At 44.9% G+C, this 115343-nt stretch carries 81 protein-coding genes and 1 pseudogene (2 of these 82 cut by a window edge); 31 read left to right on the top strand and 51 right to left on the bottom strand.

Features of this window, described 5'->3' with window-relative positions; genetic code table 11:
• The 4 genes from PATL_RS04485 to PATL_RS04470 all read right to left on the bottom strand — a co-directional run.
• A protein-coding gene (locus PATL_RS04485; protein ID WP_011573765.1) for a hypothetical protein crosses the window boundary here: on the bottom strand, nucleotides 1-1237 show its beginning. It extends 1388 nt beyond the left edge of the window; 1237 of the gene's 2625 nt are visible here — the first part of the coding sequence; the start codon lies at nucleotides 1235-1237; its stop codon lies off the left edge, out of view.
• An 83-nt stretch (nucleotides 1238-1320) separates the two neighbouring features.
• A complete protein-coding gene (locus PATL_RS04480) occupies nucleotides 1321-1950 on the bottom strand; it encodes a hypothetical protein (RefSeq protein WP_011573764.1) in 630 nt (209 codons plus the stop codon).
• A gap of 464 nt (nucleotides 1951-2414) precedes the next feature.
• A complete protein-coding gene (locus PATL_RS04475; protein WP_041713321.1) occupies nucleotides 2415-2636 on the bottom strand; it encodes a hypothetical protein in 222 nt (73 codons plus the stop codon).
• Nucleotides 2637-3271: 635 nt separating this feature from the next.
• Complete coding sequence (locus PATL_RS04470; RefSeq protein WP_011573763.1) at nucleotides 3272-4258, bottom strand: MBL fold metallo-hydrolase; 987 nt, start codon at nucleotides 4256-4258, stop codon at nucleotides 3272-3274.
• A gap of 495 nt (nucleotides 4259-4753) precedes the next feature.
• Between PATL_RS04470 and PATL_RS04465 the strand changes: the two genes are divergently transcribed.
• The gene (locus tag PATL_RS04465; RefSeq protein ID WP_011573762.1) at nucleotides 4754-5965 is read left to right on the top strand and encodes an MFS transporter; all 1212 of its coding nucleotides are present in this window, start codon (nucleotides 4754-4756) and stop codon (nucleotides 5963-5965) included.
• Nucleotides 5966-6133: 168 nt separating this feature from the next.
• Here PATL_RS04465 and PATL_RS04460 read toward each other — a convergent pair whose 3' ends face one another.
• The gene (locus PATL_RS04460; RefSeq protein WP_198136256.1) at nucleotides 6134-7612 is read right to left on the bottom strand and encodes a carboxylesterase/lipase family protein; all 1479 of its coding nucleotides are present in this window, start codon (nucleotides 7610-7612) and stop codon (nucleotides 6134-6136) included.
• 240 nt (nucleotides 7613-7852) lie between these two features.
• A pseudogene (locus PATL_RS23070) lies at nucleotides 7853-7990 on the bottom strand (hypothetical protein); the annotation flags it as partial.
• A gap of 74 nt (nucleotides 7991-8064) precedes the next feature.
• Between PATL_RS23070 and PATL_RS22625 the strand changes: the two are divergent.
• From PATL_RS22625 to PATL_RS04445, 3 genes are all read left to right on the top strand, one after another.
• Complete coding sequence (locus PATL_RS22625) at nucleotides 8065-8223, top strand: hypothetical protein (protein WP_157043390.1); 159 nt, start codon at nucleotides 8065-8067, stop codon at nucleotides 8221-8223.
• 226 nt (nucleotides 8224-8449) lie between these two features.
• Nucleotides 8450-9127, top strand: a complete 678-nt coding sequence (locus PATL_RS04450) for a glutathione S-transferase family protein (protein ID WP_011573760.1) — start codon at nucleotides 8450-8452, stop codon at nucleotides 9125-9127.
• A 26-nt stretch (nucleotides 9128-9153) separates the two neighbouring features.
• A complete protein-coding gene (locus PATL_RS04445; RefSeq protein WP_011573759.1) occupies nucleotides 9154-9897 on the top strand; it encodes a siderophore-interacting protein in 744 nt (247 codons plus the stop codon).
• Nucleotides 9898-10495: 598 nt separating this feature from the next.
• Here PATL_RS04445 and PATL_RS04440 read toward each other — a convergent pair.
• From PATL_RS04440 to PATL_RS04425, 4 genes are all read right to left on the bottom strand, one after another.
• The gene (locus PATL_RS04440; protein WP_081429922.1) at nucleotides 10496-12223 is read right to left on the bottom strand and encodes an arylsulfatase; all 1728 of its coding nucleotides are present in this window, start codon (nucleotides 12221-12223) and stop codon (nucleotides 10496-10498) included.
• A gap of 83 nt (nucleotides 12224-12306) precedes the next feature.
• Nucleotides 12307-13263, bottom strand: coding sequence for a PDR/VanB family oxidoreductase (locus PATL_RS04435; RefSeq protein WP_011573757.1), 957 nt, complete (start codon nucleotides 13261-13263; stop codon nucleotides 12307-12309).
• Between the two features lie 45 nt (nucleotides 13264-13308).
• The gene (locus PATL_RS04430; RefSeq protein ID WP_011573756.1) at nucleotides 13309-13719 is read right to left on the bottom strand and encodes a DoxX family protein; all 411 of its coding nucleotides are present in this window, start codon (nucleotides 13717-13719) and stop codon (nucleotides 13309-13311) included.
• Nucleotides 13720-13870: 151 nt separating this feature from the next.
• Nucleotides 13871-14944, bottom strand: a complete 1074-nt coding sequence (locus tag PATL_RS04425; protein ID WP_011573755.1) for an aromatic ring-hydroxylating dioxygenase subunit alpha — start codon at nucleotides 14942-14944, stop codon at nucleotides 13871-13873.
• A gap of 313 nt (nucleotides 14945-15257) precedes the next feature.
• On the opposite strand from PATL_RS04425, the gene PATL_RS04420 reads away from it, so the two are divergent.
• A complete protein-coding gene (locus tag PATL_RS04420; RefSeq protein WP_011573754.1) occupies nucleotides 15258-16157 on the top strand; it encodes a LysR substrate-binding domain-containing protein in 900 nt (299 codons plus the stop codon).
• A 566-nt stretch (nucleotides 16158-16723) separates the two neighbouring features.
• On the opposite strand, the gene PATL_RS04415 is transcribed toward PATL_RS04420, so the two are convergent.
• Nucleotides 16724-19213, bottom strand: a complete 2490-nt coding sequence (locus tag PATL_RS04415; RefSeq protein WP_011573753.1) for a TonB-dependent receptor — start codon at nucleotides 19211-19213, stop codon at nucleotides 16724-16726.
• Between the two features lie 871 nt (nucleotides 19214-20084).
• Here PATL_RS04415 and PATL_RS22865 point away from each other — a divergent pair.
• Nucleotides 20085-20258: a hypothetical protein gene (locus PATL_RS22865; protein WP_232283286.1), complete on the top strand. Its 174-nt coding sequence runs from the start codon at nucleotides 20085-20087 to the stop codon at nucleotides 20256-20258.
• Nucleotides 20259-20619: 361 nt separating this feature from the next.
• Here PATL_RS22865 and PATL_RS04410 read toward each other — a convergent pair whose 3' ends face one another.
• Nucleotides 20620-21192 carry a hypothetical protein gene (locus PATL_RS04410; protein WP_011573752.1) on the bottom strand — a complete coding sequence of 191 codons (573 nt, stop codon included), beginning with the start codon at nucleotides 21190-21192 and terminating at the stop codon, nucleotides 20620-20622.
• A 122-nt stretch (nucleotides 21193-21314) separates the two neighbouring features.
• On the opposite strand from PATL_RS04410, the gene PATL_RS04405 reads away from it, so the two are divergent.
• Nucleotides 21315-22523: an IS4-like element ISPat1 family transposase gene (locus PATL_RS04405; RefSeq protein ID WP_011573751.1), complete on the top strand. Its 1209-nt coding sequence runs from the start codon at nucleotides 21315-21317 to the stop codon at nucleotides 22521-22523.
• Nucleotides 22524-22850: 327 nt separating this feature from the next.
• Nucleotides 22851-23807: an IS110-like element IS492 family transposase gene (locus PATL_RS04400; protein WP_011573729.1), complete on the top strand. Its 957-nt coding sequence runs from the start codon at nucleotides 22851-22853 to the stop codon at nucleotides 23805-23807.
• A gap of 33 nt (nucleotides 23808-23840) precedes the next feature.
• Here the strand turns inward: PATL_RS04400 and PATL_RS22765 are convergent, their stop codons facing one another.
• The 8 genes from PATL_RS22765 to PATL_RS04360 all read right to left on the bottom strand — a co-directional run bounded on the left by PATL_RS22765 (nucleotide 23841) and on the right by PATL_RS04360 (nucleotide 31053).
• On the bottom strand, nucleotides 23841-24518 hold the full coding sequence (locus PATL_RS22765) for a hypothetical protein (RefSeq protein WP_011573750.1): 678 nt from the start codon (nucleotides 24516-24518) through the stop codon (nucleotides 23841-23843).
• A gap of 96 nt (nucleotides 24519-24614) precedes the next feature.
• A complete protein-coding gene (locus PATL_RS04390) occupies nucleotides 24615-24992 on the bottom strand; it encodes a hypothetical protein (protein WP_011573749.1) in 378 nt (125 codons plus the stop codon).
• A 622-nt stretch (nucleotides 24993-25614) separates the two neighbouring features.
• Nucleotides 25615-26745 (bottom strand): FAD-dependent oxidoreductase, encoded by a 1131-nt coding sequence (locus PATL_RS04385; RefSeq protein ID WP_011573748.1) that lies wholly within the window; start codon nucleotides 26743-26745, stop codon nucleotides 25615-25617.
• Nucleotides 26742-27104, bottom strand: coding sequence for a Rieske (2Fe-2S) protein (locus PATL_RS04380; protein ID WP_011573747.1), 363 nt, complete (start codon nucleotides 27102-27104; stop codon nucleotides 26742-26744). Before PATL_RS04380 ends, PATL_RS04385 begins: the two co-directional genes overlap by 4 nt.
• 5 nt (nucleotides 27105-27109) lie before the next feature.
• On the bottom strand, nucleotides 27110-28042 hold the full coding sequence (locus tag PATL_RS04375; protein ID WP_011573746.1) for a VOC family protein: 933 nt from the start codon (nucleotides 28040-28042) through the stop codon (nucleotides 27110-27112).
• A 10-nt stretch (nucleotides 28043-28052) separates the two neighbouring features.
• Entirely contained in the window at nucleotides 28053-29213 is a 1161-nt protein-coding gene (locus PATL_RS04370; protein ID WP_011573745.1) for an alpha/beta hydrolase family protein, read from the bottom strand.
• Between the two features lie 56 nt (nucleotides 29214-29269).
• Nucleotides 29270-30058, bottom strand: a complete 789-nt coding sequence (locus tag PATL_RS04365; RefSeq protein ID WP_011573744.1) for a cyclase family protein — start codon at nucleotides 30056-30058, stop codon at nucleotides 29270-29272.
• Complete coding sequence (locus tag PATL_RS04360; RefSeq protein WP_011573743.1) at nucleotides 30058-31053, bottom strand: fumarylacetoacetate hydrolase family protein; 996 nt, start codon at nucleotides 31051-31053, stop codon at nucleotides 30058-30060. The genes PATL_RS04365 and PATL_RS04360 overlap by 1 nt, the downstream gene beginning before the upstream one ends.
• A 183-nt stretch (nucleotides 31054-31236) precedes the next feature.
• Between PATL_RS04360 and PATL_RS04355 the strand changes: the two genes are divergently transcribed.
• Entirely contained in the window at nucleotides 31237-32145 is a 909-nt protein-coding gene (locus PATL_RS04355; protein ID WP_011573742.1) for a LysR family transcriptional regulator, read from the top strand.
• A 171-nt stretch (nucleotides 32146-32316) separates the two neighbouring features.
• Here the strand turns inward: PATL_RS04355 and PATL_RS04350 are convergent, their stop codons facing one another.
• Nucleotides 32317-33384, bottom strand: coding sequence for an aromatic ring-hydroxylating dioxygenase subunit alpha (locus PATL_RS04350; protein WP_011573741.1), 1068 nt, complete (start codon nucleotides 33382-33384; stop codon nucleotides 32317-32319).
• Between the two features lie 103 nt (nucleotides 33385-33487).
• Between PATL_RS04350 and PATL_RS04345 the strand changes: the two genes are divergently transcribed.
• Nucleotides 33488-34438 carry an AraC family transcriptional regulator gene (locus PATL_RS04345; RefSeq protein ID WP_011573740.1) on the top strand — a complete coding sequence of 317 codons (951 nt, stop codon included), beginning with the start codon at nucleotides 33488-33490 and terminating at the stop codon, nucleotides 34436-34438.
• A gap of 98 nt (nucleotides 34439-34536) precedes the next feature.
• On the opposite strand, the gene fdhA is transcribed toward PATL_RS04345, so the two are convergent.
• The 4 genes from fdhA to PATL_RS04325 all read right to left on the bottom strand — a co-directional run bounded on the left by fdhA (nucleotide 34537) and on the right by PATL_RS04325 (nucleotide 39241).
• Nucleotides 34537-35730: a formaldehyde dehydrogenase, glutathione-independent gene (fdhA, locus tag PATL_RS04340; RefSeq protein WP_011573739.1), complete on the bottom strand. Its 1194-nt coding sequence runs from the start codon at nucleotides 35728-35730 to the stop codon at nucleotides 34537-34539.
• 198 nt (nucleotides 35731-35928) lie between these two features.
• Nucleotides 35929-37008 carry a fumarylacetoacetate hydrolase family protein gene (locus tag PATL_RS04335; RefSeq protein ID WP_011573738.1) on the bottom strand — a complete coding sequence of 360 codons (1080 nt, stop codon included), beginning with the start codon at nucleotides 37006-37008 and terminating at the stop codon, nucleotides 35929-35931.
• Nucleotides 37009-37050: 42 nt separating this feature from the next.
• Nucleotides 37051-37989 (bottom strand): VOC family protein, encoded by a 939-nt coding sequence (locus PATL_RS04330; RefSeq protein ID WP_011573737.1) that lies wholly within the window; start codon nucleotides 37987-37989, stop codon nucleotides 37051-37053.
• Nucleotides 37990-38188: 199 nt separating this feature from the next.
• On the bottom strand, nucleotides 38189-39241 hold the full coding sequence (locus PATL_RS04325) for an amidohydrolase family protein (protein WP_011573736.1): 1053 nt from the start codon (nucleotides 39239-39241) through the stop codon (nucleotides 38189-38191).
• A gap of 115 nt (nucleotides 39242-39356) precedes the next feature.
• Here PATL_RS04325 and PATL_RS04320 point away from each other — a divergent pair, with 115 nt between their 5' ends.
• Nucleotides 39357-40268 carry a LysR family transcriptional regulator gene (locus tag PATL_RS04320; RefSeq protein ID WP_011573735.1) on the top strand — a complete coding sequence of 304 codons (912 nt, stop codon included), beginning with the start codon at nucleotides 39357-39359 and terminating at the stop codon, nucleotides 40266-40268.
• 101 nt (nucleotides 40269-40369) lie between these two features.
• On the opposite strand, the gene PATL_RS04315 is transcribed toward PATL_RS04320, so the two are convergent.
• Nucleotides 40370-41065 (bottom strand): GntR family transcriptional regulator, encoded by a 696-nt coding sequence (locus PATL_RS04315; RefSeq protein ID WP_011573734.1) that lies wholly within the window; start codon nucleotides 41063-41065, stop codon nucleotides 40370-40372.
• Between the two features lie 262 nt (nucleotides 41066-41327).
• On the opposite strand from PATL_RS04315, the gene PATL_RS04310 reads away from it, so the two are divergent.
• From PATL_RS04310 to PATL_RS04300, 3 genes are all read left to right on the top strand, one after another.
• Entirely contained in the window at nucleotides 41328-42377 is a 1050-nt protein-coding gene (locus tag PATL_RS04310; RefSeq protein WP_011573733.1) for an aromatic ring-hydroxylating oxygenase subunit alpha, read from the top strand.
• A gap of 644 nt (nucleotides 42378-43021) precedes the next feature.
• Nucleotides 43022-43876, top strand: a complete 855-nt coding sequence (locus PATL_RS04305; protein ID WP_011573732.1) for a family 16 glycosylhydrolase — start codon at nucleotides 43022-43024, stop codon at nucleotides 43874-43876.
• 121 nt (nucleotides 43877-43997) lie between these two features.
• Complete coding sequence (locus PATL_RS04300; protein ID WP_011573731.1) at nucleotides 43998-45638, top strand: glycoside hydrolase family 43 protein; 1641 nt, start codon at nucleotides 43998-44000, stop codon at nucleotides 45636-45638.
• Between the two features lie 550 nt (nucleotides 45639-46188).
• On the opposite strand, the gene PATL_RS04295 is transcribed toward PATL_RS04300, so the two are convergent.
• Nucleotides 46189-46404 carry a hypothetical protein gene (locus tag PATL_RS04295; protein WP_157043389.1) on the bottom strand — a complete coding sequence of 72 codons (216 nt, stop codon included), beginning with the start codon at nucleotides 46402-46404 and terminating at the stop codon, nucleotides 46189-46191.
• Nucleotides 46405-46693: 289 nt separating this feature from the next.
• On the opposite strand from PATL_RS04295, the gene PATL_RS04290 reads away from it, so the two are divergent.
• A complete protein-coding gene (locus PATL_RS04290; RefSeq protein WP_011573729.1) occupies nucleotides 46694-47650 on the top strand; it encodes an IS110-like element IS492 family transposase in 957 nt (318 codons plus the stop codon).
• Here the strand turns inward: PATL_RS04290 and PATL_RS04285 are convergent, their stop codons facing one another.
• On the bottom strand, nucleotides 47651-50602 hold the full coding sequence (locus tag PATL_RS04285; RefSeq protein ID WP_011573728.1) for an Ig-like domain-containing protein: 2952 nt from the start codon (nucleotides 50600-50602) through the stop codon (nucleotides 47651-47653).
• Between the two features lie 457 nt (nucleotides 50603-51059).
• Between PATL_RS04285 and PATL_RS04280 the strand changes: the two genes are divergently transcribed.
• On the top strand, nucleotides 51060-51830 hold the full coding sequence (locus tag PATL_RS04280; RefSeq protein ID WP_011573727.1) for a hypothetical protein: 771 nt from the start codon (nucleotides 51060-51062) through the stop codon (nucleotides 51828-51830).
• Nucleotides 51831-51898: 68 nt separating this feature from the next.
• Here the strand turns inward: PATL_RS04280 and PATL_RS04275 are convergent, their stop codons facing one another.
• Genes PATL_RS04275 through PATL_RS04250 form a run of 6 tightly spaced genes read right to left on the bottom strand, consistent with a single transcriptional unit; the run spans nucleotide 51899 to nucleotide 61422 of the window.
• The gene (locus tag PATL_RS04275; RefSeq protein ID WP_011573726.1) at nucleotides 51899-52822 is read right to left on the bottom strand and encodes an alpha/beta hydrolase; all 924 of its coding nucleotides are present in this window, start codon (nucleotides 52820-52822) and stop codon (nucleotides 51899-51901) included.
• The gene (locus tag PATL_RS04270; RefSeq protein WP_011573725.1) at nucleotides 52822-53769 is read right to left on the bottom strand and encodes a sugar kinase; all 948 of its coding nucleotides are present in this window, start codon (nucleotides 53767-53769) and stop codon (nucleotides 52822-52824) included. Before PATL_RS04270 ends, PATL_RS04275 begins: the two co-directional genes overlap by 1 nt.
• Nucleotides 53770-53791: 22 nt before the next feature.
• The gene (locus tag PATL_RS04265; protein WP_011573724.1) at nucleotides 53792-55360 is read right to left on the bottom strand and encodes a sodium/sugar symporter; all 1569 of its coding nucleotides are present in this window, start codon (nucleotides 55358-55360) and stop codon (nucleotides 53792-53794) included.
• Nucleotides 55361-55372: 12 nt separating this feature from the next.
• Nucleotides 55373-56851 (bottom strand): mannitol dehydrogenase family protein, encoded by a 1479-nt coding sequence (locus PATL_RS04260; protein WP_011573723.1) that lies wholly within the window; start codon nucleotides 56849-56851, stop codon nucleotides 55373-55375.
• A gap of 4 nt (nucleotides 56852-56855) precedes the next feature.
• Nucleotides 56856-58493, bottom strand: a complete 1638-nt coding sequence (locus PATL_RS04255; RefSeq protein WP_011573722.1) for a DUF5060 domain-containing protein — start codon at nucleotides 58491-58493, stop codon at nucleotides 56856-56858.
• Entirely contained in the window at nucleotides 58483-61422 is a 2940-nt protein-coding gene (locus tag PATL_RS04250; protein WP_011573721.1) for a glycoside hydrolase family 2 TIM barrel-domain containing protein, read from the bottom strand. The genes PATL_RS04255 and PATL_RS04250 overlap by 11 nt, the downstream gene beginning before the upstream one ends.
• A 380-nt stretch (nucleotides 61423-61802) precedes the next feature.
• Between PATL_RS04250 and PATL_RS04245 the strand changes: the two genes are divergently transcribed.
• Both PATL_RS04245 and PATL_RS04240 read left to right on the top strand, forming a co-directional pair.
• Nucleotides 61803-63395, top strand: a complete 1593-nt coding sequence (locus PATL_RS04245) for an alpha-L-fucosidase (RefSeq protein ID WP_041714226.1) — start codon at nucleotides 61803-61805, stop codon at nucleotides 63393-63395.
• Nucleotides 63396-63445: 50 nt separating this feature from the next.
• Nucleotides 63446-65353, top strand: coding sequence for a sialate O-acetylesterase (locus PATL_RS04240; protein WP_011573719.1), 1908 nt, complete (start codon nucleotides 63446-63448; stop codon nucleotides 65351-65353).
• Between the two features lie 111 nt (nucleotides 65354-65464).
• Here the strand turns inward: PATL_RS04240 and PATL_RS04235 are convergent, their stop codons facing one another.
• The 4 genes from PATL_RS04235 to PATL_RS04220 are packed head-to-tail and all read right to left on the bottom strand — an operon-like array spanning nucleotide 65465 to nucleotide 71308.
• Nucleotides 65465-66997: a sulfatase family protein gene (locus tag PATL_RS04235; protein ID WP_011573718.1), complete on the bottom strand. Its 1533-nt coding sequence runs from the start codon at nucleotides 66995-66997 to the stop codon at nucleotides 65465-65467.
• A gap of 45 nt (nucleotides 66998-67042) precedes the next feature.
• Entirely contained in the window at nucleotides 67043-68530 is a 1488-nt protein-coding gene (locus tag PATL_RS04230) for an SGNH/GDSL hydrolase family protein (RefSeq protein WP_049765849.1), read from the bottom strand.
• A 19-nt stretch (nucleotides 68531-68549) separates the two neighbouring features.
• Nucleotides 68550-69428 carry a helix-turn-helix domain-containing protein gene (locus PATL_RS04225; RefSeq protein WP_011573716.1) on the bottom strand — a complete coding sequence of 293 codons (879 nt, stop codon included), beginning with the start codon at nucleotides 69426-69428 and terminating at the stop codon, nucleotides 68550-68552.
• Nucleotides 69425-71308 (bottom strand): sulfatase-like hydrolase/transferase, encoded by a 1884-nt coding sequence (locus tag PATL_RS04220; protein ID WP_011573715.1) that lies wholly within the window; start codon nucleotides 71306-71308, stop codon nucleotides 69425-69427. Before PATL_RS04220 ends, PATL_RS04225 begins: the two co-directional genes overlap by 4 nt.
• Nucleotides 71309-71417: 109 nt before the next feature.
• Between PATL_RS04220 and PATL_RS04215 the strand changes: the two genes are divergently transcribed.
• Complete coding sequence (locus tag PATL_RS04215; protein WP_011573714.1) at nucleotides 71418-73619, top strand: glycoside hydrolase family 3 C-terminal domain-containing protein; 2202 nt, start codon at nucleotides 71418-71420, stop codon at nucleotides 73617-73619.
• Between the two features lie 174 nt (nucleotides 73620-73793).
• Here PATL_RS04215 and PATL_RS04210 read toward each other — a convergent pair whose 3' ends face one another.
• The 3 genes from PATL_RS04210 to PATL_RS04200 all read right to left on the bottom strand — a co-directional run bounded on the left by PATL_RS04210 (nucleotide 73794) and on the right by PATL_RS04200 (nucleotide 77322).
• A complete protein-coding gene (locus PATL_RS04210; protein WP_011573713.1) occupies nucleotides 73794-75158 on the bottom strand; it encodes a family 16 glycosylhydrolase in 1365 nt (454 codons plus the stop codon).
• 41 nt (nucleotides 75159-75199) lie between these two features.
• The gene (locus PATL_RS04205) at nucleotides 75200-76804 is read right to left on the bottom strand and encodes an alpha-L-fucosidase (protein ID WP_011573712.1); all 1605 of its coding nucleotides are present in this window, start codon (nucleotides 76802-76804) and stop codon (nucleotides 75200-75202) included.
• 161 nt (nucleotides 76805-76965) lie between these two features.
• Nucleotides 76966-77322 carry an L-rhamnose mutarotase gene (locus PATL_RS04200; protein WP_011573711.1) on the bottom strand — a complete coding sequence of 119 codons (357 nt, stop codon included), beginning with the start codon at nucleotides 77320-77322 and terminating at the stop codon, nucleotides 76966-76968.
• Between the two features lie 165 nt (nucleotides 77323-77487).
• Between PATL_RS04200 and PATL_RS04195 the strand changes: the two genes are divergently transcribed.
• The 3 genes from PATL_RS04195 to PATL_RS04185 are packed head-to-tail and all read left to right on the top strand — an operon-like array spanning nucleotide 77488 to nucleotide 84200.
• Nucleotides 77488-80727, top strand: coding sequence for a glycoside hydrolase family 2 TIM barrel-domain containing protein (locus tag PATL_RS04195; protein WP_011573710.1), 3240 nt, complete (start codon nucleotides 77488-77490; stop codon nucleotides 80725-80727).
• 2 nt (nucleotides 80728-80729) lie between these two features.
• Entirely contained in the window at nucleotides 80730-82613 is a 1884-nt protein-coding gene (locus PATL_RS04190) for an arylsulfatase (RefSeq protein ID WP_011573709.1), read from the top strand.
• Between the two features lie 15 nt (nucleotides 82614-82628).
• Nucleotides 82629-84200 carry a sulfatase family protein gene (locus tag PATL_RS04185; RefSeq protein WP_011573708.1) on the top strand — a complete coding sequence of 524 codons (1572 nt, stop codon included), beginning with the start codon at nucleotides 82629-82631 and terminating at the stop codon, nucleotides 84198-84200.
• Between the two features lie 137 nt (nucleotides 84201-84337).
• Here PATL_RS04185 and PATL_RS04180 read toward each other — a convergent pair whose 3' ends face one another.
• Nucleotides 84338-85219 (bottom strand): AraC family transcriptional regulator, encoded by an 882-nt coding sequence (locus PATL_RS04180; protein WP_011573707.1) that lies wholly within the window; start codon nucleotides 85217-85219, stop codon nucleotides 84338-84340.
• Between the two features lie 169 nt (nucleotides 85220-85388).
• Between PATL_RS04180 and PATL_RS04175 the strand changes: the two genes are divergently transcribed.
• The 4 genes from PATL_RS04175 to PATL_RS04160 are packed head-to-tail and all read left to right on the top strand — an operon-like array spanning nucleotide 85389 to nucleotide 92691.
• On the top strand, nucleotides 85389-86786 hold the full coding sequence (locus PATL_RS04175) for a c-type cytochrome domain-containing protein (RefSeq protein WP_011573706.1): 1398 nt from the start codon (nucleotides 85389-85391) through the stop codon (nucleotides 86784-86786).
• A 2-nt stretch (nucleotides 86787-86788) separates the two neighbouring features.
• The gene (locus tag PATL_RS04170; protein ID WP_041714220.1) at nucleotides 86789-88030 is read left to right on the top strand and encodes a peptidylglycine monooxygenase; all 1242 of its coding nucleotides are present in this window, start codon (nucleotides 86789-86791) and stop codon (nucleotides 88028-88030) included.
• 8 nt (nucleotides 88031-88038) lie between these two features.
• Nucleotides 88039-91263: a DUF1553 domain-containing protein gene (locus PATL_RS04165; protein ID WP_011573704.1), complete on the top strand. Its 3225-nt coding sequence runs from the start codon at nucleotides 88039-88041 to the stop codon at nucleotides 91261-91263.
• Between the two features lie 9 nt (nucleotides 91264-91272).
• Nucleotides 91273-92691, top strand: a complete 1419-nt coding sequence (locus PATL_RS04160) for a DUF1501 domain-containing protein (protein ID WP_011573703.1) — start codon at nucleotides 91273-91275, stop codon at nucleotides 92689-92691.
• Nucleotides 92692-92760: 69 nt separating this feature from the next.
• On the opposite strand, the gene PATL_RS04155 is transcribed toward PATL_RS04160, so the two are convergent.
• Genes PATL_RS04155 through PATL_RS04140 form a run of 4 tightly spaced genes read right to left on the bottom strand, consistent with a single transcriptional unit; the run spans nucleotide 92761 to nucleotide 96720 of the window.
• Nucleotides 92761-93066, bottom strand: coding sequence for a porin family outer membrane protein (locus tag PATL_RS04155; protein WP_011573702.1), 306 nt, complete (start codon nucleotides 93064-93066; stop codon nucleotides 92761-92763).
• Nucleotides 93067-93119: 53 nt separating this feature from the next.
• On the bottom strand, nucleotides 93120-94412 hold the full coding sequence (locus PATL_RS04150) for a glycoside hydrolase family 117 protein (protein ID WP_011573701.1): 1293 nt from the start codon (nucleotides 94410-94412) through the stop codon (nucleotides 93120-93122).
• Nucleotides 94409-95323, bottom strand: a complete 915-nt coding sequence (locus tag PATL_RS04145) for a 3-keto-disaccharide hydrolase (protein WP_011573700.1) — start codon at nucleotides 95321-95323, stop codon at nucleotides 94409-94411. The genes PATL_RS04150 and PATL_RS04145 overlap by 4 nt, the downstream gene beginning before the upstream one ends.
• Before the next feature lie 44 nt (nucleotides 95324-95367).
• Nucleotides 95368-96720, bottom strand: a complete 1353-nt coding sequence (locus PATL_RS04140; RefSeq protein WP_011573699.1) for a family 43 glycosylhydrolase — start codon at nucleotides 96718-96720, stop codon at nucleotides 95368-95370.
• Between the two features lie 694 nt (nucleotides 96721-97414).
• Between PATL_RS04140 and PATL_RS04135 the strand changes: the two genes are divergently transcribed.
• From PATL_RS04135 to PATL_RS04120, 4 genes are all read left to right on the top strand, one after another.
• The gene (locus tag PATL_RS04135; RefSeq protein WP_011573698.1) at nucleotides 97415-101071 is read left to right on the top strand and encodes a TonB-dependent receptor; all 3657 of its coding nucleotides are present in this window, start codon (nucleotides 97415-97417) and stop codon (nucleotides 101069-101071) included.
• A gap of 74 nt (nucleotides 101072-101145) precedes the next feature.
• Nucleotides 101146-102846, top strand: a complete 1701-nt coding sequence (locus tag PATL_RS04130; RefSeq protein WP_011573697.1) for an Ig-like domain-containing protein — start codon at nucleotides 101146-101148, stop codon at nucleotides 102844-102846.
• Nucleotides 102847-102936: 90 nt separating this feature from the next.
• Nucleotides 102937-104436: a tryptophan halogenase family protein gene (locus PATL_RS04125; RefSeq protein WP_011573696.1), complete on the top strand. Its 1500-nt coding sequence runs from the start codon at nucleotides 102937-102939 to the stop codon at nucleotides 104434-104436.
• A gap of 28 nt (nucleotides 104437-104464) precedes the next feature.
• Complete coding sequence (locus tag PATL_RS04120; RefSeq protein ID WP_011573695.1) at nucleotides 104465-105133, top strand: putative glycoside hydrolase; 669 nt, start codon at nucleotides 104465-104467, stop codon at nucleotides 105131-105133.
• 106 nt (nucleotides 105134-105239) lie between these two features.
• Here PATL_RS04120 and PATL_RS04115 read toward each other — a convergent pair whose 3' ends face one another.
• From PATL_RS04115 to fucP, 5 genes are all read right to left on the bottom strand, one after another.
• The gene (locus tag PATL_RS04115) at nucleotides 105240-106127 is read right to left on the bottom strand and encodes a family 16 glycosylhydrolase (RefSeq protein ID WP_011573694.1); all 888 of its coding nucleotides are present in this window, start codon (nucleotides 106125-106127) and stop codon (nucleotides 105240-105242) included.
• Between the two features lie 12 nt (nucleotides 106128-106139).
• Nucleotides 106140-108716: a glycoside hydrolase family 2 TIM barrel-domain containing protein gene (locus PATL_RS04110; RefSeq protein ID WP_011573693.1), complete on the bottom strand. Its 2577-nt coding sequence runs from the start codon at nucleotides 108714-108716 to the stop codon at nucleotides 106140-106142.
• A 341-nt stretch (nucleotides 108717-109057) separates the two neighbouring features.
• Entirely contained in the window at nucleotides 109058-110578 is a 1521-nt protein-coding gene (locus PATL_RS04105) for a tryptophan halogenase family protein (protein ID WP_011573692.1), read from the bottom strand.
• Nucleotides 110556-112058: a tryptophan 7-halogenase gene (locus PATL_RS04100; protein ID WP_011573691.1), complete on the bottom strand. Its 1503-nt coding sequence runs from the start codon at nucleotides 112056-112058 to the stop codon at nucleotides 110556-110558. The genes PATL_RS04105 and PATL_RS04100 overlap by 23 nt, the downstream gene beginning before the upstream one ends.
• Nucleotides 112059-112398: 340 nt before the next feature.
• On the bottom strand, nucleotides 112399-113823 hold the full coding sequence (fucP, locus tag PATL_RS04095) for an L-fucose:H+ symporter permease (RefSeq protein ID WP_011573690.1): 1425 nt from the start codon (nucleotides 113821-113823) through the stop codon (nucleotides 112399-112401).
• A gap of 229 nt (nucleotides 113824-114052) precedes the next feature.
• On the opposite strand from fucP, the gene PATL_RS04090 reads away from it, so the two are divergent.
• Nucleotides 114053-115343, top strand: the 5' portion of a protein-coding gene (locus tag PATL_RS04090) for a UxaA family hydrolase (RefSeq protein WP_011573689.1). Its footprint extends 248 nt past the window's final position; 1291 of the gene's 1539 nt are visible here — the first part of the coding sequence; it begins with the start codon at nucleotides 114053-114055; its stop codon lies beyond the right edge, outside the window.

Below are 115343 nucleotides of genomic sequence, written 5' to 3'. Positions count from 1 at the left end.
TTTTGTGATCATTTTTGCTTGTGGGGTAAAGGTCTTCCTTTATGCCGCGCATTTCAAGTACAAGGCTAGGCTCCACTTCGATACGTACATTAGACGGCACCGCAATATGAGATAAACTAAAACGATTTTGGCCATTCGCATTTGCGCGAAGTATAACGACACCGCCACCGGTTTCTCTTTTTGCTTGATTGAGCGCCGTTTTTAATCGCGCAGTATCATTTACCGTGTCAGCAAACACGGCTTCAGCGAACAATTCAGTAGGCGCGTCGTCAAAAACCTTATTCTCGAAAAAGCCGACATTCACCGTAGTAACGCCGTTTTCGTCCGTATAGCCGGTATAACCGCTTAAGTCTGTATCAAGAATCGACTCGCCACCTGGGTCGGATATAGGTGCCGAGTCATCTTTTTTGCTTATCAGCGAAAGTTGGTTAATGCCTAAATTCGCTCCATCTGGGCCTCTAAATCTAAAGCGAATCTTATTGGCTGACACATTAGGGTTGGCGGTAAAGGTATTTAGACCTACGTTAGCATCGCCCCAGCTTTTCAGCACAACCCAACCACTGTCTGTTTTATGGGCTGCTTCCCAGCTTGTAACACGATTTTGTTCTGTATCGTCTTGGCTAAAGTTAAAGACTAAATTATTGCTTTGTTCGATATCAAAGATGATGTACACGTTACTATTAGCTGCACCTTCAAGGGTCGCCACAGCTTCCTCATGGTTGTCACCTTGTACAACGTTAGCCAGCGCTGCGTTATCCCAGTGGGCGCTTGGCGCCATATTGGCGACTGATAATAAATTTTCCTCTGGGCTATCGGCCGATGCGAACTCTTGAACCACCGCGTTGTAATTAAGCTCTCCTCGCTTTATCCCGAAGTAAATTTGCGTCTGTTCATCCAGTGACACAATATCAAAGTAAGGGAGTCCATCATCGTTAATACCATCCGCGTCGAGTACCGCGTGGCTGCTATCGGTCACCACTATGCGCAATTTGTCAGAAAGTGCTGTGGCATCTGAAATGACAATATTATTGTAAGTGTAATAGCCCACACGGCGTTTGGTGTAGCGCTCACTTTGTTCAACGCTGGCTGACTCCACCGTCACCCACTCGCCTTCTTCTTGTGCATAACCATTGAAAGATAACTGACAAACTAAGGTGATGAAAATTAAGCGTGTCACTGCCCACTGGGCACCTTTTAGCGCGCGCAAAGAAACCCAATTGTGATTAGGATCAAACATTGTTGTTCTCCAAAAAGTCAAAAGCTGGTCGGCGAAGTCATAGTGATGACATCACCAATAAATTAATCTGTAGAGGTGAGTCGTTAGAATGCAGGCTTTCGAGAAGCAGACGTTTGCCTGATCGCGAGCAATCCCAGCAGGAAAAGAGTAAAGGTGCTGGGTGCAGATACCGCGTTAGCACGTTGGCTAATAGAAATATTGGACACGGTTAAGTAGTCATCGTAATCGTAGTTAAAGTCTTCAATACCAAATTCCAAAGCAACTGAAGCGCCTGCTAGCGCACTGATATCGGCACTTAAACCGTCAAGCATAAAGTCATGTAGAAGGTCGCCATTATCATCAACAAGAGTGACATAAGCGCTGTCCGCTATTGAGTCAAATGCCAATGAAATAAATGACGAGTTATCAGCAACCATAAATGTTTGAAACAAATAAATACCCCAATATTCTGCGCTTGAATCGGCAGAAGTGTTGAGTGTGACGCTGTTTAAGCCAGTGAAATAGTTATCCGAATAGTCGTTTAAGTTGATGTCATAGGTTGCCACTTCTTCATCGGCATTGACGTTGTAATAGTTAACATCTCCTGACCAGCCGTTTAGCCCGTCAGTAAAGCCCCCATTAATTAGGCCGGCAGAGGCACCGCTGCTGAGCAGCAATCCGCCAACCAAAAACATTGGTTTTACGAGCTTTTTACACGCTGAATATGTGTTCATGTATTCCCATTCCTCACTCTTTTTTGTGAATAAGTGTTATTCATGAGCGACAAGCTCAATACATATAGCGCCAATATTTGAATTGGTCATTTGATGCGCTTCAAGTCGCTTAAGTAAAAATGAACCTCATTAAAGTGAATGTACGAACTGGAACATTTTGTTACTGAAATGTATAACAACATTAAATCATTGTAAACATCATATGTTTACTTTTGCGCTATAAAAGCAATTTCAGTACAAGTAAAAAGCGTAGGAATACTGACTGGCGAGCTAGCTGAGGATATTAATTAACTAGAAAGGATTAGAGACTCACGGGTGCTAAGTGCTGTTACTCAGGGCACGGAATGTTGATCAGTGACCGTAGCGATCACTCTGACGCTCCCCACTTGTGTACAGTTTCCTAAACCAAATAACAGCTGATTGTTGTAGGAGTCTGAGTAGGAAGAAGATGAAGCACCTACTTGCTACTGCCATTGTCTAGCGCAGGCTTGTAGCGCCGCTTTACCTGACGGGGAGCCACCTACCACAACACCCAAGAAATGATGATTAGATCGAGCGGATGTGTGATTTTCAAAGAGCCGCCATGTGCCACGTTCATTGGCGGTAACGAGATCAAGGTCGCCATCTTTATCGAAATCGATAACATCTGCGCCCGCCCAGCCGTCATTATCAAAATCAGCGGCCACCACGCTCGCCGTGGGCTGATAGTGGTTGGCGTTGGTCCATCAATCACATTTAACACAACCCCAGCAGCGGGTGAGCGTGTTTGGCTGCAGATACGCCATTTATCGTCCCTAAATAGCCTATGTACAAATAGGCATAGACTCTGGCGACAAGTACTTCAGCTTAACGCCTTCAAGGCAAACGTCACTTGGCCAGCCAAGCGCTCGCTGCGGTTCAATATTCAACGACCGGCTGCCGCTCGCAATCAAATAAAACACCCAAAATAACAAAGTTCCCTAAAATAACTGAATCAACAAGCTTAAAACAATGGGGCAATTTTCTCATTTGGTTTTAAATTCATAACTCGAAAGTTGTTTACGCGTTAGGACAACTGGCAACGGCCATACAGTTAATAACGGGCTAGCTCCTGCAAAAGCGGAGAGCCAACCTATTTTACAGGCCGGAATGAGTTGACCGCTACATAACGATGGCTCTGTCGAATAAATTGAAATACTAAATAGTGGGGATTAGGGGAGACGGGAACTAAAAATACAAAAATGACATGCTGATTTTTTCACATTTAGGATTGCAGGCATAACCCTAAATGTGAACATCTAAACATGCCATTTTATAGACATAAAGTATGCTAATCCTGTTGCTATCTTTGCAGTAAGAATCTGTCTAGGTCGTTAGCAAGAGTAATGTCACCTTGGTAAAATGCCGCTATTTCATTGCTATATTTTTTATACTCAGCTGGCGCGGTCAGCCCAGGTGCCATATGGGTAATAACAACTTTTTTAACGTTCGCGTTTGCGGCAAGCTGGCCAACTTCACCTGAGGTAAGGTGGTGAGTAGACAAATGCTGACTAAGATGCTTAGAAGCCTGGGCAGGCATGTGGGGATGCGCACGTTTTACCAGATTAACTGTATGTTCAACATCCATCATTTCGCTGATAAGCATATCAGCATTTTTAGCAAGTAATTCAACCGCTTTGCTTGGCCCTGTATCTCCTGTGTAAACGACTGTGTAATCTTCCAGTTCAAACTTAAACGATAATGCCTGGTACTTCTTCCACTCATCGCTGCCTTCTGGCCAGCTAAAGTGAGTATTTCGCACTGCTGTTAAGGTAAAGTCCTCTAGGCTGACCTTATCACCGTCTGTCAACTCAACCACGTTGACCTTGCGATTTGCAGGTTCTGGTATTTGGCCTGGTACACCATAATGGCCTGCCGCGCCGTATTTCATAAATGCAAAGATCCCGTCCACCGTTTCTTTGATCCCAGGGGGGCCATAAACAGTCAATTCATTCCCTGCATTCACTTGCCAGCGAAGACTTAATAATGCGGGTAACCCGCCGGTATGGTCAAAATGTAAGTGACTGATAAAGACTGCGTCAACATCGGTTGTTTTCAAGCCCGCTTTGGTTAGCTGGCCCACTGTGCCATCGCCCGCGTCGACAATATAAGTATGGCCGTTAACAAATAAAGCGTTCGACGGTTGTGAATGTGTCGCATGGGGTATAGGACCTCCCATTGTGCCCAGGGTAATCCATTCATCTTTTACATCACTGGCGCTATCAGCTATTGCACAACTGATACAACTTATCGTGAGCAACATGCCGCCAATAATTCTTGTCAAACTCATTTGCGTATCCTTTTTACTTTCACTTTAAAAACAACAAAAACTGACAGTAAACTCTCTACTGACAGCAGAACCAAACCGAACAAGGGGGGAAACATATAAATTACACCCTTGTAACATTTGACCCACTATACGTTTTGCCTAGGTATCCATATAATTGATTTTATTGATACTTGTTAGCGATATTAGTGATGAGATTGTTGTATTTTGATCAGGATTTGCAATGCATAGGCAGATTAAGTTGATTGTCGACGTCTTTCATCAACTAACATATACATAGCTGTATCATCATGGATGTATCAGATTTAGAGATAGTTAAAATCAGTTTATTCCACTGGCATTCCACTGCATTCCGTTACATTATTTTAACAATGACTTATAACTCTGCAGTTCGGTAGAGCACTATCGTTGCTGTCTTTTTCTCAATATGTATAGATGAAGTAGCGCCGATTAGATAACGACATGCTCTACCAAGCAAAAATATAGTGGAAATAAAATATGCCAAACAGTCTCGTTGATACCGTTTTGATAGATAAAATAAACAATCAAGCCTCTACCAAACATGCCATTATTTTAATCTTGGCAGCCATAATGCCCCCGATGGCAATTGCTTCTTTGATCCCTGTTTTGCCTTTATTGATGAAAGAGTTTGCCTATGAGCAAGGCTCGGCATTTTTAGTGCCCATTGCGCTGACTGTTCCGGCATTGTGCGTCGCCCTTTTTTCACCTTTGGCCGGCTGGATTTCAGATAAATTAGGTCGAAAACCTGTTTTGATCTCTGCACTTTTGGCTTACGGAGTGGTTGGCGTAGTCCCATATTTTTTAACTGATCTGCATCACATTATTTTAGTAAGGGTATTATTAGGGGTTGCTGAGGCGGCTATCATGACGGTAGCGACAGCGTTAATTGCAGATTACTTTACCGGTAAACTCAGACAAAAATGGATATCTATTCAGATCGCTAGTGTGAGTTTAAGTGCCATCGTTTTAATTGCTATGGGTGGGCTTTTAGGTGAATTTTTTGGATCTCGAGGACCCTTCTTACTGTATTTAGTCGCTATTCCTATCGCCTTAGCTGCCTATGTTATCTTATTTGAACCGCAAAGAGGTCAAGAACAAGCTAGCAAGAGCAGGCCTAAGGTACCTTGGAAAAGGGTTACCCCGTTACTATTAACAACGCTTTTTGTGGGTGTCATCTTCTACACCATAATAGTCAAAATTGGCGTTATTTTAGGCTTAGTAAGTGAGGTATCGCCGGCAACTATTGGTGGTATAGGTGCGGTGGGTAATATAGGTGTCGCACTAGGCTCAATGGCATTTGGTAAATTTAAAGGCGCGTCAGGTCCTAAATTAATGAGTATTGGTTTGGCCTTATCAGCCATAGGATATTGCGGTGCGGCACTATCTTCGACGCTTATATTTACCACCGCAGCCCTTATTGTTGCTTGTTTAGGTTTTGGTATGCTGTTACCAACTATGCTTAATTGGATACTTAGTGTACTTCCGAAAAGTGTCATTGGTCGTGGAACAGGTCTTTGGACAGGTGCATTCTTTTTTGGCCAATTTACAGCCCCTATCATAGCAACAGCATTACAAAATCAAATTGGCGGCTTAGAAAACGTGTTATTGATTTATGCTGTTTTATCGTTAATTGGGGTATTCATTGCCTTTATGAAACTGAAGGGCGCCAAAAGCCTAGTTAATCACTAGGCTTTAGTGCTGGCACTACCGGCAAATAGTGCGACCCTGAAGCCACAAACAAGATAGTGATTGTGCTGCCTCGATTTGGTTACAGCGAAGTTTAATGAAAAAGTACTCTTTAAATTTGCGAGCAACCTGTAGTCCTTTCATTAATGTGTTGATGAGGGCTTTGCCTCATCAGAACGAATAGTTCTGCCATAACTGCCTTACGCCCTTGTTGGGGTCATGTATTACCTGGTGCTTGTTATTGAATTCCATTACTGCGCGATCGACCCGATTGTAAGCGGGCCATTCAGTACTGCCCGTTTTGGCAAAACGCAACCATTGAGCCTGCATGTAATTAGCCAAAGATTTAGGCGGTTGAGCATCGACAAAACTTATAGCTTGTTCACTATCAAGGGTGTTAAAGGTAAAGGGAACATCGACAAAATGCGCTGCCCCCAAACGTCCGTCATAAGCAGGCGACGACCATGCGAAATTATATTTCCATACGGGATTCCCCATGGCGACTAACTGCTCAGCGATATGCAAAGCGGGCATACGAAACGTATAATCGGACTGTGCCTGAGCGTATACATCACCAAACGAAATTTCGTCAGTTTTACGGTAAACATCGAACGCATCGCTTCCGAGCTTTAAGTTTTCCAAAAATAAAGATAATTCAGTTTCTTCAATTCGATCAATTGCACCGCCTGGCACTAAGTACAGCCTTGATTCTTGGTCAGTACTTCCCACAATAACGGGTATAGAAGGATCGCCGTTATTTAGTAAATCAGCCATTGGCGATATTTCAATAACATCACCATCAATAACCGGTAAAAAGGCCGTGCCACCCCAAGATAGCATGCCCCATTGCTTGTGATCTGTAATCGAATTCCCCATGCCGATAACACCTTCGACAAGCTGCGAAAAAGGTATGTCAGCAATATCTGTCATTGTGGCTTGTACATTTTGTTGCTTCGCAAACTCACTGGTTACTCGAGCGGCTTGTGTTTTTGTGATTGCTTGCATAGGTGGGCTTTGCATAATCGCTTTTTGATATAGGCCACTGGCTTTTTTACTGCCCAGCAAAATGGCTACGCTGCCCGCACCAGCTGATTGGCCGAACAAGGTAACGTTCTTAGGGTCACCTCCAAAATCCTGAATATGTTCTTTCACCCAGCGCAACGCTAGAATTTGATCTAAGATCCCTCTGTTATCAGGTGCATCGTCGAAATGCATGAAACCGTCTACACCAACCCGATAATTAACGGTCACCACCACCACGCCATGTTCGGCAAAACGACGCCCATCGTAAACCTCCTCTGCAGCATCTTCGCGAATAAACGCCCCTCCCGGTAGCCAAACCATAACGGGCATTTTCGTATCTGCTTGCACAGCAGCGCCCGGCGTCCATACATTGACGGTAAGATCCCCTGCCCGGCCAACCAATTCTACGTCCGCCCCCCGCCCTGGCTGCGGAACAGGAGGTGTAATGACAGTCGCATCCAACGTTTTCTCCCAGGGGTTTATCGCTTCTGGCGCCTGAAAACGTCGCTCAGGGCTAAAAGGATTTTTTGCATAAGGCACGCCATAGAAAATAGCCACATCGTTAACAAGCTTACCCGCTACCTTTCCTAGTTTGGTCGTTGCGGTGATGGTGTTATTAGAATTCATAGATGAACCTGCACAGACGTTTGCACAAAATAAGATGAGAACAAGAAAGACACATACTATGTTAATAAGAACTTGGTTCATGGATACTCCAATGACTATCAAAGGTAAAATTACCGATGGTTTTATCCATATCTTTACCTCACTATATTAAATGTAGGTCTGAAATAGAACTATAGTCACATCAAATCAGCATGCCGAGATGTTATACATTTAGTAGAAAAACGGCCAAACAAAGCGTATTCACCCTTCACATAATTGCTTTATTATTCGCTTTGCGTGATTTGCCCCTGTATCAACATGGATATCAATCATAGGCTGGCCTTTGAAATGTTTCATGGCCCGATATTGTGCCTCGATGACCCCTTTGTCTTCGTCGAATGTAAGCCGTGTTTGTCAAAGCTCCTCAAGATGCGCGTTCCTCCCTTGTAAAATTAACTCACAGGAGCGAACCCTTGCATGACAAGGTATTAGAAATCGCCCTTGAAAGGGAAAAGTTATTATTAAGTGGTATTACTCAGGAAGAATTAGATGTGCTGATTAACGTGCTGCTCAAACTAAATAACAATGTTAAAACCGTTAATGCATATGAACCGAAGTTTGAACATAAGTAAAACGGGTTGACGACCAGCATCAGGTGCTACACCTAGGTTTTAACGTGCTCTGCGTTTGAAGGCATAGAGCACGTGAAAGGTGCTTTTTTGATATGACGTATTGGCATCCCTGATAGGTACTATGAAAATAGCCGAATAGTGTTAACCGGTTCAATTCGCTATGCTCGTGTTTAGGTAAAAATAAACGTTTTTCTTTGGTAAGCATTAGTCCTCTAGGAGCGTCAAAGTGAGTAATATCGTTCTTTATACGTCGCCAGGAAGTTGCTCTCGCGTGACTGCCATTGTATTAGAAGAACTAGCGCTTGAATTTGAAACGCGAGTTGTGCGTTTTATGAAAGGTGAGCATAAATCTCCTGAATTTAAACTGAAAAATCCTAAAGGAAAAGTCCCTGCGCTTATCTACAAGGGCCAGACGCTCACTGAAAATGTCGCCATTATTACCTATTTAAATCAACTACATGGTCAACTGTTACCTGCAACTGACAATGCCCTAGACTGTGCAAAACAGATTGCCGATCTGTGTTTTTGTTCTGCAACACTGCACCCTTTAGTCACACGTATAAGAATGCCAGGATTTTTTGCAGGCGACGATAATGCAAAAACAGTGCAAGACATTGCCTTTAATGCCATGGATGAGTTTTTTCACCTAATTGACAACCAGTTAGCTGATCAGCAATGGTGGTATCAAGATCAATGGTCAGCTATGGATGCCTATCTTTTTTGGTGTTTCTGGCGTGTTCAAGGGGCTGGTTACCCTGTTGAAAAGTTTGCTCATTACTGCGCTCATGCGCAAAGAATGGAACAACGCCCCGCGGTAAAAAGGGCTATTGCCCGTGATGATGAAGCGATTAAGATTTTGGAAAACGAAGGTTTGCTGTTTACACCCAAAAAGATTATTCGTTAATTCACTTTATTTAAAAGGAGAATGTTATGGCTACTAGGCCCGAACCAAGAAATTTAGTTGTGATCAACAGCCGTTATATCACACCTAATATGTTACGTATTACCTTAGGCGGCGAGGAGATGAGTGACTTTCCCGCAGATCAAGACAGCGCTTACGTGAAGTTAATTTTTCCAAGGGCCGATGGCGGTCGTCCTATGATGAGAACCTACACCGTTCGTAGCCAAACAGAGAATTCGATTGATGTTGATTTTGCTTTGCATGAAGCGAAAGGCCCAGCCTCTTCATGGGCAGTCAGTGCTAAAGTCGGCGATAAGATTATTGTTGGCGGGCCTGGTCCTAAAAAACTGCTTAACCAAGATGCAGATTGGGTAATTATCTGTGGTGATATGACAGCCTTACCGGCTATTAGTGTCAATCTTGCAATATTACCAAAAGACACAAAAGGTTATGCGGTGCTAGAAGTAGTAGATGAAGCAGATATCCAAGAATTGGCGCATCCTGACAATGTGCAATTAATATGGGTTGTCAGCAAACCCAGTACCGATACAGAAGTCCTGCCTTTACTGGATCGCATCAAATCACTACCTGAACTTGAAGGTAATTTATCAGTATGGGTTGCCTGTGAATTCAGCACAATGAAAGCTATTCGTAAGTATTTGAGAACCACTTTTGACCTACCTAAAAGTCATTTCTATACCTCCAGTTACTGGAAACTCGGGGTCAGTGAAGATGAGCATAAAATTGCTAAAAAAGAAGATGCAGAATCCTAAGATTGGAGTCCAAATCAATCCATGGCTTCGACTTGCTACGGCTGTTTGTTGCATCGAACATCCTGAAGAGTCGCCCTTGGGAAGAGTTTTAATTAATACCGAAAAATATTTGTTGAGAATCAAATCACTCTGACAAGTCGGTTGTCTCTTCAGAAACGCCTAGGGTTCTACCTCACGGACAAACGACGACTATTCCTTTTAAGAGTGTAATTGGTCCAAAAAATTAGCCCAGATGCCCTGAGTTTATTCGATAAATTAGCCAGGCATAGATGTGGGGTTACTGTTTTTAGTTGAACTGATTATTATTGATGGCACCACAACAGTTTAGCATAGACGTAAGACATACTTGGCTGCGTTCATATTACGGGCATTCCCTTAAGGCGAAGCCCTCAAACCTCCCTTGTCATCCTCGATGCTAAGCAGTGGTTTGTAGACCTTAATATTGGCTCGAACTCTTCATGAGCACCTTTGCCTTTGGCATTTGCGCTAGAGCCCAAAGCAAATTCTAAGGTGCTACGATGTATCGGCCCATCTCAATTCTATTTTTGTATGCGCGAGAGTTGCCTCTGTGCCAACTGAAAATCGATCAATAACCCACTTAATGTTTTTTGCGTGGTCGCATCTCTTGTACACCCACTTCTTCAGCATACTGTTGCCAAGCGAGCTTAAGTTCTGCAACCTTTTCAGGGTGTTGTGTTGATACATCAATCAATTCCGCAGGATCATCAGCTAGATTATACAATCCCCACTGCCCATTGCCCGCAGGTCGCGAAATAGAAAGTAACTTCCAATCCCCTTTACGCACAGCTTTATTCCCATGAAGCTCTGCGCCTAAGACATAATCATCGCCGTGTAGATTGACGCTTTTTCCGGTCAGCATGCTCATCATTGATGCCCCGCGCATTGGCCCGAATTTGTTTGTTTCACTCGCCGCAGAATAAGGATGTTTTGCGTTAGCTAATTCTAATATGGTTGGCATGACATCCATAACACTGACGATGCCGTCATATTGCTTTGGTTTAACCATTTTAGGGAAATGGACAAATGCTGGGGTATGAATGCCACCTTGTGTCACTGAGCCTTTGTTTAGCCGTTTAATACTGCTACCGGCACGTGCCCATTGCGGACCGTACATAACATAGGAGTTAGCCTTGCCCATGTTTTCGTAACTATTGTCACAACATGTCGCAACAAATTTACTCAAGAAGCTTTTGTAGGCTGGTGAGTTAGGTGTATTGGCTTCAGTACCATTATCTGACATAAAGAAAATGACAGTATTATCGTATACCCCCTCATCTTTTAAGTAGGTGACCAAATCACCAATGGCGGTATCTAAGTCAGATACCATAGCCGCATAGATTTCCATTTGCTTAGCTGAAATTTTCTTTTCTTCAACGGTCAAACTTGCCCAAGGTTTTATATTCCTTGGTAAGGGGGGAATTTGGCTAGACTTTGCAATTAAACCGAGTGCTTTTTGTTTTTCTAAGCGACTCGCTAAAAGCGCTTCGTAGCCTTCATCATACTTACCTTTGTATTTCGCTATTGAAGACTCTGGGGCTTGCAAGGGCCAGTGGGGAGCGGTATATGCCATATAGGACATGAAAGGCTTAGTTTTATCCCGCTCATGTAGATATTGCTTCATCTTACTGGTGAAAAACGGCGATGAATAAAAATGGTCAGGTAACGTCGCTGGCTTATCATCTTCTACATAAGTTGCTTTTTTGGCGAATGGCATAATAGACATATCATCGAAGTGCCCCGCTCCGCCTTCCATTAGTGCAAAAGAACGTTGAAAACCGCGAGCGGCAGGCATTTGTCCATCTTTTTTACCTAAGTGCCATTTGCCGACCATAAAACGTTGGTAATCAGCTTCCGCCAAAACTTCAGGTAAGGTTGCAACGCTATCGTTTAAATACCCTTGGTAACCTGGTTTATCTAAAAGATAAGGCGCGAACGCTTGCATAACTTCATCCATGGCCCCTAGACCCGCCAAGTGATTATCCGTGCCGGAAAGTAACATTGCTCGGGTAGGCGAACAGGTTGCAGCGGTATGAAAATTAGTTAGCCTTACACCAGCATTTGCTAATGAATCGATATTCGGGGTTGCTATTTCGCTACCAAACACGCCTAAATCGGTTAATCCCAAATCATCGGCAACAATAATGACGATATTAGGACGTGTGTCTGATGGCGATTCCAGCACTTTATTTTCTATAACTGGCTCACTACTTACGTTAACCGCCTCTGAGGAACATCCTGTTAGTAAAAGAAAAGCACTCAACCATACTGCATTAATTGTTATTCCATAGTGTCTTTGATATCTCATTCATTACTCCCGGTAAGTCCGCATATATTCAGCATACAAAATGTTCTGGTAAGGCAACTATTTCAAAGTAGTTATCATTGCTATTACAAATCTATTATTAACGTGTCAGTTAACGACCTTGAGCAGCATGGGGTAAATTGATTGTTCTTGGACTTTTCATCAGCAGATAAAAACTCGTCTCGGTGATCCGGTACTCCGTCAATAACAGGTGTTAAACACGCACCGCATATACCCATCTCGCAGGACATATCAACCGTTACGCCAGCGTCTTCTATAGCCTCCAAGGCCGTTTGCTCGACAGCGACATCAATTTCCAACCCTGAACGTTTTAGAATAAGTTTAAATGGCTTATCACCTGATTCGGCAATCTTAGGCTCCGCTTTGAAGTTCTCTTTATGCAGATTTTCTTCTTTCCACGAATTCGCTCTTGCCACATCAAATATGTGCTCCATATACCCCACCGGTCCACAGGTGTATAAATGGGTATTTTCAGTAAAATGACTTAAGGCTTGGTTAAGCCTAGTATTGTTATTTTCTGGCTGATCAGAGAAATAGTAAGACACCTTAGATGCGAATGGGCAATTTAACAGCAGTTGATAAAACGCAGCCTGCTCTTTCGATTTAGCGCGATAATGCAGCTCAAAATCAACGCCGATACCATCAAGTTCTATTGCCATCGACAATATAGGCGTGATCCCTATCCCCCCCGCAAAAAGAAGGACTTTGTCACTTTTCGCATTGATAGGAAATAAATTACGCGGTTCCGATATAGCGATTTCATCCCCAACGTTGAGCGTATCATGCAGTGCCAGCGAGCCGCCCCTTGAGTTAGCATCCTTTAAAACAGCAATTTTATAGAACGCTTGAGATTGTGCATGGCTTATCAAAGAATATTGCCGAGTCAAGCTATTAGGTAGCTGCACATCTACATGACTACCCGCTGAAAAGGCCGGCAATTCTCCGCCGTCTTTGCGCGCTAATTCAAAACTACAAATATGGGGTGTTTCCAGTGTTTTATTCTTAATAACAACGTCAAACATAATATTTCTCGATATATTTTTAGCTTAAAAATAGCTAAATAAGGATCAGTTAACCGTCGAGCGGTTTAACCTTGCCTTTAAGACTGCATCCACAGACCAGGCACCAGGACCTGAGAAGATGAAATAGAAAAAGACGAAACAGTACATCACGGCTAGCTCTCCACCATTGACCACAGGAAAAAAGTCTTTTGATGCGTAAAAAAGAAAGTAAGCCACAGCCATCTGTCCGCTCAATAAGAAAGCCACACTGCGAGTACCCAGCCCCATTAACAAGCAAAGGCCACCAAAGAACTCTAAAATGCCAGCGAAGCCCGTTAAACTGAACAAATCCAAGGGCCCTTGATGATGCCCTCCCTCAGGGAAGTGAAACAATTTCTGCGCACCGTGTTGCATATAAAGCAGTGCTGTTACAACCCGTAAAATGGCTAGGCAGTATTTTTCATATTGATAAAACATGCTTCCATCTTCCCCTCGAGGCTTGATTCACGTGTTCTTTAATAGGCGCTAACCGTTTTAAGCTGCGCCCATTAATCGGCGCAGCTCAAAACAGCGAACGCGATGGGCTGCACTGACGTAAAGCGTGAGTGCAACAGGCACCTATTTCTTCTTATGCGTCAGCTAAAGGCACATTTTCTTCCGCCAGCATGGCTTCAATCCTTCTTCTAACCTGAACCGCAGGCTTGTCTGCTCCAACTAACAGTTCTCGTTGTTGAGTGACCGCAAAATCGAGCCTCTTTTCTACAGCGTTGATCGCTACCTGGTCTTGGGCACGGATTTTCTGATCGGCGGCAAGTTGGAATTGGTTTAAGCTTTCATCACCTAACCTGAAATTACGCGTAGAAAACCCAAAATAGTGAGTTGTCGTGTCGGTTTCAGGGGTAGCACCATGAAGTATCATCAACGAACCCAACTCTTTGGGAACCTCACTTTTGCCAGGCACTGCCGTGATAATGGGTAGACTTGTGGACATGAATTCAGGACCGAAAAAATCGCTCTTGATCATAAAATCACATACACCCTCGAATTCAGCTTCTGGGCCAAAGACCATCTTGAAATAATCATTCCAGGGGGCCTTGCCATTGCGTGTTATGCGATAACTTCTTTCACGCTCTTCAGTGACAATGGGTATATCTGCCATCGAATCTTTCCCTGCGATATGGTGATGCACATAAGGAAGGTGGGTAAGGTCCATTAAGTTATCGACCAATAACTGAGAGCGGCCTTCAAGATGAAAATAATTAGCCGAGTGGAAATCCCAGCCTGGCTGATCCAAACCAAAATCTTCGTAGGGCGGAATTAAATCGATATCACATTTGTCTTCATCGCCCATCCAAATCCAACAAATTGGGCCTTTTTCTATAATTTTATACACTGGCTGGCAGATTCTACCTGTGACTTTTGGCTGCGAAGGAATTTGAATGCACTCGCCAGTATCAGCAAATTTGAACCCGTGGTAACCACACACAATAGCATCGCCTTCAACGCGACCTTGCACCAGAGGTAGATAACGGTGGGGGCATAAGCCATACATGGCAACGGGCGTACCATCTTCTTTACGATACATAACCACAGGCTTGTTTAGCATGGTGCGTTCCATTGGCTCACGGGTTATTTCGGTTGAAAATGCCGCCATATACCAACGGTTGCGCACGATTGAACTTTTATATTTAAATGGATACATAATTTATCTTCCTCAAAAATTGTCTAGCGCGCTTATCGCACTCAATTGTTAAAAAATTGTTTACGCAATATATCAGCGCCGTTACATCGCGACCAACGCTTAACATCGCTAGTTGGCATTGATAAAATCGATGGTTGATAGAAAGGCGCTTTTAATCGGATCAAGAGAATACCGACTCACCAGTGGAGTATGGATATAGCCTGGGCTAGATGTGACTACCGATAGTAAAAAGCAGTAAATTCGTTGAACATTTGATGCCTTTAAAATAGATTACTTAGTAAAATTACAGCTTTGAAACTGATGGTTACTGTTTATGCGATTTAAAGGCCTAGATTTGAACTTACTCGTTGCGCTAGATGCACTCATAGCGGAGCGCAATGTCACACGAGCCGGTGAGCGAATACATCTTAGCCAATCGGGAATGAGTTCAGCGGTTTCACGCTTAAGACAATATTTTGATGATGAATTATTTGTGCAAGTAGGCAGAGAACTCATCCCCACATCGCTTACTGAAACGCTAGCTAAACCCGTTCGGCGAATTCTAGTAGAAATGGAAAATACCATAATAAGTAGACCTAAATTTGACCCTGCCAGTGATGAACGGTGTTATAGAATCGCTGCGTCAGAATTAACAACTATGGTATTAATGCCCACTGTGATTAGTCGGCTGGCCCAGGACGCTCCTAATATTCGCTTGAATTTATCGACCATTGGTGAAACCGATTTGCTTGATAAAGGGGATATTGACTTAATGATTATTCCAAAACAGTTCACGCAAGACGGACACCCCTTCGATGAGATATATCAAGAAGGTTACAAATGCATTTGTTGGCAAGAAAACACATCGATTGGAGAAAAAATAACGTTTGAGGATTATCAATCTGCTGGCCATGTTGTCGTCAGCTACGGTAAAAATAACGCCCCAGCCTTTGATAGTTGGTTTATGAGTCATTATGGTATTAGTCGAAGAGTAGAAATTATGACGTCTAATCTGCTAGCGCCGCCGTCCCTCATTATCGGTACGCAACGCATCGCAACCGTACACAGTAGGCTGGCACAAATAGTTAGCCAATCATTACCCATCAGAGTGTTACAGCCCCCGATTGAAATTCCCCCCTTGACGCAAAGTATGCAATATCATCGAAATCGAGAAAATGATGTAGGATTAAGCTGGCTAAGACAATTGATTATCGATGTGGCAAAAACGATTTAATACACTACATAGATAACGCGTGGTCAGTTAACTTGGCAGGAAACTAATATAAATAAATTCAGGCTGGGGTCTATATTGATTTGTCACCATAAACACGAGTTTTGCTCTGAACTGCCTCCGCTCTGGTTATCATTGCTCATTTTAAATTTTTTGGTCACCATAAACATCTAATGTCACTTTAAGCCAATACTTTTTGAGGTATACACTGCGTTGCGGGGCTACCTCGAAAGGGCTCAGTGATAGCCTTTATTATGGGAGGAGAAATAGGGTTAGAACTGGAGCGTAGAGCAACAAAATTATTAGCCAGTGGGGACATTATTATTCTGCAAGGCACCATATCAGGAACTCCCCCTTTGACTGAACTCAAGCCCTAATCAAGATAAATAACAGTACTATAAATAAGAAAGGTTGAATTTGCTAAAGAGGTAATGATGCCTCTCTTCGAACACATTTTTAGTACGTAAAAAAAGCCCCGATAATCGGGGCGTTTTACTAATAAGTGTATAACCCAATTCTAATGCTTAGAATTCGAAGCTAACGTTTATTGCAACTTTCTTGCGCCTGTCCTAATAAAAGTCTGCTTTTAAACGAATTCCAAAGGTACGAGGTGGATTGTGAATAGCGTACGTTAGCCCTCGGTTGTTGACATTAGAGTTAGCCACAAATATCTCATCGGTCACATTGCGAACAAACACAGATATAGCCCAGTTAATATCGCCTGAGGCAGACATAAGCGTGGCATCTAAGTCTAGCGTTGTGTAAGACTTTGCTTTTGTCGCATCGACAAACAAGAAATTAGTTTCTTGCTCAGAACGATGAGACGCCTGTGCAGTCAAGGACAAATTATATTCGTCAAACTCAATATGATGGTTTATTGCCATTCCGGCACCGAAATCAGGAGAATACAATAAGCTTTCTCCAGAACAATCGTAGTTTTCGATTGCACCTGTTACACCTGTTGATGCACATCCAAACCGACCTTGTCCAGGGTCCGATACCAACGTCAGCGAGTCGTAGGTCGAATCTAGGAATTGCGCATTACCACTTATCGTCGTGTTTTGGCCAACAGCCCAAATCATATCTACATCTAAACCTTGTATGGTTGAGTCACCATTAGCAATCGGAAACGACGATGCGCTATCTAATGTAGTGAAATAAGTAACTTGCTGCCCATCATACTTCCAGTGAAATGCTTCTAAGTTAAGTTGAAGGGTGTTGTCTAAAAAGCGATTTTTCGAACCGATGGTAAATGCATCAATATACTCTGGGTCATAGGTAGGCGATACGGCAGATAAATCTACACCACCTGCGCGATAACCTGTTTCGAACGTTGCGTACAATAAATTGTCTTTGGCCACGTCATACTCTAAGCCAATTCGGTATGTCGTTTCGCTGTAATCTAAGTCTGCCTGTATAAAACCTTCGCCCACATTTGCTATTGTCGCGATTTGAGGGGAAATATTACCTGGAATGGTAAAGGGATAAGCTGGAGGAGGCCCCATGCCGGGAATAGTGGCAACTGAGTCTGGTGCAATTAATCCTTCATTTACAAAGTAGGCAATAAATTCGTCTCGATCTGAAGTGATAGGGTGAGCTGGTATAGCGCCAGAGGCACAACCGTTACCAAAACTTGCTGGCGGAGTCAGAAAATCGCCGCTTGCCGGTGTACCACCACAGAAGGTCACAAAGGTATCACTGATACCCTCAACGTACTTTTTATCTTCGGTGTAACGCAAACCTAGATTTATACGGAAAGTTTCCGATATGTCATATGTTCCCTGACCAAATATAGCCCACGAGTCGCCACCATTCTCATAATTTTGGATGGGCGAGGCATAGTTTTGCGCGAACACGCCACTGGTTTGAATTTCTTCGTCAAAATAGAATGCGCCCAAAATACCATTAAAGGGACCTTCGAAATCAGTCGTAAAGCGCGCCTCTAAACTCGTTTGCTCATTTTCCTCGCTCGTTTTAGCGGGGGCAAATCCGGGACCAACAAATGTGTACACTTGATCTGATTTTCTGTACGCGGGGATCACACTGAATGTACCTGATTCAGTCGTGTAATTTAGTTCAACCATCAAGCCTGTAAATGAAAGATCCTGACCTAAATCGTCAATACTTAACGGTTTGTATGGTGCAAACGATGGCGTGTGCAGCACACCCGTTCGAATGTCGTTAGCTGCATCTGAGGTAGGGCCAGAAAAAAGTTCAATTCCTGAAGGAGTAAAATCAGTTAGGCTACCCGAGTCATTACTAAACGTACCTATCAGGTCACCGCCTTGGCCTATCCCTGAATTTTCAGAATAATCTGCGGCAAAACGAATGTTAAATTCATCAGAAGGTTCAAAGTAAACTTGAGCTCGAATGGCAAACGTATCGGCATCGTTAGTGCCATCGTCAGAGTAACCATCGCGTTGCAATGAGTTAACCGAGAATCTCACAGCAGCATCATCCCCAAGCGGTGCATTGTAAGCGCCTTGGAAGCCTAATCTTGAATAATTACCTGCTTCAACTTGAGCGTAACCTGAAGTTTCACGTAACTGGGGTTTTTCAGGGATGTAATTAACAACACCGCCCGTCGCGTTTCGTCCATATAGGGTACCTTGAGGCCCTTTTAGAACCTCTACCCGCTCTAAATCGAAAAGCGCTTGTCCCGCGGCACCACTAGAGCGCCCTAGATAAACCCCATCGATGTTCTGCGCAACAGCGGCGTCAGTCAAAGGATTGACGGTCAACGCCCCTACGCCACGAACAAAAATACTTGTCAGTGGGCCACCACCAGGACTTATCCCTAATGAAGGGGAAAGCCTTCCTAGGTCTTGACCAGAATCAAGACCCTGACGAGTCAGTGAATCCTGATTGACCGCCAACATTGGTACAGCCGCGTCCTGTAATGACTGAGACTTGCGTTGAGCTGTAACCATAATTGTTTCAATGGCATTGCTTTCGTCAGCCTCTGCTTCTTGGTTTACAGTCTCTTGAGCTGTAGTTTGAAGTGATAGTGCTGAAAATGCCAGAAGCGGAAAATATAAAGATAGCTTTTTTAGTTTCATGTGACGTCCCTAATAATTATTGCTGTGCCAAACTCGTGTGTGTAATGTTCAATGCTATCAAGTAGCCTATATGTTAAAATTTAGTAGCAAACCCAAACCCTCAGTAACTATTTACTTTCATTTGATTAACATAAAATAAATCTAAGAATTGATAAAATCGAATATATTGATATTAACTATCCATGCAGTCGATACTATTTCCTTTAGTCCAAGTGGCACTTTGCTCAATCAGGCAATGTGTGTGGCTATCGTAAGCTCTACTCTGATTTGCACGTTATTGGAGAAAAATTCGACATCAATCGTGTTTACCAACAGAAGAAGTAAAAAGAGGCAATAGCCCGAGTCGTCTCTCGAAAACTCATTACCTTAGTTACTTTAGTTACCTTAGGCATGGACAAACAAGTGACGGCAGTTGTGAGATATAGTGATTATTAGGTAAGAAATGCACATAAGTCAGGAACGCTGCAACTCCCTAAAATAGTTGATTACATTATTATTCGATTTGAGGTAAGTAATCATCGTTAACTTTCTAAATGATTAGTTTACAGTCCACACAAATACCTATTTGTAAATCGGTAGCAATAGATTTCCTAAATACATTAAATCAGTTTAATCCACCTCTCACACACACAGGCTTATTACATAGTCTTTACATATCTTCAACTTAACTATTTAAGGCTATTGATACCTATTAAATATCAATCATTGGATAACAACACCCGAACACTACTCCTGCGAACGCTGGCCAAACTGCACAAAAAACAGGGCGTCATTCTAATGATGACGGCGGTTATGCCGCGCCCTCAAAAAACTGCAAGCATCGGAACATGTTAGTTTTATAAAAGATAAACAAGACGAGTGTTCCTCATTTGTGCGACTCACTCGACTAGGAGAAACCCATCATGACAAAATACTTGGGGTGGCTTTAGACAGAGAAAAATTGCTCTTGAGTGATATATCAAAGGAAGATTTAGAGGTAGTCATTAAGGTATTACTTGGGCTCAATAAAGACCTAAAACAAGTTAACGCATTTGAACCACTGTAGAAAATAACACTATACGTGACATAAAATTAGCCAACAAGGCACATGTCCTTTTTGGCTTTAATTGTAGTAGCTAAGACTTGATCTGACATTTAAGGCCAAACGCTTTCGACCTAATCTGACAGTCAGCAATGTGCCAATAGCGGTCGTTATAGACCTAAAATATTAATGACAGCTCTGTACGTAAAGCGGTCGTACAGATGTGAAATACCAAACGGCTGTAATGAGCGAAAAGCAGCCGTTCGAGCTTGATGATTTTAACTTTTAAATAAGGGGCGCAGACGCGTGGGCTATAATGCGAAGCAGCCCACGTGTATGCGTCCCAACGAACGAAGTGAGTGACTTGATTTTTTTGTTAGATGACTTACTTATCCATCCAACACGAGTCATAAATGAGTGTCCCATTACTGATGAATTTAATCTTATGGACTTTACTGTATTCGTCAATTGGGTTTGGTTCTTCACCTCTTTGAAGTGTGAATATACTGGAGGAAACATGGTTACCATTAATTGTAACCATTGCTTTTGAATTGAAAAGGCCCGCTTGAAAACCTTTGATTATGAAACCATAAACGTTAATAGCAATTTGCTGTTCTTTCCCTTTTAACGAACTTAAATCAGGTTGCAAGAAGCTAATGTTCTTGACTGGTTTTGTTATTCCATTGAGGCTGTTCGTAAAGTAATTAATCGATTCGTCGAGGTAAGGGATGTAGGGGTTGGGATTCGATGTGGAAAATTCGATTAAATCTGATACCGACAAATAAACTTTAGAGTTCTCTTTGGCTAAAAAGACTGCCGGGTGTTCGATAGACGGCGAATGACCTAACTCTCTTGTTTGAACTATTGGATAGATATCAAGTGAGCAAGGATCATATTCAGCTTTGGCATCGCTACTGAAAAGTAAAAGAAAAAACAAGACGAGCACAATTTCTACCATGGTTATCTAACGCCTCACTCTAACGAATCCCCTCATAATTATGAGCAGAAACAATAACATAGACACGCATAGCGCCATTTGATCTAATAAATTTCGCCAAAAACCAACTAGATAACAACACCATGCGTGATATTCATATCTTACACGATTTGCTTAAAAAACAATGCCCTAATCTACATGCCAAACGTCTTTCCTCTTTGATGGTTGCCACCCAATCTTTGCTAGATGGTCAGCAACTGTCGTTGACCGAATTAGGACGCAATATCTCAGGCTCCGTGGCCCCGAAACACAACATTAAACGCATCGACAGGCTGCTTGGTAATAACAACCTACATAATGAACGGCTCGACATCTATCGTTGGCACGCAAAGCTACTTTGCGGTGCTAACCCCATGCCCGTTGTCCTTGTGGATTGGTCTGATGTGCGTGAGCAGCTCAGGCATTTAACCTTACGTGCATCGGTCAGTGTTCAAGGACGCTCTGTCACGCTTTATGAGCGCGTATTTTCATTCGGTGAATACAATTCACCTGTTAGTCATAATCCGTTTTTACGGGAGTTGGCGAGTATCCTGCCGTCGGGTTGTTGCCCGTTGATTGTGACCGATGCAGGCTATCGTAACCCTTGGTTTCGTGAAGTCGAAAAGCATGGATGGTTCTGGCTAGGCCGAGTGCGCGGTGATGTGGGATTTAAGCGGGATGGGCAAGCATCATGGCAAAGTAATAAGTCGTTTTATCCCAGTGCAAATTCTCGGGCCAAATACCTTGGGTGTGGGCAATTAGGGCGTAAAAGCCCGCTTCATGCACACCTACATTTGTACAAAGCAAAGGCCAAACATCGAAAGGATAAACGCTCTTCAAAGGCAGGGCGAAACCACACCGCCCAGCAAAGCTATCGTGCGGGTAGCAAAGAGCCTTGGCTACTCGCCACTAACCTTCCCGAGAACGATAAACTTAACTCAAAACAGCTGGTTTCTCTTTACGCAAGACGAATGCAAATAGAAGAAACCTTCCGCGATATTAAAAGCCCTCAATACGGCATGGGACTGCGCCACAGCAACAGTCGCAGTACCAAACGATTCGACATATTACTGCTGATAGCGATGCTCGCAGAATGGCTATTACGGCTACTCGGTATCATCGCCGTGAAGCAAAACTGGGAAAGAGCATTTCAAGCTAACACCATCCGTCGTCGGCGCGTGTTATCTATTATTAGGCTAGGCAGAGAAGTCAGGAAAAGGGCAAAAGATTACAGGATGAACTCAGCCCAAATGACATGGGCTATCGCCCAATATATTACCTGGGTTCACAAAGAAGGAAGACCAATTCTATGAGGGGATCCCCCAGCGCCGCGTTAAGCGGCTTACAATAGTTGGCTAAAATAGTGAGGCACGAACGACAGCCAACTGTTGGAAATCCGTTTGAACGCCTTGTATGGATAATAACTCAGGTAAATCATCCTGATTTTAATCGGGGTGAGGTAAAGTGAGACCCAAGCTTTAGCAGCAACTAAAGCCTTCTTTTGTGGTAGTTCGATTGAGCGATGGCTCCTCAGTTGAGAGACCGATAACAAGAAAGAACACCACAAAGGACTCCAAGCAAAACACTCGAATAGTCTACTGGGTCTCAACCCGCATTATGCAAGCAAGAGTTAGCTTATTATGAATCCAAAAACAAATCAAAGCGTTAACGTCGGTGTCGATACGGGCAAGTTTCAATTGGATATTTATATCCGCCCTCACGATATTTATTTCACTGTTTCTAACGATGAAAAGGGTATCAAAGAAGCCATTAAAAAAATCCAACAGCATTCGCCTGGGCGTATCGTCATTGAAGCAACTGGCCGATTAGAAATGCCGTTTATTATCGCGTGTGCAAATGCTAATTTACCCTTCGTTGTCGCCAATCCCATTCACATTAAACGCTTTGCTGGGGCGATAGGTCAGCGAGCTAAAACAGACAAACTAGATGCTCAATTGATTGCTCATTATGGTGAAGCTATTCAGCCTAAGTTATCTCAACTAAAACCAGATACTATGCAGGCTATGAGTGATTTAGTTGCAAGGCGAAATCAATTGCTCGTCATGCAAACAATGGAAAAAAACCGCCTGCAAATTCTACCAAAAGAACTCGCCATGACCATCAAACCTATTCTCACTGCCTTTAAGAATCAGATAACCAAAATCGAGAATAAAATTGTCGCGCTCATTGAATCTTGTCCTGATTATCAAGCGAAGAATTGCATCTTACAGAGCATGAAAGGAATAGGAAAAATAGCCTCCGCTTCCATCATCAGTAACCTGCCAGAGTTAGGTTACATGACCAACAAACAAGCCTCTGCGTTAGTCGGTGTGGCTCCCATGAATCGAGAAAGTGGGCGCTATAAAGGGTTGCGGAAAATCCAAGGTGGCAGACATCAAGTCAGAACCGTTTTGTACATGGCGATGATGTCAGCGATACAAAGTAACCCCGTATTTAAGGAAACATATCAACGATTAGTCGCAGCAGGAAAGCCTAAGAAAGTGGCTATTATTGCGTGCATTAGAAAGATGGTTGTTATCTTAAATTCAATGCTCAGAGACGGGGTCATGTGGGAAGCGCCGAAGACTACAAATTAGCTATTGACGCCATAGTCTCTTGTTATATGCCGATTACAACTTCCATGAAATCTTGTTACGCAATTGCTCAACTTGTTTAACGTTTTCACCTGCTACAGCAGTATAAACAAAAGTGTGTTTATCAACCCCCACACACTTTATGGTCGCGCGATTTAGTTCAAAGTTCCCATAAACATAGTTACCATTTTTTACGACAGAACTAAAACCAAGAGACCTTAATATATCAATTCCTTTCGTAGCACACTGCTCAGGTAATATTTCCAATTGCTTATGATGTGACCATAATTGTGGTATATAAGATTGTTTGGTATTTTTAATTTGTGATTTTTCAGCATCTGCATTTGTTAAAATTATCTTCGCTATGCCGGATTTTTCTTTATCTTTAAAAAAGTTGGTATTTAAATTATGTTTTAGAAGATCTTTTACAATACTATTTAACATAAAAGCAGATTTAGAATCGTCTTTAGATACATACATGTAGCTCGAATATTTACTTGATAATGGCTTATTTTTTTCTACTCTAACCAGATAACCTTTATCAACGAGTTCATTCTGTAAAGCTTTAGCATCATTTTCTCTTAAGGAGTTATAATATACGTTAACGCTCATGACTTTATTTTCACTAGTATCAATTTCTGCGATATTGTTTGTAGAGGAACACCCCTGTATTAAAGTAACTAAAACTAAAAATGTTTTTAATTGGAGATTCATATTCATCCTTGAGCCTTTTTAGGCATATAACGCTTAACATATGGGGATTTTAGGAGCGCTTTTTCAGCGAGTAAAATTCCCACCATGATGTTTTTGTTAGCTGAATATTAAACTAAAGGGGACAGCAATTGTAAACAAGCACAACCCCGTGTACCAAAGACCAAGAAATACCGCAAAAAACCACTCCAAAGACGAACCAACAACTTGACCAGATTTTAGAATCATATTTTTTGAATTGGCTTTCGTGGGTGGCGTCCGAAACCACAACCAAACAATAAAGAAACTGCAAGCCCAAAAAAAAGTGAATCCTGCAATCATAGCAATTAGTATCAGTATTTTTGACTGGATATTTAAGTAATCAGAGATCAATCCAACGCTTAAACCAACGAGTAAAGAAATTATCGCAACTTTAAAAATGAATCCTCTATTCGAAGCAATCCATTCACTTTTTTTGTACCAAAATGCTGGGGTCATGATTTATTCAGCTAACGCTTATTATCGAGCATGTCGTATATGTAACTTCTCGATATGATTGTTGTTTTCGTCATTTTAAGTGCTTACCTTCTGATTTTATTCAGTATTTTTTGCTATCGTGCGAGTAAAACCACTCGGAGTTGCAAAAGCAAAAGGAGACCTAGGTTTAACGAGACTTTTCTGCTTCCTATTAAAAACTATGTGAAAAATATTTTCCATAGTTAAATTAATAACTTAGCATATTTTTGAAAAACAAAACGAGACCTTAGAAATTTACATAATAGGAAGCAAGATAGACATTATTCACTAAATCCGATTATACCTGCTTTTTTATACAGGCATTTGTATGCAGGAAACTTGGCAAGTCAGGTAATTTGCAATCCGTTTAAAGGGGAACTTATGATGTTGACGAAGCCAATTGCGAAGGTCTGCAAATGCCACAATGCAGAATCTCATGAATTAATGCCTGAACGTCCGTTGTTTGTCTTGAGCGGACTACTATCGAAGTTTCGCCAATGACCGCTTTTCGCTCATTGGCGACTGTCAGATTTTGTTCAAACCTAATTTAAAAAATGCCAGATTAAGTTAGGACTCATTCACTTTTAATCTAGCCATCGCCGCCTTAAATCGGCTGCGCCAAGGCCATCATAGATTCGCGCATAATTTCAGTATGCTCTTGCTTATCGCCGCCCTCTATTTCTATCTGGGCTAATCGAGCCGAGTTTTCCACCACCATACGACAACGTTCCCAACGTCGCTCTTGAAATGCGGCAAGTGCTTTTTCCAGACTCACATCTTTGGATAATTCTTCTGCTAAGACAATGGCACTTTCAATACCAATACAAGCGCCTGACGCTAAATGAGGCGTAGTCGCATGCACCGTATCGCCAATTAAAACGATACGATTTTTATACCACGGAGCAGGCACAAGTAACTTTCCGATAGCACGAAAATCAATCAGTGAATCTTCGTTCAGCATAGCTTTTAGCTGCTGGATAATAGGAGCGGGAAAGGTCGCCATTAAGGCTTTTAGTTTTTCCAAAAAATCGGCGGGCTCAACATGTTGCCGTTCTTTTTTGTCTTCGGTCAAAAATAGGTACATTTCATCCTTAGACATAGGATTTACCCCTACTTTTAAATGTGGCCCTACCCACATCATAGTGTTTTTCACTTCAGGAAGGCGTGGTAACACCGCACGCCAAATTCCTTGTCCTACATACTTAGGCTCTTCAGCTTCCGGAAAATAGGTACTGCGCACTTTTGAAAACATACCATCTGCGCCTATGACCAAGTCGTAACGGTTTGATGTGCCATCGGTAAAAGTAACATCAACCCCACTTTCGGTTTGTGACATCTCGGTGAAGGTGCACCCCAGTCTTACATTGGCGCCCGACTGCCGGGTTTTCTCTGCTAATATTTTGGCCAAAGCAGGTCGCATAATAGCACCTGAGTTGGGAACATCGGGATCACCCATCACGGGTGTTGGGATATGCGCCAAATGCAAACCATGGGGTGCATGTATATCTAGTCCGCTATGGGCACTGCCCACTTTTAAGAATTCCTCTAAAATACCCAACGTTTTAAAAGCCCGTAAGGTGGCTCCACCGATACTGATACCCGCACCATCGGCTCGCCAATTGGGATCTATTTCGACTAAATCAATTTCTATACCGTATTTTCTTAATTCAATGGCTGCTGACATACCTGAAAATCCGCCACCGATGATAAGGACTTTTTCTACGCTTGGGTTCACAACTTGAACTCCTCAATGGTTGTTAGGCTTAATAAAATGTCTTTTTGACAAGATACTTCTAGTGGAATTTCATCAAGCTTTTGCCCTAAACAGGGACCTTGCACACACAGCCCTGTCTCAATATCAAACAAAGCTCCATGGGCGGCGCAAACTAGGTAACCGGCTGCACTATCAAGGTACTTATGACGTTTCCACGGTAATGAGGTCGTGCCGTAGTGAGGGCAGATATCGACATAAGCAAAAAGTTGTTCACCTTTGCGCACAACAAACATGCTGTCTTTACCACGGCGCATTGGGTCAAACCCTTTGGCTTGCCCCTGCGCAATGTCACTTGTCTTACCTATACAGATTTTACCCATTCACATTAAGGCGCTTGAGGCGGAGGTGGTCCGCCTGGCGCCCATTTCTCTTCATAGTGCAATAAAAATACTTGTGAGTTATCTGCACCAGGCATCGCCTCGCGAGCAACCCATTGCTCGTCATGTAAGTCCATATCGGCGTCATATTCAATATTGCAGCCAAAGGGACTCTTGAAATACCAGAACCAATTGGATCCAAAGATATGACGACCGGGTCCCCAGAAACTCTGATAACCTTTTTCAATTAAGGCATTGCCAGCCTGAGCGACTTCAGTTGGGCCACTCATGTGGAAGGTAAAATGCTCTACACCTTGCATGTGGGGCGGAGTATTGAGGAAAAACAATGTGTGATGATCCTGCGTGCCTGCAGGGCGCATAAATGGCCCCATATGTTTAAATCGGTCGGTGGTCACAAAGCCAAGGCGTTCAGCGAAAAAGGCTTCAGCTTTAACGGCATCAGGCACAAAATAAACCACATGAGATAAGCTGCGAGGTTTGGCCACAAACTCTTTACTGACACCAATTTTATTCACTCCGCGCTGAGACGGTGCCCCCGGTGCATTAATGGTTTCAGCTGGCAAGTCGAGAGCTTGGCGAATGGTCACTTGAAACCCTAATACAAATCCCATGTCATCCATCGCCTCGATGCTGCCATCATCCAAGACTTTGACTTCTCTATCCTTTGACAACTCGGCCTTAATTGCATCAACTGTCCCTTGATCAGCAACACCATAAAGCGTTTTACGCAGCATAGAGCCCGTACTGAGGGCTTCGGGAAGTGAGGCGTTATCTTTGCTGTGAATTTCAATGCCTGTGCCATCAAGGGCGACAAAGTTGACATCATCTTGCTGTGTTAGTCCATAATCGAGGGCGAACTGCTTACACGCGGTGACATCGTCGACAGCAAAAATAAGTTTGTCTGGTCCAATAATATTCATAATAGGACTCCTACTTTTCTTTTAATTCGTTAAAGGTTTCAGCCACCCAATCAGCGATGTAAGAACCCGCATTCGAACTGTTATCAAAACTTGAATGCTGCACGCCACCTTCACGTTCGGTAAATATTTTAAGTTTGCGTTTAGGGCTATTAACTAATTGCTCGTAGGTGCGCTCGGCCCATTTAAGGGGGATTTGCGAATCCTTCAAGCCATGAGTAACTAAAAAGGGCACTTTGATTTTTTCAATCTGACCATCAAGATGAACGTTTTCAGCAATATTCATGAAGTCATCCATATCTTTGGCGCCCCACACCCATTGAACATGTGCCCAATAATGGGGAACAGGGAAGTCACCTTCTTTCTCTAGGCGACGCTTTTGCACATCACGCCAGTCATGGTTAGCGCCCCAAATACAACCTAGGGCAAGTCTAGGTTCGTTGGCAACCGCACGAGGACAGTAATAACCGCCCAAAGACACCCCTTCCATACCAATTCGTTTGCTATCCACGTCTTCTTGTTGTTCTAGCCAATCAACCACTGGGCTGGCCCAATGTTCAGTATCATAACGAGCATGAAAACCTTGTAATTTTAACGCTTCACCTGTGCCGGGCTGATCCAAAATTAACGATGACACGCCGCGTTCAGCTAACCATGCGGGTAACCCCACGCGATATTTCATTTCTTTAGATGAATCAAGACCGTTAACTTGAATAAGGATGGGCGCTGGGCCTTCTACTCCCTCTGCTTTCACATAAAGTGCTGACAGATGTTTTCCTTCATAAGGGATTTCAACACGCACACAATTTTCTTTACCAAGCTCAATGGACTTTTGGAAAAGCTCAAGTGAATGTTTATAAAGTTCTGTTCTGCCAGGGGCTCCATGAGCTTGAATACGCTCACAGGTAATAAGGTAGGTTGCTGCACGATTATATTTATAGCCTGCTGATAAGGTGCGCCCTTTAGCCAAATCTTCTTCTGCTAAGCCGCAAAGTTTATCGGCCATCTTGGCCCAGGTGTCTCTAAAGGCTTGCACGCCTTCTTTATCTGGTGATTTTGCAGCGTCTTGTAACGGACCACACATTTCCTCGATCTCACCGATACGTGCGCCCATTTCTATGGCCAGGTTCACGGATAGATTCCATACGTAGTTTGTTGGAAAGTACTTAAACATGTTTTTTCCTTATTAGATTCTGCGGCTTAAAACAAAACCAAGATTTATAAAGTTGATTATTTTTCAATGAGTGCAACAGCTCTAACAAAGCCTGCTGAAGCACCTTTAATTTTGTACGGGAAACAATTGACTAAGAAACCGGTGCTCGGTAAAACCTCTAAATTACTCAGTTTTTCCATTTGACCGTAGCCGATATCTCGACCGGCTTTATGCCCTTCCCAAATGATTGATGGATCCCCTGATTCAATGAATCGCTCTCGGGTATATTTGAAAGGTGCATCCCAACTCCACGCATCGGTACCAACAACTTTGACGCCCCGCTCTAGTAGGTACATAGTCGCTTCACGCCCCATGCCAACGCCTGCATCAAGATAGTCTGGTTGACCAAATACTGAGCCAGCTCGAGTATTCACTACCACAATATCTAAAGGCTGAAGCTCGTGTTTTATGCGCTTAAGCTCTGCCTCTACGTCATCAGCGGTAATCAGGTATCCATCTGGTAAATGTCGAAAATCGAGCTTTACACCGGGTTGAAAACACCATTCAAGAGGCAGCTCATCAATGCCATAAGCTGGTTTGCCGCCATCAGTTGTTGATGCGTAATGCCAAGGCGCATCCATGTGCGTGCCGCTATGAGTGGTAATATCCAAACGCTCTGCCGCCCATGCTTCATCACCCGGCATCTGTTCTTTCGTCAACCCAGGAAACATGGCGCCCATTTCGGGCCAGCCTTGTTGATGATCCATATAATCAATTTTGGGCAGTAACGGAGGTGGATCAGTGTAAGGGTTGTTATCTAACGTCACGGATAGATCGATTATGGTGAAATTTCTAGGGTTAAACATCAGAGCTTCTCTCCATGGTTATGCGCTGTAACACGCTGCTCAATTGCACCAAAAACACTTTTTCCGTTGGGAGCAAAAGCATTCATGCTGACCACCTCGTCTTGCTGCATAAAGGGCGTTTGACCGCTACCGGTTTTAATCATTTCTTTGGCACGCAATTCAGAGATACAGGCTTGCCCTTTGCTCGGGTCAACGTTAGACACTGTCCCCGAACCAAATACCGTTCCCGCTTTTATGGCGCGAGTTTGTGCTACGTGCGCAATCAATTCATGGAAGCCAAAGTGCATTTCTTGGCCTTGGGGTTCACCGAATATTTGGCCATTTCTTTTAACTTGTAAGGGCAAGCACACTCGCCCATTTTGCCAATGCTCACCCAATTCTTCAGGCGTTAGGGCCAGAGGAGCAAATGCAGTGCTGCCTTTGGCTTGCACAAAGCCAAAGCCCGTTTTCATTTCTCTTGGACCGAGGGCCCGATAACTAATGTCATTCAGTAACACGACTAAGCGAATTTTAGTCAGAGCATAAGCAGCAGAGCTACCCATAGGGATAGCATCCACGATCACCCCAAACTCCCCCTCGAAATCGATTCCATGTTTAAAATCGGCAACCACGATGTCATCCACAGCCCCGAGAAAACTGTCACCTGCACCCTGATAAACCAGCGGAAATTTATCAGCGTCAGCGATAGGGTCTAGATGAAAAGCTTGTTGCATCAAATGGCCGTGGTTGAGAAATAGAGAACCATCTAGCCATTGCCAGGAACGAGGTAAAGGGGCGCAGGTATCCATAGTAGAAAACTCAAAACGTTGCTTTTCGAGTCCGTCATTGAGACGTTGGTATTTAACCGTCAGGGCTTCACTGCAAGCCGACCAATTTTCCAGTGCAAACTGCATCGTCGGTGCAATATTTTCAGCCTCTACACAATATTTTTGGTCATTCGACACAATGACTAGCTTGCCATCGGGGTGCTCTGTTCTTAGCGATGCTAATTTCATACTTATGCCCAGTTCAACTTGTTAAAAAACAATCAATTTAATGAGTGAGCAATGTTAATATTTTATTTGCAATCCAAAAAGTTGAATGTTTAGATGACTACCATCAGAAAAATAGATACCTGATAAGATTCAACCTGTCGCCCTAGACGTTCGTGATTACTGGGTATTTTAGAGAGAGATAGTATGAGATTTGAACAACTCGACCTGAACTTGCTTGTCGCACTAGACATTTTGATTGAAGAGCAAAATATTACACGCAGTGCTGAGCGACTCCATCTCTCACAATCTGCTACCAGTGGCATATTGTCGAGGTTGAGGGCATTTTTTGAAGATGATTTATTAGTACAAATTGGTAAAAAAATGCAGCCTACCCCCTTTGCGCTCGAGTTACAGGGGCCGGTAGCAGGGGTGCTCGCCACGGTACGTGGTTCGATCATTGGCAAGAAAGCCAATAACCCAGAGCACAGTGAGCGTCATTTTAAGATCATCGCTTCTGATTATGTTATTCAAGTTCTACTGAGCCATGTAGTGGCAGAAGTCGCTAAGCTAGCCCCTAAGGTGACCTTTGAATTCTTGACGCCTTTTGCCCACGAAATGAATATTTTATCCAAGGGCGGCGCTGATATGATGGTCGCGCCAGAAGCTATCATTTTAAGCAATTACTCAAGTGCTTCGCTGATAAGTGATGAATTAGTCTGTATCGCGGATATAAACAATACAGAAGTCGGTGACGAACTCACCTTCGAGCAATTTAATGCTATGGGTCATGTTTCGGTCGGCTTTGCTCGCGTTAGCTTATTAAGTATTGAGCAATGGTTAATAAATACCTTGGAAACAAACCGCAAGATCGCAGTGATCACCAGTGATTTTTCAACCATGGTTTATGCGTTGTTAAATACCAATCGAATTGCCATATTACCTCGACACTTTGTAGATATGCACATACAACGCGAAGCAGTGAAAACGGTCAAGTTACCCTTCTCCCCACCTAACTTGAAAGAAAGCTTAATGTGGCACCCTACTTTGGATAATGACCCTATGCACAGATGGTTACGGGAAAAAATTATTGAATGTGCCGGCAAGTTTGAATAACCCGATAAACATAAACCATCGTCACAAATAGAATAGAGCTGGATACTCAACCCAACAACTTGAGTTGGGTTGAGTGCTGGCTAAGATGCCGCATTATCCCCGTTAGACCACTTATATGCAGTCAAATCGTTAACTAACAACCTAGCCGTGTCATACGCAGATTCGTTCTTGTTATGGCTCAAGATTTTCCGCGGCTAACATGCCATCAACTTTTCTTCGCGCCTGAATGGCCGCCTTATCAGCGCCTACGATCAGTTCTCGCTGAAACAAAGCGGCTGCATCGATGCGTTTTTCCATGTCTTCAATCGCGTCAACATCTTGTTGTCTAACTTGCATTTCAGACTCAAACTGAAATTTGTCTAGCGCCGTATCACCTTGTCGGAAATTTCGCGTAGAGAAACCAAAATAGTGCGTACTTGTTTCAGTCTCAGGTGTCAGTCCGTGCAATATGGCCATATGCCCCAACTCTTTGGGTATATCCTCTTTACCCGGGATCTTGGTAATGGTGGGTAAGCTAGTTTTGACCAATTCTGGGCCATAAAAATCACTCAAATGCACAAAGTCGGCTAACCCTTCGAACTTGGCGTCTTTTCCGTAGACTATTTCCAAAAAAGGATTCCATGGCATTTTTCCGTTTCTGAGCACCCTATAACTTAGGGAACGCTCCTGTGTCTCCATCGGGATTTTTTTCAGTGTATCTCCGCCTTTGCCTAATTGCTGATGAATATAAGGCAGGTGGGTAAGATCCATTAAATTATCGACTAATAGCTGAGAGCGACCTTTCACATGAAAATAATTTTCAGAACTGTAATAGGTATCTGGGTTGTCTAAACCAAAATCATGATAGGGAGGAATTAAATCAGTGTCACACGTATCTAGGTCCCCCATCCATATCCAGCAAATAGGCCCGCGCTCCTCTATGGGATAAACGGGTTGGCAGAAATTACGCGGAACGGTGTCTTGGGAAGGAATATCAATACAATCGCCATTATCGGCAAAGGTAAAACCATGATACCCGCAGACGATATTGTCGCCCTCAACTCGCCCCTTAACGAGCGAAAAATACCGATGTGGACACAGCCCATGCATTGCCACCGGCGATCCATCTTCTTTTCGATACATTAGAACAGGTTTACTGTGTATCGTGCGCTCCATCGGCTCACGTGATATCTCGTTAGAAAACGCCGCCATATACCAACGATTACGTACAATTGATGTTTTATATTTGAAGGGGTACATAATTTAGATATTCCTAAAATACATTATCTTCTCTGTAGTCTAGCCCCCGACATTGGATGAATATATACTCTAAAAACCTAATTATCGGCTAAATACTCCCACTATGGATTTACTTGGTGACGTACTTTGTTCCTTAAATGTGTTCTCACACTCTATCGGCATATTCAAAATAGGCGGTTCGACTCACTTACATTTAACGGCCATGCCAACCAATTTTGCTTTTATATTTACCAGTACCGAAGGTGAATGTTGGATCGAAGTAGACTGTTGTCCGCCACGGCAATTGCACATTGGTGACTCCGTTTTGATATTAGGTGGTAGGGCCCATCGTTTTGGTGCTTCACTTGCGAGCGAACAAAAGAGTTTTGAGACATTATGGGCCGCCAATGGCTTACCCAAATTTGGTGAGACACGAGACAAACCAATATATTTGAGTGTCGATGAGACTGAGGATAGCAGTTCATTACTCTCGTTGGCATTCACGGTGGATGAACCTGCGCATCACTCTTTGTTGAAGTTACTACCCCCTTACATTTTTGTTTCAAAAGGCAGTCAGTTGGATACTTGGTTATCAGCCGCATTCGGTTTTTGTCAACGAGAGCTATCACATAATACGCCGGGTTTCAGCGCAACTGCGATGAATTTTACTAACCTGATATTTGGTGAGTTTGTCCGCTCTTATTTAAACTCGGCGGATTTACCTCACGAGAGCTGGATGCGTGGATTATCGGACCCAAGAATTGGCCGAGCACTAGCAATGATGCATACCAGAACCGCAGAACAACTTATGGTCTCAACCATGGCGAAAGAGGTGGGGATGTCTCGCACAAGTTTCGCGAGGATTTTCAAAACACTGGTTGGCCAATCCCCGATAGATTATCTTATTAACTGTCGAATGCACAAAGCCGCCCAGTACTTATTAGAAGGGAATCACTCCATTGGTAAAATCACAGAGATGATTGGATACCATTCCGAGCGAGCATTTAGGCAAGCATTTATTCAACGCTTTGGTCTGTCCCCTAGTCAGTTCAAAAAACAACAGCAAAAAATCTAGCTTCGTTGTTATTTCATTAAGACAAATAACGAACAATAGTAAGTAGTACTCGCCCACCAAGCGCAAGGCAGGCGAGTTCATGTCTAAGGTTACATTTATTAAGCTGCGTTACCGTGTGGGTCGATGACGAACTTCATCGCAGCACCACCATCAAAATCAGCATATCCTTTGGGGGCATCATCTAACGAGATCATTTTCACATTTACCGCTTTAGCAATTTTTACTTTATCGAATAGAATCGATTGCATTAGTGCCCGATGATATTTCATCACTGGGCATTGGCCGGTATGAAACGAATGAGACTTCGCCCATCCCAAACCAAAACGCATACTTAGCGCTCCCTGCTTCGCAGCATCATCTACCGCACCAGGGTCTTCTGTAACATACAGTCCAGGAATACCAATTTGGCCTCCCGCCCGGGTCATTTTCATCGCTGAATTGAGTACGGTTGCCGGGGATTCCTGATGGTGATTGTGGCCACAAGCGTGTGCTTCAAAGCCCACACAATCCACGAACGCGTCAACTTCACGCTCACCGATGATAGCTTCAATCCTATCCCCCATATCACCCTCTTGGGTTAGATCGATCGTCTCGCAGCCAAAGCTACGAGCTTGTGCGAGGCGCTCCTCAATCATGTCGCCCACTATGACACATGCCGCGCCTAACAACTGAGCAGATGCGGCAGCAGCAAGGCCAACAGGTCCTGCTCCTGCAATGTAAACTGTCGACCCAGGACCAACCCCAGCCGTTACGCATCCATGAAATCCAGTTGGGAAAATGTCAGATAACAAGGTTAAGTCTTGGATTTTTTCTATGGCTTGTTCAGGATCAGGAAACTTGAGCAAATTGAAATCAGCATAGGGCACCATAACATATTCAGTTTGCCCTCCGACCCAGCCTCCCATATCAACGTAGCCATAAGCGGCGCCAGGTCGAGCAGGATTTACGTTTAAGCAAATGCCCGTTCTTCCCTCTTTACAATTGCGACAGCGACCACAGGCAATATTGAATGGCACTGAAACCAAATCACCTGGCTTAATAAACTCTACATCTCGACCCACCTCGATGACTCGACCGGTAATTTCATGGCCTAACACTAACCCTGACGGTGCTGTGGTTCGCCCGCGAACCATATGCTGATCAGAGCCACAAATATTGGTTGTTACTACTTCTAGGATCACGCCGTGCTGACATTTTCGATTACCAATCGCCAACTCAGGAAAAGCAATACTTTCTATAGCCACCTGGCCTGGGCCTTTGTATACAACACCGCGATTACTTGTTTTGTTCATGAGAGTCACCTTTATTAAAGATTTTTGTGTCATACCTGAAAAATAAAACACGTTTCACTACGCTGAATTTCCAAGTAATCGTTAAGTCGCTTACCCTTGTGAATGATTAGCCTCAGGTCACTAAAGAGCTAGCTTCGATTTGCGTTTACTGCATCAAATAAGGCGGGCTTGTACGACCCGCTTTATTTAATATTTACCTTACCACTGGGTTTTGAACGGACCATAGGTAGGGGTTCGTCCGTTGGTTTCTTCTTTAACAATGTTGTTGCGTTGACGCCCAAGATAAGTAATAGAGCTTTCCATAACGTCACCTTCTTTAAGCCACAAACCGCCCAGCGTTGCAGCGTTACCAGGAGGGGAGCCCATAATCATTAAATCGCCAGGCATTAACTTAAGGCGCTCCGATGCATGAGAAAGCACTTTTTCAGGGGAGAAAATCATATCTTCTGCGGGCCAATCTTGACGTTTCTCGCCATTGACGTTTAATTTAATCTGCATCTTATTACGATCGACAAATTCTTTTGGTACAGCAAATGGGCCAAATGGCTTGAAGTTAGGCTGAAACTTACTAACCCAGTCAAAGTTGAACTTGATATCAGCGCGTTTGAACTCATCCACCGTGCCTATATCATTCACCATTACGTAAGCGGCAATAAGATCATCTGCATCTTCGGGACGAACATAACGCTCGCTTTTACCCACTATGACACCTAGTTCTAATTCCCAGTCCGGCTGCTGACCAATCAAAGGTAAAGGAACATCATCGTTTGGTCCGCACAACGCGGAATGCAAACCTGTAAAAAAGTAGGGCATACCTTCGCGTCCGCGGCGATCCACTTCTTCGTAATTACGCTTGAAGAACGCCTCGTCATCTTCACCGGGTAAACGCTTATCTTGATTGAATTTGTTAAAAGTCATCATCTCAGCGACATGTTGACGATAGTTTGACGCTGCGCAAATCATATTTGGGTGCGCTAAAACAGGCAGGATATTCAAGCTGTCTAAGGATTTTGCGGGACGCTCCTGCTTTGCTGCAACTTCTTTTAGCCAAATCAAGGCGTTGTCCCAATCATTAAAAATGGCGTGGGTATCTGCATAACGATCAGATAAATCGAGCACATCGCCATTAGGTAAAACCAAGCCTGGAAAAGCGGCTTCGCCTGCTACCTGGTAGGTGCCTATGCCAAATGTACCTTCAACTAAACCAGTCACTGAATTTATATTTTCTGGCTCAACAGCTGGTTTTACCATCTGCGCCATAAAGTCATTTGCACTCATAAATTTATTCCTCTTATTTTGTTTGTTGGCAGAACACTGAGATCATGCAAAATAACGATCAGGTGGCTCAGAACTCCACACATCCATTTCCACTTCTGCTATGTTGTGTACGCGTGAACCATCACTCGCTTTTAACCGATCGGTGTCTGAAAAGGTTTCAAATCGATTACGATCTGGGTCACGCCACACATCAAAAATGTGGCTGCCATGGGGATGACGTCCTACGCCCCACACCAATTCATATTCTTTCGATTCTAAATAGCGATGGGTCATAAATTGAGCTTCGAAATCTTGAGCTTCGAAACTAATATGGTGACACGCCGTTTCACCTGTTTGACTTTGCATTAATGCAATGACATGGTGATCAACCAGTTCTTCACCTCTGTCCAAGCGACAGAAACCAACAATTTGTACCTGAGGCTGCCCCGGGATGTGGTATACATCGCTTGGAATAAGACCTAGAACATCTTTATACCAAGGTAAACTTTGAGCAAAGCTTGGTACAAATAACCCTACATGACCCAACCGGAATAATTTCGCCGGCGCCATAGGTCGTTTAGGCTCAAAGCGTTCGTCACGAACGTATTGCCCTGGGGCATTCATCACTAATTGGTCGTAAGGCGTTTCAGGAGAAACCCGCTCAATTCCATACACCAGATCAATTTTAAAACCATTCGGATCTGTCAGGGTTACCGCTTGACCACCGCCTGGCGTGGTTAGTTCGCGAATAGCACTTGCACCGTGTTCTGTTACTGCTGCTTCTAGGTCGCTAAGGGCTTCAACTTCGAAAGCAAGCCCAATAAAACTGGCTGTATCTGCTTTTTCAGCGATATATGAAAAGGCATCACCACCGCCGGTTCGCATAATTAGTTTTTGGTCTGTGCGCTCTACGGTTAATAAACCGAAATCTTTGGCGAATGTTTCTGTCTGATCTAAATCCAGCACTTGAAATTTGACATGATGGGGGCTTTTTAGCCTCATGGGGTTACTCCACTTGTTATTAATTTATTCATTGAGCTTTTCAACCTCAGCACGCATTTCGATATGAGAAAAAGCGATATACTCAATCTTTGGGTGAATATAGGCACTGAACCTATTACCGTCCAATGATAAAATACACGCCCAGCTATTCGTGATACTTATAGGTTGGGTGAAAATATTCTTCTTATTTGTAGGTCAGCTAGCTACTTTTAACCGTCAGCCCAAGTAGTTCTGCTGCGTTGATGCCGAGAATTTTGGCTTTATCTGTTTCAGATAGCTCACTGTGAAACCCCACAGGATCAGGCTCAGCCATATCAAATGGATAGTCGCTGCCCAGACAGAGACGATCTGAACCGTGCGTGCGCACTAAGGAGTCCAACTGTTCTTTGTCGAACACCAAAGTATCAAACCATAGTCTGCGTAAATAACTTGAAGGGAGATGTTGACAATGTTCACTGCAATCAGCGCGAGCTCGCCAGCCATGGTCCATGCGCCCCCAGTAACCTGGAATATAACCACCACCATGGGCGACACAAATTTTCAAACTTGGGTAGCAGTCTAACACGCCACCGAAGATCAAATGCCCCACGGCAAGTGTTGATTCCAACGGATTGCCGATGAGGTTATTAAAATAGTATTCCTTCATTCGGTGAGCATGGGTAAAACCAAGAGGGTGAATGAAAAGTAAAATACCAAGTTGTTCAGCGGCAGCAAAAAAAGGCTGCAATTCGTCGTGATGTAAATCTTTACCATTAACATTGGTACTGATCTCAATACCACGAAGGTTAAGTTCTAGTGCACAACGTTTCATCTCTGCAATTGCCAAGGGGATATCTTGCATAGGTAACGTCCCCATACCGACAAACCGTTCAGGATGACTGTTTACGGCATCAGCAATACCATTGTTAACGGCCTGGGCTGCTGCCAGACCTGTCTCAGCATCGGTGTAATAGAAATACTGGCCAGGATTGGGCGATATCACTTGCACGTCCACTCCTAGTCTGTCCATATCCTCAATACGTAAATTTATATTGTTAAGCGTCGGACCGATTGTACAAAACTGCGCTTTGTTCACCTCATTCGATTGAGGGCTTGAAAATTCATGGATCCCTGGCGGTGGGCCCGGATACTTAGCCTGCACAATTTTATCAGCTGCCGCTACATTCAAATGACAATGAATGTCTACAACCAAATGTGTGCCTTTTTTATTCACCGTGATTACATTTTTCTCTGTACAGCAATCAGTACTCATACACCTAACCTTCTATCAAAATGGCGACTCATCACGCTACTCTCTATCTATGACCTATAAACGTCCAATCAGAATTAACCTTGCAAGCAATAAGTAACGCTGATAGGTTACAAAAATGAGATTCGATGGATTAGACCTAAACCTGCTGGTGGCCCTAGAGGCATTAATTGAAGAGCGACACGTTTCCGCTGCAGCGCGTCGTATTCATCTTAGCCAGCCTGCGGTTACCGGTGCCCTCAAGAGATTGCGCGAATACTTCAATGACGAGCTTCTCGTGCAAAGCGGCCGACGTATGTTTCTGACTCCAAAGGCAGAGGCACTAGCCGAACCAGTGCATCGGGCATTACTGCAAATAAGAGGTGAGATAACGCGCGCAGGTAGTTTTAATCCTCTGACCACGACACGTCATTTTGTAGTATCCGTTTCTGATTACGCCTATACCATTTTGTTGGCTGATGTGGTTGCCAAAGCAGCATCGTTAGCTCCTTCAGTTACCTTTGAAATAGTGCCTCCCAATGAGCAAGTCAATGAGCGCTTTGAACGAGCAGAAATCGATTTGTTGTTAACCGTCGATAGGTTTGCCCTGCCCGGACACGCATTTACCGAACTTTGGCGAGACGAAGAGGTGATCATTAGCTGGCAAGGAGCGAATTTTGATACCATTGATGCTGACACTTTCTTTGCTTGTGGGCATGCAGTAGCAAGCTTTGGCCTCGAGCGCAGACCATCAATCGCAGACAATCATATAAACCAAGCAGGCTGGAAGCGTCGCGTAGAAGTTCAATTACCTGATTTCGGCGCATTATGCCAAGCCGTAGTGGGCACCAAACGCCTTGCCACTATGCACCGCCGATATGCTCTGCACTTCGCAAAACTGTATCCAATCAAGCTTCACTCGACATGGGAACCCTTTCCTAAAATTGTTGAGGGTATGCAATGGCACAAAGTGCGCAACTTGGATCCGGGGTTACAGTGGTTAGCTGGTTTGATAAAGGATGGCGCTGACGCTGTAAACGACCGTTCTTAATAGCGCCTGTCGTTGAAATGCACTTATATAAGCCGTAACCCCGACTTATAAAGTACGTCTATTATCGCGATGAAGCGTTAAAATTTGCTATGGAATGGAATCTAATCAAGCAACTTATATTTACCCTGTTCATCCCACAGATCACCATAACTTAAAGCCACGTTAGCGTGTTCGCGCATAATAGCTTCAGAGCGGGCGCCTTGGCGTTTAATTAAGGCATCAAATACCCCATGGTGTTGCATATGGGCATAATTAAAACGACGAAATTCTCGGTCAAGTTGCGCAGGGTTAAACACCAGCGCTGTGGCGGATGCAAAAGGCAAATTTTCATTTAATTTCAAAGCAGCGTGAATAGCAGGATTCCCGCTAGCCTGCAAAATTAAATCATGGAAGCGTTTGTTTAAACGCTGATACGACTCAATATCCAACTGGCTTATATAGCCCTTACTAAACAAGTCATCCCCTTCGACTAAGCAATGTTTCATCTGTTCGATGGTGGGATCATCTAGGCCCTTTTCCGCTGCTTGCCTAGCCGCTAACCCTTCTAGCACGCCCCTAACTTCAATAGAGCCTAAAATTTCATGCTGCGTGATTTTCCTGACCATATAGCCCCGACGAGGTAATTTGGTCAGCAACCCCTCTTGTTCTAAAGCACGAAATGCGATGCGCACCGGCGTCCTAGAAATACCCAGTAATTCAGCGGTAGGAATTTCAGCCAGACGTTCACCTACAGGAAATTCGCCTGATACAATTTTATCTCGCAAAATGCTGACTATCCCTTGGCCCTCTCGCGTCATTTGTCTCTCCTGTATTGGGTCACTAAAAAACCTTTCCCAGTATAAACGTAATCATCCTTTATTGGATCCAATTCAAACAGGCATCTTGTTATCGTCATGGGGATTGAGATTATAGTCAGCCGCATACGCACCCCACAAGACGCTTTCACTCTATATATTACCTCATAATAAAACTAAATTGGATCCAATAACTGCTATTTTGAATTGTTTAGCCCGCTAAAATTGCATAGAATGGATCCAACGTTAACAAAAGGTTAAATTTATGTCTGTGCAAAAATATCCATTAAATACTTGGTACGTTGCTTGTACACCAGATGAAATTACGATGGCCCCCTTCGCTCGTAAAATATGCGGTATCGCCTTAGTGTTTTTCCGAAATACTCATGGAACGGTGGTTGCTCTAGAGGATTTTTGCCCTCATAGGGGGGCTCCTTTGTCCTTAGGAAAAGTCGAAAATGGTCAATTAGTGTGTGGTTATCACGGCTTACGCATGGGTGACGATGGTGCTACTAAGGCAATGCCCAATCAACGTGTTCAGGCTTTTCCCTGTATACAACGTTATGCAGTCGTTGAGCGCTATGGGTATATCTGGATTTGGCCGGGCGATAAAAGTTTAGCCGATGAATCCTTACTGCCAAAGCTAGAATGGCCAAACAATCCAAACTGGGGTTATGGCGGTGGGCTATATCATATCAAATGTGATTATCGCTTGATGATCGATAACCTGATGGACCTAACCCATGAAACCTATGTACACGCCAGCAGCATAGGGCAGAAAGAAATCGATGAAGCGCCCGTTACCACGAAAGTTGATGGTGAAAGTATTGTCACCAGCCGGTTTATGGACAATGTAATGGCACCGCCTTTTTGGGCATCGGCCTTGCGCGCCAATGATTTAGCCGATGATATTCCTGTCGACCGTTGGCAAATCTGTCGCTTCAACTTACCCAGCCATATTATGATAGAAGTGGGGGTTGCTCACGCAGGTAAGGGGGGTTACTTAGCGCCCAAAGAATGCAAAGCGAGCAGCATAGTGGTTGATTTCATCACACCCGAATCTGATCATTCCATTTGGTATTTTTGGGGGATGGCAAGAGACTTTAAACCCCAAGATAGCGAGCTTACGAATTCAATCCGCAGTGGACAAGGCGCCATCTTTGCCGAGGATTTAGACGTATTAGAGCGACAACAAGAAAATCTATTACGTCACCCCGATAGGACACTTCTTAAATTAGATATAGATGCAGGTGGAGTACGCGCACGCAGAATGATTGAGCGCGCGATTAAACAAGAGCAGGCTTCTGCGAATTAACCTAGCTACTGTCAGCCTTGCCAGTTAGGGCGCCAGCCCTGACACAGGGCTCGTTTCGTGTGAGTGTATACTCACTAGCTGCACACCTAACCTTGTGCGGGGCGGCCAGAGAGATTCTGTAACCAAAAGCTATAGGCCACAGAACTCGTGCTGTTGAGTTCACATAATATAAATGTGACAGAGTAAAAGCGAACTGGATGCACCAGCATATTGTGACTGATTGATGGCATACATTGGCAAAGCTCAAAACCCCACAGGAGAATACCAGGTCCAGTTTAATTAAAATAAAATAACCTAACGATTAGATTCCCCCTTTCGGTATCAACCCTTTAGCACTAACCCACGATAGAGAGTTTGCACTATTACCAACGGATCCTACTCACTATAAAAAGTCCTGACACAGGTCTATTTTTATATGCTAAAAATCGATTTCAAATAAAAAACAGTTACCTGAAAGAGGAAAAAATCTAACTATAGCCTGCATGCATCTGCGCACCCTTAAAATCACAAATAAAATAATTGATTCACATTTGATTTACAATAACGTTAACACATGCTTTAATCATGCCCGCTCAAAGGGTATTATTTTGGGCTTAATTAAAAAATCTAAAAATTCAGTTTGAACGTTAAAAATAAGGTATCGAATGAAAATTAATTTTAGAAAAATAATAAAATCTGTTCCGGTTCTAATTCTTTTATCCGCCAGTACGGCCTCTCATGCCGTTACGCCTGATGTAGACGGAGAAGGCAATTGGTTAATCAATAACGCAGGCTATACGTTTGATGCGAGCGTAAGCGATGAATTTAATCAAGCCGGACAATGGCAAACCCCTGATACTACAAAGTGGAATCGGTATCACCCTACCGGTTGGCTTGGCAATAACAGTTTTACCTATAGCAACTCACTTGCATATACGCATCAAGGAAATCTTGTACTGGAAGCAAGGCAAGGTGATTTCTTTGGCGATAAGCACACCACGGGTATTGTCTCTAGTAAGCAAGCCTTGAAGTACGGTTATTTTGAGGTGAGAGCCAAAGCTGCTAATAATAATATTGCGAGTAGCTTTTGGTTTTTTAACCGCAATAACGCTAATGGCGAGCAGTATGAAATAGATGTGTACGAACATTTCCCCTATGTAGGCTGGAATGACCAAACCAAAAGTAAAAGTAATATTCATCACTTTGTATGGACTCAGCAAACAGGCAACGTAGACCAAATTCCAAACTACAGCTATGCAGCCCAACTTGAAAACGGCGGTGTAAACACGGATTGGCATACCTATGGTGTAATGCGAACGCCCGCTGGCATTTACTTTTACGTAGACGGTAAAAAAGTACGAACTATTTGGAAGAGTGGCGTCAATGCGGCGGATTATCCTGGAGACGTAGATATGCCGGTTATTCTCGATATTTTAGTGTACGACTGGCAATCAGGGGATAACGAGCCGAGACAAGAACGCTCCTATTACCATGTTGATTACTTTAGAGCGTGGCGATAAACGCAAACATTCAATACGTAGTCGATACTCAATCGACTACCCTCTGCTCGCCCCTATATTTGCCAATTTAGCCTTGCAGTAAACATAACACTAGAACCGAACACCTTATTGAGATACTGACATGAACAACCTACTAAAACGTTTTTCGCTGCTTGTTTTTATTCTGTCTTTCAGCCCGTTGATCTATTCAGCTACCGATAATTTCAAAAATCCGATCCTTTCTGGGTTTTACCCCGACCCTTCAATAACTCGCTCTGGTGATACCTATTACATGACGAACTCAACGTTTGAATGGTTCCCAGCCCTGCCTATTCATAAAAGCAAAGATCTCGTTAACTGGGAGCTCGTTGGCTATGGCATCAGTGACGCTACGCATTTGAACCTACAAGAAGGACTAAATGACTCATTGGGTATTTTTGCGCCTACCATTAGGTATCACGACAACACATTTTACATTATTACGACCTGTGTAGGTTGCGGTGGCAACTTTATTATCACAGCCAAAGATCCCGCAGGTCCTTGGAGTAAACCCACATGGCTTAAAGGCGCGATAGGCATCGATCCATCATTGTATTGGGAGGACGGTAAGAGCTATTACCTTGGCGCGGGCTTATTAGAAGCGGAAGACAAAACACAGTGGCCGGGGAAAAATGGTATTTGGATGCAAGAGATTGATATCGAATCAGCCAGCCTGCTGGGCCAACCAAAGCAATTAACCTTTGGCCACGCTGCGAATGCCCGCTGGGCTGAGGGGCCGAGGTTATTTAAGATTGATGGCGAATACATGTTACTGATTGGTGAAGGAGGAACAAACGAGTTTCACGCCGTGACGGTTTTCAATAGCCAGTCTCTTTGGGGTCCATATGTGCCCAATCATGCCAATCCCGTGCTAACCCATCGTCATTTACAAAATACTTATCCTATTGCTCAAACCGGCCATGCTGATTTAGTGCAAACCCAAGATGAACAGTGGTGGTCTGTGGTACTTGCCAAACGCCCACAAGAAGGCATTACCCTACTCTCCCGAGAGACATTTCTAGCCAAAGTGGTTATGAGTAGAAATGAAAGTGGTGTCACTCCTATCTTTAACCCAGGGGTAGGATTACTGCAACCAGAGCAGCCAAGACCAAATTTACCGTGGACACCTGTTCAGCAAGAGGCGGCGCGGGACGAGTTTAATGCTAATGAATTGTCGCTACAGTGGAATTTTTTACGTACCCCTAGCAAGCAACGGCACGCGCTAGAGGCTGGTGCTCTTCACTTAGCGTTGGCACCTCAGCGCATCGAAGATTTAGCTAATCCCGCGTTCGTTGCTAGGCGCATTAAGCACCATAGTTTTCACGCCTCAACTGCGCTTAATTTCTCCTCGACCAAGCAAAATGAAAAAGCAGGGTTGGTGCTATACCGAAGGTCGACCAATCATTATCAACTGCTTAAACAGGCAAATGAACTCGTGTTACAAAAAACGAGTAAACGAGCAGAAAACGGAAAGTTAATAGCGACAGAAATCGCTCGCGTACCTTATACACATGACTCTATTATCATGCGCGTTGATGTAAATAATAATATGGCTCAATTTAGCTTTGGCCAGAATGAATCCCAGTTAGCACCTATCGGTGCGCCTCAAAGCGTAAGTATCTTGTCTGATGAAGTAACTCAAAGATTTAATGGTAACTATGTTGGCATGTACGCCACCAGTTCAGGGCTCGTCAGCAAAGCTCAAGCACAATTTAATTGGTTCGAGTATTCACAAAAGAACTAACAAACCTGGTGTCAGGGCGGTGCATAGCTTTTATTGCCATAACCGCCCTGACGCTCGTAACATTCAAGAAGCAACGTCGGTTTAGGCGCCGGTGTCCTGTTAACACTTTGCGTTGTTCTTTCTTCGTGCCCTTACAACTCTGTCTAAAGCCCCCTTTTGGCTAGCGCAATGTCTTTTGCGACACACATGCTTCTTACTGATGCACTGTCCGTCGCTTAAAAACGAGAAAATCGTATGTAGGGATAACGCTGAAAACGCCTCGTTTGGAATAATGATTAAGCCAACTGATTCGCGGTAGTGATCCGCGGTAGTAAAAAAGTGCGAAATAGAAAATGTAGAATGGAAGTTAGAAGTTAAGAGTTAAGAGTTAAGAGTTAAGAACAAAGAATAGAATGAGAGCAGATAACAGGAAGCCTGTAGATCGTTTTAAATAGCGTAAACTCTCTACAGTGCTTCGTTTGATTCAAAGCCCTCTTATATTAGACGCGCGATATAGCGAAACACCCGCTAACGCCCTTACCTCAATAATAAGGTAAGGGTTAACCTATCGTCAAGGCGCTGTGGGTACTTCCTCCAATACAAAATCGTCTGCATACCAAGTATGCCCTGAGGTCATCAAATTGACTTCAAACGAGGTTTGCGTATCCGGCCAATCTAGCCCATCAAATTCAATTTCTACCAGTTGCCACTCACCCGTTAGGGTGCCACCGAACCACTTCTGCCCTGAGCTTTTCCAGCCACCGTTTTGGTTAATAAACTGACTCATGCCACCTGACCATCCGCCTGACGTCAGGCGTTTTAGCTGAAAGCTCAGTTTAAACTTCTTGTATGGATAATAACTCAGGTAAATCATCCTGATTTTAATCGGGGTGAGGTAAAGTGAGACCCAAGCTTTAGCAGCAACTAAAGCCTTCTTTTGTGGTAGTTCGATTGAGCGATGGCTCCTCAGTTGAGAGACCGATAACAAGAAAGAACACCACAAAGGACTCCAAGCAAAACACTCGAATAGTCTACTGGGTCTCAACCCGCATTATGCAAGCAAGAGTTAGCTTATTATGAATCCAAAAACAAATCAAAGCGTTAACGTCGGTGTCGATACGGGCAAGTTTCAATTGGATATTTATATCCGCCCTCACGATATTTATTTCACTGTTTCTAACGATGAAAAGGGTATCAAAGAAGCCATTAAAAAAATCCAACAGCATTCGCCTGGGCGTATCGTCATTGAAGCAACTGGCCGATTAGAAATGCCGTTTATTATCGCGTGTGCAAATGCTAATTTACCCTTCGTTGTCGCCAATCCCATTCACATTAAACGCTTTGCTGGGGCGATAGGTCAGCGAGCTAAAACAGACAAACTAGATGCTCAATTGATTGCTCATTATGGTGAAGCTATTCAGCCTAAGTTATCTCAACTAAAACCAGATACTATGCAGGCTATGAGTGATTTAGTTGCAAGGCGAAATCAATTGCTCGTCATGCAAACAATGGAAAAAAACCGCCTGCAAATTCTACCAAAAGAACTCGCCATGACCATCAAACCTATTCTCACTGCCTTTAAGAATCAGATAACCAAAATCGAGAATAAAATTGTCGCGCTCATTGAATCTTGTCCTGATTATCAAGCGAAGAATTGCATCTTACAGAGCATGAAAGGAATAGGAAAAATAGCCTCCGCTTCCATCATCAGTAACCTGCCAGAGTTAGGTTACATGACCAACAAACAAGCCTCTGCGTTAGTCGGTGTGGCTCCCATGAATCGAGAAAGTGGGCGCTATAAAGGGTTGCGGAAAATCCAAGGTGGCAGACATCAAGTCAGAACCGTTTTGTACATGGCGATGATGTCAGCGATACAAAGTAACCCCGTATTTAAGGAAACATATCAACGATTAGTCGCAGCAGGAAAGCCTAAGAAAGTGGCTATTATTGCGTGCATTAGAAAGATGGTTGTTATCTTAAATTCAATGCTCAGAGACGGGGTCATGTGGGAAGCGCCGAAGACTACAAATTAGCTATTGACGCCATAGTCTCTTGTTAGCTTTCATTAGCGCTGTTGGTAAGACGTTTTCGCCAAGTGAAATACCCGCTCTTCCATTTGCAGTGTCGAACTTAATGCCATAGCTACCGTTGTAAGCGGCTTCTTGGCTGATGTCGACGTCACCAGTTGAACCAAACACGCGTTGCCAATCTCCCAATGTACCTTGCTCAAAGTCACCATTTGCCCCTAACAAATTGTCAACTGGAACAGGTGCGGCATCTGGAGAGGCGATTTCAACCCCAGTGATAGTGTGACCATCAACACTGGTTCTCCAGTCCCCGCCTACTTCACGCAGGGCAGCTATTATTTTATAGCCCGTTCCGGGGGCAAGCGTTTCTTCAAAGCTAAGAGTGATCTGAGTTGTGCCCTCTCCCGCTGGCACGGTAACGCGACTTAAACCTAGCCAATTACCTTGGGGGCCTATCAACTCAAATGCAACGTCGCGATCGATACTCGTCGAGTAATCAATATCAAGGGTAATGCTATTTGTCGGTTCCATTGATGACACATCGTTAGTAATAACGATGGTGTTTCTGACCGTCAGTTCGTCTTTTACCTCAACACTTGTGGAAGCACTAAACTCGCCATCCTCACTCATTGCGCTAATGTCAACGAAACCTGGGGCTATCGGCGTGACTAAGCCATCCTCAACAGTAGCGATAGATTCATCACTAGACTGCCAAAGCAGGTATTTATTGGTGGCCGTTTGCGGCATGACGTTGGCAAACAAACGATAAGGGCGGTCTTTCTTAATGGCGACATAAGGCTTTTGCATTTCAAGGCCTGTCACCGCAACAGTTTGCAATGGCTCTTGGGTATCAACCTCTAAAATCAACGAACTAACATGCCCTTGAGTGTCAGGAAATATTAACTCAATATTGGTATTCGCCTTCAAAAATTTAGCTGGCACGGGGATTTCAATCACGCCGAAGAAGTCTTCACGTGAGGTTTGATCGTAACCGCGCCAATCATTAGGCACCTCAACTCTGTATCCGTTAACTAACACCACTGGTTGTTTAGATTTATCGTGTTTGCGACCCACACCCATTTTAAGTATGGCCGTGCGCTCTGAGGCATTATACCCATGCATAGCATAATGATATTGCAGGGCTTTAGCTGTCGTCGCCGAGCGCTCCGCTCTTTGTATTAGGCGCGCAAAGTCGGCACTTTCACGCCATGCATCGGAGTGTTTGTTTATTATGTTCGTCAGTTGTCGATCGAAACTACGCATGGTCGACGTTAAACGATTAATTTCGTTCGTTTGAATGGCGTCTACTACTGCTTGGTCAAATTCCACCCCCTGATATACATCCGCAAACCCCATGGAGCTTTGCCCTACATCAATATCATTGAAGGTAAATGCCAACTCAGTGTTTTCAACAATGGGCTGTAAATAAGTTTGCGCATAATAACTACTCTTTCGCACGATACCATCCGGTGAAATCGGCTGAGCGAACTCATATTCCAACACGACTGTTTCATGTCCTTGCATGGTAATGCTGGAAGGCGCTGAAGATAGGATTTCATCCGTGTAGTTCGCCGCTTGATCGTACGGCACATCTAGGCGTTTCGCCCGCACTTGTGATACCGAGTTCCCTTGGTAAATAAAACGTAAATCAACGTCTTTACTGCTGTCTTCATAGTTATTCAACGCCAAATACAGCGTACTGCCATAATTGAATGCCTGCACAGCGAGATCGGGATCTAACGTATCTACCGCCACGCGATTGCCCTTCACATCAGACCATAACTTATAAAAGTAGGCTTTCTCAGTGGGCAAGTATCCGTTGACCTTATTTGAGATAATTTTATTTGGATCGGGGCGCAGCACTGTCGCTGAATAGGGGTTGAAGTTGTTCGCATCATAAAACCACTTTGATATCCCCGTAATGAATGGTGTCGATGTCAGTATTCTGTCTTCTCTTTCCAATAACGAGAATAAAATATGGTTGTAAGAACGCAATTCCTGCGCACTTTTTGCAGCACTGTATTCAAGCGGGTAGCCATCAATGATCCCTCCGTACTCAGTCACGGCATGGTCTTTCACCTCTCCCCATTTAATATGACTGTATGCTTCAATCATATCAATGATGGCTTCTGCATTACTGCCAGAACGGAAATTGTCTTGGCCCTCTACATTGACACCATCGTACAAGTGAAAGGAAAAACCATCCATGTGGTCGCCCGCAAGGTCCATAAACATTTTTTGACGGGACTGCCAATGGGAAAAATCTGACAGCTCGAAAGACGGCCACGCTGAAGAAAACCCGATAACGTTAGTATTTAAACCTCGCTGGTCAAACGTTTTACCTATCTCAGCAAACCAAGACGCCATGTGTCTTTGTACTGCTTCGTTAGCGACGGGATCCCATGGCCCATCAACGAAATCTGATGCATGGACAAAGGGCTCATTCATTGGTTCATAAAATAGTGGACGCCTTTCATCTTCAAAATAATACTCAAAGTAGTCTGCAGCCCAGCGCGCGCCTTCCACCGGATCGTTGCCCGGCGCCAATACGCTCCTAGGGTGTTCAGTCGCAACCATACGATTAGTCCCGAATTCATAGAACGCCCCAGCCTTGGCATTAATAATCGATTGTTCACCGTCAAGCATCGCCTGTTCAGTATCGGGATAATCAGCACTGCCATTAAGGGCCATTGGCCCCCAAAAGATCCGCCCATACTGAGCGTTGAGCTCATTTTTAATGTAAAGCATGTCTTGTTCAGCGGCGCCGGGTTCACCGGGACTTGAATGAATATTGAAGAATTTATTGCGATCGAGTGCTGTGGTATCACCTACGTATAATTGCTTACTTAAATCAACGCTCACGACTGCTGGTTGTCCATATGATGTATGTACATACCCTGCACTAGCGAGTCCAAAAGCTATCGCAAGTGACGCCTTACTAGGCTGAAACCATTTCATTTAACACCTCAATTTTTATTTACATGTGATTTACAATAATTACAAATAAAAATTAGCATGTAAAAATAAACTTTCCTAACGAGCTTTACTAAAAATGTTTTTCACCCAACTATTTTTAGTTTATTTGGTATGCAATTAATGTGTGAGTTTAGTTTGTGACTTTGGGTTGTGACTTTGGTTTGTGACTTTGGTTTGTGAGAAGCTAGCATCAGTATGTTAGTGACCTATCCACAGGCTACACAACTCAATATCATACTTTAAAACCCTGAAATAGGACCCGTCAATACGGCAGTTACCTAGATAACTCAGTACTATCGAAAGCCACGAAGGTCAGCGATACCAGCAATCAGCAATCACTTAGTAAATCATTATCATGTAAACACTATGTTAAATACCTTGATAACTAACGCTTGATCATTTATAACTAAATAAATTTCATATACAAAAAATAAATATCATGAATAAAAAACTAAAACGCTTGGGCTTATTATCAATTTTACTATTACCTACGGTAACGCAGGCGAGTATCTTGCCCCTAGGCACAACTGCAGATGCCACGGTTGCATTTGACGATGTCAGTTCGTTTATATTGGATACCCAGCAGACAGACCGCTTTTCGATTGGTGCGCAAAGTAGCCAAATGAATGATGGCGTAGTCACTGGAGACAACCCAGTGAGTGCGGTACTGAACGACCCTATTTTTATCAACTCGTCACTTGGCGCACAAAATACTGATGTAGACTTTGAATATGTACGCTACTTTTTCGATGTGAACCTGAGTAACAGCAGTGCAGACAGTACGGCTGAATTTGTATTTGACTACCGTATTTTTCAACAAGTCTCGGCGAGCGCTTCAGACCCCTTTGTAGATGACGCCTTCGCAGATTCAACTATCACCTTGTTCAATGACAACAACCTAGCGTTTCTGTTCTCTTCTGTTTCTTCAGACATCAACATGGGCGCCCAAACGGTCACCGACAGCGGTACGTTTTCATTTTTACTCGATCCTGGCGAATCCCTGTCTTTTGGCGGTTTCTACGAGTCAAACGTGTATAGCTTCGGTGAGGCGGCATTCTCTTCGTTGACGAACGCTGAATTGGTACTAACGACAGTGAATGAAACGACTAATAATGTATCAGAACCAACAGGCTTCGCTTTGACCTTTATATTTGCTTCTTTGGCTATGGGTTATCGCCGCCAAGGTAAACGTAATGGCATTGCTAAATAAAGTGATGCCCATAACCATCTGTTGAATATCCCTATAGCAGATGGTTCAGTAACATACTTTGCTAATAATTACGGATTCGGAATGTCAACGGACTCTAAAAAAGCAAAGATATCACGATAAATCGTTTGGAATTGGCCGTCAGTAAAACCCAAATGTCGGCCATCGGGTATGATTGTGACTTGGTTGGGGACCGCAAATTCGTCGAGTATTTTATGTAAACGCGCAGTTTGTTCAATAGGCACGATTTCATCGGATGAACCATGAATACTCAGTACCGATGGCGTTAGTGAATTAACGTATCGTATGGGGGAATATTGCTTAACGAGCCGCTCAAAAGCCACATCATCCTTTGCCCACAATCTTGGGTAATTCCAGTTTCCTGCACTCTTCAAATAGGTGTCTAGCTGCGCGATATCTGCTACACCAAACCAATTTATGACAGCCTTAACTGTCATTTCATCGCCTGTGTAAGCAGCATGCTTAGGTACAGCATTAATAAATCCCGCCAATAATGCTAAGTGTCCACCAGCGGAATCACCGGATACAACAATATTATTGAGATCAATGGCATATCGCTCTGCATTTTTTACTAGCCATTGCATAGCGAGCAGCACATCGTCCGCACCTTGAGGAGCAGTGCCTGCGCCAGTAGTATATTCGATATTCACCACAGTCCACCCTCTTTGCACAAATGGCATAATCGACCAAACCGAAGCGGCTTTACTACCGCCATGCCAGGCCCCACCGTGAATATAAATTAAAGTGGGTCTAGAGCCTGTGTGGGGAACAAAATAATCTGGCGGCCCATGCCAAGCTCCCTGTCGATAAATATCTAACGTTTGTGAAACTGATGTCCCATAGGCAATATCATAGTCGCCCCCAAAACGATGTGACCAATTTACGCTATCTACGATAGAGTTTGGGGTAATCGTATTACACCCTAATAAAGACAGTACAAAGGCGATATATACTAATAATTTACCCTGGTGCATTAACTATTTACTTCATTGCTTAATGCGCTGAACAATGAGTTAGTCGTTAATTCAGATGCTACAATTGCGCCTGAAAACTGCACTACAGTGCGCGCCAATTCGGACGCTCGCATAGTGGCTTGTTCTATATTCAAACCGTCACATCGGGTCACGAGGTAAGCGCCTGCAAACGAGTCACCCGCGCCTGTAGTATCGCGCTGGATTGCTGCAGGCTTAAACGGTTGGTGATACTGTATTCCAGTGAGATCGTAGACATAAGTGCCTTGTACTCCACATTTTATCACCTGCTCTTGAACACCAAACTGGTTAAGAAAGTCATGCACTTGCTGAGCATCGGTATGCTGAAAAAGAGCGTCATGATCTTCCAAGCCAGGAAGCGCAATATCCGCCAGAGCATAAGCTTGCTCTAGCCAATACTTTGCTTCCGTTTTATCTGCCCACAAACGAGCACGATAGTTTGGGTCAAATGCTATTGTTACCCCCCTGCTTTTAGCCCTGTGCAATATGCTTAATAATTTCTGGCGGTCTTGCTGGTCTAGGATCGCAAGAGTAATTCCGCTAAAAAATATCAGAGCGAAATTTTCGTCATCAATCAGGCTTTCTTTACATTGCTTAAGCATATTTTTTGCAGCTGAATTCTCACGCCAGTATGCGAAGGAGCGCTCTCCGCTGTTATCTGTGGTGATCGAATAAATGCCCAAATTGCGTTCGTGATTGCATCCAACCAAATGGCTATCAATGCCCTCCGTTGCCATGTTACTCAGTAGTTGTTGGCTAAACACATCATCCCCTACAGCGCTCAAGTATGCGACCTCAGACTCAGGACAAGTCCGCTTAGCATAAACCGCACTGTTGTATGTGTCGCCAGCATAACTAGTATGCACTTGACCGTTTTCATCGCGTCTTAGTTCGAGCATACATTCGCCGACAAAGAGTAATTTATTCATCTCATATTCCTTGAATATTTTGCTACCACCAAGTCGCATACAGGCCGATTAAAATAACAACCACGCCAACGGCTGCGGCGGTAAAACCGTTAGTCGTCTTAAAGCTGATGTCTTTTACCTGCACCCCCTTGTTGACCTCTGGAGCGGCTTCTAACAACGACACAGCATAAGCCAAAGCTAAACATAGAAGGAACACCAAGCCGATTCGATCCATAAACGGTAAGCTAGGCCACATCAATGCAATCAGAACAGAAAACGCTGCCGATCCCAATGCCGCAGCAAGGGCCGCCGTTGACGTGGTTCGAGACCAAAACATCCCCATTAAGAAAATCACTGTAATACCAGGGGAAAATAACCCTGTAAATTCTTGAATGTACTGAAATGCTTGCTCTGATTGACCAATTAGCGGTTGAGCGACGCACACAGCCACCACCAGCGAAACTAAGGTGGCTACGCGACCAACGTTGACATAGTGATGCTCACCTTTGCCCTCATTTAAGGGACGATACAAGTCCATGGTAAAAATAGTGGAGATACTGTTGGTCATTGACGCCAAAGAGGAAATGATCGCCGCTACTAGCGCGGCAAAAACAAGCCCTTTTATGCCCACAGGCATTAACGACATCATAGAAGGATACGCTTGATCGGGCTTGTCTAAATCAGGGAATAACAGCACGGCAGCAATACCCGGTAAGACCACGATTATCGGCATTAACAATTTTAAATAAGCAGCAAAAGCAATACCTTTTTGTGCTTCTTGAATATTCTTAGCCGCTAACGCTCGTTGAATAATGTATTGGTTAAAACCCCAATAACCTATGTTCATCACCCATAGCCCGCCTACTAACACAGAGATACCGGGTAAATTCATGTACTCACTGTTGTCAGGGCTCAGTATCATGTCAAAGTGACCCGGTACTTTCTCAGTTAATATGCCGAAGCCTTTCATTAACCCTTCACCACCGGATATCTGCTGCAACGCAAGGTAGCTAAGCAATAATCCCCCGAATACCAATAGAACCACTTGAATGATATCTGTGTAGGCCACCGCTTTCAGTCCACCGTAAGTGGAGTAGGCAACCGAAAATACTGCCAGAAACAGCATGCCATACAGCCAGTCAATACCTGCCACGCTTTGTATCGCCAAACCGCCCAACCACAGCACTGAGGTCAAGTTAACGAACACATACACAGCTAACCAAAATAAGGCTAAGGTCGTTTTTACCCTGCCGTCAAAACGCTGCTGCAAATACTGCGGCATGGTGTAAATTTCGTTCTTCAAAAAAATGGGCAGAAAGTATTTTCCTACCAAAATCAGGGTAATAGCCGCCATCCATTCATAAGACGCGATCCCTAAGCCTAGTGCAAAACCAGAACCTGACATACCAATAATTTGTTCAGCTGAGATGTTAGCTGCAATTAGCGATGCACCTATCGCCCACCAGGGCAGCGATTTACTCGCAAGGAAGTAATCTTTTGTGTTTCTTTCATGGGACTTTTCGCCCCGAGAGATCCATAACGCAATACCAAGAAGCACCAATACGTAGGCCAAGAAAACGCCTACATCCAAGGGGGCGAGTGTGAGTGTCATTTTAAGTTCCTCTTACGCAGACCAGTTGTGTTGATTATCATTGATGACCGGCGCTAAGTTTGTGTATGCCGCTTGTAGGCCTGAATTGAAATCCCCGTCAGTCGCTAATGACAGAGGAAAAATAGCTGACATCGACAAAAATAAACCCACATCATGCTGCGCCTCTCCGTTACAAGAAACGCACAAAGTTTCTAGTTGAGCTGCCAATGGGTCCACTAAGGTCTCGCCTTTACTGAATTGCAGGCGCACAAACTGCATCCACGCGGCTAACGCATAGCAAAGTAACCTTACGCTGCGCCCTTCTCGTAAATTTTGCTGAATGATAGGCAAGATGCGCATGGGGATTTTTTGTGATCCATCCCACGCAATCTGGCTTAACAAATGGCGAATGGCTGGGTTTCTGAAGCGCTGTAAAATATCTTGGCTGTATTGCTTTGCATCGAGCTCTTTTGGCCCTTCGATAGAAGGCAGTATTTCTTCTTGGATCATGCTTTCAATAAACGCCACCAACTGAGTATGCTGCATAGCGTCATAGACTGTCTCTATGCCAAGCAAGCACCCTAAATAAGCAATGCTGGAATGGGGGCAATTCAACAGCCTGAGTTTCGCTCTTTCAAACCCTTCTACGTCTTGAGTTAGCACAGCGCCGACTTGCTCCCAGGCCGGTCTATCCGACGGTAAACAATCTTCAATTACCCACTGTAAGAATGCCTCACGTTTTATGGGCCAATTGTCTTTTATGCTTAGCGTCTGCTGGACGAGTTCGCGCAGCGCATCATCTGTTGCTGGGGTGATACTATCAACCATGGTGCTCGGGCACGTTATCGAGTCAGCAAGCCATGTGGCCAAGGTTAAATTGCACTGTGCAGCGAACGACACCAGCGCATTTTTTAATTTACCGCCATTGCCCGTAATGTTGTCGCAACTAATCACGGTAAATGCAGGCAGGCCTTTGTCATGGCGAATAGACAGTGCCTCCACAAGTATCCCGACCGCGGAAACGCGTTCAGTCATCACCTTAAGATCATGCTGTATATCAGCATGGGCGAGATCAAGTTCACCTTGGTTGTTCAGGCAATAGCCCTTCTCGGTAATGGTGAGTGTGACAAATTTTGTATCAACATGGATAAGACGAGCAATAACGTCAGCATATTGTTGGCGAGCAACTAACACTTCTTTAATCGAGCCGACGACCTCAAAATTGGTGTCTTTATCCAACTCAGCCAAGCAGTACAATCCGTTTTGCGCAGTAAGTGCATCGCTGACACCACTCGAACGGAGCGACACTGCACTGATGCACCAATCCCCCCCGTGACGCTTCAACGCTTGATGTGTGTACCAAGCTTGATGGGCACGAAAAAATGCACCGGGCCCAATGTGCACTATGCCTATTTTGGCAGCACTCGGTGGCTTGCGATATTGCGGAACGTTAATGCCTTTATTGGCAGCCTCTTCAAGGCTGTTTTCGTTTAGATTTATTATCTGGCTCATTGGGTTACTCTGCTACCTGACTGATCAAAATGGCGTCGGCGCTTTTGCGCCACGGTGAAATAAATAATTGTCCTTTTTGGATATCTCTGGCGTCGGTTAACTCCCCCGTTAGGGTGTTAAACCACTGCATGGTGCGCTTTGGCTTTTTGCCGTCAGGCACTAAGTACCAGTTGCCACGAGACATCTGAAAATTGTCTTTTGAGACATAAATTAAATAGGTGTCGTGTTCATCAACTAGCGTAAAACCAGAGCCATTTTTACCTGGGGCTGGCGCAAAGGATGAGAACGCAAAGCGCTCGAAAAACGCGGACATCGCGCTGAAGTAGTTGAATTTCGGGTGGGCGCTAGCGTCAGCCTGTTCAAATGGGTTATAGATGATGACGTTCCAGGCATTCGCTTGCCAATAATAGGTGCTGTACACACCAGCGAAAATCGTCATCCAGTTTCTTCTAAGGGCGACTTCTGGGTCAGTATAGTCACCGGGAAACACGTCATAAGGAGACGCTTCGTACCCTCCATGCTCTATGTTATAAATCACCTTATCTGCAAAGCGTTTTCTAACATCTAACATACGGTTGTAAATGTCATAGCCCCAATCTTGGGTGGATATGAAATCGACTTGTTCTGGGTATTTTGCACAATAATTAAAGTCGTGAACTGTCACTAAACGATTAAAGTGATTCAACTTGCGCAGACGTTCAATTCGCCCTTTGATGTAAGCTTCATCCGCGCGGCCATAGAACAGCGCCTCTTTTGAAATGTCCCACACAATATTCGGAAACGCCTGATAGCGCTTAATCACATAGTCAAAATACATATTATCGGCGTCTGAATTCATATCAGGCCAATTGACCATTTTATTCCATACGTAAATCATCAAATGACTCACCATGCGCTTGTCATGAAGTAATTGAATGCTGCGATCGAGTTTCTGGAAAAAAGCGACGTTCAAAGCTGAAAAATCTGGCTGCTCATTACTCCCTAAAAACGGGTAGATGTCTTGTCGCCCACCAAACTCATGTTCAGGATGGGCAGCAAGTTTCGGATCTTTTTGCCAATTCACATCATGGGCATACACGTTCATCACCACATGATTGAAACCATGCTCCTTAATGCGCGATAGCAAATGTTCACTTTTTGGTGTTGCCTGATCGTTGGCATAATCCAACGCAAACAACCAATCTAGCTCGTACCCCAACAAAAAGTACTCACTGCCATCTTCATAGGCAAAGGCTTGTTTATTATGTGGTGACAACACCATGGCACCATGGTTAGTGGGATCATCATTTGCTATTACTTGCACCCGACCACGTAAGCCATTCAGTTGGGGCACGTCCCCTTCGACTTGGTAATTCCATTCCCCGGTGTGTGCCGCTGAGAATCGCAACAACCAATTATTGTTACCGTTAAACACGATGGGAACGGTTTGTTTTTCACCTGTCACTTGATGCGTAAAGTAAGCATTCACGTTGGCCGCAAAAGGGGCTTGAGTGGAAACCTTGGTTGTTAAAGTAATATCCAGCACTTCCCACTTTTCGATTGTATTTCTCGACGACGAATCAGTATTGGTCTGGGCGATGGCTGACCCAAGCATCATCAACAGGCTACAACAACACAATAGGGTTTTGATATTAATACCCATTGGTAGCTCCTGGAACTAATTGAGTAAGACCAAAACCGTTAAGACGTATTTGCTGATTGCCATCAGGAGCGGCCATGAGCAACGTTGCTTCACCTCCCTCGTTTACCGTAAAGGTGTGTCGTGCGAACCCTGCAGCCCCTTTATTTGAACCACCGTCACCTCTTTCTCCGCCTCCAGCTTCTGTAATAGCGATACGCTTACCAAATGTGGGGCGATAACCATCTACGCTTTGGGCATCAGTGTTATTGGGCATGCTAAAATTCAGGGGGCGAATGGCATCACCGTCATCGCTTAGCATGTGATGCCAAGTTTGCAGCACATATTGCCCTTGAGGTAACTGACCAAAGTGCAGCTTAATGGGTTGCCCCTTGGCGTTATTTACCCCATCTTCGATTAGAAAGCTCAGATCACCAGGCACTCCCCATGTGTTATCCCACGTAAGTGGCTCCGTTGACCCCGATAACGCTATTGTTACCTTTTGCCCATTGGCGGCTGTCACGACGCGAGAGTCATCACCTGATTGATGAGACCAGATGTAAAAGTTTTCTTGCGGGTGTTGTTCTTGATTACCAAAGTCGACATACAGCGCTAAGGGGTCAAGTACACGGCTTGAATCGTTCTTTGAGTGTGTTTGGCTTACTTCATTTAGCGCCACGCTAGCACTGCCGGTTTGCAAACCGTCGGCATAAGCGCTCAATGTTAAAACGCTGGCCGTGGAGCCGACTTGAATCATTATGGGTGCGTGGCCATTACGCCAAGCAACAGGATTAGCACCAATGGTTTCATCACCAATGATCTGGCCGTCCCCTTGCAGTTCAAACCTAACCTTAGGGGTATCCTTGTCAATCAAGCCTCCCTGATTGTCGGTGATTTTTGCGTAGGCAAGAATGATACTTGAGCCATCTGCTGTCATGTCAAACCCTGCGGTATCGAACACTACATCTAGTTTGGCAGGTTGAGTACCCTTGGCTCTTTGGTGCTTCGCCACAACGAGTTCGCCGTCGTTTTGGTAGGCAATGGCAGTTAATGTGCCGCTTTGCCACTTAAACGGGATTAAAATAGAAGGTGAATTAAGATACTTGTTTTGCTCTGTACGCTTGGCTTGATAACGACCTAATGAGCGATCGTTATGCAATAACTCCACTTCTGCGGCATTGGTGAACACCTGCACCTGATCGTCAAACTGACCACGCGTGTCAGCAATATGTACCATAGGCTCAGAGGTAAGCTCTGATTGATACCAATAGTAATTCGGTTTGGGTAAACGGAATGCATCCGAGCTTGACGCTTGCCACACAGATAAATTTGGATATTGCTCATCGCGTTTTATAAAAGATTGGCTGTCATGGGCGCTCCAAGAGGCTAACCCGATTAGGTTTGGGTCCCCTTTGTAACGAGATACTATCTCTTGCAGCGAAAGACTATCAGTGGAGCCCGAGTGCTCCATGGCAAAGAGTAGATCGTCCGATTGGCGCTTCGCTCCACGGTAATCCATTACTGCATATAAGTCTGTAATACCCGAGTGTTGCTCCCCTGTCCATAAGGTGCCATTGTTCATGCTGATGCGCGTAGGGTCTTCTTCTTTAACGGCATAATGTAGGCGCTTGATTGTACCTCTGTGGTTGATACCCGCTCCCCAGCCTAACACTGACGGGTGATTTCGGTGATTTCGTATCATTCGACGTGTGGCCTCTTCTAATCGTGCCATCCACAGTTTATCTCCCATACCTATCCATGTAGGAGGCTCTTCGACCACGATTAATCCGAGCTCATCGCATGCTTGCAAAAATGCATTATCGTGGGGGTAATGGGCCAAGCGCACTAAATTCATACCCGAGCGCTTGAATTTTAACGCGTCCAAACGATGCAGATTATTTGGCACTGCATCCCCTATATAGGGGAAATGCTGATGACGATTCGCTCCGATAATGTCAATGGGTTCACCGTTGAGCACGAGACCTTTATCTAGCACTAGCTCAAATTTGCGGATCCCCAGAGGATTCGTTTTGCTGTGCAGTACCCTTCCTTCTTCATCAAGTACCTGACTGATCACCTTATATAAGTAGGGACTGTCTGGTGACCAAAGACGTAAGTTTTGGTCGATGCCGCTGGTGTGTTTTACCAAATGCGTGGCCCCCGAACCTAGGGTATGTGCTGTACGCTTTCTTTGAATGATGATTGCCTGATGGTCAACAATATAGGTTTGCACAAAGAACTTACGCGGGCTATCTCCTGTATTGACCACCTCGCTTCGTACGGTGACCGTCGCATCCCTTTTTGTTACTGTCGGGGTGGTGACAAAAATCCCTGAGGTGCTTGAGTCCCAATCGAAAGTAAAATGCAGAGGGTCTAATACATTTAAATAAACATCTCGGTAAAGGCCACCAAACAGCACGTAATCAGTCGTATGGCCATCAGGCGGAATCTGTTTATTACGTCGATTATCTAACTCAAGGGTAAGAGTATTTGTTTGACCCAAGGTAACAAATTCAGATATATCAAAATGAAATGGTGTGTAGGCGCCTACCGCATGTTCACCCACATATTGCCCATTAACCCACAAACGGGTTTTCTGATGTGCCCCTTCAAATTCGAGATAGACCTTACTGCCTTGGTTTCCTTTGATGGTTAGCGCTCGCTCATAAAAGCTAATATCGCGATGAAATGTTTGCTGTGACTTATCATCGTCGCTGTTATCTAAGTTAATCGAAGTCAGGGCATAACTGTGCGGAAGGTTGACCTCTTGCCAGTCTTCAGCAGACCATTGCTTGCTGCTTGGTGGGCGCGCCGTCTCCCCTTTGTGATAGCGCCAACCAATGTTTATATTCTCTCGCGAGCTAACAGAAGTCGTTTCAACGGTTTTAATTTGTCCATTTACATTTAAAGCGAAACTACAAACTAGGCATAAAAAAAGGAGACGCAAAGACATGATGCAACCTTATATTAACCAAACAATTAACCGACAATACATGATTCAAATGCAATTGTTAACATTTATATATGATAAATAGGTGCGTATTACTTGTTCTACAGCGCGCAATAAATACCAAATGAAAACTCATGCAAAAGTCGCTAAGCTTAGGAAAAATAATATTTAATAGCAGTAATTCGACATATAAAACAAGGGGTAATCTAGGGTTCACCGCTGAGAATGCACCTCGGTTTTTGATAGCAAAAATTAAAATGCATATAAAAATAATGATTTTCATATGTAAATTTTATTTGCAATTAAGTGACATTTTTATTTATAGTGTCGCTAACATTTTATTAACGTGAATAAATTAAAAAATGGCTCGAAAAATGATACCGATGAAAAGTCTACTAGCTGTCACTGTTGCCACTCTACTCGCTGCGTGCTCGGAACAACCGCTGGAAATGTCTTCCACCACGAAAACGTCGACCACTGAGAGTAAATCCACCGCTATGGATGCACCCGATTACAGTGAAAAATTATCTGACATTCGCAGTGTCGCCAATCAAGGGCCCTTCAAAGCCAATTGGGAGTCACTTAAAGACTATGAGATCCCAACTTGGTACCAAGATGCCAAGTTCGGCATTTTCATTCATTGGGGGGTATATTCTGTGCCTTCGCATAATGGCGAATGGTATCCGCGAAAAATGTATCTAAGCGACACCGAAGAGTTTGCCTATCAACAAGAAAAACACGGTCCACTCACAGAGTTCGGCTATAAAGATTTCATTCCACAGTTTACCGCTAAAAAGTTTGATGCAGATAAGTGGCTGGACGTCGTCAAAAACTCAGGTGCTAAATATATCGTGCCTGTAGCTGAACATCACGATGGTTTCTCTATGTACGATAACTCCTACTCCCGATGGGATGCGGTTGAAATGGGACCGAAAAGGGATGTCATCGCTGAATTAAAAACCGCAGCGAGCAAAGCTGATATCTACTTTGGTTTATCAAGTCACCGCGCTGAGAACTGGTGGTTCTTCGAAGGTGGGCGAGAAGTGCCTAGTGATGTACAAGATGAAGCCTATCGCGACTTATACGGCCCAGCGATCAGCCGTGAAACTTCCGAAGCAGGTGAAACCCCGCCTACCCAAGCGTTTTTAGATGATTGGCTATTGAGAACCGTAGAAATTGTGGATAAATATGAGCCTGATCTGATTTGGTTTGATTGGTGGATGGCATCCGAGCCGTTTCATCAACATGTAAAAGAGTTCACCAGCTATTTCTACAATAAAGGCTCGAAATGGGACGACATGCCAGCTCTTAACTACAAAGACTTAGGTGAATTTCGCTCGTTCCCACCAGGTTCAGCAGTACTGGATATTGAACGTGGACAAATGTCCGACACCTATGAACATTTCTGGCAAACAGATACCTCTGTGTCAAAAACCTCTTGGGGCTATGTGACCAACCCGTCTTACCGAGATGCCAACTCATTAGTCGATGATTTGATTGATATTGTCAGTAAAAATGGCTCTATGTTACTCAATATCGGCCCCAAGCCGGACGGCACAATACCGCAACAAGAAATTGATTTACTGGCCGAAATTGGCAGTTGGTTAAAACTTAACGGTGAAGCGATTTACAGCACCCGCCCATGGGTAACCTTTGGCGAAGGCTCTACCGTTGTTATCGATGGTACCAACTCCAACGATGCTGAGGAGCACCGTAAAGACTTTAATAGTAGTGATATTCGTTTTACCCAAAACGGCGATGCGTTATACGCGACTTTGATGGCTTGGCCGGAGAATAGTGATGAACTTACGATCCGTTCGATTAATAGCGACAATTATCCTGACAAGATTGCCAGTGTCACCATGCTGGGCCATGACGAAGCGTTAACCTTTTCACAAACTGAAAAAGGGTTAACCATCACGTTGCCCGACACTTCACCGTCACGATTTGCTCAAGTCATTAAAATCACGAAATAGGTCCTGTTGGCAGTCATCGGTTGTGTCCGCTGGTGGCTGCCATTTTCTTTATGAATACACAATTACGCTTATCAATCTTTCTCGCTCTCTTTTGCACCCTACTTACCCCAACAAGTCACGCTATTGAGCTGCCATCTATGTATGCTGAACATATGGTCATTCAGCGCGACGCCCCTATCAAAATCAAGGGCAAAGCCGCCTCTGGCGCAAACGTTACACTCACCATCGCGGGGCAACAGCACGATACCTCTGCCGATCGACAAGGACATTGGCAAGTCACCTTAACTGCCGAATCGGCGGGTGGCCCCTTTATCCTGCGTGCCGCTGAGCCTGGCTCAACAGTTGAAATAAACGATGTGTACTTTGGTGACGTGTGGTTAGCCTCTGGCCAATCGAACATGGAGTGGAAACTCGCTTGGCAAGTCGAGAATTGGCAACAAGAAGTAAAAGACAGTAACTTTCCATTGATCCGTTATTTTGACGTACCAAACCATTATACTGCCGACGAGCAAAACAGCATCAATCACGCTCAGTGGCAACTGGCGTCTCCGGCGACTTCCGGTAACTTTTCAGCGATCGCATGGCTTTTTGCTAAGCAACTGCACCTTGAGAAAAACGTACCGGTTGCCATCATTGATGCAACGTGGGGCGGCACGCCAGCAGAGGCGTGGACCCCACTACCAACATTACGCCAGCAAGAAGCCTATCAAACCCAAGCAAGTGAACTGATGTCTGATCCCGCACATTGGAATCAAATATTTCAGGATACTCAAACCCAAGAACTGAAAAAGCAACAGCATCTCGACAGCCAAGACGGCCATCACGTTCAAGGGTTAACGCATCCTCGTTTTGATGACCATCACTGGGTAAGCGCTGACCTGCCCTTACTCAACCCTTTGCCGGATGTGCTATGGGCGCGTAAACACTTTTCACTTACCCATGCCCAACGTCGGTCTGACGGCGCACTTTTTATTGGTTATAGCCCTTCCCATGTTCAAGTCTATTTAAATGGTAAGCAGGTACAAAAGTCACCCGGGGCACAAAGAGACGACCCGTATATTTTGCCTAAAGAGCACTTTAATGCTGGGGATAATCTCATCGCTTTAAGAGCCGTAAACAGCTGGGATAACAAGGCCAATATTGCCAGCAAGGACAAACTAATACTGCACATACAAGACGCTAAGATAGCGCTCAATAATGATTGGAAAATCAATAATAAAGCAGAAGACCCGCTGCCCATGCCACCTATGTTGTGGCAAAAGCCAGGGGTGCTTTACAACGCAATGATCCATCCCTTGATTGGCTTTCCATTGAAAGGGGTTATTTGGTATCAAGGGGAAAGTAATGTAGGTCAAGCTGCGCAGTACGCGTCGCTGTTTACCTCTTTGATGAAAAGCTGGCGGGAGCGTTGGGGTCAGAAAGAGTTACCTTTTGTTTATGCACAACTGGCCAACATACATGGAATAAAAGAGCAACCAGCTCCAAGCGATTGGGCGCTGTTACGAGAAGCTCAAACGCAAGCGTTAGCACTCCCCCACACCGCAATGGCGGTATTAATGGACGCTGGCGACCCTTGGGACATTCACCCTAGAAACAAACAAATAGTCGCACAGCGCCTTTGGCACGGGGCAAAAAATGTCGCCTATCACGGTAAAAACCTTGCTTCTGGTCCTATGATCGAAAAGATGCAGGTTGACGGCACCAGTATTCTGCTGAGCTATACAGACATAGGCCAAGGCTTACGCGCGAAAGGACAGTCTCTACTCGGGTTCGAATTAGCAGGAAAAGACGGCCACTATGTGAATGCTCAAGCAAGTATTGAAGGCAATCAAGTGCGTTTACACGCCGCGGCTATAAAGGAGCCTGTATCTGTGCGCTATGCTTGGGCTGATAACTCTTTAGCTAACTTATATAACCTCGACGGGTTTCCAGCTATTCCTTTTCGCATAGGGGAATAATTAGGAAAAATACAAAGGCTGAGAACGATACACTGCTAGTCACATCTTTCTTAGCAGCACGTTAACCCAGCCTCACTCCCCAGAACTGACTAAATAGCCGACTTGTCAGACTTAGCCATCAGCGCTGACAGTCGCTATACCTGATTGCCTGATCTGTTTGTAATCCGCTAGCATGCTTTTTATTCTTGATTGATGCTCGGGGGATTTAAGTAAATTCTTCGACTCACGCTCTTGGTGATTAGAGTGCAGATTAAACAAGGCGATGGGCTCAATTTTTGATAGTTTGTGATCACTTTGCATGATGAGTTTCCACTCTCCTTGGCGGTAAATCAGTTCATTATTCGACCCACCTTGCAACATCATAAAATGACGCTCTTGCTGAGCTTGCCCCGTCAGCAATGGGAGTAAATTCTTAGAGTCAGGCGCTTCGCTAATATCCATGGGTGTGCCAGCTGCAGCGGCAACAGTAGCCAATATATCTTGTACCAAAACCGGCAACGTGAGCTGCCCCCCCTTTGCCAAGGCGTTTGGCCACGAGACAATGAAAGGGACTCTATGGCCGCCCTCGTATGCACTATTTTTACTCCCTCTGTAGTCACCGCTAGGGCGATGCCCGGAGGCAAGTGTGCCAGGCACGCGATAGGTCAACCCGCCGTTATCAGAAGTGAAAATAATCAAGGTGTCCTTGTAGCGCCCTGTCGATTTAAGGGCTGAAACGATTCTTTTCACTTGTAGATCTAATTCATGAATCATATCCAGATGCGCAGAAGGCGTGCTGCCAGCGACTTTTTCCCCATCAAAATAAGCGGGTGGCATATGGGGTAAATGCGCCATAGGGCTGGCGTAATATAAAAACAGAGGCTGCTGAATCGGTTGGCCGCGAATAAATTCAACGGCTTTTGCTGACAGTAAATCGCCGATTTTACTGGTGTCCCAAGCACTGTCCCCCATACCATCTCCTTTATCAGAAATTGTTTTCAAAGGGGTCACTGTCTGTTGATTTACATGAATGATGTTTGACGAGTCCGATAACGGCGCCCAGCGCTGATTTTCGTATGCCAAATAAAGTGGCCCTTGAATACCATCGGGAAGCATGTAGCTATAATCAAAACCGAGATCATTCGGGCCACCAGCGACCATTACCGACAAATCAACGTCTGGTATAAACCCCTCATCAGATCCACGGAACACACTTTGACCATCAGTACGCATAAAGTCACCGCCTAGGTGCCATTTACCAACGAATGCTGTTTTATAGCCGACTTTTTGCGTCACATTACCTAGCGTGGGAGCATCAGATGCAATCGCATTAGGCTGAAAACTGCCCCACACACCCCAGGGCGATTTAGAGCGATAGTTGTTGTTACCTGTCATCACCGCATAACGTGTTGGCGCGCACAAAGCGGTGGCTGAATGAGCATCATTTATCCAGACGCCCTGCTGCGCTAAGGCATCGATATTCGCTGTACGTACAACCGGCTTTTGCTGTAAAACGGTATCAGTGTAATAGCTAATATCACCTAGCCCGATGTCATCGGCGAGAATAACGACAATATCCGGTTGCTCAGGGTTACCAAGGACATAGTGCGGAAGGATGAGCAGAAACATCATGCTCAATATGCTCAGTTTGTATCGAGTGTTCACAGGTGTTCCTCTTGACGGGGGCAAAGTTAATAGTTGGTATCACCGCTATTCCACGCCAACAAAACTGAGCGTGTAAGTATGTGTTCCCGGCTTATTAACTTCGTACATTTTCTTATGTAATGAAACTACTTCATCGCGATAATGCGTTTCGTTATCGACTTCAGCTAAATACGTATTCACTTGCTTTTTCAAATACCCATACCAAGGCTCATTAGCGCTCTTTTCAACATGGGCTAAAAGCACTTGAGACACAGCAGAAAGGTCTGATGTGTCAGTATCTGGGTAATGGTCTAGCATCGAATATTTGACCTGCGCGATATCACGCAACAAGCGCGAAGTAGACGCTCTGCGGTCATTTATCGCTTTCACTGCTAATGCTTGCTGGTACATAGGCGTGGTCTCAATCGCCGCTAAGTTAACGCCACTTGAAAGCAAAGAGTGCGAAAAAATACCAACAAACTTTTGATCAATATGAAGGCTGTATTGGCCTTTTTTGAGGCCCCTAATTTGAAGTCGCTGTTGATTTAGCTCGTCCATAAAAGGTACCCATTGCAATGCTTGTTTTTGGGCTTTCGAAACAGGAAACGGCAATGCTGCTGCCTCGCATGAGAAGCCTACAAAGTCTCTAGCAGTGCGTAAGTCACCGTTAAGAGCGCAGTTTTCAAATACATTGAGATTCTCTCTGCTGACATCAATCGAAATATTAGCAACGTATTTATTTGCTTGCTGAGCCTCTAAAAATGCATACGACATAACGAAATGCCCTGCCTCGCCAGGATGAACTCTGTCAGCTCCGACCAAAGTAGCGCTAGGATCATTGACTTGTAGCGCAGCGTTCACCTCAAGCATGGGTTGCTGAAAATCCACTACTTCTGCACCAAACTCTTTGGCAACTTTGGTCAGTTCGCCAGAGAAAGCCTGCAACGCGTCGTTCACACCGTAGTTATTGGCAGAAGCAACCCGGGCACTTTGATCATAAATAGAAGGTGTTAAGAGCACGATCTTTGTTCCAAGCTCGTTTAATCTGAGCATAATTTTTCGCATATTAGTTAAATAGGCGGTTTGTATTACTGCTGCTTCTTTGTCTCGCGCAATGCGCGCAGCTTCGTCCTTCGCTGGCGTTTCGTATAAATAGCGCCCAACATCATTCATGCCTAGCATGATTGTCGCTACAGCAGGCCGGTGCGGAGCGATATCCCTGTCAAATCGGCGCAGGGTACCTAAAGCGGTGTCACCAGAAATACCCCCATTTACGTAAAAGACGTGATTTTGCGGAAAGCGCGTCGCATTAAAAAGCGCGATGTTTTGGTGATAACTGCCACCATGGGTAATTGAGTCACCAATAAAGACCAATACGTCCTCACTCATCAACTGCGCCGTGCTTGAAAGCATGCGCGGCATAGACGCTACGCGATAACTAAAAAGCAATGTCACTAGCCCAATTGAAATGAACATGTATTTTAAAACGGTAGAAAACCGTTCGATTTGATTCTGCGAACCAAGTAACTTTATTTTCAAGAGCAATATATTCATGTGTGAATTAATCATTTCCTTACGCTTCTTGTTTAGAATTTTTTGTTAGGATCGCTTTTCTATATTTATTCGGTGTGCAACCGTATTGTTTCTTAAATTGAGCGATAAAATGCGAGGGGTTAGAGAAGTTTAAATCATAGCTAAGATGCGTAATGGACACCCTGCTTTGCCCCAACATTCTAGCAGCATGATACAGCCGATGACGCACCACATATTCAGAATAAGAAAAGCGAAAAATGCTTTTAAAGACCCGAGAAAAGTACGATGGGGATAAGTGACATTTCTTCGCTGCATCTTCCAAACTTAACGCTACACTCGGTTGCTTTCTAAAGATTTCCATTACGGGTTGGATCTTAGCGTTGAGGGATCTTGAACTTAAAATTCTCGGTACTTGGGCATTTAAGACTTCGCCGTGTTCTTTAAGCATGACCAGCGCTAAATTCAACAAAGCGATGCATTTTTCATGATATTCATCCGACTTAAAGCTCTCATGAGCCCAGCGAATGATCTGCAGTAATTGCTCTTGAAACGCAGCAGGAATGCGAAAATGTATACCCACTTCGAATAAGGTGGACAGAGCACCGAATTGACCGGTCTCAAAAAGCGCTTTAGGAAATTGCACCACATACCATGACTTAGCCTGCTCAGTTAGGTCAAAATCATGGGTCTCCATGGCAGGGGTATAAACCACATCGAACGAACGTAAAGGCGTCTCTCCCTGATGGTAGTGAAAGGTGCCAGCGACGTGTTCAAAAAAAATGAGCTCTTGTACTTCATGGAAATGCATTTCGCATTGATAGTTTTCTTTCTCTTGATAACTCACATGATGTATTTCGATTTCATGACCATCTTTTATGCAACAAGGTTCGCAATAGGCACCTAATTGAGACGTATTCATTGACTTGCTCCATTGGTTTGTTGGCTCATTTTCAATGACGTCACCTTCACCACCACAGATGTTGAGAGCCCAGTACGTTGATAGGTCTTAGCTTTATTGGCAGCTAATGGCTCCGCATCTTCCCATGAGAAAGCACGAATGGTGGCCTGCCCCACTTTGAGAGCGCTTATTTGTCCAAATTTATCGACACTGACCACATTAGGATTGCTAGACTCCCAAATAACACCTTGGCGCTGTGCATGTTTGGGGAAAGCGCTGATATCTAGGTTCGCACTCTCTCCCGGTGACAAAATTGTCTGGGACGCGTCAATGGTTAGCTTGGTCACTGGGGTAAGTTTGTGCTTGTCTAGAATGGCACCTAGATATCGATAAACAGCAGCTTGCTTCGGGGTTAATTGGCTGATGTCTAACCCACTGTAACGCTTTAATTGCCAGGCTTTTTCAACGACCTTGTTTCCTTGGCGTTCAAGTGGGTCAGTGCGCAGGTCAAAGAATCGCCCATCAGGGAAATCCTTGTCTGGTGCGTAGCGTTTAAACTGTTTATTGAATGCGTAACGTAAGACTTTGTCTTCGTCTTTGTATGTTTCGTTGCCGATATACCAAGTGTAAATATATTCTCGGTGTTCTTTGGTTTTCTGACCCGTTGCTTGAGGCCAGAAACTGATGCCGTCTATCTGCTGAGCGTCAGGCAATTCGATACCCGCCGCTTGAGCAATTGTTGGGTAAATATCGGTCAAGTTAACCAACCCATCGTACGTGCGATAATCAGCATGCTTGCCACTTGGTATTTCCCCGGGATAATGTAAGACCAAAGGCACATGTAACCCGTTGTCTGCGTTGCCTCCTTTCCTGCCGGGATAAATGCTTCCGTCAGGTAATACGTGTCCGAAACTTTCTTTAGTGCCGTTGTCGCCCATGACAACAATCAAGGTGTTATCAAGCAATGCTTGCTGACGTAACTTTTCCACCACCTGGCCAATCAACTTATCCATGTAGCGGATCATGTCAGGAAAGTATTGGCGGTCGTCCCCTCGGGTGTTGTTGTAATCGGCATTTTCTGGAAACCCATCGAATATTGATTCGGGTTGCGTATCAGGGGTAGGTTTATGATCGTCATGTACCAAAATCATGGGATAATATAAAAAGAAGGGTTTGTCTTTGTTTTGCTCTATAAATTGTAACGCGTGGCGATTAACGATATCTGGTCCATACCAACGCCTGCCAGTCGCTGGGTCGAGATCTTTTCGCCCATTATAATTATGCACCTCACCGTTTATCACCAAGTTAGGATTAATATAGCGCTGGCCTTCTGTGACCACGTCAAAAGCGGCGTAATCGTCCCAACCAAACTGACTTATGTACTCTTTACCCGGTACCTCTACTGTGCCTCTGGTTTGCTTCCATTTACCAAACAAGCCAGTGGTATAGCCGGATTTTTTAAACGCATCGCCAAAGGTTAAATCGGAACTGTGTTGAGATTTAGGCTGCAGGTAATTTCTATCGTTTCGCTTGCCACTCATTAGGGCTATTCGCGTGTTTTCACAGATAGGATAGGCAAATGCACGGTCTACTCTTATCCCTTGCTGTGCCAGCGCATCAATACTAGGAGTAGCAAACTCAGCACCACTAAATTCACCATCATAACTGTGTAATCGGTTAGCACCATAAGCCGTCACACCATAGTGACTTAAATCATCAATTAAAATCAGTACCACATTGGTATGTGTATTGTTCGGTTTAGATGGTTCAGATGATGCCGTAGTCGATTCAGTTGCCGCTGCGCTAACAAATGAATCGTTCTCACCCGACTGCCTGACACACGCCGTTAGTGCTAGCGACACGGCTATACAAAGAAAAGAAGCAACGCGTTTTAGGTGCATCTGTGTACCAAATAAAAAGCCAATGATTTACATATGATACACATAATTTATATTTAATGTATACTGCTTTACCTACATCTGTTGCAATAATGTAAATAAAGAGGGTTCAATGATTATTAGAAACACGGCAATCACATTGCTAGCTTTGTGTGTGGCATCTCCTACTTTGGCTAACGACCATCCTTGGTTTGATACTCAGCTCCCTACCAATGAGCGCATCGAGTCTTTGATAGACGCCATGACCCTAAAAGAAAAAGCGTCGCAACTGGTTAACGGCAACGTGGCCATTGAACGCTTAGGTTTACCTGAGTACGATTTTTGGAATGAAGCATTACACGGCGTAGCCAGAAACGGCAGAGCCACGGTTTTTCCTCAAGCCATAGGAATGGCTGCCACCTTTGATCAGGACTTATTGTTACAAGCCGCGACGGTTATTTCAGATGAGGCACGGGCAAAATTTAACGTTTCCAGCGAAATAGGCAATCGCAGTAAATATTCTGGCTTAACCTTCTGGACTCCTAATATCAACATCTTCAGAGATCCCCGCTGGGGGCGAGGTCAAGAGACCTACGGCGAAGACCCATACCTAACAGCACAAATGGGTAAGGCTATGGTGAATGGTTTACAAGGTGACCACCCCAAGTATTTAAAAACAGCAGCAGCGGCGAAGCATTTCGCAGTGCACTCAGGGCCAGAAGCGTTGCGCCATGAATTTGATGCCATCGCCTCAGAAAAAGACATGTACGAAACTTATTTCCCCGCCTTTGAAGCCTTGGTTACAGAAGCTGATGTTGAAACCGTTATGGCTGCGTATAACCGAGTGAACGGTCATCCCGCGGGCGGTTCAGATTTCTTGTTAAATACCGTGCTTAGAGATAAGTGGGGATTTAGCGGGCATATCGTGTCAGATTGCTGGGGTTTAGCGGATTTTCACGAGTATCACAAGGTCACTGCCAACGCTGTCGAGTCAGCTGCTTTAGCTATCAACACAGGGACAGATTTAAACTGTGGTTCTGTTTATACTGCCCTTCCCGATGCGGTGGAAGCAGGTTTAGTGGACGAAAAGACCATAGACACGCGTTTGCATAAAGTCCTTGCCACTAAATTCAAATTAGGCTTTTTTGACCCCAAAGACGACAACCCTTACAACAGTATTTCTGCTGATGTGGTTAACTCTGACGCACACGCCGACGTTGCCTACGAAATGGCGGTAAAATCTATTGTGCTGCTACAGAATGAAAACCAGGTTTTGCCTTTAGACAAGAATATTCGAAACGTGTATGTCACCGGTCCCTTTGCCAGTAGCAGCGAAGTCTTATTGGGGAATTATTACGGCTTGAGTGGTAAAACTACCAACATTCTTGATGGCATAACCGCCAACGTAAGCGTTGGCACCACCATTAATTACAAACAAGGCATTTTGCCCTATCAAGCGAACGTTAACCCCATCGACTGGACAACAGGGGAAGCCAAGCAAATGGGAGACGTCATCATAGCGGTAATGGGCTTGTCTGGCGCTTATGAAGGTGAGGAAGGTGAAGCGATTGCCTCTCCTCATAAAGGCGATAGGTTGTCTTTGGATTTACCAGAGCATCAAATTGAATTTTTGCGCAAATTAAGAAAAGACAATGATAAGCCTGTTATTGTGGTATTAACCGCAGGCACCCCGGTAAATGTCACTGAAATAGCACAACTCGCGGATGCTATTGTGTTTGCTTGGTACCCAGGCCAAGAAGGCGGTAAAGCCGTGGCCGATATCCTGTTTGGTGAGCGCTCACCGTCGGGTCGCCTTCCCATCACCTTTCCCAAATCAGAAGCCCAACTTCCTCCTTACGACGACTACAGTATGCAAGGGCGCACCTATCGTTACATGACTGAAGAACCCATGTATCCATTTGGTTTCGGTTTAAGTTACGCCACGGTCAAATTTGATAATATTACCCTTGGCAACGCAGAGGCACTCAGCAGCACGGATGGTCAAAAAGGCACCTTGGATGTATCGGTGAATGTCACTAACACTGGTACTCGTGAGTTGGAAGAGGTAGTACAATTGTACTTGAAAACGCCCAATGCCGGCATAGATCAGCCAATCCAGTCGCTGAAAGGGTTTCAGCGGATCAAACTGGCGCCGGGGCAAACTGGACAAGTCTCATTTACTGTGTCGAAGAAACAGTTGTATTCCATAAACGCCAAAGGCAAACCCGTGCTACTCGAGGGAGATTACCACGTCATTGTAGGTAACGCGTCACCGGGCAAGCGCAGCGAAACCCTAGGGGCGGCTAAACCACAAATAGCCAAGTTCGTGTTGTAAACCAGCGCGCCTTGTAATCAAGGTGTCTCATGAATAAGCTGTAAGGAAGCAACTTCAAAACCACCTTAGCGAAAAAAGCCAACGTAAAGTTGGCTTTTTTGTTAACGAAAACCTAGCGCTTTGCGTAGGTTACCAACATAAAATACAGCGGTTATAACTGCTATGCACCACGAATCATTCGGCCTCAACCTTCATCATTGCAACATTATCAAACACAGTAATGCCCGCTTGTGCACCGCTCAGACGCAAGGTGATTTTCTGCCCTTTATGGCCTGAAAAATTGTAGGTGTAAGGTGAGAAGACATTCCCTGAAACCACAACAGAATCCAGCACCTTACCTTGTTCGCTTAGCACGCTTAACCTGCCACCCGAATCAGCGCTATCGCTGATATTTTTAGCGTGTACGGTAATCTCATATTGCCCTTCATCAACCAACGTCACCGTTTGCTGTGCATGACTTTGCGCCCCTAACTTTACGCCCCAAGCTTGGGTGTAACTCATGTCAGGCTCATCAGAGAAAGTGGCTTGTTTTCCTGCTAATTGCCAACTGTCAGCCCGCGACGATGATTCAAAACCCGCATCATTAATTAGGTTATCTGCTGATGATTGCAACTGGTAGCTGCGCACGTGGTCGTAGTAAGCAGTATTGATACTTGGGTCATCTAACTCGCTCTCATTGGGATAAGGCGCATGCCCTTCTGGTATCCATTGCGGTTGCCAATCGTATGTTTCGACTACCATTCGCAGCGACATTTCACTATTGAACGGCACTTGGTCGCGCTCATGAGCCAGATTAACCGTGCCTGTACGATTGCCATTAAAATAAAAGTGCATTTGATTTGGCGTTACCCACCACATTGAGTAGGTGTTGAAGTCTGCCGAGAGCTTATTTTGACTGTCATATTTTACGCCCTTTGAAATGTATGGCGCGCCTTTACACTTACCATCCACCATTTCGCTCGGTTTATAGTGCGTGTTTGAGCGCATCACATTAGCCCAGTTGTCCTCTGGCCAGCCGCCAATCGTTTCAAGAATATCCAATTCTGTGGAGTGGTATTTACCGCATCCTTTGTGCCGATCATCAGACTCATCCGAGTGCAACCAAAACGTTGTCGACATTTTGGTTTTGGACGCTTTGATGCGCGCTTCGAAGTAACCGAAGGTGGCAGGAGTCTTGCCAGACACCGCAGAGCCCCCCATGGAATAGGTTTCATTCGGCTTAGGATGAGTCGACGTTTTTAGCTCAAGATTGCCGTTCGCCACTTTCACGTTTGATGTCAGAAACTCGGCCGGAGGGCGCCCCTGCCACGTCGTAATGTGGTCTCGCCATTTTGTGCTATCGAGTTCCCCAGCGTTAAATTCATCAGACATACTGTCAATGGGCAGCCATTCAAAGCCCTTAGGTGCATCGGGTAAAAAGCTCGGGACAGGGCTTTTTGCCGCTGCCGCCGGTATATCGCTATTGCCTTGCTGGCAGCCAGCCAAGCAAAACGCTGCCGCTAAGGCCGTTAATAGCGGCCCGTTATTGTTAGCAATCATAAACATTCCTAATGTTAGATAAAGAATAATTCCCTGGGCAGTTAAAGCACGTCAGGGGGAGGGTCAGTTAATTCGATTTTGATCCCAAGGGCATAGTTTCCCGCGGGCTTGCTCGGTAGCGTTACTGTGAGTTTGTCGGCATCTTGTTGCCAAACCAGTTCCTCGTCGTTGGCCAACAACGAGACACGTTTTATCGGATCGATAAGATGATGTTGCTCACTGCCAAGGGCGTTGAAGGAAACAGTGTCTTGCTTTTCTGGCCAATCAAGCACAAAAGCATAGATAGACTGGCCCTTACGGGTGTAACGGATATCGCGGGAGGTATAACCTGTGTCTTTGTGATTGCCGTGCAGCACAAGTTTGGCGTTGGTAGGGCCTTGGCCGAAAACACTGAATGGCCTTGTTTCGTAAATCCCCTCACCATTTTTATCCAGCCATCCCCCTAGCTCCATAAGCACGTCGACTTGATCTTGAGAAATAACGCCATTCACATCAGGCGCAACATTGAGCAGAAGGGAACCGTTTTTACTGACAATATCAATCAGGTCACCAATCAACTTATCCGCTGGCATGGTTTGCCAATCGTCATTGTAAGACCAGCGCCAACCACCTAACGACATGTCGGTTTGCCAAGGCATATCTCGTATTCGGTCTAATTTACCTGACTCCACATCAAGTACCGCGGAGCCATCAGGTATAGGCTTGTAGCTAATGTTCTTATAGTTAAGTACGACGCCTTGCTCATTCTTAACCCCCTGGTTGTAGTATTGAGCGAGAAGCGATTTACGCTTTTCTTCGTACTCAGGATTAGAAAAGCCTAAATCGAACCAGAGCAAGTCAGGCTCATACTGCTGCATCATGTCCATACTACGAGCAAACCATTGGTTTACATGTTCTTCACTGTGGGGGTCGGTAATCGCATGCGGTTTGCCATAAAAGTCCTCAAAGGCGGGGTCAACTGTGTCCGTCCCTTCTTTGTATCCCCACCAATACCAGCCGTAAGCATAGTGAGATGACATGCCTACCTTCATACCTTTTGCTCTAGCGGCTTCGAATATTTCCCCCACAACGTCCCGTTTAGGGCCCATATTGACGGCGTCCCAGCGGGTAATGTTGGAATCATACATGGCGAAACCGTCGCAATGCTCGGCAACAGGGACCACATATTTAGCCCCAGCTTTTTCGAATAAGGCTATCCATTGCTTTGCATCAAAGTCTTTACCGTGAAATTTTGGAATGAAGTCCTTGTAGCCAAATTCTTCTGTGCCACCATAGTGTTCTATGTGGTGCTGATACACTTTATTCACTCTATCTGGGTTCGGATTGCCTTTAATATCAACCGTTTGCTCTCGATACATATGGTATCCATAAAATGGCCCTAAATATTTAGGCACCACATAGGGACCCCAATGTATAAAGATCCCCAACTTTGAATCTTGGAACCACTGTGGGGTTTGATACTGTTTTAGTGAGTCCCACGTGGCTTCATACGGACCAGAAATAAAGGCTTCTGAATGGGCAGACGAGACGCCTTGCGCGCCTATTTTCGCATTTACTTGTGTATCTTTTTGCGCAACTGCGTGTGTCGTTAAAAATCCGCTCAATAACATCCCTATTATCGCGCTGGCATATGTAAAGCGAGCCATCAGACTATTTCCTCATCTATCACTTAGTAATCAATCTAGTTATTCATTCAGCCGTTAAACCAGTCATATTTTGCACAATAAATTATCACATATAAATATAACCATTTAAATTTAAACTGACGATCATTCAACCATTATGACTATTTAACCCGCATTTCAAACTAGGTTAACGCGAGTTTCAGGTCATATATTTTGTTCATCTCAATCCACTTCTGGCCTTCTTCTGCCCAAGGCAAAGGTTTTTGAAATTGCCACATGAGCGCTTCCCATTCATCACTCTTCGCTCTGCCTTCTGGGGTAGCCGGTTCCGCGTTTGGATCATAATGCTCGTTGGTTTCCATTATCATAAAAAGCCTATCCCCTAGATGATAAATCTCCATATCAACTATGCCCATTTCTCGCATGTTTTGCGTGATTTGTGGCCATGCTTTGTCTGGCGTATGAAACGCTAAATACTGCTCTATCAGCGCTGGATCGTCGATTAAATCTAACGCCAAGCAATAACGTTTGTGAGTCATGTGTTTTCCTTCATCAAAATTTCTGCGTGATAAATGCATAAAATAATTGTTGTCAATTTGTAAATACGGTACATTTAAATTAAATATGAATCAATTAATTAACATGTAAATTTTGAAAGCATTTATTTGAGCTAGATTTACATATTAAAAGAGGTGTTCTACCAGATGCTTTACGCCCGCTATGCCACTTTGTTCGTCATCACCCAGGTATGTTTGCTGTTCTCTTTTACAGGTAGCGCAAAAACAGTTCAGGTCAAAAACGACTGGGAGAACCCAGACGTGATACAAATCAACAGGTTACCCGCCAGGGCAACCTCCTATTCTTTTGATACGCCAGAACAGGCTTTGACCCGAGATCGCAACCAATCCACCATACAAAGCTTAAATGGCCAGTGGAAGTTTCATTTTGCTGAAAAAAGTCAAAATCGCCCCATGAATTTCTTTCGCACGGATTTTGACAGCCAATCTTGGTCTACCATCACCGTCCCTGCCAACTGGGAGCTAGAGGGCTATGGCACGCCAATTTATACCAACTCGGTATATCCGATGTTTGAAGATGAAAATGACATCGTTTTACCCTTAATCACCCGTGACAATCCTGTAGGCTCCTATTTAACGGACTTTAGCGTCCCCGAAGACTGGCAGGATGAGCAGATTATTTTGCACTTTGGTGGTGTAACCTCGGCCTATTACGTTTGGGTTAATGGACAAAAAGTTGGCTATGCTCAGGGCAGTCGCCTGCCATCTGAATTCGATATTACCGATTACTTAGTACCTGGCAATAACACCTTAGCAGTGCAAGTATTCCGCTGGAGTGATGGTAGTTATTTAGAAGACCAAGATCACTGGCGATTAAGCGGCATTCACAGAGAAGTCATGCTGATGGCTCAGCCTAAAGTCGCTCTGAACGACTTTTTTGTGCAAACCCATTTAAGCGATAATTACCAACAGGGTATGATTGAAATCAATCCTAAACTGTCTAACCCTGAGCGTCAGAAATTAGCAGGTTGGACAGTCAAAGCTGCACTGTACGACGCCATGGGTAAAGAAATCGACGATACCCGCATGCAAGTTAACGCCACAAAATTAACCCGCGTGGCCTATCCTCAGCGTGATAATTTCGCTTTCGGGTTAATGAAAACCAAGGTAGATAAACCAGCACTATGGACATCAGAAACCCCTAACTTGTATACCCTAGTGTTAAGTTTGCACAACAAACAAGGGGAGCTGGTTGAAACACGCAGCACCAGAGTCGGCTTTCGCGATGTGAAATTTGGCCCCGAAGGAGAGTTGTTGATTAATGGCCAAAGTGTTGAAATTATTGGGGTAAATCGTCACGACCATGACGCGAAAAAAGGTAAAGCGCTGGATCGCGAAGATCTACGTCAAGACGTTATCATGCTCAAGCAATTTAATTTTAACTCAGTACGCACCTCTCACTATCCGAATGATCCGTATTTTTATGAACTTGCGGATGAGTACGGTTTGTACATTATGGATGAAGCAAATATTGAATCTCATGGTGTGGGCGGCCTGCTTGCGAACTTACCCCAGTGGAACTATTCCATGAGTCAACGTGCCATGCGCATGCTTGAAAGAGATAAAAATCACCCGTCTATTATTTCATGGTCTATGGGTAACGAGTCAGGAACTGGCCCTAACTTTGCCGCGATAGCAGGTTGGTTAAAAGATAAAGATCCTACGCGATTTGTGCATTATGAAGGCGCACAAGGTGATCCAACGCACCCACAATACGTCGGTTTAAGCGAACGCTACCCGACCGATGAAGAGAAAAGTCAGTATTACACCCCTCTTGCTAATCCGACGGATCCGAAGTTTGTTGATGTCATTAGCAGAATGTACCCCACCCTTGACGAGCTTAAAGGCTTAGCTGACAGTCCGCATATTGAGCGTCCTATTTTAATGTGTGAATACGCCCATGCGATGGGTAACTCCTTGGGTAATCTTGCCGAGTACTGGGAAATGGTTCGAGCACGACCAAACCTCATCGGCGGCTACATCTGGGACTGGATTGACCAAGGAATAGAGACACAGAACGATCAGGGGGAAACCTACCTTGCCTATGGCGGAGATTTTGGTGACACGCCAAATGCATCTAACTTTTGTTTAAATGGCGTGATGGACTCCTACCGCCAACCTAATCCTCATGCATGGGAAGCAAAATATGTTTTCCAGCCAGCGGAATTTACCTTAGTGGAACCTGCGAAAGGTAAAGTATCAGTGCTTAATCGCTTTTTCTTCAACAACCTAGCTAACTACGATATTAGCTGGTCGCTTTCTGAAGATGGTAAGCGTATTGAACAGGGCCTTATTCAGCCAGGTGATGTGGCACCTGGTGCACACAAGAGCCTGGAGATCCCCTATCAAAAACCGAGCATTAAGCCAGGTGCAACCTATTGGTTAAAAGTCAGCTTATTACTTCGTGACGATACGTTGTGGGCGGCCAAAGGCCATGAGTTAGCGAAAGCGCAATTTAGTTTGCCTTTCTCTCGCCCAGCTGAAGAAGCGCCTATCAGCGCAAGGGCATTGCAAGTGGATGACACTGCAGCGAAGTTAACCATCGCTGCAGACACAGTTAGTGTGACCTTCAATAAAACAACTGGTTACTTAGATAGCCTCATTTCTGATGAGCTGAAAATCCTACACGAACCACTTAAACATAACTTTTGGCGTCCTCAGACCGACAACGATCGCATCGGTTGGAAAACCCTCGAAAATAAGAAAGTATGGTTTGAGGCGACGCAGCATTTAGCACTTGGCAGCTTTGATTACCGCCAAACTGATACAGGCGTAATAGTAAACACCCGCCATACTAACGGCGCTTCTGTGAAAGTAGATACCCAATATCACATTGATGCAGCGGGTAATGTCACCGTGCAAGTCGCACTTGATGCCGATAAAGACTTGCCTGATTTGTTGCGAGTAGGTATGTCTACAGCGGTCAGCGGCACGCTCGAGCGCATGGCGTACTATGGTAAAGGCCCTCACGAAAATTATATCGATCGTAATCAAGGCGCCGAAACTGACGTATACCAAGGGGTAGTTTCAGACTTTGTACACAGCTACGCCCGCCCTCAAGAAAATGGAAACCGTACTGGAGTGAAGTGGTTAACCTTAAGCGATTATGCTCAGCATTCCTTCACCGTAAAAGGCAAACAAGACCTCAGTATATCAGTATGGCCTTGGTCAGCTGAGAACTTACAAGAAGCAAACCATCCATATGACTTGGTGGAACGGGGAATATTTACCGTCAACATCGACCTTATCCAAGCTGGAGTAGGTGGAATTGACTCATGGAGCCCTAATGCGGCACCAATCAAAAAGTATCAGTTGCCATCAGGTCAGTATCAATACCAATTCACCCTAGCTGTAGGTAAGCATTAATCATGTGGTTAAAAAGACGTCAGGCTTTGGCGGTAGGCCACATCACGCTGCTAGTAAGCAGTCTGTTGTGGTCGCTAACAGTGTGCTCAGCCGTGCAGAATAGAAGCGCCTCAGCTGAGCCCCCCACCAAACCCAATATTGTGCTTATCGTTACAGACGATCAGGGCTATGGGGATATTGGGCGTCACAATAACCCGATTATTCAAACCCCCAATATTGACGATATTGCGGCGCAAAGTGCCAGGCTGACTAACTTTCATGTAGACCCCACATGTTCTCCCACGCGATCTGCTTTGTTAACGGGTAAACACTCCCTGAGAGCTGGCGTTTGGCACACTATTTTAGGGCGGTACATGTTGGGCCCTGAACATGTCACTCTCGCTGAATCGCTTCAAGAAAATGGCTACAGAACCGGGATATTTGGCAAGTGGCACTTAGGTGATAATTATCCTTATCGCCCACAAGACCAAGGGTTTGACGATGTACTCATTCATGGTGGCGGTGGCGTCGGCCAAACTCCAGATTATTGGGGCAATACCCAGTTTAATGACACCTATTACCGCAACGGTACACCCGAAAAATTCAGTGGTTACGCCACTAAAATCTGGTTTGATGAAGCCAAAAAGTTCATCGATAAACAACACGACACACCGTATTTTGCCTATATCGCACTCAATGCCCCCCATGGGCCTTACCGCGCCCCAGAAACTCACATTGAGCCCTACGAAAAGCGGGGTTTAAATCGAGACATGGCAAGCTTTTACGGTATGATCAGCTACATTGACGAGCAAGTCGGCGAGCTGCGTGCTCACCTGCGCGCCCAAGATCAACTCGACAATACCATTTTTATTTTTATGACAGACAACGGTAGCTCTTATAAGCCCACCGATGCGAAAACCCATTTAACTAAGCGCCACCTGCCGTTGGCTGAGCAATACCCTAATTGGCAGCCGAACGACAATATGCGCGGCTATAAAGGGGAAGTGTATGAGGGAGGGCATCGGGTACCGTTCTTTATCTCTTACCCTAATGGCAATATCACAACCGGGGATTACGAAGCAATAACCGCCCATTTTGACGTTATGCCAACGCTCTTAGAATTGGCAAATATTCCGCCGGTAAATAGCACCTTAGATGGCACAAGTTTAGCAACATACCTTAAGGGTGAGCAGGCAAACCGCTCTTTGGAAAGCAAGTTATCCGAACGAGCGATAGTGGTGACTAACCAACGCGTATATCACCCCAGCGTCAAACGTCCCATCGCTATTGCGTTTCATCAGTGGCGCTACATTTCAGCCAACGACAGCGAAAAACTGTTTAACCTACAGCAAGACCCAAGCCAGCAAAATGACATTAAAAACGACCATCCCGACATACTCGCCAGAATGCGCCAGCGCAAGCAAACTTGGTGGCAAGAGATGCAAAACAGTGGTTTTAAAGACCGCTATATTTCAGTTGGCAATGACGCAGAAAACCCAGTACGCCTTAACGCGATGGATTGGATGGAAGTACCAGACAATCAAGCCGTGCCCTGGTTCATTGGCCATCAAGCCCCTGCGCCAGAATGGGACTACGTACATTGGTTAACAGAAGAAGATAAATACCAAGCGCTACCTTGGTATATCGATGTAGAGCAAGCGGCAAACTATCACGTTAAAGCTTACTTTCACGATATACCCGCCGCGACGCCGGTAAACAAACAGCTGTGTGTTATACAGGTGGGCGACAAACAGCTTTCCGCTCCCGTTTACGGTCGTGCCTCCCACTGTGCTATTACCTTACCCTTGGCCAAAGGCAAGCAAAAAATCAGTGCTTGGTTTACCGATAACAAACAAAGCTTGTCAAAAGAAAAAGCCGCCTTTTATCTCTATCTTGAACGTATCTAGCACGAGGATTTAATCATGTCAGCCATCAATGGAAAAACGCTGCTCGTAAGTACTGCTTTTTTATTACTATGCGGCTTAGGCATCAGTGGAAAAGCCTATACCCGAACTCAAGTGCAGAGTGAAAGTGAAACAGTAAAAAATAAACCTAATATCGTTATTTTTTATGTGGACGATCTCGGTTACAACGATATTGGCGCTAATGGCGGTACCCTGGTCAGTACACCAAATATCGACCAACTCGCCAGCAAGGGTATCCGCTTCACTGACGCCCATAGCTCGTCAGCGACATGCACCCCTTCGCGCTATTCCTTGCTCACAGGGGAATACGCTTTTAGAAACAACGCAGCCGTACTGCCAGGTGACGCGCCTCTTATCATTAACGTGAATAAGTCAACCTTGCCCGATATGCTCAGCAAGGCCGGCTATACCAGTGCCATGGTAGGCAAATGGCACTTAGGGTTAGGTGACGGCGAGAGCCCAGTCGATTGGAATCAAGAAGTTAAACCCGGCCCACGACAGGTGGGCTTTGATTACAGCTTTATCCTGCCCTCAACCGGTGATCGCGTACCGTCTGTATACATGGAAAACGGCCGAGTGCAGAATTTAGATCCCATGGACCCGCTAAAAATAAGTTACGTGGAAAAGATTGGTCAGCGTCCCACAGGACGTGAAAACCCTGAATTATTGCGCCAGCAAGCTGATAATCAACACAGTGATACCATTATCAATGGCATCAGCCGGATCGGGTTTATGCAAGGGGGGAAATCCGCTGAATGGAAAGACGAAGAGTTCTACCAAGTCTTCACGAATAAAGCCAATCACTTCATCGAACAAAACGCGAAAAAGCCGTTTTTCTTGTTTTTCTCATTTCATGATATTCACGTACCACGTTTGCCTAACGAGCGCTTTTTAGGAAAAAGCCCTTTGGGTATTCGCGGTGATGCCATTATGCAAATGGACTGGATTACCGGACAGGTCGTAGCCAAACTAAAAGCAATCAACGCCCTAGACAACACGCTTATTATTTTTACCAGTGACAACGGGCCTGTGTTGAATGACGGCTATCAAGACGGTGCTGACAACACCTTAAATCAGCATCAGCCTGGGGGTCTATATCGTGGTGGTAAATACAGCGCTTACGAAGCCGGCACGCGAGTTCCTACCATTGTGCATTACCCAGCGAAAGTGCAAGCTGGGGTGAGCGATGCTCTGGTCAGTCAAATTGATATTTACGCCTCTTTAGCATCTATGCTCAATATCGAATTAGATGACAAAGAAGCCATTGATAGCGAAGATTATCTAGCAACATGGTTAAACAGTGACGCAGCAGGCAGAACTGAGTTGATTGAAGAGTCATACACGTTGGCACTTCGTACCGGTGACTGGAAATTCATTGCCCCCACAGATAAAACCAACCCTTGGATTGCCAGTGATAAACGCATTGAGTCAGGCATGTCCCCTACCCCGCAATTATTTAACCTGAAGGACGATCCACAAGAGCAACATAACGTGTTTAACACGCACCCGGACAAAGTCACCCAATATAGCCAACGCATTGCAGATTTGGTTAAACGCGAAACGCGCTAATGTAAAATTTGGCGTGTATGGTTTCGAGTGTGATGCCTATCCGATTGGTCTGTTACATCAGCAGCATTAGCCCAATTAATGGATGGCTAAATTAGCAGGGTGCACTTCAGTAATACGCCAGCAATACCCTAGTATTCCTAACTAGGCTTCGGGGGAAAAGCGCGGATCGTGTACTCTTTGCGAAACGCGCTGGGCGTCACGCCCGTTTCCTTTTTGAACGTGCGAGAAAAATGAAAAATATCACAAAACCCGCAACTTTCAGCCACTCTATCAATACTGTCAGCCCCCAATAACAAACGCTGTTTCGCTAAAGCGATTTGCTTGTGCACCATATAGCGTTTGGGTGAAACATTAAACGCGGCTTTGAATTTTCGTGAAAAATGCTCAGGCGACATGTTTGCCGCCTCGGCAAGTGCGATCAAACTTGGCGGGTTTGCGACGTGTTGATTGATGACGCTAAGGGATGAAACAAGCGCTGGGTGCAACAAATGTTTACGCTGCTGGGGCACATCATCAAAAATATGCATAAATGGCCGCAGTAGGTTTAACAGTAAGCTCTGACGCTCTAGCACCGCGCTTGGGCGCATCGTCTGCATTGCTGAAATTAGCTCATCAAACAAGGTGCTTGTTGCATCCGGATTGGTGCATTTCACTCTACACGGCTTACCGTATAGCATAAATAAATCCAACCCTTCATCAAGACTCGCCTGAAAGTGGACCCACTTAAAGCCTAGCTTTCCTTGAGCTGAATGAGACAGTAATTGATAAGGCGGAATGAGGTATAAGTACCCCGGCTCCATGATGAGCACACGATCGCTAAAATGTAATTCAGCTACCCCAGACTCGACATAATAAATTCGATTGTAGTGATTAACGAACTGGCTACCGTTCCACTCTGCCCCTATTTGCATATCAAAGGCGGCATAAACATGAAAATGCACCTTGCTGAATAGCGCATCAGGCTGCAGATTTTGCCACACAAACCCACCCGAGCCAGTTTCGAATTGTTCAATTAACATTATCTATGATCACCTTAATACACAAAGAGGCTTGACTACACTTACTGAAAAACATCGATTTTACTAGTGAAATATCAATTTCATACAAATATACATCAAGATTATCAATGGTGACACCTTTAACATCTGCGTAACATTGATTACATCGAAAATACACTTAAAGATAACTATGGATTTATTTCAATTCTTTGCGCGCTTTCATGTACTGGTGTTGCACTTGCCTATCGGTATTCTCATGTTGGCAGCCCTGGTAGAGATGGTCGTTCGTTTTAAAGGCCAAGCACGAAGTGCACTGCTCAACATAGTTTGGTTCTGGGGTGCCGTTTCAGCTGTGGCTGCTTGCGTACTGGGTTGGATGTTGTCTCAAGCCGATGGCTACAGTGCAGAGGCCATTTTTATACACCGTAGTTTTGGCATATCTGTGGCGATTACCGCTTGGATTTGCTGGTGGGCATTTAAACGTAACAGCCCAGGGATAGTGATTTATACCTTATCGAGCATTGTGTTGGGGCTGTTATTTTCTACTGGCCATTACGGCGCCAATATGACCCACGGTGAAACCTATTTAGTCGAGTACGCACCGAACCCGATTCGCCAAATAGCAGGTTTTGAACCACATAAAGCGCCCAGAGCCCCAATCACCAGCCTTGCTCAAGCAGATGTATATTTAGATGTCATTTCCCCTATGTTTGAAAAACGCTGTGCCAGTTGCCACAACGACAGCAAACAAAAAGGCGGCCTCAGCCTTGCCTCATTTGAAAGCCTGAAAAAAGGCGGAAAAAGTGGTAATACCGTCGTCGCAGGTAAGCCTGAACTCAGTGAACTTTATCAGCGCGTAACCCTCGATCATGACGAGAAAGGATATATGCCAGCAGAAGGCAAGAAGCCCCTTAGCGCAGAGGAAATTGACGTGATTAAGTGGTGGATAGCCACAGGTATTCCTCATCAAGGCCCTGTGACTGATTTTGTGCAAAACAAAGAGCAAAAAGCCTTACTCACTGACCTACTGGCCATTAACCCAACCTCTTTAGCGGACATTGAGCCGATAAGCGACGAGCAAGCCCAACAGTTAGTCGATGCTGGCTTTGTGGTTAAGCAAATTGCCCAGCAATCCAACTACTTAGACCTCGACATGTCTATTTCGCCATTGCCACTTACTGCCGACACGTTAGCCCTACTAACTGAGGTGAAATCCCATGTGCTGTATTTGAATATTGCTAAGAAAGACGTGACCAAAAGCCACATGGAAACGATTGCCCAATTGCCTAATTTGCAAAAATTGCGTTTAGAGCACTCAACGGTAACCACCCGCGCTCTGGCTCCTCTGAAACAAGCCGCTAATTTGTATTACCTCAATCTTTACGCCACCGAAGTAGATAACGATGTACTGCCAATGCTCAATGAATTTGCCGCATTGCAACAAGTGTACTTGTCAGCCAGCAAGGTCGATGCGGAGGCATTTGCTCGTCACTCCCTAAACGGTGACACCAAGATGTATTACAGCACGGTCGCAAGCAACGACGCCGACATTGCCCAAAACAATAAACACGGATCGAAAGTGGAATAATGATGCAAAATACGAAACTGAACACCACTGAAACAGCGAGCTCTCATTCAGCCCTTGATTCGGCCTGTCACTCAGCGCTTGACGCCCCCAAGGTAGATACAAGTAAGCGCCAGTTCTTGCAAGGTGGCGCAACACTCGGTAGCGCTTTGCTATTAGCCGGCATGTCGTCTTCTACCCATGCTCATGAACCCGAGAAAAAGCAGTTGCCCAAAGCGGGACGTTCACCTCACGGTAGCATCGTTGGCCACGGCGACTTTCAATATAAAGTGGACTACAACTGGGGCAGATTAGATCCCCACAAAGTGCCCGTTGAAAACAGTCACGGTCTGGCCATCGACTCTAAAGGGCGAATCATCATGGTCACCGATAGCGACGTAAATAACTTCGTGGTGTACAACAAAGACGGCAAATTGCTGGACGCTTGGGGCACACAATACCCCGGGGCGCATTCCGTTAAAATTTCCCATGAAAATGGTGAAGACTTTATCTATATCGTTGATTGCGGATGGGTGCTTGATCGCAACCGCCCTGACGATCAATGGAAAAATAAATGGTATCCACAAAGTGGCTTTATCGCCAAGCTAACGATAGACGGAAAACTGGTTTACACCATAGGCCACCCCGTCACAATAGGTATTTATACCCCAGACATGCGCTATCAACCGACGGATCTCACCGTCGCCCCTAACGGAGATTTGTACGTCACCGACGGCTACGGATCAGATTTTGTTATTCACTACGATAGCAATGGTAAATATCTGCGCCACTGGGGAGGCACGAAAAACGCCGATAAATCACTGAACTTGGTCAATACCCATGGTATTGGAGTGGACACACGTGACCCAAATAATCACCACTTACTTGTCAGCTCAAGGGGCGAACAAGCTATCAAAAAGTATTCAATGGACGGAAAATTACTCGGTGATATTCATTTACCAGGGGCCTATGTAGGCGGTCCTGTGTTCAAAGGTGAGCATTTTTACGCCCCTGTTTGCTGGTCGCACATAGACGCAAAGATGGCTCCTAACTCCGGTTTTATCACCATACTCGATAAAAACAACCGTGTGGTCTCTAATCCCGGCGGTTTAGCACCTGAGTATGTCAATGCTCAGCTACAGCCTATGCAAACCAACTATCAGGTTTTTAATCACTGCCATGCTGTGTGTGTAGATGATGACGAAAATCTGTATGTGGGCCAGTGGAATGCCAATCAGATGTACCCCATTAAATTAGAACGCGTGTAGGTCAAGCCATGAAAATTCATTTCCCCCTTATCACTACTGTTATTGTTGGTTTGCCCATGGCAATGCTCGTCGCGGGTTGCAACGACGATGCAAGCGATGTGGCATTTAAAGAGCCACTGCCTGATGTGGTCGATTTTAACTACCATGTTAAGCCGATCCTGTCAGATACATGCTATTTATGTCACGGCCCGGATGTAGCCAACGCCAAAGCGGGCTTAAGCCTGTCTAATTTTGACAGTGCCACCAGCCACAAGACCGATGACGGACTGGCCGCCTTAGTCGCAGGTTCAGCCAAAAACAGTGCTGCCTATCGTCGTATCATGTCTGATGATGAAAACATGGTTATGCCACCACCTGAGTCAAATCTATCGCTGTCTCCCCGGGAAAAAGCGCTCATCGGAAAATGGATAGATCAAGGTGCAAAATACAAAAAGCACTGGTCTTTTATTGCCCCAGAAAAAACAACCTTGCCGACACCCGCCAACTCAGACTGGGCGGCAAACCCAGTGGATAATTTCATACTGAAAGCCATCGAGGATAAAGGCTTAACGGTCAGTCCTCGTGCTGACAAAGAAACACTGATACGCCGAGTCACCTTCGATCTTACTGGCCTGCCCCCTACTTTAGAGGAAATCGATGCGTTTCTTGCTGACACCAACCCTGATGCCTATCAGCAAGTGGTAAAGCGGTTACTTGCCACCCCTGCATTTGGTGAACGCTTAGCAACAGAGTGGCTAGATGTTGCGCGCTACGCTGATACCCATGGATACAGCACAGACTTTTACCGAGACATGTCTCCCTATCGTGATTGGGTCATTCAAGCATTTAACCAAAACATGCCATTCGATGAATTTGTTACCTGGCAGCTTGCCGGCGACTTGCTACCTGACCCAACAAAAGAGCAAGTGCTCGCCACGGCCTTCAACCGTATACATGCACAAAATGGCGAGGGCGGGATCGTTAACGAAGAATTCAGAGTGGAGTACGTGAAAGATCGGGTGCAAACCGTAGGCACAGGCTTACTGGGTTTGACCATGCACTGCGCCCAATGTCACGACCATAAATACGACCCTATATCTGCCAAAGAGTATTACGCCACGACAGCATTTTTTAACAATATCGAAGAGTCAGGGCAAATATCCTACGATGCCAACGATATGCCTGTCCCCACATTGCTATTGCCTACTGACACGCAACAAGCGCAGCTTGAACGCATCACGACACAAATGAATGCCCTAACCCAGCAGATGGACTCTCGCCACAGCGTCGACAACAACGCCTTCAAACAGTGGGTAAACAGTAATATATCCTCTGACGCCCGAGACATTAACCAAACCCTGCAGGCCTACTTTCCTTTGTCTTCCTCTGATAGTAACGACAACATCAGCAACCAGATCAACAAAGATGCCCCCGGGAAGGTTATCTTTGGCTCTGACCCGAAAAAGAAAGTGGGCGATGCGATGGTGCATATAAAAGACGATGGCCGAGAAGCAATCGTCCTAAATGGCGACGATCCTCTTTACTTTCCGACCGTAAACGGCTTCGAGCGCGCGAAACGCTTTAGCATTAGCTTAGATACCAAAGTGCCTGACTCGTTAGAAGAAGGGGTCCTGTTTCATTACAACAAAGCCGGTATTCTTTATAATTTTAAAGGCTTTGATGTTTCAATACAGGACGGACGCTGGCTGGTGCGTTTTGCCCATACTTACCCATTTAACGCCATTACATTAACCTCAACCGAAGAGGTAACACGCAATCGGTGGCAAAATATCACTCTGACCTACGACGGCTCTTCAAAAGCCGCTGGTGTACATTTTTATATCGACGGCCAACCACTAAAAATGCAGGTTGAGAAAGACAATCTATACAAAGATTTCAAACACACACATGAAGGCGTGCTCAAAGAAATGGGCTTAAAAATTGGGGCCAGATGGCGTAGTCGAGGCACACCTGACACCCTAGTTGATAACCTGCGAGTTTACAGCGCTGACTTGACACATGTTGAAGTCGCTAACGCGTTTGGCACTCAAAACCGTGAATCTGACTTTGCCCAGCAAGATTTATTGGCCCTATACAATCACAGGTACAACAGTGCATTTCAGCAAGACATTGCTCACCTATCCGAATTACGGGCCGAGCACAGTGGTTTAGCTGAGCAGATTCAAGAAATTATGGTCATGAAAGAAGGTCCTAGTCCGAAGCAAGCCTACGTACTGAATCGTGGCAGCTATGCAGAGCACGGGGAGCCAGTAGAACCCGGTGTCCCTGAGACGGTCCTAACGTTTGATAAAAGTTTACCTAAAAATCGTTTGGGCTTAGCCAAGTGGCTAACGGATGCTAAAAATCCACTGGTGTCTCGGGTTGTGGTTAACCGCTATTGGCAGATGATTTATGGCCAAGGTTTGGTGACCACACCAGAGGACTTTGGCAGTCAAGGCAAGCTGCCGTCACACCCAGAATTACTCGACTGGCTTGCAGTGGAATTCATTGAATCTGGGTGGAACGTTAAGCAGCTCATCGCGTTGATGGTCAACTCATCGACTTACACTCAATCATCCAAGGGCTCCCCTGAGCTAAAAGAGCTAGACCCAGAGAATACGCTACTGGCTCGCGGCCCAAGTGCTCGTTTAACAGCTGAAATGATCCGTGATAATGCACTGGCCAGTAGCGGTTTATTAGTCGAGCAGGTGGGCGGGAAAAGCGTACACCCTTATCAGCCTAATGGTATTTGGCGAATGAACAACATGGATTACGTGCAAGGCTCTGGGCAAGATTTGTATCGCCGCTCCATGTACACCATATACAAGCGCAGCGTTCCGCCACCCAATATGACCGCCTTTGATGCTCCGTCCCGGGCGCACAGTGTGGGGGTTAGGCAAGCAACCAGCACCCCATTACAAGCGCTGGCACTGTTAAACGATCCGCAAATTGTTGAGGCATCTCGTGTGTTAGCACAAAGCGTGTTAAGCGACACCGCAAATACCGAAGAACAACTCAAGAAAGTATATCGTTTACTGACCAGTCGTATGCCAAGCGAACAAGAGCAGGCTCTGATCCTAGAAATGTATAGCGAGATCGAGCAAAGCTTTAGCCAAACACCTGACAAGGCAGCCGAATTTCTATCTGTGGGTGAAACCCCTGCCAATAGTGAGCTTAATGAAATTAAGCTGGCTGCATTGGGCACAGTGACCAATATGTTAATTAACCACGACGCTAGCGTCATTAAACGTTAGGAGCCGAACATGACAAACAGACGAGATTTTTTAAAAGGTACGATGCAGGGTTTAGCCGCTGGGGCGATGGCCAGCGCCATTCCTAATTTCGCTCAAGCACGAGACCTTAACCCTGGCTTAAATGGTATTTTGGGCTCTCCGCACACACCTGCCAAAGCCAAGCGGGTTATCTACTTGTTTCAAAGCGGCGGGCCATCGCAACTGGAAACCTTTGACTACAAACCCACGTTAGACAAACGCCATGGTCAACAACTGCCGGCAGAAGTTAGAGGCGATCAAGTCCTAACGGGCATGAGTGCGCAGCAAAGTTCGCTGCCCTTAGCTCGCTCAGTGTATGACTTTAAGCAATATGGCGAATCTGGGGCTTGGGTGAGTGAGCTATTGCCCCACACGGCCAAAATTGTTGATGACTTGTGTATCGTGCGCTCAATGCACACAGATGCTATCAACCACGATCCGGCGATAACCTTCTTACAAACAGGATTCCCTATCGCTGGTCGCCCCAGCATAGGCGCTTGGTTAAGCTATGCGCTAGGCTCCGACAACCCCAATTTACCGCCTTTCATCGTCATGGTATCAACCAATGCCGGCGGCCAGCCTTTATATTCGCGCCTGTGGGGAAATGGCTTTTTGCCCTCTATCCATCAAGGTGTTCAATTTAGAGGCGGAGCAGACCCAGTACTTTATTTAAACAACCCGCCGGGCTTAGACGTGAAGAACCGCTCGAAGCTAATGGATAAATTCAAACAGCTGCAAGATGCACAATATCAACAGTGGCAAGATGAAGAGATTATGTCACGGGCAGCGCAATACGATATGGCTGAGCGCATGCAAAAGTCAGTACCTGATGCCACTGATTTCAGCGATGAGCCTGATTGGGTTTTTGATATGTATGGGCCTGACTCACGCAAACCGGGCACTTACGCAGCTAACTGTCTTTTGGCTAGGCGCTTAGCTGAGCGCAACGTTAAATTTACTCAGCTTTATCATCAGGGCTGGGATCAACACGATAACCTACCTGGCGGCATTAAAGCCCAGTGTGAAAAGACCGATCAGGCTTCTGCAGCGCTGGTGACAGATTTGAAACAACGCGGACTACTAGACGATACCCTAGTCGTTTGGGGAGGCGAATTTGGCCGCACGAATTACTCTCAAGGTAAGCTGACAGAAACCAATTATGGCCGTGACCATCATCCTGGCTGCTTTACCATGTGGATGGCAGGGGGCGGCATTAAGCCGGGTATATACGGTGAAACGGACGAATTCGGCTACAACATCATCAAAGATCCCGTGCATGTGCATGACTTTCAAGCCACATTGATGCACCTAATGGGGGTTGAGCATGAAAAGCTCACTTACAAGTATCAAGGCAGACGCTTTCGTTTAACCGATGTGCACGGCAAAGTGATGAAGAACTTGTTAATCTAAGCGTTTGATCTGACTGCACTTAACACAAAAAAGGCCACTTCATGTGGCCTTTATCATATGAAGCCTGAATTAGAAATTGTAGCGAGCGGAAATACCGAACACATCTACGTCATCAGCAAGAGTGTAAGAAGCACCAACGGCAAACTTAGGTGTAATGAAATAATCAGCACCTAACTCAAACGCTGTATCATCTTCTTCAACGTTAACGTAATGAATAACACCACGTAACTCAACCGCCCTTGTTACCATTGAACGCACGCCTGCGGACACACCATATCCGTTGTCGTCGAAATCATCTTCAGCAAAGCCAGCGTCAATTGACACATCTGCATACTCATAGCTTAGCGCTGCGAAGAAATCTGTATTTGCGGTCACGCCATAGCGATAACCTCTACCAGATTAGAGGCTTTCGTTATATGTGGCGCCTTCTAATGATCGCTCTGCTTATTGATAAATTCGCCAGAGTTGTTTTGCGGGGTGTTTCCTATTGAGTCGCCTTGCATGGAAACGCGGTTTGGTGCATTAAAGCTAAAACGCTTTATGTGATTAATGCCCGACATCCAGGTTTTCCCCGGCGGGATAACATATTCATGGTATAGCCCCCATTCTAAGCCTGCCGTTGGGTAGGCATTCTTATCTAATGACTCCACTAAACCTATCGCGCTAGGCACCGATGGAAGGTAAGACATGACTTCGAAATTAATACCGTCGGGGGCGTATTGAATCGTTTGCTTTTCTGGGCCGTCATGGGAGGAGACAATGGCAATTCCATCTTGGTATTGCCACACGCAGAGCTCGTGACCACTGTGGGTAATAGGATTAAACGCAGACTTGATATACGGGCCTTGAGGGTTATCAGCAATCGCCACGCCCCAACGAATTTCTCGGCCCCCAGCCGTTTTACGCTCTCCCATGCGCTCACCTTTGTAATACAGGTAAAACTTATCACGATAAAACAGTAACGTTGGGTCATGTACTTTATGGCTGTCAAAATCTCCTTGGGATTTAACTAAGAAGCGATTGTCTTGTGTCCCTGCCCACTCGCCAGTGTCTGATGCTGTTAATATAGGTGCATCAAGTTTGCGCCATGGCCCATCAGGTGAAGAGGAATACGCCATGGCCACAGTATTTTTAGTACGATTTAGATAAGGTGCCTTAATGGCCTGATATACGAGATAAAACATTCCTTGGTGAGCCAACACTTCTGGTGTGAAAACGGAGCGATCATCAAACTGACCAACGTCTCCCGTCCCCAGTGCTCGACCTTTTTCTTGCCAATGGTATCCGTCTTTTGACGTGGCATACCAAATCTCAGCTTGATCCCACGGAAAGACTTTGGCGTTAGGATCCCCTGTGCCAAACCCTACGGCCTCCCCTGTAGTGCGGGTATACCAAGTGTAAAATACGTTATCCACCTTAAGTACTTTAGACGGATCGCGCCTGCTCACATTGGGATCGAAAGCAAAGTCACCAAATAAGGTTTCGTGTCTAAACTCACCGAACCATTGTTCATTTTTATGATAATTCCGCGCTAAAGCGCGTTTAGACGCCGCACTCATTGTGTCAGGCTGACTAATTGCCAAATAGGCATAATCCGCTTGAGAATATGCTTTATTAGGCGCGCTCACAGATGTTGATGCTGCGCGGGTCTCTGACTCCATCGTGGTGTTGTTACAGGCCGTTAGGCTTAAAGAAAGCGCCCCGATTAGCCAGTATTTCATAAGTGTGCTTCGCGCACGATATGATTAGGAAATGCCTGAATTGGACGTATTTTCACATCTCGAAAAAACACCTCTGCGCCTTCAGATTGCAACTGTAGCTGCCCTGAGGTTAATGGCTCCCCTTGCTCGTTAATCGAGTCCGTCACAACCATGACCACCTCGCCGTTAACAACAAACACAGCGCTGTCGGCCAACGCGTAAAGCTCCACCGTATTCCAGTTACCATGTTGATAATCTGGCTCTAAATACGCATGACTATAACCCCCAACCTGATTCCGCTCTTGGCTGTTTGGGTCATAAAATTGTTGACCATCTTTATAAGTCGAGCGAATTGTCCCTCCTGGGCCAGCAAGGGGAATGTAGTCACCAAAATCACTTTCTTGAATTTGTAACTCTTGGCATGCCTTCCACACTTTCCAAAATGCACCATGCTCACCTTGGCAGTGAAACAGCAGACCACTGTCACGTTTGGCTTCAAGCCTAGGCGCCCATTTTTTATCCCCCCATTTCACTTGTAAGCTCAAGTGGTAATTTTCAAAGTTTAACTTGCTGGTTAAACCACCATAAATTTCACCGCTCACGTGCAACACGGGTTGCTGCTCTTGGCTAACGGAAAACACACTTTTCACATCGGCATTGAGCCCCATGGCATCACTTGGGTCGCCGTTCACGTTTAAGTTGTCAGCTTGGTGTGTTCCTTCAGGTAATCCTTTTACCGACGAATGAGGCACACCCATCCAAGCATTCCATTGAGACAATTCGCTATCGAGTAAGTAACGCCATTGACTTTCTGGTGCCTGCTTAGTCGTATTATCCGTAGGGGAACATGCACTTAACAGCAACACAGAACAGACGGCTCCAAACCGGCAGAGTTGATAACCCACACGTGGCGAGTGAAATAAAGTATTCATTTTGAATTTACCCTTTTTTTAGGCACACAAGGCACCTGTGAGCGCTATTTGAAGCTCACCCAGTCAATGTTAAATAAGTGTCCTTGTTCGGCGCCTTTAAACACAAATGAGAGATTGTTAACCCCAGTTAACTTGGTGTTAACTGGCGCTTCAAATGCTTGCCATTTATCCCAACCACCCGTGTTGCTGATTGGCACTTGCGCAATAACTTCACCTTCGGGGCCACCTAAGCGCACCTCGACCGTGCCCCCTTGCGTTTTCGAAGCCGCTTGAACGACGATTTTCTTAGCTTGGCCTTGCTCAAAATCAACACGCTCATAGTTCAACCATGCGCCATTTTCTATCCAGTCAACTTGCCAATTCGCTGGTAAGGCTCCTCCAGTCACTTTTGAGACTATGACTCCCTTATCAGACAACATACTGTATCTGTCGATCTGTAATTTTGCCGTCGCCAATGGGGTGCCAATTCCTCGCTCAGTGGGGGTAACTGGTTGAATATATCCGCTATTGTCAAAAAATAATCTGTCGGCTCGCATCGAGCGCAAATGTTGATTTTGGCTTATTTGGTGATGGTGATAAAACACGTACCACTGGTTTTCGTATTCCACAACAGAGTGGTGGTTGGTCCAAATACCATCACGCCAACGTTGCATGAACATGCCTTGATATTCGAAGGGCCCTAAGGGGCTGTCACCCACCGCATAAGCCAACTCTTCAGAGCCGCTTGGGGAATGAGGAAAAGTAAAATAATACACGCCATTGCGCTTAAATAAGAAAGGCCCTTCTTTATACTTAGATGGCAACCCTGCAATTTCTTTAGGCTCGCTCGCTAACTCAACCATGTTTGGCTTAAGCTTGGCTACATAGAGTTTCTCACCTCCGCCGAAGTACAAGTAAGCTTGACCATCGTCATCAATAAACACATTAGGATCAATCCCACTGACGCCTGCTATATAGTCATCCATTACGCTAAATGGCCCCGCAGGAGACTGCGCCGTAGCGACACCAATTCGCCTAAACCCGCTTTCGTCTAGCGGGATATCAGGGAAGTAAAAATAGTATGTACCGTCTTTCTCAACGACATCAGGTGCCCACATGCCAAAACCATCTTTTTTCCCCCAAGGCACATCGGTCTGGTCAACTATAGTGCCATGGTCTTGCCAATCGTGAAGATTGCTTGAAGAAAACACGTTATAGCCGGGCATACAAAACCCGTTGTTACCAAAGCCCTCTTCACACACCACGTCTGTTGAAGGGTAAACATAGACTTTGTTTTCAAATACCCGAGCAGTAGGGTCTGCAGTGAACATATGAGTAACGAGCGGATTATCCGCTAGGGCGGAGCTAGACAGACAACATAAACCTAGAAGCTGTAATTTAAAACGACCTGTGAGCATGATCTTTGACTTATTGTTAAAATGTATATTTGAATATACATTTTCATATATACACTTGCAATGCTGTTTTCTACGTTTGCCACGGGTATTTTTTAGACTTTAGTATAAGAGGAAATGCAAAACGGGCAAATAAACCTACCAATATCGCTCAGTAAGACATAAGAAGTGTATTTAATATAACTGCTTAACACAGTATTTGGCTTCCTAGAAAATCTACGTAACTGTCTATATTCAGTCCTTAGCTGGCATAATTGATTTAACTCAAAGCGTCATTCACACGCAGTGGCAATAGTCACTTGTAACTAATTTGTTACTTAAAAATTTATAATTACTAGGTTATAGCCTGTGTTACGCACAAATTCTAAAAACCATCAGGCATTATCTCTGGCGCATAAGCATCAAAAAATTAACCTAATTAACAATAGCTTAGAAGAAAGTAACCGAATAGTATCCAGCGTGAAAAAAGAGTGAATGTCTGAGCACACATAATTACATTGATAAAACTCCTGATTTACATGTGAATTATCTTTACATAAAAGAAACAACTAAATATACTCATCAACATATAAAAACGACATTTTATATATAATACGAAAAACACACACATACATTTAGTGATACTAGACTGAAACCGAGTCAGATTGCCTTACGGATCTCACCCTACACAGTCGGTATTTAACAGGAGAACTTATAAATGTCTGCAAGTTTCAAATTAAAGCCACTCGTCCTCGCGATGATGCCTCTTTTATTTGCTTCCAACTCTGCAACTGTATTTGCTCAAGATACCGATGCACAAGACACACCCAGTAGCGAAGAAGAGAAAGAGAAAAAGAAAAAAGCTGAAGAAGACTTAGAGGTCATCAAAGTTTCAGGTTATAGAGGAAGCGTTATTCGCTCCATCAACGCCAAGAAATTCTCTGATGGTGTACAAGATTCGATATTTGCAGAAGATATAGGTAAATCTACCGATCAAAACATTGCTGATGCCTTATCGCGTGTCACCGGGGTCACGGTGCAAGAGTCTGACGGTGAAGGTACGCGTATTTCCGTTCGTGGTGCAGGAGCGGCATTAAACCAAATTTCACTTAACGGCGTCGCATTAACATCTGGTTTAAACGGCTCTGGATCAAATCAGAGTGTGTCAGATGAAAGTGTTGATTTAAGTACGTTCTCATCCGACATTCTATCCTCTATCAACGTGATAAAAACTGCCGCGGCAGATCATGATGAAGGCTCATTAGGTGCTAACGTTATTCTTAAAACATTCAAACCCTTGAGTGTAGAAGAAGATCGTCGCTCAATTGAAGTACAAGGGCGGCATAACGAATACGCTGAAAAGAATAACTTTAAAGTAAGCGGTACGTTCTCAGAGAAGTTTCTTGATGATAATTTAGGCATTATCGTTACGGCTTCAAAAGAGACCCAAGATACACGCCGAGATTCATTAGGTGGCGATTGGCTCTCCCCCTACAAAACAGCGCGAATTCGCGAAGGTGGGGCAACCAACTTAGATGGCGAAGTCATCACTGAAGAGCGTGATGCGATTATCGCCAATGGCCGCTCTTTCAATACGTTTGTAAATACGCGTGACCGCGATACGCTCACTATGGGCATTCAGTTTCTGCCCACTGACGTAACAGACGTGCAATTAGACTTGAGCTATTCAAAACAGACCTTTGAACAAGACTCTCATAGCATAAACGTTACTACCCCAGATTTGTCAGTATTGGGTTCTGCCGTCACCAATTTTCACAATACTGAATTCAACGGGTCGGTTCCTGAAACCCAAGCGCATCTGGGCACGGTTTTTACCGATCCTCAGCAAGACTGGTGGATCCTTGATGAACAAAGCAACACATTAGTAAAATCAATAAACCGTTTTGCTTCAGGTGGTTTTTCACGCCAACTATCTGGTAATGAAACCGAGAACAAAGTAGCCACCTTAAAAATTAATCATGAATTAACTGAAGATCTGCTGGTCGAGTTTACTGCAGGTTATTCAAGAACAGACTTTGAATCCCTGCCCAATGCATCTGTCAGAACGCAAAACTGGAACAGGGTGCCGATTCCTGAGTTGGCCGAAGTGCCTGTTGTAGATCCTAACGGTAATGCCGTGTTACAACCCGTTGGTTTTGATTGCAGCACTGGCCAGTGTGTATTGGTCACAGGGGATCAGCCTGTATCATACGTCCCAATCAATGCTGGGGGAGCTCAATCAAATATTTCTCCTACTGGGTTTAGTCCGTATGACTTGAACGCTAATCATTTGGGTGGTTTATCTCGCTACAACGAAGATCAAATCGACACCAATAAATCTGTATTTTTAGATTTTGATTGGGCCGTAGAATTTGTCGGCGTTAATAAGGTTGAGTTTGGCTTTAAATATTCTAGCCGTGATAAAGAGGTCTTCACTGACTACCAAGACTTCTCGAATACCGACGATATTGTGTTGAACCCAGAAACCGGTGAGGTCATATCCGGTTTAGGCCAAGGCGATATCACAGTGGCTGATTTTACAGCAGGCACTGGCTTACCCGTTAGCGACTTCTTTGACGGCCTACTTGGCTCTAATGCCAGTGAATACAACACCAACTACCTTAATGGTTGGGCGATCCTTGACCCAGAAAAAGCGTTTGCTGAGCGATTCCAAATACCAAATTCGGTGTTGGTGAGTAATAACAATGGCGACCGAAAAATCACCCAAGACAACGTGTCTGCCTACGCTAAGCTAAACTTTGAGTACTTTGATTCAAAACTCACCGGTAACATTGGTGTGCGTTATGTGAAAACAGAAAACACCTCCATTGGCAACTCAACCTTTAGCTTTAACGGACAAAATGTTGCATTTGACCCAGTCGCGCTGATCTATGGCAAACAACTGGCTAATACTTCATTGGCGCCGTGCCCAGAGGCCGTGTTTATTGATGGTTCAGTGGTGAACGCCGACCCTAACATTTACCCATGCTACGATGACGGCTTCTCAGGTATCGTTACCAACGATGCAGGTGATTCGGTAGATCGCGGTTTTGCGGTCGAATACGATGCAAACGGCAATGTGGTCAGCCCAGTAGGGCAATTCCCGCAAAACGAACCTGTCACCAACAACTCTCGAAACTGGTATCAATTACTTGACCACAGGGATACTTCAACCCAAAGCGCTAGCGCCCAAGCGCTATTGGACGCGGGTTTAATCTCATCTCTTAGAGAGGTTAACAACCGTGCATTTGCCGGCACCGGTGAAAACGAATCTGAAATTTGGTTGCCAAGTGCAAACTTAAACTATGCCATCAATGATGAATTAATAGCCCGCTTTGCGGCCTCAAAAACCATGGCACGTCCTAGGTTTGACTCTCTTACACCGGGCTTTAGCGCCAGTGAAGACCCATGGGGTGTTGATTCAAGTAGTATTCGTACTAACAACCCTAGACTTCAGCCTTTAACGTCGAACAACATCGATATTTCATTGGAGTGGTACTTCAACAAAGCAGGTTTGGTGTCTGTCGCCTTGTTTAGAAAAGACATGAAAAACTTTGAAGAGCGTGTCAGTGCTGAGGTTTATCTTAAGGATATTCGAACTGACTATGGGCTAGAGTCGATATCCCTCGACGAAATAGTCATCAACCCAGGGGCAGAAACCGAAGTGACTAACCCCAATGATGGTCGCGTAACCCAGGTCAACGAAGTGACACCGTTTAACAGTGACTGTTTGCCTTTCAGGGTAGTTCAAGTGCAAATAGCCAACGTTTTGCCTGTGGAATGTCGTAACTTCCAAGCCAGCGTACTGCGTAACGGTAAAGGCTCAGTCACTCAGGGGTTAGAATTTTCTTACAACCAATCTTATGACTTTTTGCCCGGCTTTTGGTCTGGCCTCGGAGTTAACTTTAACTACACCTTTGCTGACTCAGAAAACGAATCAGACTTTGATGAAACTTTACAGCGTGTCGTGCAACCTGTCCCCCAAGCATATACGCCAAGGCACAGCGCCAATACAACCTTGTTCTGGGAGAAAGACGGACATCAACTTCGCTTAACTCATAGATTTAATTCTGACCAATTCGTGGGCGAAGTGACCAATGGTAACGCTTGGCAAGATTCCACTACCAAGCTTGATTTTAGTGCCACCTACAAATGGGATGAGAACATCACGTTTACGTTCCATGCGCTGAATCTTACGGATGACATCACTCGCACGTACTTCACCTCTCGAGACCTGACCTTGAGAGATGCTGATGGCAACGTAACGGTATTGAGCGAAGGCAACGCACTGACGGATGACGTTTATCAAGGGCGAACCATCGGGGAATACAAAACGGGTCGTCAATTCCGTGTCAGCGCCAGAGTGAATTTCTAACGCACACAAATCGTATTGTCGCGCTTGTTATAACCAAAGGTTAAACGAGCGCCAAAAATTGGAGAATTAGTAAGATGTACACAAACTTACTTAAAAAATGTAGTTTAGGCTTAGCTGTATCTTTGGCGTTAACCGCGTGCGGAGAAGGCGATGGCACGCAAGAATTATTTGGTGACGATGTACCGGCTCCTCAGGTTGCACAAACGAGCCCAACACTGACGTTCAGCGAAGATGAAACCATAACGATTGATTTAACCGATGGGGTCACTAACCCAGCTGATACACCAATATTTATTCGAAAACTTACCTACCTTGAAAAAGTGATAGATGAGTTTGGTAACGAAATACCTGGACCTGATGGCTTAGTACAAAACCTTTTCGTTGGGCCGCCTTTGCCGAACAGAGCGGTCACCGCCACATTGAATGAATTGACGTTCGATGGCTCTGTATTCGAAGATACGCTTGTGCATCCCTACACGGTTGAACAAAGAGACGCCTTAATTCAACAAGTTAACACGCAAAACAGTGAAATCGAAGCAAGCAACAATGCTGACGATGACATCAGCAATGATGAGCCGCTTATAGATGTGCCGCCACAGCTATACTCCCAAGGTGTTTATCGCTTCACTTACTCAGTTGATAATGGTTCAGATACACTACCTGAGGTGGAATTAACGATTACGGTCAATGGTGCCGAAGTCAAAGCACAAGAGATTAATTTAGTCAGTGACGCCAATGTCGAGGTAGCAAAAGGCTATACCGCACAAATCAACGCCAATTTGACGCCAGCAAACACCACCTATATCAACCCTGTGTTCACCAGTATGGACCCACAAGTGGCATCAGTGAGTCCTCAGGGCCTGATAACGGGCGTTGAACTGGGCTCATTTACGATCCTTGTCGCAAACCAAGATGGCACTTTAACGACAGAAGTAACTGGTGACGTCGTGCCATTAACGGACCCCACAGGCATTGCTATTATTGATGACGATGCGGCTGAATCACCCAATACCTTAGCCACAGTCGAAGTTCAATTAGATACACCGCTAGATTTAGATTATCTGTTGTTGCCCGATACTGACGAAGTGGAATTTACCAATAATGTACTTTGGACGTCTTCTGATACAGACAAACTCACAGTGGATGAAGATGGGCTGGTGACACCGCTTGTGTACAACAACGCAGTGGATATGCAGGACGACAACAAAGTCATAGTAACGGCCACGATTGAAGACACCAACTTAACCTATGATACAGAGGTAACGATTGTTCCGGGTGCCAATCTGATGGCTAAAGGTAAGCGTGAATTCTCATCAGAAGATGCCCTCGGCCCTGACTTTCTGTTTGCTAGAACAGATGCAGGCCAAGTTAACCTTGGGGTAATAGAGTTGCGTGATGATGCTAACGCTATTGATGGTCAAAGCTTGTACGTTAACTCTATGGGCGGTAACGGTGTAAAAGCGCAATTTTCACCTAAAGCGTTTGCCCATGCAGGTGTCGATACTTCTGTCGCCCACGAAGTGAGCTTCGATGTTCGCGTCATTCAAGGCAGCGCCATTCAGGTTTACTTCCAGTCTCCAGGTGTGATCAATTGGCAAACCACAGTGCTAAATGTGACACCAGAGCAAGTAGCCAATGGTGAAGTTGTGCGCTTTACTCACAGGTTCAACAGCCCAGGCGAGAGTCGCAACGATGGCAGTTTTTACTTTAACTTCCATGTTGAGCCAAGTGTCGAAGCGTACATTGACAACTTGTCTTACGAGAATGTCGAATAAACGTTAAGTAACATCTATAAAAGCCCCGTATATCGGGGCTTTGTCGGTAACACGCTTCATGTTTTTCACATAAAAGAAGTTGGTTACCCAATGAAAAAAACAACGATAACAATATTAGGTGGTGGCACAGCAGGCTGGATGTCAGCGGCCATACTCGCTAAAGGCTTACCTAACGATAGATTTCATATCCGCTTAGTCGAAAGCCCTGACATTCCAAGTGTCGGCGTCGGTGAAGCCTCCATCCCGCCACTCACCCTATTATTAAAATATTTAGAATTAGACGAGCACCGTTTTTTAATGCGACTTAACGGTACATATAAGTACGGTATTCAGTTTGAAGATTGGTCTGAAATAGGTAACCGATACATGCATGCGTTTGGAGATATTGGTACGCCATTCAACGCACTTTCATTCCCCCAGGCTTGGCTCAAATACGCGGGCCCCCTTAACCTAACCGATCTCGGTAGTTATATCCCCAGTGCAGTGGCGGCAAAGGCGGGCAAGTTTCATCCGCCGCTGGCCATTCCAAAAGGCGCTAACCCACAACACTTCTACCCTCTTTCATTGCTATTTTATGCGTACCAATTTGATGCCAGCAAGCTTGCAGACTTGTTAAAGCAATACGCACAGGAACACTTGGTTGAACATATTGAAGGCACAGTGAGTCGTGTTAATAACAAACGCAACGGAGACATATCAAGTTTGAGTTTACGCGATGGACGTAATGTTTCTGGGGAGTATTTTGTCGATTGCTCCGGTATGTATGGACGTTTAAATAAGGTGCACTACGGATGTAAATTCAACGATTGGAGCCATGAATTGCCTTGTGACGCTGCTATCGCCGTACAGACGAAACGCGATACGCCTGCTGCAGCCTATACCAAATCAATCGCTATGAACGCTGGCTGGCGCTGGGAAATTCCCCTGCGTGATCGCACAGGAAACGGATACGTATTCTCTAGCCGATTTCTAACTGACGAGCAAGCATTACAAGAACTGAAGAAGGCACTTGCAGGTGAACAACTCATCACCGAGCCTAAGATCCTTCATTTTAAAACAGGCTGTTTGACTACGCCTTGGCATCGCAACAGTATTGCCATCGGGCTTGCTAGCGGGTTTCTTGAGCCTCTTGAGTCGACCAGTATTCATCTTATTCACAAATACGCACTCGAGCTAAAAGATGCACTTATCTCTGGGCAAGACAGAGCTCACGAGGCCAAGCGTTTTAACCGCATGTTTTATCATGAGGCTGTAAGCATAAAAGACTTTTTGCTCACGCATTATCATGTATCTAAACGTACCGACACCCCATTCTGGCAACACTGTAAGACGATGCCGATCCCGCAAACATTGCAACATTACTTGGCCGAATTTAACCGCACTGGCTACATCAACTTACCTGAAAGTAGTTTGTTTCCTTTTCAAAGTTGGTTTCAAGTGTTGGTGGGGCAAGGCTACTTAGGGGACTATTCCGCTTTTTCAGACAAACAGTTCGATGCGCAGCAAGCTGAGCCGTTCTTCAATAACGTGAAACTCGCCATACAGTCAGAAGTCGCACGCTTAGCACCGCATCAGTCCTACCTCCAATAGTACCTCAGAAAAATAACAAGGTGGCTTTATGCAAAACACAAAAAAATCTTACACGCGACACACATTAGCACTTGTCTTAACCGGCTTGTTTACCGCTCAAGCATTCAGCTTTGGTACCGATCCTGTGTCTAGTTACTTGACGCAAGGCAAGGCCGTGGGCAATTGGACGGCGTCGATAGGTAATGGCTTGAATTACTATATTCCCTTGGAGGATCAACAAGCCGCCACGGCTAGGGGGAACTTAACGGTCCGCCCAGCACAGCAAAATACCAAGGGGGACGCGCTGAACCTAAAGTGGAAGGGCCGGAAAGTGAAAAATGAATGGGGTGGCAACGCGCTCTACGACAGCACCTTCAGCTTAGGAAGAAGCAATGCGGATATATCGTCGGTGAAAAAAATAGCGGCATTAGTGCTTAACATAAAGGTGCTACGGGCACCGAATGCGTTAACTAAGCTCACGATGCAATGCAATAACTCAAATAAATGTATCGGTGAGTTGCCCATTAATACGGCGCTGGGGAAATTACAAAAAGACCAATGGCTGAATGTGCCCATACCGTTAAGTTGTTTTGATAAATCTGGCCAGTTCGATTTTAGCAACGTCACCAGTATATCGATTGGCACCCAAGGCAAAATGGAGATTGAATTAGCGAATATTGGCTTAGCCCCGCTGCCCGATGACGCTTCTGGTTGCTAGTGTTGCCGATTAAGCTAAGTTGTTTTATCAGCGGTTTATCGCCGGCGGCAAAAGCACATTCCTTGCAAAAAAACGGTAAGCGAGCCTTGCTTACCGTTACGGCCTATTACTGACGCTGTTGCCACACGCGCACGTATTTAACTCTATATTCTTCATCCGTACGATTATCATCTGGTAAGGCGTTAAACCATTTGTTTGATTCATTATTAACGTTAATTGTCAGCGGCTGGTGCCAATGGGTATTTTCAACTTCTCGAAACATAAAACCGTCAATAAAAAAGCGGATCACGTCTTCGTTCCATTCTAGCCCCCAAACGTGATAGTCCTTTTGAATCTCATCTGGGTGATAGTATTTCTTTGAATCAGAGAAATGTTTTTTGACATTCCCATGCTCCTTAGGCGAGCGAAACACATGCAGGTTACTGTTGATATCGTGACGCTGGCCATCAACACAGGGGCAATTCTCTTGAATGTCAATTTCTGTCCACCACTCTTTGGTGCCCATGGTCAACCAGAACCCAGATACCCAAGGGGCATCCATTAACTTTGCTTCTGACTCAAAATAGCCATAAAGCACACGCTCTTTGGTTTTAATAAACCCTGATGAATGTGTATATCCTTCAGGTAATTCGGTATCTCCATGTTGATTAATAGACATAACCAGCTCGCCGCCTTCTAAGCGAGTATTGTCTTTGTGAAAAAAGGTCGGCTCTCGCCCTTTCCAACCAGGGTTAGTTGGGTGCCAACGTTGGGTATCCAATATTTGGCCATCGAATTCATCAGTAAACTGTGAATTTAAAACCCACTTGCCCTTGTTGTTTTGATCCGACAAAGGGAACTGCTGGTTTTGCCGCTGCACTAAATCGCTTTTTTGGATAATGGCCGTGTATCCAGGGGGCGGCACAGTTAACTCCTGTGCGTCACTCACGGTACACAATGTCAAAGACAACCCGCTGACCATCGCCTTCATTGTCGCTTTTAATATTAGTTTCATGCTCAAAACGCCTTATTTACTGCTGTTCAAGGTTATAAAAACAGGCTCAGCACCTTGGGTATCCACCCGTAAGGTAATGTCTCCCGCTAGGTCAGTAGACTGAATAATGGCTAAGGCTCGCCCTTGGTGAGGTAAAATATTATCTGCACGTTCGTCTTGTACGCTGTTCTCCCAACCGTTGTCCACAGCCAGTAAGGTGCCAGGACCAGACACACTAAAGCGTACGCTGTCATCATGGTTAAGGACGGTGTTGCCGTTTTTATCCACCAACCTGACATGCACATGAGCAACATCGTACTGATCCGCTTGCATTTGGGTTTTAGTCGACGTGAGTTCTATGGATGCGATAGTTTGGTGGGTATGTAATGCGTACTCTGCAACAGGCTGCCCATCATTGTAACCAACGACCTTTAGCTCGCCTGCTGTGAACGGTAACTGCCAAAATAAAATACGGTTATTGTCGTCACTGATAGATTGCTTGCCCAGTGAAACCCCGTTTAACAGTAATTCACTTTGCTCGGTGTTTGAATAAACGTGAACGATAACGTCTTGTTGCGGTTGATAGTTCCAGCTATCGTCAACGTCATACCATTCCCATGCTCTAAGCCACTGCATTTTTTCAATAGGGTGAGCACGTTCGGTAAACACCCAACCTTCTTGTTCATTAAACTGGTACTCAGATTCAGCGGCCTCTATGGTCGCCAAATAAACCTTAGGTTCGTCAACCCAAAACCCTTCAAACTGATGACCACGAGGGGTTTTATTGCCCGCATAGTCGAACAAGGAAATCTCTAATCCTTTGCGCGGCCAAGGCCCTGCCTCGCCTTTGTATGCGAAGCCTGTCCAAATAAAAATGCCCGGCACGAATGCACGATCTTTGGCTGCTTTCCATTCTGGCCACGTGCCCCAGTTTTCCGAGCCATAAATTGGTTTATCTGGGTACATCTCGTGGGCTGCGTCGTACTCTTGCGAGCGATAATTAAAGCCCGCTACGTCAAGAGCATCGGCATAGCCGCTTACAAAGTTCACTGATGGGGTGACCATGCCAGCGGTAACGGGTCGTGATACATCGAGCTTTTTAACGATGTTTGCTAGGTATTTGGCCGTTCGCGCAAGATGGTCGACTTCTTGACCTTTGTTGTTATCAAATTCTTTGCGTACCCTGATAGGGTCGTAAACAGGTGGGTTTTTGCCGTGATAATCTTTTTTGTCACCATCCCATTGTTGAGACGCATTGTAGTAAGGGTATGTCCACTCGATTTCATTACCGATACTCCACATGATGACGGAGGGATGATTAAAATCACGACGGATCAAATCGCTTAGGTCGCGCTCGGCCCATTGGGGGAAATGCTCAGTGTAGGATTTAACCGCATCTCCCTTGCCGGCGTTATCGCTTAAAAATACCACGCTCTTGTCTTTCGGGCGCAACCAATCATCAAACATTTCAGCGATGACTAAAAAGCCCATCTCGTCAGCTAAATCGAGCAGATCTGTCGAGTGGGGGTTGTGTGCCAATCGCAGGGCATTCACTCCAACAGATTGAAGCTTTTCTAGGCGGTAACGCCAAATTTCTTTTGGCACGGCTGCCCCCACGGCCCCTGCATCATGATGCAAATTGACACCTTTAAACTCAGTGCTTTTGCCATTAAGTAAAAAGCCTTGGTCTGGATCGAAAGCAAGGCTTCTTACGCCAAATTGCGTTTCGGTTGAATCGACAACTCCCAGTTTACTGCGCAGCGCCACCTTAGCGGTGTACAAGTTCGGTTGTTCAAGCGTCCACAGCTGGGGACGCTGCAACTGCAGTTCACTGTTTATTACAGTTGCCTGGCCTTGTTTGAGCTTAGTTTTTGATGCAGCAACTTGCTTACCATCTGGGTCTAAGATTTGGACATCTAGATATAAGTTCGAGCTATTAGACTCTTTAGCTTCATTTATACCAGAGAGTGCAAGGTCAGTGAGTGCCAACTCAGCACGGACAGAAACACTTGCTTTATCGGCGCTGACCTTAGGCGTTAAGACTTGAACTCCCCAATGTTCAATATGATTTTGATTGGCTTTCACCAATCGAACGTCACGGTATATGCCAGAGCCGGTATACCATCTTGCGTCATTGTAGGCAGTGCGATTCACTTTGACGGTGACCATGTTTTTGCCCGCTAACGCATGTGCTGACAGATCGATAGCAAAGCTGCTGTAGCCGCTGGGACGTCGCCCTGCAAAGTGGCCGTTTATCCAAATTTCAGCATTGTTATAAATGCCGTCAAATTCGAACCACATGGCTTTGTTCATGTCACTTTGAGACAGCGAAAATGGCTTTCGATACCAGCCTATTCCACCTGCTTTAAAGCCGGTGCTTGATGCGCTTTTTTCTTGTGAATAGGGTAAATCGACCGACCAATCATGAGGTAACCTTACTCGCTCCCACTCAACGCCTTCAGCGTTATCAGGGATAAAGGCTCCTTCTACTTCACCAAGATGGAACTGCCAGTCAAAATTGAAATCTATCGTTTTTCTTGCTTCGGTATCGGCTAAAACGCAGCTGCTCAGGCAGCCATATAGCAATACGATGAATGACCATTTTTTCATTTTTTGTCCCTTAACGAGTAGCAGACGAAGCTATTTTCTGAGGTGCCGTCTTTCTTGTGAAGTACCGTTATTCTTCTGAAATACCGTTATTCTTTTAAAGAAATAAATATCGTGAAACGTGAACAACAGAATGACTTAAAGCGTCACAAATAAACCTGCAACATATTGTTGGTTACATCCTAATCAAGCTACATCAGGGAAAGTACAGTCGTTGCGACGAGAAATATCAGAATTATGTCTTTTACCTGATGGCCGCATAGGTTACGGGCGCATAAGTTACGGCCGCATAAGATACGGGCGCATGGCTTACGCGCGCAGTCGTGTCGCTGTTGCGCCCATCGTTAGCCTAGCGTTAACTCAGCCAGAGCGTCGTCATGGGGTGGGTAATGTTTTGCACTGGTTTCAACAAAGTGTTTAATTTTTTGCATATCAATACGCATTGGTGCGGGCAAAGCCTCTAGGGGCTGTTCACTTTTAGGAAACACGCCTTTCCCAGCAAGTAAGCACAACCATGATTCATGGCCGAAAAGTTGCAAACTCACTGATTCTTCATCTAATACCCGCGGAACACTTTGCCCTTGGTGCCAGGTTTGTAATATGCGTTGTAATCGCGGCGACGGTGTATGACTACGTGCGGCTTTCCAGTAGGCGGTGTCGTTGCGACTATTCGCCAAATAATGCAACTCAATATAATCACGAACGCAGCTAAACCTATCCATTAACTTATTGTTATAGGCAGCTTGATTGGAACAACCATCGTGGTCTGTGCTGTTGTCGATTGCGCTGACGAAATCCACAACCGACTGGGTGGCAAAGTGCAGTGCGGTTGCCTCTAAGGGCTCTATAAAACCTTGAGACAACCCCACGGCTAGCACGTTTTTATCCCAACCTTTGGCGAAGTGCCCAACGCGCATTTTCAGATGGTTAAACTGGGTACCTTCAGGCAACCCTAAATGCTGCCTGAATTCTTCTTCAGCCTCTTCTGGGGACTGAAAACGACTACTAAACACGTAGCCGTTGCCAAAACGATTGGTCAGAGGGATGCGCCACGCCCAACCTGACGAAAGAGCAGTTGAAAGGGTCATCGAAGGCGTCGTGTCTTCACGGTCAGTTACTATGGTCACCGCTGAGTCATTTAACAAACTGTCTGCAAAACTGTTGTAGGGTACGTTTAAGGTCTTGCCTAAAAGCAGCGAACGAAAACCAGAGCAATCCACAAAAAAATCAGCTTCGAACTCTTCTCCGGCTTCTGTTGCCACGCTAGCGATGCTGCCATCATCCTTCTGCTTTACCTCGCTGATGGTTGCCACCTGATGCGTCACATTCCACTCTAGGGCCTTTTTCTTTAGAAACTGCGCCAATAAGGTTGCGTCGAAGTGATAGGCATAAGCCATATCAAATGGGTAATGTTCAGGCTCAATGGGCGCTTTGCGCTGGGTCGCTAATTCACTGGCTAGTAGGTATTGGTCAGGGTGGGCATGCACATCAAATCCACGATGCTTCAATTGAATGTTTTGGAAAAACTCATGTTGAAAATATTCATCTAACTGCGAATAAAACGGGTGAAAGTAGCTCTTGTAGTTTGGATCAGACGACCAATTGACGAATCGAATGCCCGTTTTATACGTAGCATTACACGCCGGCATCCATTCTTTGGCGGCAATGCCGAGTTGCTCAAAGAAGCCTTTAATCGACGGGGTTGTTCCCTCCCCCACGCCTATGGTTCCTATGGCATCAGATTCAATGATCTTTATCTCTACGTCATGCTGGTGCCACATTTTGGCTAAGTAACAAGCACTCATCCACCCTGCGGTTCCACCGCCAATAATAATTATCTTTTTAAACGGCAGTGACGTTCGCATGGCATTGGCCTTCATCTAATTGGCTTTCGTGTGATTGAAAATTTAAGCAGCAACCGTTTAACTTTCTACCCATGTCTTGAATGTTATCTTGGATACTCGCCGCTTGAGGATGGGGCTTAGTATCATCTTTAGGGTAGTGCCCCAAGCCAGAAAACAACGCGTACCAAGCATTGGCTCCATTGATGTCCCAAATAGGCTCCACTTCAAGATCTTGACCATTTAACCATTGGCTAAACAGCGTTTTACCTATGGGAGTAAGTGCGTTGGGATCTTGAGGAGTTTGCCAATAAGGCGAATTTCGTCTGGCGTTTAACAGTAGCAGCGTGCTGTGGAACGAGTGAATGTATATAAAGCGACTTTTAATTCTGTCATTATAGTCTTGCACGACCGCCGACACGTCATCTGGGCTTTGAATACTGGAGACAAAACGCTCCAGCATCGCGAATGTATGGGCAAGTTCATGATCTTCTGTTCCTTGGGTTAAGCCGCAAGCTGGGCCTATTGCGATACAGTTTTTGCTCCACGGCTGAAAGACTAAGCATGCCTGGTTTGCACTAAGATTGCGCTGCAACACATTGTCATACCCTTGCAGATACATATGTCGCCCCAGCACTTGCACCGCTTGCTCGTCTTGAATGAACTTACTGCTGTAATGATACTGAAAATGTACTGAGCCTCGAAGGGAGTATTGTTGCACAAAACCGCAGTCTAACGCCGTCGTTATCACCTCACTGGCACAGGTTCTAGCCGATGCGGTAAAGGTTAACACCCGATCATTTATTCTTACTTCAGGCAAGGTTTCCTCACGAAACTCAGGCATGTTTCCGATCAGCAACTTCGCGCTACCAGTGCAATCGAAGAAGTAATCTCCACTTAGTATCTGGCCTTCGCATTCAACATGTTTCAACCTTCCTTGCGGGTCAAGCTGCAAGGTTTCCAGTGATTTTTGCAGCATATCAATACTGTTTGTCGCCGCTATTTTCTGCAGTAAAATGAGTAAACTATCGGTATCAACCTGATATTGGTAATGGGTTTCAAACGGAAAGTCTTGTGCCTTGGGGGACAAATTCCTTTTCGCTAGCGCAGCGCTAAAAAAGAAATCATCTAAGGATAAATCGAGCTGATAATGTTGGCGTTTTAATTTTGTCAGCTCAAGCATGAGTGGCTGATGCAAGATATCAACTTCGGATGTATTGGCCACACTAAAAGGCGTCTCGCTAAAGCCAACATAACGGTTACTCAATTTGAATGTTGCGTCTGTTTGCTGCATCCAATGTGCTTCTGACTGACCAAAATGCGCCAAAAGCGTATTAAGGGCACTACCAGCTAACATGACTTTAGGGGGCTGATTTTCTTCTATCTGCCCCACTAAGGTAATCTTGGTGACAGCTGGGTTATAGGCTTTACGCAGCATTAGCGCGGTGAGTAAACCATGAACGTTTAACCCTACAATGGTAATGTTCTGGGGGATGGGTAACACGGGTTTTTATATCCTTAATCTCGTCTTTTCGTATTGATTTTTGTTTTCATATCTAACGTTAGGCATATCATCATTTCCTTATTGAATTGATAATCTAGCTTAGAAACTAGCGCTGAAATTAGCGTTAAAATTAATACTGAATTCAACGCAAAACCCAATAAGATAACAAATTACATATAAATTAAGATTCTCATATTTAATAATCAGTGTACACGAGTGCCTGTTTCAACTGCCAATGCTGCAGCTATTAAACGTTCACAGCACTCGCGTCAAGCAAGCTCCTATTGCGCACAGCGCCACACTGCACAACTGCGCTAAGGTATTCATATATGCTTTTGGTTTATCGACCATACTTATAGTGAGCGCGATATCCGTACAGGCATATCATTGCAAAGCAAATGAGCGGCAGCACGAATGACGTTTGCACTGACGGGATGCCGTCGATAAGCGCAGCGCCATCAATCATAGAGCCTTGGATGGGAGGCATAAGCGCCCCACCGACTATTGCCATCACTAAACCAGCCGACGCTAGGCTAGCATCTTCGCCCATTCCTTTGAGCGCAATACCGTAAATGGTTGGGAACATTAACGACATGCACGCTGAGGTAGCAATTAAGCAGTACAACCCTGTGTACCCTCCGACGAAGATAGTCCCTAGGGACAAAACAAACCCACCTAAAGCAAGCAACATCAACAGCTGCCCGGGCCTAAAGAAACCGAGTAAAAATGTACATATAAAGCGGCTAGCCAAAAATATTCCCATGGCCACCATGTTATAGCTTTGTGCTTCAGAGGCACTTAGCCCTACTGATGTCATGCCGTAATGAATAACGAACGTCCAGCACATGATTTGTGCCCCAACATAGAAAGCTTGCGCGATCACGCCCTCTAAATAACATTTGTTGGCAAATAAGCGCTGAAATGTGTTCTTTAATTCAGACGTGGTTAAGGGCGTCGCATGCGCCATGGTTTTAGGCAATTTACTTAGTAGAAATACAAAGAACACAATCGCAACCACAACTGCAATAGCCACATACGGCCCACGAACAGTAATGAGATCAGCCGCTTGCATCGCCTGATGCTCTACCGGATTGTTTTGCGCAAAGTCATATAATGCATTGGTTAACTTGCCGTCGACCTCTGATGGCAACATTTGCGCATACTCTGGGTGAGCGGCTTTTTCTTGCTCTCTAAAAGCTTCAACCCGTAGCTCACTAAGAATATAGCTACTGGCGACGAACATACCTGTTAATGAGCCGATAGGATTAAACGCTTGAGCCAAGTTCAAACGCTGAGTCGATGTATCGGGATGTCCCATAGACAACACGTAAGGATTGGCCGTTGTTTCTAGTAACGCCAAACCGCATGTTAAGATCCACAATGCCGCTAAAAAGTAAGAAAACTCCATGTATATCGATGCGGGTATAAAGAGACTAGCGCCAATGGCGTATAACCCTAAGCCGAGCAAAATACCGGATTTATATGAGAATCGACGAATAAAAATTGCCGCAGGTATTGCCATCACTCCGTAGCCCAAGTAGAAGGCAAATTGCACCAAACTACTTTGCGCGTTAGAAATCATGAAAATATCTTTGAACGCTTTTACTAATGGGTTAGTCACGTCATTTGCAAAGCCCCATAACGGAAATAGCGAGGCAACCAACAGGAATGGGACAATATATTTTGCTTCTAATATTTGGGGTTTGCTCCCCTGGTTTTTCTGTACTGATACCGCTTCGGCTGTCTGCTCCATCCCGCTTGACATTCCATCCCCCTTTCTTTTTATAAGTAGTATTCTTTTTTTATATGCAAACAAAAATACCGCAACAATTGGTTTAACTAAAATTTACATTTCAATTACTTTAAACTTAAATCCCTATCATGTCGACATATCTGTGCTCGAAATCCATTATTAAATTCAAACCTACACCAATTGGTAGATTTTTCACATATAAATAGTGTATTTTATATAAAAATATATTTCGAGGTGGGATATGCAGGAATTAATCAATAAAGAACTGTTAGAGAATGCCGAGCAAGGACAGCGTGCTGTGCTTCAAGTACATGAACAAGACAATGTTCTAATCGCCCTTAAAGACTTACTTGACGGTCAGCAAGTCAGTTACAGTGACACAAAGCTAACATTACAAGAAAATATCAAAGCCGGGCACAAAATTGCGATGCGCGACTTTGCGAAAGGTGAGGCTGTGGTCAAATATGGTTATGGGATTGGCAGTACTACTCAGGCCGTGAATAAAGGTGCGCACATTCATAGCCATAATCTGGCGACGGATCTAGATGGCTCAGAAACCTATCATTATGCCCCCTCGATAACACCCGCTCAGGCAATAACCGCCATACCCACGTTTAACGGTTATAAGCGTCGGTCTGGTCATGTGGGGGTCAGAAACGAAGTATGGATAATCAATACAGTTGGTTGTGTTAATCAAGCAGCAAATCGCATTGCGGAATTAGCGAAAAGGCAATTTTCATCTCGGGCGGATGACTTTATTGCCAACACCCATCCTTTTGGTTGCTCACAGTTGGGTGACGATTTAAACAATACGCGAAATATACTCGCCAGTTTAATGCAAAACCCGAATGCAGGTGGGGTGCTCGTTATTGGTTTAGGCTGTGAAAACAATCAACTTGATGCACTGATCCGCGCAACACCTAATATTGACCCTAGTCGCTTACGCTATTTCAATTCACAAGAAGTCGAAGATGAAGTGCAAGTTGGCTTAGCCCTGGTGGAAGAGCTTTTAGATGTGATGGCTGAGGATCAGCGAGAAGAGGTACCTGTTTCGTCTTTAACCTTGGGCATGAAGTGTGGTGGTTCAGACGGTTTTAGCGGACTAACCGCCAATGCCATCGTGGGCAGAGTATCAGATAAATTAACCCGCTTTGGTGGCAGAGTCATACTCACAGAAACACCGGAGATGTTCGGCGCCGAGCAAGTGTTGCTAAACAGAGCAAACAGCAAGGCAACCTTCGACAACATCGTAAAATTGGTTAACGATTTTAAACAGTATTTTATCGCCCAAAACCAGCCTATCTATGAAAACCCATCGCCAGGCAATAAAGCTGGCGGCTTGACCACCTTAGAAGAAAAGTCCCTTGGAGCAATCCAAAAGGGCGGAAAAGCCATCATCAATGAAGTGATAGATTATGGTCAGCGTGCATCCACAGGCCAAGGTATGACGCTATTACAGAGCCCGGGGAACGATGCGGTGTCGTCCACTGCGTTGGCAGCAGCAGGAGCGAATATCGTGCTGTTTACCACCG

This window comes from Paraglaciecola sp. T6c (assembly GCF_000014225.1).
In the GTDB taxonomy this organism is placed as follows: domain Bacteria; phylum Pseudomonadota; class Gammaproteobacteria; order Enterobacterales; family Alteromonadaceae; genus Paraglaciecola; species Paraglaciecola atlantica_A.
The sequence above is the reverse complement of the archived record's forward strand: the minus strand, read 5'-3'. Positions and strand labels throughout refer to the sequence as shown.

Excerpts from the sequence above, each read along its gene's own strand:
- fucP (WP_011573690.1), bottom strand. The coding sequence starts at position 113,823 with ATGTCAAGCGGGATGGAGCAGACAGCCGAAGCGGTATCAGTACAGAAA.
- PATL_RS04240 (WP_011573719.1), top strand. The coding sequence starts at position 63,446 with ATGAATACACAATTACGCTTATCAATCTTTCTCGCTCTCTTTTGCACC.
- PATL_RS04265 (WP_011573724.1), bottom strand. The coding sequence starts at position 55,360 with ATGACACTCACACTCGCCCCCTTGGATGTAGGCGTTTTCTTGGCCTAC.
- PATL_RS04305 (WP_011573732.1), top strand. The coding sequence starts at position 43,022 with ATGAAAATTAATTTTAGAAAAATAATAAAATCTGTTCCGGTTCTAATT.
- PATL_RS04430 (WP_011573756.1), bottom strand. The coding sequence starts at position 13,719 with ATGTTTTATCAATATGAAAAATACTGCCTAGCCATTTTACGGGTTGTA.
- PATL_RS04345 (WP_011573740.1), top strand. The coding sequence starts at position 33,488 with ATGGATTTACTTGGTGACGTACTTTGTTCCTTAAATGTGTTCTCACAC.
- PATL_RS04255 (WP_011573722.1), bottom strand. The coding sequence starts at position 58,493 with ATGGGTATTAATATCAAAACCCTATTGTGTTGTTGTAGCCTGTTGATG.
- PATL_RS04260 (WP_011573723.1), bottom strand. The coding sequence starts at position 56,851 with ATGAGCCAGATAATAAATCTAAACGAAAACAGCCTTGAAGAGGCTGCC.
- PATL_RS04215 (WP_011573714.1), top strand. The coding sequence starts at position 71,418 with ATGATTATTAGAAACACGGCAATCACATTGCTAGCTTTGTGTGTGGCA.
- PATL_RS04105 (WP_011573692.1), bottom strand. The coding sequence starts at position 110,578 with ATGCGAACGTCACTGCCGTTTAAAAAGATAATTATTATTGGCGGTGGA.
- PATL_RS04230 (WP_049765849.1), bottom strand. The coding sequence starts at position 68,530 with ATGAATATATTGCTCTTGAAAATAAAGTTACTTGGTTCGCAGAATCAA.
- PATL_RS04405 (WP_011573751.1), top strand. The coding sequence starts at position 21,315 with ATGCGTGATATTCATATCTTACACGATTTGCTTAAAAAACAATGCCCT.
- PATL_RS04165 (WP_011573704.1), top strand. The coding sequence starts at position 88,039 with ATGAAAATTCATTTCCCCCTTATCACTACTGTTATTGTTGGTTTGCCC.
- PATL_RS04330 (WP_011573737.1), bottom strand. The coding sequence starts at position 37,989 with ATGAGGCTAAAAAGCCCCCATCATGTCAAATTTCAAGTGCTGGATTTA.
- PATL_RS04355 (WP_011573742.1), top strand. The coding sequence starts at position 31,237 with ATGAGATTTGAACAACTCGACCTGAACTTGCTTGTCGCACTAGACATT.
- PATL_RS04145 (WP_011573700.1), bottom strand. The coding sequence starts at position 95,323 with ATGAATACTTTATTTCACTCGCCACGTGTGGGTTATCAACTCTGCCGG.
- PATL_RS04190 (WP_011573709.1), top strand. The coding sequence starts at position 80,730 with ATGTGGTTAAAAAGACGTCAGGCTTTGGCGGTAGGCCACATCACGCTG.
- PATL_RS04420 (WP_011573754.1), top strand. The coding sequence starts at position 15,258 with ATGCGATTTAAAGGCCTAGATTTGAACTTACTCGTTGCGCTAGATGCA.
- PATL_RS04435 (WP_011573757.1), bottom strand. The coding sequence starts at position 13,263 with ATGTTTGACGTTGTTATTAAGAATAAAACACTGGAAACACCCCATATT.
- PATL_RS04315 (WP_011573734.1), bottom strand. The coding sequence starts at position 41,065 with ATGACGCGAGAGGGCCAAGGGATAGTCAGCATTTTGCGAGATAAAATT.
- PATL_RS04425 (WP_011573755.1), bottom strand. The coding sequence starts at position 14,944 with ATGTATCCATTTAAATATAAAAGTTCAATCGTGCGCAACCGTTGGTAT.
- PATL_RS04410 (WP_011573752.1), bottom strand. The coding sequence starts at position 21,192 with ATGGTAGAAATTGTGCTCGTCTTGTTTTTTCTTTTACTTTTCAGTAGC.
- PATL_RS04380 (WP_011573747.1), bottom strand. The coding sequence starts at position 27,104 with ATGGGTAAAATCTGTATAGGTAAGACAAGTGACATTGCGCAGGGGCAA.
- PATL_RS04275 (WP_011573726.1), bottom strand. The coding sequence starts at position 52,822 with ATGCACCAGGGTAAATTATTAGTATATATCGCCTTTGTACTGTCTTTA.
- PATL_RS04440 (WP_081429922.1), bottom strand. The coding sequence starts at position 12,223 with ATGAGATATCAAAGACACTATGGAATAACAATTAATGCAGTATGGTTG.
- PATL_RS04250 (WP_011573721.1), bottom strand. The coding sequence starts at position 61,422 with ATGTCTTTGCGTCTCCTTTTTTTATGCCTAGTTTGTAGTTTCGCTTTA.
- PATL_RS04285 (WP_011573728.1), bottom strand. The coding sequence starts at position 50,602 with ATGAAATGGTTTCAGCCTAGTAAGGCGTCACTTGCGATAGCTTTTGGA.
- fdhA (WP_011573739.1), bottom strand. The coding sequence starts at position 35,730 with ATGAACAAAACAAGTAATCGCGGTGTTGTATACAAAGGCCCAGGCCAG.
- PATL_RS04350 (WP_011573741.1), bottom strand. The coding sequence starts at position 33,384 with ATGTACCCCTTCAAATATAAAACATCAATTGTACGTAATCGTTGGTAT.
- PATL_RS04400 (WP_011573729.1), top strand. The coding sequence starts at position 22,851 with ATGAATCCAAAAACAAATCAAAGCGTTAACGTCGGTGTCGATACGGGC.
- PATL_RS04110 (WP_011573693.1), bottom strand. The coding sequence starts at position 108,716 with ATGAAAAAATGGTCATTCATCGTATTGCTATATGGCTGCCTGAGCAGC.
- PATL_RS04325 (WP_011573736.1), bottom strand. The coding sequence starts at position 39,241 with ATGAGTACTGATTGCTGTACAGAGAAAAATGTAATCACGGTGAATAAA.
- PATL_RS04470 (WP_011573763.1), bottom strand. The coding sequence starts at position 4,258 with ATGAGTTTGACAAGAATTATTGGCGGCATGTTGCTCACGATAAGTTGT.
- PATL_RS04300 (WP_011573731.1), top strand. The coding sequence starts at position 43,998 with ATGAACAACCTACTAAAACGTTTTTCGCTGCTTGTTTTTATTCTGTCT.
- PATL_RS04280 (WP_011573727.1), top strand. The coding sequence starts at position 51,060 with ATGAATAAAAAACTAAAACGCTTGGGCTTATTATCAATTTTACTATTA.
- PATL_RS04200 (WP_011573711.1), bottom strand. The coding sequence starts at position 77,322 with ATGACTCACAAACGTTATTGCTTGGCGTTAGATTTAATCGACGATCCA.
- PATL_RS04180 (WP_011573707.1), bottom strand. The coding sequence starts at position 85,219 with ATGTTAATTGAACAATTCGAAACTGGCTCGGGTGGGTTTGTGTGGCAA.
- PATL_RS04195 (WP_011573710.1), top strand. The coding sequence starts at position 77,488 with ATGCTTTACGCCCGCTATGCCACTTTGTTCGTCATCACCCAGGTATGT.
- PATL_RS04220 (WP_011573715.1), bottom strand. The coding sequence starts at position 71,308 with ATGCACCTAAAACGCGTTGCTTCTTTTCTTTGTATAGCCGTGTCGCTA.
- PATL_RS04480 (WP_011573764.1), bottom strand. The coding sequence starts at position 1,950 with ATGAACACATATTCAGCGTGTAAAAAGCTCGTAAAACCAATGTTTTTG.
- PATL_RS04365 (WP_011573744.1), bottom strand. The coding sequence starts at position 30,058 with ATGTTTAACCCTAGAAATTTCACCATAATCGATCTATCCGTGACGTTA.
- PATL_RS04130 (WP_011573697.1), top strand. The coding sequence starts at position 101,146 with ATGTACACAAACTTACTTAAAAAATGTAGTTTAGGCTTAGCTGTATCT.
- PATL_RS04360 (WP_011573743.1), bottom strand. The coding sequence starts at position 31,053 with ATGAAATTAGCATCGCTAAGAACAGAGCACCCCGATGGCAAGCTAGTC.
- PATL_RS04150 (WP_011573701.1), bottom strand. The coding sequence starts at position 94,412 with ATGAAATACTGGCTAATCGGGGCGCTTTCTTTAAGCCTAACGGCCTGT.
- PATL_RS04170 (WP_041714220.1), top strand. The coding sequence starts at position 86,789 with ATGCAAAATACGAAACTGAACACCACTGAAACAGCGAGCTCTCATTCA.
- PATL_RS04125 (WP_011573696.1), top strand. The coding sequence starts at position 102,937 with ATGAAAAAAACAACGATAACAATATTAGGTGGTGGCACAGCAGGCTGG.
- PATL_RS04160 (WP_011573703.1), top strand. The coding sequence starts at position 91,273 with ATGACAAACAGACGAGATTTTTTAAAAGGTACGATGCAGGGTTTAGCC.
- PATL_RS04210 (WP_011573713.1), bottom strand. The coding sequence starts at position 75,158 with ATGATTGCTAACAATAACGGGCCGCTATTAACGGCCTTAGCGGCAGCG.
- PATL_RS04335 (WP_011573738.1), bottom strand. The coding sequence starts at position 37,008 with ATGAGTGCAAATGACTTTATGGCGCAGATGGTAAAACCAGCTGTTGAG.
- PATL_RS04460 (WP_198136256.1), bottom strand. The coding sequence starts at position 7,612 with ATGAATTCTAATAACACCATCACCGCAACGACCAAACTAGGAAAGGTA.
- PATL_RS04320 (WP_011573735.1), top strand. The coding sequence starts at position 39,357 with ATGAGATTCGATGGATTAGACCTAAACCTGCTGGTGGCCCTAGAGGCA.
- PATL_RS04295 (WP_157043389.1), bottom strand. The coding sequence starts at position 46,404 with ATGAGTCAGTTTATTAACCAAAACGGTGGCTGGAAAAGCTCAGGGCAG.
- PATL_RS04370 (WP_011573745.1), bottom strand. The coding sequence starts at position 29,213 with ATGTTTAAGTACTTTCCAACAAACTACGTATGGAATCTATCCGTGAAC.
- PATL_RS04175 (WP_011573706.1), top strand. The coding sequence starts at position 85,389 with ATGGATTTATTTCAATTCTTTGCGCGCTTTCATGTACTGGTGTTGCAC.
- PATL_RS04225 (WP_011573716.1), bottom strand. The coding sequence starts at position 69,428 with ATGAATACGTCTCAATTAGGTGCCTATTGCGAACCTTGTTGCATAAAA.
- PATL_RS04185 (WP_011573708.1), top strand. The coding sequence starts at position 82,629 with ATGTCAGCCATCAATGGAAAAACGCTGCTCGTAAGTACTGCTTTTTTA.
- PATL_RS22765 (WP_011573750.1), bottom strand. The coding sequence starts at position 24,518 with ATGAATCTCCAATTAAAAACATTTTTAGTTTTAGTTACTTTAATACAG.
- PATL_RS04465 (WP_011573762.1), top strand. The coding sequence starts at position 4,754 with ATGCCAAACAGTCTCGTTGATACCGTTTTGATAGATAAAATAAACAAT.
- PATL_RS04310 (WP_011573733.1), top strand. The coding sequence starts at position 41,328 with ATGTCTGTGCAAAAATATCCATTAAATACTTGGTACGTTGCTTGTACA.
- PATL_RS04120 (WP_011573695.1), top strand. The coding sequence starts at position 104,465 with ATGCAAAACACAAAAAAATCTTACACGCGACACACATTAGCACTTGTC.
- PATL_RS04445 (WP_011573759.1), top strand. The coding sequence starts at position 9,154 with ATGGCTACTAGGCCCGAACCAAGAAATTTAGTTGTGATCAACAGCCGT.
- PATL_RS04375 (WP_011573746.1), bottom strand. The coding sequence starts at position 28,042 with ATGAATATTATTGGACCAGACAAACTTATTTTTGCTGTCGACGATGTC.
- PATL_RS04115 (WP_011573694.1), bottom strand. The coding sequence starts at position 106,127 with ATGAAACTAATATTAAAAGCGACAATGAAGGCGATGGTCAGCGGGTTG.
- PATL_RS04140 (WP_011573699.1), bottom strand. The coding sequence starts at position 96,720 with ATGCTCACAGGTCGTTTTAAATTACAGCTTCTAGGTTTATGTTGTCTG.
- PATL_RS04270 (WP_011573725.1), bottom strand. The coding sequence starts at position 53,769 with ATGAATAAATTACTCTTTGTCGGCGAATGTATGCTCGAACTAAGACGC.
- PATL_RS04135 (WP_011573698.1), top strand. The coding sequence starts at position 97,415 with ATGTCTGCAAGTTTCAAATTAAAGCCACTCGTCCTCGCGATGATGCCT.
- PATL_RS04290 (WP_011573729.1), top strand. The coding sequence starts at position 46,694 with ATGAATCCAAAAACAAATCAAAGCGTTAACGTCGGTGTCGATACGGGC.
- PATL_RS04245 (WP_041714226.1), top strand. The coding sequence starts at position 61,803 with ATGAAAAGTCTACTAGCTGTCACTGTTGCCACTCTACTCGCTGCGTGC.
- PATL_RS04415 (WP_011573753.1), bottom strand. The coding sequence starts at position 19,213 with ATGAAACTAAAAAAGCTATCTTTATATTTTCCGCTTCTGGCATTTTCA.
- PATL_RS04390 (WP_011573749.1), bottom strand. The coding sequence starts at position 24,992 with ATGACCCCAGCATTTTGGTACAAAAAAAGTGAATGGATTGCTTCGAAT.
- PATL_RS04205 (WP_011573712.1), bottom strand. The coding sequence starts at position 76,804 with ATGGCTCGCTTTACATATGCCAGCGCGATAATAGGGATGTTATTGAGC.